Raw genomic sequence first — 114,239 nt, forward strand, 5'->3', positions numbered from 1 at the left:
AGTATATTGTCACCAATCGAATCAGGACGAACCCAAATAATCTGCTTTTCCCTGCCATCGTTTCCAGCTTTTGTTAGCGGATTAAATTTAGCCAGGCAGAAACCGAACTTCTCATGTGACACCATCAGGATTTCGAAGCGTGGATCGGCTTGCATCTGCTTATAGCTTTTGTGGTGCTTGATATGGAAGATGTCATCCAGAGCCAGGTAGCAGGGTCCCTTGAGCCGACTCGTCAGGTAGTTGAACTCAACATTGCCCATATGGCCGCCGCTGTCCAGCAGGACAAAATCGGGACGGTCCTCGCAGAGCTGGAGCGCCCGGCCGATCATGTCGTCATGAATCCCGGTAAAGTCGGTTTCCTTGTAGTACAGCAGGGCACGCTGCTGTTCATGATGGTCGACGAAGATATCATCGTACTCAATGTTGTTGACGCAGCTCTGCTCGATCTCCTCGATGGTGGGCAGCTTGGCGCGCGGCACGCTCAGCCCGTTCAGCATGCGCACCCGGTCGATCAGACCGCTGCGCTGCAGGTTGACCCACGCCTGGCGATAGTTGTCGGGGTTGCACTCGATGGTGCAGAACACCGTGTCGTCCAGGCCCAGGCTCTTTAGGGTGCTGGCGATGATGCGCGTGGTCCCTTCACCGTGGTAGGTGCCGGTCTCAATGATCCGTTTCGGACGAACCCGGGCGAAGAGATCGGCGATGGTGCGGGCAAATTCGGATTCCTCATTCACGGCAGTCAGGTCGTGTTCCGAGGCGGCTTCTCCGGCAACTTTGACATGTGCTTTTCGCACTGAAAGTTGCGCTGTAGAGGCAGAGATCATATCTGTTAGTACATTATTATCGCTGCAGGAGCGATCGGGATTACGACCTTCAGCGTTGTTGTCAAGTTGCTTCCCGGCGTATTTGACTTGCAGATCCTGTTCGATAAAGCGGTTCATGTCGGCAATTACATCTGCAAGCTCCTTGAAACCCGGTCGGCCAAACAAAGATTCCAGGGATTCGCCGAACATGGTGAGGACACCCTTGTAGCGTAAAAGGCTCATAGTGAATAAAGCCATCTTTGCAATCAACCTGTCGTGGGGAGTGGTCAGTCTGTCGGCAATACTCATGTACGCTTCGGTCAGTTTGAGGAATGGGCTGACTCCATCGGGTTCGCCAGGACAGTGTTTTTTACGATAGGTATTGGTGTCGCCATATGAATCTACCTGCCGCATAAAAAAGAGAGTTTCATCCACCAATGCAAAGGCCCCCAGGATTGCAAGTTCCGCCAGCCTGACATGGTCGAAGCCGACCACCTTGTGCCGGGAGAGCGACTGTAGTTCCCTGCAGCGAAAAATCCCGTACTGCTGGTGTGACTCCACAAGTCCATAGGAGACCACAAGGGCACGGACATATGGCTGCATGCCCCTTGTATCGAATACAGAGGGTATGTCCCCCAGGATATGGTCGTCCTTAAACCATTTTGCACGAGGGTAGGCTAGGACAACCACAGGGTCGGATTCAAGCTGGGCCAGGCATTTCTCTACAAACCCGGGAGCATAATAATCGTGGCCGGCAGCGCCCATAAAGTACGTTGTCGTCGCATTGTCAATTACTCTGTAGCAAAGTAGCGGGTCGTTGATCTCTTCATGAACTACCTTCACGCGCGGGTCCTGCCTGGCAAAATTCTCGGCAATTTCACCACTCTCATCCGTTGAACCGTTGTTTGTGATGACCAGTATGAAATTACGGTATGTCTGATTGAGGATGGAGGTGATCGAATCGCTCATATATGGCGCTTCATTGTAAACGGACATACCAATAGTAAGCACTGGCTGGGTGTTCATAACGTGCTCTCCATGACTGAAATGTGCAGCTCTTTCTGAGTAAAGGATTCTCCGTGGAGCAGTAACGACTAACCCTCTGTTCTGAAATATATTTTCTCAACTAAAGCACATTGTGCGCCAAAATTTTTTTAGTTGAAGTTGATCCGTTGCCAGGGCCCGTAAATAATAGTTATACAGGGTTGGTTGCCGGATGATGACGATCGGCCTGCGTATCTTCCTGGCCGATCGTGTCAAAAAACGGTCATGCTATTTTGATGCAGTACCTGTAATGACAGATCACTGATTGTAACTCTCCGGGGAACCTGACGCCAGGGTGCAGCGGCTTTCCATGTCGCCGATTCGCGCCTCAGATGTATCGACCAATCCAAATTGGTCAGATAGCTTCTGCCACCAGGTGTCATGAGAAATTATGCGATGATATTCGGCGAGTTCCTGGTCTGAACGGAAATGATCTCCCGTACCTCTCAATGCCTGTGAGAGGAAAAAACGCCCAAAGGCATGATCGGGATATTTCCCCGTGACATTCGAGAAGTATTTGACGGCCGTGTCGAAATTCCCAGCCTTCAGGTTATAGTTAGCGATAAAATTTACGATAAGATTGAATTCGTAGGCGGTTTTCTCGATTTCCAGCGGGTCGACCCCGGGAGCGGTTATCACGCATTTTGTATTGATATGCTCCAGGAAGCTTGTTTGGTTAAGATAACCGTTTGATACACAGATATCATACAGTCTGCTTCCAAAAATCGGTACGGCACAGAAGATGTGCGCCCAGTCGAAACCTACGTCCAGCAAGAGGTCCAGGGTTTCCTGCCGGTGCTCTGGCATCTCGCCCGGCAATCCGATTACAATGAACGCGTGGCACTGAACGCCATGTCGGCGCAGCATTCCGACCTTGTCTTTAACCATTTTTGTATTCAACGGCTTGCCGATGATCTCTTTGAGCACGTAATCTGAACCTGATTCCACGGCAAGCGCAACCGTGGAAGTGCCTGCTGCTTCCAGCAGTGACGCGATCTCTTCGTCGATAGCGTAAACCGCGATCCCGTTCGGGAATTCGACTCTGATGCCGAAGGCAGCAAGTCCTTTCAGGATCGCCTTAGCCCGCGTTGTATCAAAAAAGAAATGATCATCCTCGATCAGCAGGACTGTCATGCCGTAGAGCTCTTTCATTTCCCTGACTTGCTCCAGTACCCGCCCGACACTGCTGGACCTGACCTTGTTGCCATGCAACGACGGATTGGAGCAGAACACGCAGGAAAACGGGCAGCCGCGGGAGGTGTGAATCGGCATTTCGCGTTTCAGGTCATTACTGAAGCGTTTGTCAATCGAGCGTGAATTGTAGTCATCCAGTCTGATCAGGCTGAAATCAAGCATGGGGATCTCATCGAGATCTGTTACAAATGTGTTGAGGGGAGCCTTGCCAGCCGCCCACCCTTCGCGTGTCAGCCAGGAGGGGTGTGATGCTAGAAGCGCTTCCCTGTTGCGGGCCCCGACCAGTTCTGCCAGAGGCAGCTCACCTTCACCCTTGCAGACGGCATCTACCGATGGACAATGTTCCAGAACCTCTGCGTATGCAGCCGACGGGAGGCCGCCTCCCGCAACGACAAGGCATTCGCTTTTCACCTTTTTGACGGTTTTCGATAGATTTTCGATATAGATGAACGAAGTGTTGAATAATGCTGAGATACCGACAATGGTCGGATCGAAATCATGCACCTGTGTTGTCAGCAAGAGCTCGAACGATGCCAGCAAGACTTCTCTGTTCGAGTGGGCCAGCTCCTCCCTAAAAGAGGCGTTAAGGTCCACGACCCTGACCTCGATAGTATCCCCGAACATTTTCACCAGATAGGCATTAAGGGAAAGGACTCCGTAGGGGATGGTGAACGGCGGTATCACCCCTGATCGGGACATATAATCGTCGATGCTGAAATAGGGCGGAATGATGAACAACACACGTTCTGTAGTCATAGGTGTCCTTTGTGATGCCGGGCGCGGGGGCAGTGCTGTGCTACGCTTTTAGTCGGGCATGTATATCCACCCAGCCAAGGCCCAGTTCCTTGTTATCCAGCTGTTTGAGCTCCTTGTATTTCAGGTATCTGGACAAGGCATCATCGAATGAAAGCCACTTTTCCTCCGGGAGGTCACTTCCGAAAGGCCCACTTGAAAACCTGGTGAATGTATATTTCAGTGGGGTGCCGTCAACAGTCTCGGTATCAATAACGCGTCCCTGGTTGTTTGCCTGGTTGACAAGCTGAAAGCGTGTATAGCCGCAAAGATAGAGACAGGAGAAAATCGCCGCGTAATCCCTTCGTGACGTTTCGAAAGAGATAAATCTTGGTTTTTCAGCATATTCTAACACTTGTCTGGCTACAAAAGGATCAGTTCCTTCAACATCCACTTTTATATAGCAGGGCACACCAAACTGCTCATAAAGCATTATAACTGAGATGCTCTGCACATTAACTTGAACGGGCGTGCTCCCATCGCTCCCAACTATCTCTGGAAAACAACTGCTCCAGTCTGAGTTCGATGGATGAACATAAAACTCAACTTCTCCATCTTGGCCAGAAATTGCTTTGTTAATCAAAATCAGCCGGCCACTCTCAATAGCGTCTGCAAATCGCTGTGCTCCATCGCTGACGAGCCTAGGATTAGCTTCCAACGCCACCACGTTATAGCCTTTTTGAAGATAGAAATCCGTGTCATCACCGTTATGAAAACCCAGATCAAAAATAAGTTTTTCGTTCATGTATGCACTCCGTTTCTGTTGATGCGGTGTTGAGATTCAATGATGACTGCATCCTTTCATATGGTATGGCATAAATAACCTGCGCAGTTCCACACCAGCCATGCAAGCGTAGTAGAAAACGATAATTTACAAGATTCTTTATTAGCCAGAGAGGGAACTCCCAGAGGCCCAATCGATTATGATAAGCAGTGGTTGCAATTATAGGTCTACTCCTACAAATCGTTGCATTTGCGCCCTTAATTGCTGCAAGTTCTCCGCCTTCAAGATGCAACTTAATGAATGTTGGTGCAATTCCCATTGAATCAATAGTATGTACAGGCACAGAATTCAAGCCGATTGTGCTGATTTGAGCAGCATAATCAAGCCCATAATAAAAACATTTTTCATCCGTCTGTTCGCCAACCACATAATCGGCGACATGGACTTTTGATGCAAGGGTATCGGAAAAGTGTAAGTCAAAATTACGCCGGAGTATTGAAAGATTAATACCATCCGGTTCGATGGCCAAGATCTCATTGAACCTTCCCTCCATCATTTCAGAGAACCTGATGCTCACTTCACCATGATGAGCGCCAACATCAAGAAAGGATTCACGGTCATTGAGTATTGAACTGACTTCAGGGATGAAGTATCGGTCACCAGTTTCCGGGATGGCTCCGTCAAAAGTCCATTCCTCGCGCAAGTACCGCCAAGCAAGAAACTGAATATGGTGTGCGCGCGATTCATCATCTTCCCAACAATCCAGTACTCTTGCGATGCCTGCAATGTCCTGCGCATCCAGACTTCCAGCAAACCAGCCATTACTTAAGGGATGTCGTTCACGATAGGATTCGACGACATCGTAAAACGGCACAACATTTTCCCATCCTTGGGCAAGCAGGGACTGATAGACAGAAGCGTAAGGAATAGTTGAAATGCAAACCACCAGCATCGATGTTATTTTGTCTTCTTCAGGAACGTCTTCCGGACCAATGACGACAACACCGTTCCAGACTGGATCGTTGCGGAAAGCGGCATAATTGGCATCTACTACATAGCAAAAAGATACTCCAATATGATCAAGATAACCCCTGGCCATCCTGCCCAGATTGCCAGCTCCGTAGAGGATAAGAGGCTTACCTGTAACCTGTGGGGGAAAAGCGGCTTCCCGAGAAGTTATATCCCTGAGAAGTCTGCGGGCTGTTGCCTTATCTGGGCACTTTTCTCGTACTACACTAATGTTTCCTGCTTCTTTGCCCATTGGGATAGCCTCGTATCTTCAGGAAAGTATTTATGATAGTGGAAAACCGAACCCTTTGAGCGCTCCATCAGGCCTGGCAGCGTAAACTCGTCAATCACAGAAGTTTCTCTTTCAGCTGTAAAAAATTCCTGGTGCTTCTGACTGGAAAGAAACCACTCTGCAGGCGTTCTACCAAATATGTCGCTAAAAGAGATGACAGCCTTGTCCACCTCGCAACCCGATGCATAATGGCGGTTAAATGCTTCTGTCATCCTGCCAGCCGTAAACCGATCGCGAACTGACGATGCCGCCTGCAACGCAATCTTTTGCCGCTCCGACGGATGGTTTGCCATCCACGCGACCGCATCACCGAACTCTTGAGGATTTCTGACAATCAAACCTGTTTCGCGGTCAGTCACCAGACACCGCTCGGCCGGGTTATCCAGAACAATAGGAACAACTCCCATTGCCATCGCCTCCAATAGAGCATTTTCAGTGGTACCATAATGTTGCGGATTTAGGAGGTAGGGAAAAACATTGATGTTGGCCAACTCTGACGCAACGTCAGTCGTATAGCCGTGAAATTCGAGCATATCCGGCCGGCCGACCTCTCGGCAGTGCTGTTCTAGGACATCCCGGTTGGTTATGTCTCCAATCATTCTGACCTTAAAATCCGGGATGGTGACTGCTGACAAAAACTTTACATAGTGCGGATGCAGCTTTGCAAAGTTCATGCTGCCAAGGTAGCCAGCTTTCAGTTGTTCTTCGGGTAAGCGGCTTGGCAACGAAAATCCATCAAAGCCACCGCAACTATAAACTACACCAAGTTGGCTCCGTATCTTGGAAGAAAGTTTTTTTACCTCGGCAGCCTCGAATGAACAGGGGGATGTAAACAGACATGCATGAGCAGATTCCACCAGTCGGCTTGGGATAATCGGAGTATAGATGCCTGAAATGTGACACCAGACAAGCAGGCGCATAGCAGGGAGCGATCTCCCACACAGCGCTGCAATCGTTGCCGGATGCCCCCACCATTCAAGCTGGACAATGTCCGATTCCTCAATCAGCTCTGCAAGAGTTTCACGGTTCGGCGCTACCGCCACGGGACAGCCTGAGGCGATGAGCTGCTCTAGGAACTGCATTTTTTCTGGAGGTTCAAGGCAGATGATGGCATGGCTAACACCCGACTCAGTAGGTGTATTCAGCAAGAGTCCGGTGAGCGCCTTGCCGATCCCGCCACCTAGATGGGCGGTAATGTGCAATACCTTGATCGTGCTGCTCATGTGCGAGGGGCGAGCAGCTTTTCAAGAAGTTTGTCGGCGTACGGGTCAATATTATCTGGCAGACAGTGAGTAAGCTGGCCGCATGTAGCGCATATAGGGTTTTCTTTCCTTTTGCCAAGCAGATGCCCTTGCCTGTGCTGAAAGATCGCCTCCCCATTCCAGATATCTTTCAGGCTTTCTTTGCGAACATCGCCAATCAAAAGTTTCCTGGCCCAGTCAAGAAAGCAAAGGCTGACGGAACCGTCCGAGTTAACGGACATGGAATAAAAAATATACGGACAGGTATTCACTTCACTTAACGGCTGGTCATAAATGCCCTTTTCCATATCAACACCCAGCCTTTTCTGGACATCGAACTCGGGCCAACAGGGAGCAACATTCTCGATAAAAATTCTGTCGGCATAGTTGCCGAAGACCGCATAGAATTTCTGTTTGTCTTCATCGGAGAGAAAATCACCGGCTATTTTAATACATATTTCGCAGGTTCCTCTCATCGCATAGGTTTTTCGGATATTTTCAACGAATGTATCGAAGTTTACTTTTACTCCGGCAAACTCGAGAAACTGTTCGTCCGAAAGGCCATCCACCGAGATATTAATACGGTCGATACCGGCATCCAGTACCGGTTTGATGATTTCCGGATCCAGCAGGGAGCCGTTAGTAGTCGTGTCGATGCTTTGAACAACGCCGCTCTCCTTTGCATAGCGAACCATCTCGGCAAAATGCTTGTTCAGGAATGGTTCTCCCTCCTTATAGAGTCTGAGTACCTTAAGTGGTTCATCGAACTTCTTAAGATCATCAATAATCTTTTTGAAAATGGGAAGCTCCATGGTCCCCTGCCAACGACCCGACTCGCGGATCAATGTGATGTCGCCGTTTGGGCAAAACTTGCAGCGAAAATTGCACGCGCTGGAGGGATCGACAAACAGGACGAACGGAGTGGAGATAGGGATTACCTCTTCGAGCCGGGTCCGACCTTCTTGGTTGATTCGAGGTTTTATCTGAGCTTTCATAAATGTACCGTCACTTTAAGGGGTTTGTTCTGCAAACATTATCTTTCGGCTAACATGAGGTTCAACTTCGCTGTATTACCCCAGAATGACATAGGCTCATAATCAGGGTAAGGATAATGACCTAGATTAAGTTGGATAGATGCGCCGCGCGTAGTAATATGCTCCTCTACCAACCGACGTACGGAGATCGGTGTCCCACTGCAGATATTTATTATGCCCTCATATGAAGGATGTTCGACGAGAGACACAAGATGGGACGCTACAGTTTCCGCAGGCAGATAATCTCGCAACTGTTCACCACCGGACATGTTAAAGATAGAATTTCCCCTGTCAATAGCCGCATCCAACTGCGAAAGCAAGCTTTTGGGATTCTGTCCTTCGCCGTACATATAGAAAAGTCTGGCCCATTGGAGGAGGAACGGTTGTTCTCTCTTCAGTGACTCCAGATAACTGCGAAGGGTATTCTTGGCAACAGCGTATGGGGTAACCGGTGCCGGGATTGTCAGTTCATTGAGGCACCCATGCTGAAGACCATACTCAAAGCAGGTTCCGGCAATCAGTAGCTGTGTCACTCCGGCCTGCACAAGTCCTTTTAGAAAACGGATCTCCGCTGGAAGGGTCTGCTCGAGATGAGTCAGCGCGGAATAGTTCGGCAAGCCGGGCCAAGCAAGATGCATTACAACATCAAAGGCAGCGGGCTGTAGTCGTTCAACGGTTGAAGTGTTATGGATATCGGTGGCAATGAAGGCTGCTTTGCCAAACCAGGGAGACGCGGCGGCTCGATTCGTATCACGGGCAACGGCCGTAACTCGGTGTCCCCGTGCCAAGAGGCAAAGCACAACATGGCGTCCAACAAAACCTGAAGCACCAGTAACAAGAACGTTCATGGTTGCACCAAATCACCATCGCAACCGAATGGTGAAGTAAAAATATCAAGGGCTGGAAAGTGAGAGTCCCGCTGTGACAACATTGTGGTACCACTCGGCCAGGGAATCCCCGCCGAGTTCCAGAGAATACCAGTATCATGGTCGGGAGCATAAACTGTAGAAACCTTGTACATCATAGTTGCTGACTCGCTTGTTACGTAAAATCCATGGGCAAGACCACGCGGGATGTAGAGCATATTCCCCTTGTCAGCATCCAATTCCAGAAGAAGATGGTCACCGTAGGTCGGCGAACCTTTCCGCAGGTCAACCACAGCGTCCAGTACGCTTCCGGCGGTGCAGTATACCAGTTTATCGTGATCATGGGGAGGGCGCTGGAAGTGAAGCCCACGCAGAACGCCCTTATGCGATACGGAATAGTATTCTTCTTTCCAATTGGTTGTCAGGCCATGTTGCTTGAATATTTCCTCGTGAAATGTTTTCACGAACACTCCCCGCTCATCACGAAAAATCGGTGGATTGATTTCAAAGCTGCCGGGAATGGCGGTTTCGCGAATCGTCATCTGCATGTTTTCTCGACATAATCTCGCAGTGATGTAATGACGAAGGAAATCATATCGTCACTGAGGCCCGGATACACGCCCAACCAAAATGTATCCCGCATAATCTGGTCGGTGACAGGCAAATCTCCAACCATGCGATAGCCGGCGCCGCTTGTGCGCATAGTGTCAAAGCAGGGATGTTTTATAAGGTTGCCTGCAAACAGCATCCTGGTCTGGATACCGATCTTTTCTAGATGATCGACCATATTGTCCCGGTTGAAGCCGGCCCCTTCCCGCACGGTAAGCAAAAAGCCGAACCAGGATGGATCGGAGTTCTCGGTGGCATCCGGAAGAATAAAGCAATTTTCAAGCCCGTTTAACCCGTCTCGCAGAATCCGCCAGTTCCGTTTGCGCGCCTCGACGAAGGAGGGCAATTTTTCCAGCTGGGCGCAGCCGATGGCTGCCTGCATGTCGGTTACCTTCAGGTTGTAACCGAAGTGGGAGTAGACATACTTGTGATCGTAGCCCAGGGGCAGCTCGCCGTACTGTTGACCAAAGCGGTTGCCGCAGGTGTTGTCCCGACCGGAAGGACACCAGCAGTCGCGGCCCCAATCACGAAATGAATCCACCAGTCGGGCCAGTTGTGAATCATTGGTATAGACCGCTCCCCCTTCTCCCATGGTCATGTGGTGCGGCGGGTAGAAACTGGATGTGCCGATATGACCAATTGTGCCGGTGTAACGCCATTGCTGATCAATGATGAATCGGGAGCCGAGGGCATCGCAATTGTCCTCGATCAGCCACAATCCGTGGCGGTCGCAGAACGCCTTGACCGCTGAAATGTCGAAGGGGTTGCCAAGGGTATGGGCAACCATGACGGCTCTTGTTCTTAAAGAAACGGCTGCTTCGAGTTGTGTGATATCAATGTTGTAGGTGGGGAGAGATACGTCTACGAAGACCGGCACGGCACCGTATTGTATGATCGGAGCTACCGTGGTGGGAAAGGCGGCCGCGACGGTAATGACCTCATCGCCGGGCAGTATGCGGCGTTCTCCCAGTTCCGGCGAGGTGAGTGCCATGAAGGCCAGAAGGTTGGCGGAGGAACCGGAATTCGTCAGAGAGCAGTGCTTTATATCGAGAAAAGCGGAAAAATCGGCCTCGAACTGATCAGCATATCTGCCGGTTGTCAGCCAGAAATCCAGAGAAGCGTCGACAAGGTTGGCGATTTCACGCTCATCGAATACCCGGCCGCCATAGGGGATTCTGTCTCCGACGGCGAAAGCCTTTTTCCCTGAATGGGCGTGGTTGTAGTAGGCGATAGAGGCTTCAATCGCCTGGCGACGCAAGTTTTGCTCCTGAGTCTTGTGATCGTTCACGTTTTCCCCGGTTACATGCCCGTAAATTCGCCTATCTGCTTCATGCATACATTCTGCAGGTCAGCTTCTGAACGATAATGATGTGTCCACTCGATAATGGAGTCAAGCGCTTTATCCAGGCTCCAACGAGGTTGCCAGCCCATCCTTGACCTGGCCTTGGAACAGTCCAGCTTGAGGTAATGGGCTTCGTGGGGGTGGGTGCCATTGTCAATTTCATAACGACAATCTTTGCCCCACAGTTGGCACATCCGCCGGACAATCCATTCAACCGGTTTGGCATCGGTATCAAGCGGGCCGAAATTCCATCCTTCCGCAAAATCCGGTCCGTCTTCATACAATCGTTGCGCGAGGGTCAGATAACCGCTGAGTGGTTCCAGCACATGTTGCCAGGGACGTACGGCATGGGGGTTGCGGATGCGGATTATGTCATCTGCCAAAATGGAACGGATGATGTCAGGTATCAAGCGGTCCTCCGCCCAATCTCCGCCACCGATTACATTGCCAGCCCTCGCGGTTGCAACGGCGGCCCCATGGCGTATGTGGTCCTGCAGGTTGAAGTAAGATGAACGGTAAGCAGCGGTTACGAGTTCCGAACAGGCTTTGCTGTTGGAATAGGGGTCAAAGCCACCAAAGGGCTCATTTTCGCGATAACCCCAGGGCCATTCGCGGTTTTCATAGCATTTGTCAGTAGTGACATTTACGACGGCCCTGACGGAAGGGCACCCGCGAACAGCTTCCAGAAGGTTTACCGTTCCCATCACGTTGGTTGAATAGGTCTCTACCGGGTTTTTATATGAATTTCGTACCAGCGACTGTGCCGCTAAATGGAAAACAAATTCGGGTTGTGCTTCACCCATAGCCGCAGACAGTTTCTCGGGGTTGCGAATGTCATCGATATGAGAATGCATCAGATGTTCAAGCCGGGTGAGTTTGAAAAGACAGGGACTGGTGGGGGGATCAAGGGCATAGCCGGTCACCTGGGCGCCGAGCCTTGTAAGCCACAGGCAAAGCCAACTGCCCTTGAAACCGGTGTGGCCGGTTACAAATACTCGTTTACCTTTGAAAATATCGGTCATCACCAGATCTTCCATTCTGCTTTGCCTGACTCCCAGTGCCTGTTTAGATCCTCTTTGTCTCTTAAGGCATCCATGCATTTCCAGAAACCATGGTGCTTGTAAGCCATTAATTGATCTTCGTGCGCAAGCTTTTCCAGCGGGTACTGTTCCCACATTATAAGGTCTGCATCAGTCGGAAGATAGGAAAACACCTCCGGGCGCAGTACAAAAAAACCTCCATTAATCCAGCCGCCATCGCCGAGCGGTTTCTCCTTGAAGCTGGATACGCGGCTGTCGTCATTCATCGCAAGCAGGCCGAATCGTCCGGCGGGCTGAACAGCCGTTACTGTCGCCGTTTTTCCGTGGGAATGGTGAAAATCAATCAATTCATGAAGATTTACATTGGCCAGGCCATCGCCATAGGTGAGGATAAACTCCTCCTTGCCCACATATTGCTCTATTCGCTTCAGTCGACCTGCTGTCTGAGTATTCAGTCCGGTTTCTACAAGTGTTACCCGGAAATTCTCCGTGTTGGTTTGATGAATTTCAAAACTGTTTGTCTTGAGATTGAAGGTGACATCGGAGTTGTAAACGCAATAGTTCATAAAGTATTCTTTGATCATATGCCCTTTATATCCGAGACATATAATGAATTCATTGAACCCCTGTGCTTCAAAAACCTTCATAAGATGCCAGAGTATGGGCTTTTCACCGATCTCGATCATCGGTTTTGGTTTGAGATAGGATTCTTCTGATATCCTGGTGCCGAGTCCACCGGCAAAAATTACTACCTTCATGATGCTCTCCTTCAATGATCTATGAAGTGAACTACTATACTAGGACGCATCTTTTTTATCAGGCCGTCTTGCCCCGTTTCTCCGGCCGCTCGATTTCAAATTTTTCCAGCCGATACTGCAGGGTCTTGTAACTCATGCCCAGGAGAGGCGCCGCCTTGCCGATCACCCAGTCGGCCCGCTCCATGGCCTTGATGATCATCCCTTTTTCCAGGGCCTCAAAATCAATGCCGTCCGGCGGCAGGTCGATGTTGATGCCGCCGGTCAGGCCGGCTGTGGAGCTGAGCTCGGCCGGCAGGTCTTCGGGCTGGATGATACTGCTTTCGGCCATCAGCACTGAGCGCTCGATGACCGATTCCAGCTGGCGTACGTTGCCCGGCCAGCCATAATTCATGATCAGGCGCAGCGCCGGTTTCGAGATACCGTCGACCTCAATCCCCGACAGTTCGCTGTATTTTTTTACGAAATATTCAGCCAGGGTTTTAAGGTCATTGCCCCGCTCGCGCAGGGGCGGCAGGTTGATACGGATCACGTTCAGGCGATAGAACAGGTCTTCCCGGAATGCGCCCCGCTTGATCTCCTGCTCCAGTTCGCGGTTGGTGGCGGCCAGAATTCGCAGATCCAGCGGCAGGTTGACTTTTCCTCCGACCCGGCGGATCTCTTTTTCCTGGATGGCGCGCAACAGCTTGGCCTGCATGGCCACGTTCATTTCGCCGATCTCGTCCAGAAAGACCGTGCCGCCATTGGCCGCTTCGAAGATGCCGATTTCACGGGCATTGGCCCCGGTGAAGCTCCCTTTTTCGTGGCCGAACAGCTCGCTTTCGATCAGGGTGTCGGGGATGGCGGCGCAGTTGATTGCCATAAAGGGCTTGTCCTTGCGATGGCTGCCGTCATGGATGGCGCGCGCGACCAGTTCCTTGCCGGTGCCTGATTCACCCACGATCAGAACGCTTGAGCTGGAGGCAGCAATCTTGGAGATGATGCGGAAGACCTCCTTCATCTTGGGGTGCTCGCCATGGATATAGGGTATGGACTGGATCGCTTCCAGCCGTTTGCGCAGGACGCGGTTTTCCCGGACCAGTCCGATGTGCTCCAGTGCCTTGCCGACCGCCAAGATCAGCTGGTCGCCTTCGATCGGTTTTTCCAGGTAGTTGAAGGCCCCCTTCTGGATGGCCTCGACCGCGGTTTTGATGGAACCATGGGCGGTCATCATGATGACACACTGCTCCGCATCGACCTTTTGAACCTGTTCCAGCAGATCCATCCCGGTCTGGCCCTGCATCATGAGATCGGTCAGGATCAGATCAAACTCCCGTTTGTCCATCAATGCCAAAGCCTCGCGGACACCGGCCGCTTCAGCCAGTTCGTAGCCCTCCTTCTTGAGGGTCAGGATGATTATCTCGCGCTGGAGCTTTTCATCGTCTACGACAAGTATTCTGCCTTTTATGTCTGCCACTAGGTTGTCTCCTGTTGTTCTTGCTGAAGCGGCAGCACCACTGTAAATGTGGTGCCCTGCCCAGGGCTGCTTTCCACAATGATCTCGCCGCCGTGCTCCTTGATGATCCGTTCGGTGATGGCCAGGCCCAGCCCGATGCCGACGTCCTTGGTTGTAAAATAAGGCTGGAAGATCTTGGGGATGTCTTCCGGCTGTATACCTTTACCCTGGTCGCCAAATGTCAGCCGCACCCGATTGCCGCCGTTATCCAGCGTGGCGCCCAGCCGTATCTGCCCGCCATCGTCCATGGCCTGGGCGGCATTGTTAATGAAATTGAGAATACAGTTGCGCAGCAGCTCCTGATCGACCCACAGGGGGGGCAGGTCCTCATTGATCTCCTGAACAACCTGTATCTGCTGCTCGACCAGGCGGTCAATCATCAGCGGCAGCACCTTGTCCAGTATTTCAGTGTAGGGAACCAGTACCCGGCGTAGTTTGAGCGGCCGACCGTAGTTCATGAAGTTGAGCACCATATAGTTGGCCCGGCGCACCTCTTCCTTGATCTTATCGGTCAATTCGGTCAATTCCGCACACTTGTCACCACAGGTTGGCAGCATCTCGGTCTTGAGGTGGTCGATGGCCAGGCTGATATAATTGAGCGGGTTACGGATTTCATGGGCGATGCCTGAAGCCAGCTGGCCGACCCGCGACAGGTGTTCGGCCTCGTAGAGTCTCTTTTCCAGGGCTTCGCGCTCACGCAGCTTCTCAACCATGTTGTTAAAGCCCTCGGCCAGTTCGCCGATCTCGTCATTGCTGTCCACCGGGATGGTCACCGACAGGTCGCCGGCCGAGACCCGCTTGAAATCGCCTACCAGTCGGTGGATCGGGTCGGTATAGCGCCGGGCCAGGAAGATTGTCAGGGCGATGCCGACGGCAAACACCATGCAGGTGGCAAACAGACGGCGGATGAAGTTGGCGTGCTGGATGTCGCGGATGTTGTCCAGCAGCATGTTGATCTGGACGTAGCCCAGATGCTCATCGCCGACAATGACCGGGACAACGACTTCATAGGGCTTCTGGGAAAGGATGCTTGCGCCCCTGCTGGAAGCAGAGGCGGCGTGGACCCCTTTTTCCAGTTTTTTTATCTCGCGCTTTTTCCCTATCTTCTCCGGGTCCGAGGAGTCAACGATTTCGCCTTCGCTGTTAATGATATTGATTTCGTTGATGCCCTTTTCGCGCGCTTTGCTGAGGTATTCGTTCAAACGGGAGGTTTCGACCTCCGAGGTGAGGTCCTCGATGCTCATCTGGACCGCCTTGGAGATCTCCTGGGAGCTTTCCTGAATCTCGCGTACCAGGTCGTTCTGGGCATACTGATTGAGGGTAAAGAGGGTCATCATGGCCAGGACCAGCAGGGAGAGCATGATGATGATGAGTTTGGAATTGAGCTTCATGGCGGCCTTTGCACGGCAGGATGGCTGAATTATAGCGCAGGGTGACGATGGAGACAAGTGCTAACGATGCACGGGGACGCGCTGGGCAGTTGACATCTTCGGCAGCGCAATGCTACATACTCCTGCCATGCTATCATATCGTACCGCATATTTTCATTGTCTTGTACTGGGGCTGACCCTGCTGCTGGCCGGTTGTACAAGTTATATTTCCCGCGAGAGCCTCCCGTATCCGCTGACAAACGCCACCTTTGCCAATGAGGTCAAGGTGGTCAGCATCCCCCTGCCGGTAATCGCCTCCAGCCCCAATGAAGGCATCACCGCCGGTGCACTGGGGGCTTTTCTGCTGCATGACAAAGATGACAACATCTGTACGCTGCTGGCGCCGCAGGTTAACCACAATAAGAATTTCGGGGTTTCATCGACACTGTATGCGGCCTTTTATCCGTCGCCCGACCGCTCCTGGGAGATAAACCTTTCCAAGTCGACGATCATCAACGAAGACTATGAGCTTAAGCTCCGCGATAAAACCTATCTGAACAAAAAGCTGGAACTGAACCTGTTTGCTTTTGCCTTCAGTGACGGTTCCGCCCGTTTCTTCGGTTTTGACGCCAAGACCCCCCGGCAGCGCGAGTCCAATTACACCGATACGGAGGTCGGCTTCAATCTTTCCGCCGGCTATGATATCGGGCGGCACATCCAGCTGGTTGTAGGCGAGCGCTACCGTGATGTTTCAATTGAGCCGGGTGCTGTCACAAGCATCCCTTACATCAAAGATCAGTTCAAGGCGCATCGAGTACCGGGAATAGACGGTTTTGTGGCCCATGCCCAGCGGATCTCGCTGATCTACAGTACGCTTGATTCCTTCATTTCGCCGACCTATGGCGGATTTGCCAAGGTCACCCTGGAAAACAGTTCCGCAGCCCTAGGCGGGGCCGCCGACTACCGTCATTACGAGGGCGAGGTCAAGGGCTATATCCCGCTGGATAACGCCCGCTACATCAGTGTCTTCCGCCTGGTGTACAACCAGACCCTCGGAGAACGGGTTCCCTTTCTGGAACAGAGCATCCTGGGCGGCGAAAACACGCTGCGTGGCTATGGCCGCAACCGCTTCATCGACAACAGCTATTTCCTGCTGAATCTGGAAGAGCGCATACGTCTCTTCCGCTGGGAAATTTTCAATGTCAAGGCCGATTGGGAGCTGGCCCCCTTTATCGACTTCGGGGCGGTCATGTCGCGGCTTGATCGGTCAAGCGGCAAGCAGTTCGAGTTCAACCCCGGTTTTGGTGTGCGGGCGGTCGTCAGGCCAAATATAGTCGGCCGTGTCGATGTCGGGTTCGGACATGATGGCCCGGCGGTATTTGTCGGCCTGGGATATCCGTTCTAACCTCTCAACTCACCCCCGCAAATTCATCCAAGCTCCTGCTGCATGCGCTGCATGCGATCCATCGCCGCATAGAGCCCGCCCCGTTCCAGCAGCTCTGAGGGCTGCCCCTCTTCGGCAATGGCGCCGTTTTCCAGCACAATAACCCTGTCACAATCGCGGAATGCGGATATGCGTTGGGACACGATCAGTACGGTTTTATCCAGATAAAAGCGCTTCAATTCCTCCAGGATCTCTTCCTCGCGACCGGCGTCTACCGCCGAAAGCGGGTCGTCGAGCAGCAGGACACGCGGATTCGTGACCAGTGCCCGTGCAATGGCCAGCCGCTGTTTCTGGCCACCCGACAGCGTAACCCCTTTTTCTCCTACCAGTGTATCCAGGCCTTCGCGAAATTGGGCGATATCCTCGGAAAAACCGGCTTGGCGAGCAGCCTCGGCAATACGGTTCTCGTCGTGATCCGACAGGCCATAGGCGATGTTGTCGCGGATGCTGCGGGAAAAGAGAAAGGCCTCTTGCGGGACGTAGCCCACCAGTCGCCGCAAGCTGGCCAGGGTGATGCTGTTGATGTCCCGCCCGTCAATGAACAGCATGCCGTCCGGGACCGGCAGTAGTCGCGGCAGGAGCCGGAGCAGGGTCGATTTGCCGCTGCCGACCGTGCCGGTTATGCCGACCTTTTCGCCGGGCGCAATCCTGAAGGATACATCGGCGAGGATCGGCACGTTGCCATAATTGAAGGAAAGACTGCGAAATTCAAGCCCTTCCCGGATCCCTTCCAGTGGTGCGGCATCAGCTGCGTCGGCCACGCCCGGCTCTGCCGTCAGAATGGTTGCCAGTCGTGACATGGACGCCGCCCCGCGTTGGGCCAGTGTCAGTATCCAGCCCATGACTGCTGTGGGCCAGACCAGCATGGCCAGGTAGCCGCTAAACGCCACAAAATCACCCAGACTGATGCTGTCGGCGATTACCAGCCGTCCTCCCATAAATAAAACGACGAGTGTTCCGGTGCCGGTTGCGGTTGCCATAACCGGAATGATCAGGCCGCGCAGGCGTGCCAGGCGAAGGTTGTGATGCAGGTAGCGGCCGGCAATCTCCCCGAATTGTTCCTGGAACAGTTCTTCCCGGCAATAGGACTTGATCAGTCGTACCGCGGAAACCGACTCCTCGGCCAGGCTCGACAGGCGTGCCAGTTCCTCCTGTGCTGCCAGTGAACGCTGAAACAGTCGGTGACTGACCTTTTTGACGACAAACACCATGACCGGAAAGGGGGCAATGGCACAGACCGTCAGCCAGGGGTGTATACGCAGCATCAGCGTAACGGTTGCGGTATAGATGATCAGTGTATTAACGGCACTCATGGCGCCAAAGCCGCTCAGCATGCGGACATTGGTCAGATCGTTGGAAAAGCGGGAGAGGATGTCGCCGGTCCGGCTGGTGGAAAAATAGTGCAGGTCGAGCAGCATCAGACGTTGGAAGAGGTTTTCCCGTATGCGGAATTCGATGGTGCGGGCCGCATTAAGCATGAGTGTGCGGGAAAAGATGCGGGTAACGCAATGTGTCAGGGCCAGCAGGGTGATGATCAAGGCGCAGGCCGACGGAGAAAAACGGGCCGAGGCGGGGTATTGCATGCCTTCTACGGCCAGCTTCATATACCACGGGATCAGGAGCGCAAAACCGTTGGTTGCAAGCAGAAAACAGCCGCCAGCGGCATAGCGCCAGCGGAGCGCATAAAGATAAGGATAGAGGAGGGCAAGTTCTTTAATGACCGGATACCCCTGTTCTTTTAAGGAAACGACCTGGCGTGCCCAGCCGGCAAAACGTGCCGTTATCTGCACAAATCCGCGCCATGTTAACGTGTAGTGTAAACATTTTATTGCATTATTCGTCTGTATTGTTTATATCATTACGGTAAATCTTACAAAGGCTTTCTCACCAACACAACAGGAGCGCCTTCATGAAATTCTCATTTACACGTTTGATCCCCGCCTGTTTTCTTCTGGCCCTTCCGGGGGCCGCATTGTCAGCGGAAGTTTCCGTTGATGCAACCAGCATAATCCGTTTCGAACAGCGTGCCGATCAGGCTGCGCCCAAAAAGGATATCTTTCCGGCCACTCAGTTCCTTGGGCTGGATGTCGACAAGCTGGCCGACGGGAATCTCTCCCTGCATGTCTATGGCTGGGGTCGCGCCGATATACAGGACAAGAGCTACAACGATGACCGCTACAACGGCAGCCTGACCTATGGCTATCTGCAATACCGCTTCAACAAAGCGTCAGATGTGCGCGTGGGTCGTTTCTTTGTGCATGAGGGCATCGTCAATGAGCATGTGGATGGTGTGAGCGTCCGTTCCGAGCTGCCGTTCGGTTTCGGTCTGTCGGCCTTTGGTGGTGCCAATGTGCATACCAAAAAGCTGTTGAACGAAAAAAGTGATGGCAAAGGCGAAGCCATTTACGGCGGACGCCTCAACTATCGCTACAAAGGGATGCTGGAGCTGGGCGCCTCGGGTGTCTATGAAACCAACGCACCTTCCTTGCAAAATTATTATAACGGCGGGCTTCCTAACCGTCGACTAGTTGGTGGCGATGTATGGTTCAGTCCGTTCCAGATGGTCGAGCTCATGGGGCACACCAGCTACAACATGGAAACCGAGGGTGTGGCCGAACATACCTACCTGCTGAACATCAAGCCCACGAAGCACCTGATTCTGTCGGGTGAATTCAATGAACATCGCGAGAGAAATTTCCTCTACAACTGGACCATGTTTTCCGGTGCCGGTCTCGATCCCTCCGAAAAATCCCGCTCCATCGGCGGCAGTGCTTCCTACGAATTCTCAAAGGCATTCGAACTGGCTGCGGACTATAAACACTACACCCGCGGTATCGGAAACGCCGACCGTTACGGTGCCGATGCCAAATTCTCGTTCCTGAACAATTCCGTCCGCAGCGGCCTCGGTTATCACTACCTGCGCGCCGGCAGCGAGTTTGCCATCGGCAATACCCCCAGCGCCTCTTACCACGAGTTGCGGGCGTATGTAATGCATGACACCAAAACCTACTTTGCCGCAATTGACGTGATTGACTATATCTTCAAGGACAAGGTCTATAACGAAAAGAGCGCCTGGGAGGCTATGGCTTCTGTGGGATACCATGTGACACCTGCACTGGCGGTTTCCGGTGATTTCAGCTATGGCCGAAACCCGGAATTCACTGAAGAAGTAAAAGGTCTTGCCCGTTTGACCTACAATATGACCTTTGACAGCAAAGGAGGGATGAAATGAGATTTTTCCAGGTAATGTTACCAGTCCTGGCTCTGGCCGGGTTGATGGTTATACTTGCGGCCTGTGCCCAGATGAAGACCATACCGGGCCTGCCCGCTTCGCACCCCGAGGCCCTGGTAGCCGGTCAGCAGGTCAGCTGTGCTGAGTGCCACGAAGACCAGCAGAAAGGTACGTTGAAGGCCTATAACGCTTTCAGCCACTCATACACCTTTGTCAAGAATCATCGTTTCTACGCTTCCTCTGATGAGCGGCTCTGTTCCACCTGCCATAAAAGCTCATTCTGCAATGACTGCCATACCAACCAGGTAGAGATGAAGCCCTCCTTGAAAAACGGCAATCGTCCCGACCTGACCACGCCGCATCGCGGCAATTTCGCGACCATGCACAAGATCGAAGGCAAACTTGATCCGGCCAGCTGTTACCGCTGTCACGGCCGTGCCAATAACGAACGCTGCATTAGCTGCCACCGATAGGAGAATTAGATATGAAGATACTGAGATTCGGCATAGTTCTACTCCTTTCCGTGACACTGTGGGGCTGCGGCAAGGGCAATTCCAGTGCCCCGATAACGATCGACCCGAGTACCGGAAAGCACCCGACCGGAACCGCTGTTGCTTCAACCGGTGGTTCACATGTTGATGCCTATTTTGCTAGCCCGTCCGGTTGTGAAGGCTGTCACGGCAAACCGGAAGATCTGTCCGGCGGCATCGTGAAGGTCAGCTGTTCCACAAACACCCGCGACGGAATGACCTGTCATGCCGGTAAGTTTCCCCACGGGGTTGGATTTGACGTCCCGACCGTTCACGGGCAAAAGGTGACAAACGCCCCGACCGGTACCAACGGAATCGCTTTCTGCAAAAAATGCCACGGCAGCAACTATAAAGGTATTGCCGGATCCGGCGTGAGTTGTATCGGTTGTCACCAGTTGGCAAACGCCGCCAACAATGCGCCGCATGCCGCTAACTGGCTGGGCGGTGCTCTGCCGCATTCAGCGACCGACCAGGCCAACGCACCTGCCTGTGGCGAATGCCACCTTGGTGGGCAAAAACTCTCCACACCGGTTCCACTAAAGGCCGGCAACCCGACCCCGACCTGCTTTGGCGCAACTGCGCTCTGCCACTTCGAGGCGGGCCATGCGAATCCTTATATTTCCAAGAACGATCACGGGCTTGCGGCTCACGCCAATCTGGGGAGATGCATCCCCTGTCATGCCGATTACCCGGCTGGCAGCACTGTACCCAATTTCTCCCGAGTCAGGGGCACAACAAACCTGAGTCCGAATGGCTGCCAGAATTGTCACACCCAGGCTGGGCTGGCGCATCCTTACGGCTGGTTGCCGGGGCGTGGCACTACAACTGGTCAGGGCGGAAATAACACGACCAATCATGCCACCGCATCGCTCGGAACCGCTGGCGCATATTGCAATCCCTGCCACGCACTTACGGGGACGGCAAATCTGCCCAATTCAGTTGCCCCTTCCTGCATGACGCAGACAGCGCAAATTGGCGGTACAACCTATTGCCACTTCACCGCCAGTCCTGTTGCCAACCCCACGGGATGCGCATCATGTCACGCGAATACACCAAGCGGACCGAACGGTTCAGCAGCACCGAACCGAAATGGGAAGCATTCGACCCACTTCGCCATGATAACTACTGGTCTCGTTTGTGCTGATTGCCATGGTGTTTATGGATCGGGTCGTACTGACCATGCCACCAGAACTACTGCACAATTGTCTTTTGCAGCTAAATTCTCCGATACCGGCGTAGGCTACACATCGCCAACCTGTTCAGCGGTTAGTTGTCATGGCGGCCAGGCGGTTGCGTGGACAAGCACGACGGCTCTAGGGTGTTTGAATTGCCATCATCTGGTGGATGCAAGCCCGGCAAGCGCCGCCTTACAGTATATTGACGTCTATAATGGCGATATTCCTGCAGCCGTTGCTGGTAACTTTGCGGGATTGAATCTGCACGTTATTCATTCAAATGGTGAAGCAGCATCGCTACAATGCACTCAATGTCACGATACAGCCAAGCTCGCAACTATGCATTTCACGAATATTTTGAGTGGTAAAGCAAAAACGTTTGCTCCGGGAGTTGCTGCCGGTACTGTGGGCAATCCCAGTAATCCACAAAATCGAATTAGTTCGTATACGTATACCGGCACAGTTGGTCAGAAATCGAGTTGTGTTACCAGTTGTCACGCAACTCCAATGTCATGGTTCCAGTAATATAGCAAGTTGGTTGAATTGCATAGAATGCCCCGCCATGTACCGGTGGGGCATTCGTATTAAATAAATATGTAAACAACGAATTGTGATTGAATGGTAAATATGGCAATAAATTTGCATCAATAAAAAATAGATAGCAGAACCGACTTGATTCATGGCAATATCGTGAAACGTTCAGATCCGGATGGGTCGAGAACTTGAAAGCTTAATTAACTAGTGGATTTAGCAAACATATTGGCAACCTGCTTTTAGTCTGGAGGCACATCTTTATGAACAATCGTAGCAAGATAATACTCACCATTGGCCTGGCTGTATCCCTGCAAATGGGGTTGTATCCAACAACCGATATCGCTATGAGTGCGACGGCACCGGTAGTTACCACCCAGCCTGCAATTACTACGGAAATAAGCACTCCGGTGAGGCTTGCTACCGATGTATCCGGCAACATCTATGCGACAGATCATCATGCTGGCGGCATTCTTAAGTACAACAGTGCCGGCATATTAGTGCAAAAGATTGTCACGTCAAAAAGCGGTGGCGGGGTCGCCATAGCACAGGATGGTACGCCGAATGCTAGGCTGCTTGTTACTCAAGGTAACTATGTAGCAGTTATAAATCCATCTACCGGTGTCGAGCTTTCCCGTTTCGGCGCATTTAAATATGCGAATGGTATCACTGTAGACAGCAGCAATAATATTTATGTGACAGACAGTCTAGATAATAAACTGTATAAGTTTAATTCAACATATATTCAGCAGACACCTGTTGCAGCAATTGCTGTTCCAGGCGCTGTTAGTGCTCGTCCTACCGGAATTGCCTATGATAAATTCAATAATCGTCTGGCGATTGCGAACTCATTGGCAGGCGCTATTCAGTTTTATAACCCTGCGACAATGACTTTAATTGAGACCGTGGGATCAAGAAATATTAACGAATACGATTATGTTCCGCCCATCTATCCATCGGCTCCAGAGTTTACCTATCCCCAGGGCGTGTCGTTTGAATACGATTACAATACAGCTACTCCTCCTGCGATTATCGGAGTGAAGCGAATCTATGTAGCTGAAACCTATCAGGCTAATATTCAGGTTCTGGATGGTGTTGCTCCCTACGACAGGATAGCAGACGTCGGCGGGTATGGTTTTGTTAATGGCAAGCTGTATGTTCCTTCGGATGTCCTGATTGATCAGTTTGGTACTTCAAAGCGTATTTTGGTTGCCAATGGCGCCGGTACACTTGCTGCTTACAATATCAGCGACGGACAGGGTTTCAACCTGACCCTGATTACAGCTGGTGATGGTACTATCAACGGTGGTACGGTTGAAACAAGCTGCGGTCCGAACACGACTTGCTCGTCGGTGATTGCAGCCAATACATTAGTAAGTCTGACAGCAACTGCAGCCGTGAATTCAACGTTTGGCAGTTGGACAACTGGTCCCTGTACCGGTTCAACTGTGAATACATGTGCTTTCACAATGACTGCTGACCAGATCGTAACTGCGACATTTGCAGTATCGCAGATCAAGCCGTTCAGAGTAAACGGTTCCTACTTCGACAACCTGCAGGCCGCTTATAATGCAGCAACTACAGGGTCGACGATCTATATTATGGGAGGACCTCAGTCAGCCAATACGACTGGTGGATTTACGGCTAATGATCCAACAAAAACTGTTACTCTTAAAGGCGGCTACGATACACTATTTAGTGAGCCAGCTAGTGGTGTTAATACGACCATATCCGGCAGGATCAATGTCCAGGCCGGAAAAGTTATCATGAATAATGTGAGGGTGAAATAAGTACACTAATGGTCTTGTCGCAGGATGAACAGTCCTGTGACAAGACCCCTTACTTTTTCGATAAAAAAGTTTAAACTAACCTACAAAATAAAGATTTACTGTTCCCACTGTTTTAAGGAGCTGATATGAAGAAATCATCCGTTGTTATCTGGGCTTTGGCACTTTTTGTCGTCACTATTCCACTGATTGCAGGCGCTGCAACTCCTGCTGCGCCGCACTATGGTTCCGGTGTTCAGTGTATAACTTGCCATGCTACTACTCCCCAGGGGCCTGGGAAATTATCCAATGTACCAGGTTTTGTGGCTACATCGCCTGCGATATACAACAATGTGTGCCAAAACTGTCATCGTCCTGGTGATGCCCTTGCAGGAGCAAAGCCTCTCGCTTCGACGGACGCATCACAGGTGTTCGGTGGGCAGGGAACCTCTAAAATGCAAACCTCGCATCGTTGGGATGGTTCCGATACGAATCCGGCTGCCGGCGCGCAGCCACCAATTCAGGCCGCGATGACGTCTGGGACACTTTTGCAGGGTACTGCGACAGGTGCACCAAATCTGCGGGGTAGAACCGGTAATCAGCTTGCCTGTGTTCGTTGCCACAGTGTTCACATTAATCCTAATCCAAACGGTAACGCACTGCGTATGGCCAACGATCAGGATCAGATGTGCATGGACTGTCACCGTTCCAGAAATCAGCAGTCGCATCTTTCTGGAACACATCCTGTTAATGTAAATTATAATAGTGCAAAAGTTGCAGCACCTGCTTCTTTCAATACAACACCCCAGAATGCCAATCCGGCCAACCCGACGTCTGATTTGAATGCAAAACTAACCTCAACGGGCAACATAGTTTGTTCTACATGCCATGGCGTGCATTATACTGATTCACGCAGTTCTACCTTTGACGGCGCGTCCAGTGCCAAAGGCAGATACAACTATGCCAACCTGAGTACTGGTGACGGTTTCATTCTGCGTACTGATCGACGTAGTGCTGCAGTTGCCAGCGGTCAACCGGATAATCTTAATATCTGTACCAACTGTCACGCCGGAAAAATGAACCATAATGCCAAGGGTCAGAACATTCAGTGTACCGATTGTCATGGTGCCCATGTCGATTATGACCCTACAGACCCAACTTCTAAACCTAACGTTTACTTGATTCAAAGAAACCCGACGGTTCCTGCTGGCGCCAGCAAGATTTATTTCCGCTACACAGGCAGCCAGAGAGAGTACAAAAACGCTAATAATACTGGTGTATGTCAGGGTTGTCATGCTGTGCCAATCGGCCTCGCATATCCTGGTCATAACAGTAATAATGCCAATGATTGTAACAGCTGTCATTCGCATGGAGCTCTAAAAGGGGCATTTTCCCCATCATGTGACGGATGCCATGGCAATCCTCCGACAATAAATGCTCTGGGTGGCCCCAATGGTTTGGCTACACCGGCAACCGGTGCTTTGGGCACAACCTACACAAACACTGCAGTTGGTGCAGGTGCTCATGCAAAACATGCAACACTGCATAATATGGAATGTTCAACCTGTCATAATGGTTACTTAAATAGGGCTATGCCTACAACAACCATTGATATGGGCTTCGCTGCCAATCCAGCAAACGTCCCGGGCTTTAAGGGCACCAGCGTTTCCGGTTCCTACAACAATAACAGGGCTCTCCTCAATGGTTACACCTTTACCGGCCCAGTTGGTGCGGGAGCAAGTACATGTTCGGCGGTTTACTGCCATGGTGCTACACTCACACCCGGTAGCAACCCAAATCCATCGTGGACTGGTAATGCCTCACAGGTTGCCTGCGGTACCTGTCACGAAACGTCCGGTGACTTCCTTACCATGGGTTCGCACATTTCACATGCCGGTTCTACTCAACAGATGACTTGTAATCTGTGTCACCCTACAACCACTGATGTATCTAACAACACATCTCATATGCAGGGCAGCGTACAGTTGGATCTTTCCAGAATAAGCGCATCTGCACAGTACAAACCTGATGGTGGTGTTTATGCGAATATTGGTGAAACCAATAAAGTTGCTCCGAGTGCAGTATATGGTACTTGTAACAACATCGTATGTCATGGTCAGGCAACTAACATTCAGTGGGGCAGTACTCTGTACTCCGCAACGGAAACCTGTGCAAAATGCCATAGTAGTCAACTTTCAGTAGCAACAGATAATGCTTTCTACTCAACCGCAACACCGAAGGTAACTTCAAATGCTGATGCGAAAGTTGGTGCTCACAATTCGCACCTCACTGGTACGGATAAAATTTCTTCACCTATGACCTGTAACGACTGCCATGGCACAGTTGCTGCTGTCAATCAAGCTGGCCATATGAACGGCACACTTGATTTCAACTGGGGTGCTTTGGCAGATGGAAGTATAATAAGCGGTGTTGCAAAAACGACCCCAACTTATGCAAACGGAACTTGCTCAAACTATTGCCATGGTGCAACGCTATCAGGTGGCTCAAACAAAAACCCGGCATGGAACAGCACGACCTATTTACCTGCAACTCTTACTACGGCAGCCTGCGGTACTTGTCACGGTTTCCCTCCGGTTTCACATACCCAAGCAGGTGGGTATGGAGTTGCTGTACCGACAGGATTCCCGCTCACAGGTTGCTCGTGTCACCCGACAATCAACCCAGCGGGCACCAGTTATGCTAATATTTTCCAGACTGGTGCAGCTGGTGAAAAACATTTAGACGGTAAAGTGAATGGTGGTTCCGGTACTTGCGACGCATGCCACGGCTACCCGCCTGCAAATAAACGGTTTGTGCCTTCTGCTGGTAGCTGGGCGTCAGCCAAGATGGAGAATTACACTGGCGGTGGCGGTGCACATACGGTTGCCGGCCATGTGAAACCCGATGTAACAACTGCTGGCGGTTTCGCTAACTGCACGCCGTGCCATAAAGAAGCAGACCACAATATGGGTGCTGCGATTCAGCCTAGCAACGTAAAGGTGAGCATCGGATCAAGAGTCAGATTCTCAGAAAACAGGACACCAAAATATACTTCCAATAATCTGGATGGTAACCTGCACGTGCCTGGAAATTGCTCAAACGTTGCTTGCCATTTCCAGAAAACACCGAAGTGGTAATAAAATAAATACTCACGCTCTACACCACGTGGAGCGTGAGTATTAAAAAAATAAAGAGGGCTTACATGCTGATGATGTAAGCCCTCTTTTTGTGTCTAAAGTGCAGGATTAAAACATTGCTGCGATGTAAAACAAAAACGACGCCAAAGGCGTCGCTGTACGTTGAAAACGGTAATGATTATCTTGATCTATCGAGCGGGGACTGAAAAGTGCTGACCAATGGCCTCGGTTAATGCTTTCAGCGTGTATTCTGACGGTTCGATATCGACCTTCAAACCGATCTCGCGACATGCCTTGGAGGTTATGGGGCCGATTGATGCGACAATAACCCCTTTCAGCATATCAGCCAGCAGATCAGTGCCCAGCAATTGGGATAAGTTGTGTACTGTGGATGAAGACGTAAAGGTGATGCAATCCACGCAGCGTTTTTCCAATGCGAAAATGGATTCGGGACAGAGACGGTCCGGCAGAACATTGCGATATGCAACCGGTGCTATAACACGGGCACCCAGTTCTTGCAGCTGGACCGGGATGACGTCGCGGGCCCGGTCGGCTCGCGGGTACAGAACTATTTTGCCGGCGATGCCGAGTCTGGCAAACTCGGCCACAACACCTTCCGCCTTATAGTCTGCAGGGATCAGATCGGGACGGATACCATACGATTTGATAGCTTCCGCCGTTTTGGGGCCGACAGCGCAGACCCTGCATTTCCCCAATGAACGTGCATCGAGGCCGAGTGCTGACAGGCGCTCAAAAAAGTAGCGCACGGCATTGCCGGAAGTCAACACCAGCCAGTCAAAGCCGGTCATATCAGCGATGGCAGTATCCAGCTCCTGCCAGCTTTCAGGTTCTATGAGATGAATAGTGGGACATTCCATGACCGTTGCACCCAGGTCGGAAAGCAAGGCTGAAAACTCACCTGCCTGATCGGCGGCGCGGGTGACGATAATTTTACGTCCGGAAAGAGGGCGATTATCGAACCAGCGCAACTGCTCACGCAGCTTTACAACCTCACCGACTATCGTTACCGCCGGCGGCTTAAAATCGACGGCCTCGGCCTGGTCGGCAATATCAGCCACGGTTCCGGTCAGCACCTGCTGCCCGGCGGTTGTCGCCCATCGTACGAGCGCAACCGGTGTTTGAGGGCTGCGACCGCTGGCCGCCATGCGTTCCATATTCTGGCGCAGGGTGGTGACGCCCATGTAGAATACGACGGTACCGCTGCCTATGGACAGGCGCTCCCAGTCGATTGTTGATTCGTCTTTGTCTTTGCCTTCCTGGCCGGTCACAAATGCTACCGAAGCGGTGAAGTCGCGATGGGTCAGGGGGATGCCGGCGTAGGCGGCCGCCCCAACCGCTGCGGTCACACCGGGTACGATCTCAAAGGGAATGCCTGCCGCGTACAGGGCTTCGCACTCTTCCCCACCCCGGCCGAACACAAAGGGATCGCCACCTTTGAGGCGTACAACGACCTTGCCGGCCAGTGCCTTCTCAACCAGCAAGTGGTTGATCTCTTCCTGGTCCTGATTGTGCCGGCCGCCGATTTTACCGGCGTAAATCCTTTCAGCAGAGGCCGGGGCGTGATTGAGCAGCTGCTCGTTGGCCAGGTAATCATAGACGACAACCTGCGCCTGCTGCAGACATTCAACGCCGCGCACGGTAATCAGGCCGGGTGCGCCCGGGCCGGCGCCGACCAGATAGACGATAGCGCTAGGCATTGATTTCTCTCTGATAGACTTCTTCCAGAATGGCTTTGCCGCCTTCGGACAGCAGTTGGTCCGCAAGCTGGATGCCGAGCCTTTCATACTCTTCCATCGGACCGCTGATCTCGCCGCGCACAGAGCGGCTGCCGTCTACTGCTGCAATAAATCCGACCAAACGCAGTGTACCGGCATTGATGGTGCCGTGAGCGGCAATCGGCACCTGGCAGCCGCCTTCACAGCGCTTCAGTAAAGCCCGTTCGGCGCGGACGGCGTAGTTGGTCTCCGGGTGATTGAAAAAGGCGATCGTCGCGGTGATGACAGGGTCAGCCAGGCGGCATTCGATGCCTAACGCGCCCTGTCCGATGGCAGGTATCGAGAGGTCCACATCCAGGTACTCTGCGACCTTGTCGGTAAAACCGAGGCGCTTGAGTCCGGCCGCAGCCAGTATAACGGCGTCGAGTTTGTCATCATCGAGCTTGCGGATGCGTGTTTCTACGTTGCCGCGAATGATGCACATCTCCAGGTCCGGCCGTACTTTCAGTAACTGGGCCTGGCGTCGCAGAGCCGAGGTGCCGATGCGGGCGCCCTGGGGCAGGTTGGCGAAGGTGACATTTCGTGAAATAACGGCATCGCGCGGATCTTCCCGTTCAGTGATGCAGTACAGGCCCAAGCCTTCGGGAAAGTCGGTGGGGACATCCTTCATGCTGTGCACGGCAATATCGATCTCGTCGCGCAACATGGCCTCTTCGATCTCCTTGACGAAGAGTCCCTTGCCGCCGACCTGTGCCAGAGGGACATCCAGGATCTTGTCGCCAATGGTCTTGATCTTTGTCAGGGTGACGTCCATGCCGGGGTATTTCTTCTCCAGCTCGGATTTGACCCAATTGGCCTGCCAGAGGGCCAGCTGACTGGCGCGGGTACCGATGCGAAGTTGTTTGGGGGCCATAAAATCTCCATTCAATTCAAGAATATACAACAAAATCAAACCAGGATGATACGTGCAGGCTATACATGAACCGGTAAGGGTGTGGTTAGTGCAATTTCCCGCGGTGAAACCGAAGCACGGTAGGCAAATGCCTCCACGCCGCTTGTCAGTGCCAGCCGCAATAAACGACCATATTCCGGGTCAATGCTGTCGGCGGGGGAGACGCAGTCGCCATCACCACGCTGAACAGTATAAAAAATCACGCCGCGATCACCTTCTCGTACCACCCGCATCAGCTCGTTGAGGTGTTTCTGGCCGCGGATGGTAACGGCATCCGGGAAGAGTGCCTGATCATCCTCTACCATGGTGACGTTTTTTACTTCAACAAAGCAGCGGCCCGCGGGTCCTTCCAGCAGCAGGTCAATACGGCTATGCTCACCGTAGGGCACCTCGGGTCTGATGGAGGTATACCCCTGCAGTTCAGTAATCGTCCCGTTCAGGATGGCTTCATGGACGAGCCGGTTGGGGAGTGCCGTGTTGATGCCGACCCAGAAGCCGTTCACCTGCACCAGTTCCCAGGTGTAGGGGTACTTTCTGCCAGGATTGGCGCTGAGCGAGAGAAATACCGGGCTGCCGGGGGCTGCACTACCTTTCATGCTGCCGGAATTCGGACAATGCACGGTAACGCTGCTGCCGTCCGCCAGTTCCACATCGGCCAGGAAACGCTTGTAGCGACTGATCAGGGTGCCGGGGATGAGGGACGGAAGGTTCAATCCTCCTCCAGGACCAGCTCCTCTTTATCTTCTGGCGTAGCCTCCAGGTCAAACAACTGGCGCAGTGCATCCACATAAAGGTCTACGCGACCCCCCTGGCCAGCCTGTTTGAGGGCCGTGGTCGGCGGGTGCAGGAGCTTGTTCATGATGGCCATGGTCAGGGCTTCTAGTCGCTTTTCAGCCTCAGGAGGCAGGTCTTTCCAGGTGGCGAAGGTCTTGTCAAGCTCAGCGCGCCTGATTTCATCGAATCGGTTGCGCAGAGCGACAATGGTCGGGGTCACCTCCAGGGAGGAGAGCCATTTATAGAACTGGCCGATCTCCTGATTGATAAGCTCCTCGGCCTTTTCCGCCTCAAGACTGCGCTGGGCCAGATTGGCCTGTACGATCTCCTGCAGGTCATCCACGGTAAAAAGATAGGCGTTATCGACCTTGTCGACTTTCTGGTCAATATCGCGCGGTACGGCGATGTCGATGAAAAACATCGGTCTGAATCTGCGGCGCTTGATAACCTCCTCGACATCCTTTGGCCCGATAATGATGTGGGGTGCGCCGGTTGACGAGAGAACGATGTCGGCACGGTGCAGATGCTGGAACAGCTCTTCGAAGCGGATCGCCTCGCCGCCAAATTCTTCGGCCAGTCGCTCGGCGCGTTCGAAGGTGCGGTTTGTCACCATGACACCTTTGGCCCCGCTATTGAGAAAGTGTTTGGCCGCCAGTTCACACATCTCCCCGGCGCCAACCAGCATAACGGTTTTGTCGGTCAGCTCACCCAGAATCTTTTTTGCCAGTTCGACAGCGGCAAAGGCGACCGATACGGCTGAAGAGGCGATTTTCGTCTCGGTACGCACGCGCTTGGCAACGGAAAATGCTTTGTGCAGAAAGCGGTTGAGGATAATGCCGGAGGATTTATACTCGGCAGCGTAACCATAGGAGGTCTTGATCTGACCGAGTATCTGGGGCTCGCCGACAATCATGGAGTCGAGACTGGAGGCGACCCTGAATACATGACGAATGGCCGCTTCGGAATGAAAGCTGTAGAGATACGGCTCAAGCGTTTCCAGCGGAATGCGGTGGTGTTCGGCCATAAAACGCTTGACCCGGGAGATGCCGCCGGCGATGTCACGGGTGGTGGCGTAAATCTCAACCCGGTTGCAGGTTGAAACGATCACACCTTCGACAATTTCGTCCAGAGCGACAAGATCGCGCAACGGTTTCTCGATCAGGTTGGGAGAAAAGGCCACCTTTTCACGTATTTCAACTGTTGCGGTCTTGTGGGAGAGACCGATCACGATAATGTTCATTGGGCAGAATTTTCCATTTTATCCGGTGTGCGTTTCGTAAGATAGCTACCAGGTGATGCTGTGTTTCATGCCGAAAAAGGTGATCAGAAGGACAATAAAGCCGATGATTGAAAGAATTGCGGCGCGTTTCCCGCGCCAGCCGATTGTCAGACGCCCGTGCAGCAGTGCTGCATAGATAAACCAGGTGACCAGCGACCAGGTTTGTTTGGGATCCCAGACCCAGTAGCTCCCCATGGCCTTTTCCGACCAGATGGCACCCGATATGATGGCAATGGTCAGTAAGGGAAAACCGATTGCAAAACAGCGGTAGCTGATTTCATCGAGAGTATCCAGTGGCGGGAGCTTCTGAAATAATGCCCCGAAATGCTTCGTTTTGAGGAAATGTCGCTGAATCAGATAGATCACAGCAACACCGAAGGCGATGGTAAATGCGGCGTAGCTGATGAAGGCCAGCAGAGCGTGAATCCAGAACCAGTTGCTTTGCAGGATCGGGGGAAGTTGGCGTACCTCGCCATGCATGGCACTGGAAACACCCAGCATGACCAGAGCCACAGGTGTGACGAAAGAGCCGAGAGTGGTCACCTTGTACCGACGTTCAAATATCAGGAAGGCCACGATGATCGCAAGGCTGAAAAAAGATAGCGATTCTTGTATGTTGGTCAGAGGAAGATGCTTTTCCGTGCTGGCCAGGTGCACGGTGGACAGGATATGGGCTATGCATCCTGTCGTGAGCAAACGGCTGGCCCACAGTGTCAGTGTTGCGGACGTGCGCAACAGGCAGGCAAGATAGGCAGCGGTTGCGCAGCCGTACAGGCCAAGGGTCAGAGAGAAAAATAAGTGCGTCATGGCACACGTTCCTTGTGTTTGGTGAACTCGTTGATCAGCTCTTTGGTCCGGGAGCGCAAAACCTGTTTATTGTAAGTGCTGCAGCGCCCTTCCGTCAACAGCTTTTCGCGCTCAAAGGCGAGAGTTTGCAGTATTGTGCCATATTCTTCGCCAATCGTAGCGGCGATAATGTTTCGCAGTTCTGTTGCAAAAGCGGGACACTTGCCATTGGTGGAGATGCTGATTTCCAGGTCGCCACGTCGCAGCAGTGCGGGAAACGTACAGTTGCCCGTTTCAGGCGCATCGGAAACCGTAACCAGGATGCCCTGTTTCCGGGCATCGTCAGCGATTGTGCGGTTGATGTGCGGATCGTTGGTGGCAGCCACTGCCAGAAAGGTACCCGTGAGGTCGCTGGCTTGATAGCATCCTATTCTTATCTTGATGGCTCCGTCAGCCCCAAGCTGACTGATAGCCGGCGTTACCTCCGGCGCAACGACGTTCACGGTTGCTCCCGCACCCAGCAGCGATGTGATCTTGCGGCCGGCAACGGAACCTCCACCAGCCACCAGGACGGTCCTGTCGCGCATATCTATATTCAAGGGCAGATGCGGCACCTGACACTCACCTCCGTCACATGTGATAGTTGTGAAGCATACTCCCATCCTGGCGTCATTTCAACTAAACGGGACACTGCCGAGTTTGCTCTTGATTTTTTCATTGCCTGGTATATCATTCGAAGAAGTACATTTATCCTAAAGGAGACTTACGTATGGCCAGCGAAAATGTAATGGCATTTACTGATGCCAATTTTGACCGGGAGGTCCTGCAGTCGGAAATTCCCGTACTTGTTGATTTCTGGGCTACTTGGTGTGCACCCTGCAAGGCCATCGCGCCACTGGTCGATTCCGTGGCTGATGAATATGTCGGCAAGGTAAGGGTAGGAAAGGTCAATGTTGATGAGAATCAGGCCACTCCGGGTAAGTTCGGCGTGCGCGGCATCCCGACCCTGATCCTGTTCAAAGGGGGCGTCGTTGTTGAGCAGATTGTCGGTGCCGTGCCTAAATCACAGCTTGATGCCATGATCGCAAAGGTTCTTTGATCGGCATGAAACGCTTTACTCTGCTGCATTATCTGATGCTGGCAATGGTGATTGCGAGTGTGACCCTCGCTCCGCTCAGTCTGAATGCAGCACCCCGCGCGGGCCAGCCGGCACCGAATTTCAAGGTCATCACAACGTCGGGGCAGCCGGTTTCACTGGAAAATTATCGCGGGTATGTGCTGGTATTGGATTTCTTTGCTACGTGGTGCCACCCGTGTCGTGATTCTATCCCGCATCTTATTGAAATGAATCGCAAATTCGGCAAGCAGGGCCTGCAGGTGCTTGGCATGAGTGCCGATGAGGACGGGGAACGGCTTGTCAAGACCTTTGCTGATGAGTACCGTATCACCTACCCGATTGCTCTGGCAGGCGAGTCCACCCTGGTTGATTACGGTGTACGGTCGGTGCCTGTCATGTTCATTATTGACAAAAAGGGCCGGGTTGCAGAGGTGTTCAGAGGCTTTACCGGAGAGGTTGGCCGCTCTACCGAACAGCTTATCAAGAAGCTTCTGGCGGAGAAATAAGAGCTTTTCCCGTCTGAGGATAATACACTTCAATCAGGCATAATCCGCAGGCCGGCGCTGTCACGCCGGCCTGTTTTCTGTCGCCGTTCTGCAACAGCCTCAGAATGTGTTCCGGTTCAAATCTTCCCCGTCCAATCTCAACAAGTGTCCCGGTCATTACCCGCACCATATTCTTCAGAAACCCCCCACCAACAACATCTATGGTGATACTGTTGCCCTCGGATGTTACCCGAACGGAATCAATCCGGCGTACCGTTGTCTTGGCGGCACAGTTGGAGGCACGAAATGCGGCAAAATCGTGATGGCCAATAAACAGTGCCGCAGCCTTCTGCATGGCTTCCACATCAAGTTTTTCCCGGATGTGCCAGACATGGAAACGTCTCAGCGGTGAGCGTATCGCTGATGTCAAGATTGTGTAGCGGTAATGTTTGGCCAGGGCGTCACTAATCGGCTTGAAACCATTCGGGACTTCAATGGCATTCAGGATGGCAATATCCGGAGGCAGGAAGCGGTTGGTCCCTTCAACAAAGGCTTTAAGGGGCAGATTGGTGGAGGTTTTGAACACAGCGGGCATGCCATGGGCGTGTACGCCGGCATCCGTGCGTCCGGAGGAACGCAGGTCGGGCTGATGGCCAAGCAACTGACACAGCGCTTCTTCGATCACCTGTTGTACAGCCAGACCGTTGGGTTGTCTCTGCCATCCTGAATAGGCGGTGCCGTCATATTCGATGGTCAGCAGAATAGTTCGCATGGGTTATGATTTCCCTGATTCCACAGACTGGCCGGAAAGTCGCTCCAGATCTGATGCGACGAAGCTGTATGCTTTGCGGCAGAATTCGCAGGTTACTTCAGCCCCCCCGTCTTTTTCAATCATGTCCCGAAGCTCGCTGACATCAAATGATAACAGGGCCCGTTCAACCTTGTTCCGGCTGCAACCGCAGCGGAAAAACAGGTCGTGGGACTCCAGCAGGGTATAGGGAATATCGCCGAATAATTTCCCTAACAGTGCTTCAGGCCCCCCTGTCATCAGCATGTCAGCCAGCGGAGGAAGCGTTGCAATATTAGCCATGATGGTCTCTATCTCTGAATCACCGGCTTTGGGAAGCGCCTGCACCAGAAAACCACCGCAGTTCGATATGGAGCCGGTTGTGTCGAGTGCGGCTCCCACTCCAATGGCCGACGGAATCTGCTCAGAGTCGGTCAGGTAATAGGCCAGATCATCACCGATCTCGCTGCTGTGGAGCTGTACCATACCATGATAGGGCTCGCCGCCCATGCCGATATCCTTTGTGACGGTCAGAAATCCGGCCCGGCCGAGAACACCCGGCACATTCCAGCGCCCGTCAAGCGGCTCCGCTTCGGCGGCAGGATTGCCGACACAGCCTCGCACAGCACCATCAGCGTCAGCCTCTATTATCATCTTTTGCATGGGACCGTTGCCTTCAAATTTCAAGGCAATCCGCTGATCCGGCTTGAGCAGGGCGCCCATGAGAGCACCTCCGGCCAGCCCCCGCCCCAGCGCGATACTTACTGTTGGGGATGCCTGCTGCAGAAGACAGATCTCACCGGCCAGATTGTGAACCCAACAGGTCAGGATGCGGATGCCTCCGGCAGAACTCAGGGCGCGGACAATATGGTCATTCATGCGATCACCTCTCTAGCCGTATCAAGCTGTATAAAAAAAGGCCGCATCTCACGATGCGGCCTTTTTCGTGTTCTGGGAAAAAAGAATTACTTGGCAGCAGGAGCAGCAGGAGCTTCTTCTTTTTTAACTTCTTTTTTGGCTTTTTTGGCTTTTTTGGCTTTCTTAGCAGGCTTAGCTTCTTCTTTCTTCTCAGCTGCAGGAGCAGCAGCAGCCGGTGCAGCTGCAGGAGCAGCAGGCTTGGCGGCATCAGCAGCGAAAACAACTGCGGAGAAGGAAACTGCTACGAGGGCGGCAACGATCGTGGAGAGAACTTTTTTCATTTGTACTACCTCCTAAGGGAATTTGTATAACTTTATAATTGCAGACAGTATGCCAAGCTATGTGTAAACGCAACATGCTAAAAATGCGGAGCTAATGCCTGTGTGGCCAGCCGCTGCCTGTATTGTGATACCCGAGAACAATCAGTGGGTACCGTATATGAGGTAGAAAAGGGTAAGGGCATTATTTCATTAGTGTGTACTGCATGGTTGAAGCTGATTTTGAACAGTAGCTGATGCCGCCTCGTGTTCTATCTAACAGGTCTGGAATGTCTGCCGCTAACTCACTTGCTGCGGAGCACCATCCAGCGAGGCGACTTGAAGCGAACGATACGGGAATACAGCCACACATACATAACAGCAAAACAGAGGCAGCAGAACTGTAATACCGGGGTGTTTTGCCAGAAAATCAATGCAGGGCAAACAGTAACAATTCCCATACCCCACAAATACGGCGTTGTCAGTGAATTGCGTTTCAGGAGGTGTTTTGCTTCTTGTTTCCCCACCATCCAGCGCACAACCCGACTGAAGAGAATCTGATGCAGATGGAGGGCATCGGGTAGTGCCGACGAGTGCCCTTTGACAATTTTACGTCGATATATGGAGAAAATCGTTTCCCAGACCGGGTAAATCACCAGCATCAGGGGGAACCAGGGAGATACCTCGGGGTGCCGTGCCACCAGCAAGACCGACACCTCGGCAATGATGAAACCGAGTAAATATGCGCCGCCATCACCTGCAAAAATGAGCCCGCGGGGATAGTTCCAGAAGAGAAAACCGGCCACGGCAGCAACCGCGGCTATACAAACAATGTAGAGTTCAACATCTCCTACTTTCCAGGAAGTATATCCAAGCGCAATCAGAATGATACTGCTTACACCGCCGACCAGACCGTTATAGCCATCAATGATATTCATCGAGTGGCACACCCCCCCGACGGCGAAAATCGTCAAGGCAATCGAGAATAGCAGTGAGATCTTTAATAATTGATCAACACCAGCAATGTCCAGGCGCACAAACTGGGCATGTAACACCCACACTCCCATGGCTGCCGATATGAACGCGGCCAGCAAGCGCCAACGGGGTCCGATCCTGTTGGTAAAATCTTCCGCCAGGCCGGCAAGAAAGACGGGGGCGGCAGCGGCAAGCCACAACATTGCGCTTTGCCAAGGGATGCCGAACTTTAAGTTAAGAAGCGGCACTCCCAGGGATACTCCGAGGATGAGCGGTATCCCCCCGATGCGTGGGGTAATGCCGATATGAGACTGTTGTGGGCCGTTAGCCGGATGATTGCTGGTTACATGTTTATGCAGATAGGCATAACGGATAATCAACATGGAAACAACAAAAGAACAGGCTGTTATGGCAAGTATGATCAGGAACATCGTTTCCTAACATGTGGTAATTGTATAAGAATTTTGCTGAGTATATGCCGGAATGAGCTGAGAGGCAAGTTGTTCGTTATATACGGATTTCCTGAGAAGAATGGATTGGTGTCAGATGTCCTGTCCCTGAACGGATTTGCGCCTGAAAAACTGGCCCAATTTTGTGAGAGGTTTCATGTACATGGTCCAAGGCCGAGGAAGCAATCCGTTAATTCGCCAGGCGAGCCGATCCATTCGATTTGCCCGCAGACGATTGTGAAAAGAGGCATTACTTACTCCACCGGTCCGCATCTTGACTAAAACTTCGGGAATATAGGCCGCCTGTGCGCCATGTTTGAGTAAAAAACGGAGCATCAGTTCATAGTCTGCAGAAGTGCCCAATGCAAGGTTGAAGGTGCCATATCGTTCATAGAGCGCGCGTCGAGCAAAAAAAGTAGGGTGAGGCGGCATCCAGCCATGATAAAAACGCTCCGACCGATAGTCTCCAGAGCGCCAGTAGCGGGAAACCTTAGTGGGATTGAATGTGTCCACATACTCAAGATCTCCATAGCAGGCATCAGTCCTGCCATCCTCAAACACAGCTGCAACAAGGGCAATCACATTGTTATGTGCATAATAATCATCGGCGTTAAGAATACCGATAATATCACCGCTGGCCAAGGCAATACCCTTGTTCATGGCATCATAGATCCCATTATCAGATTCTGTAATTACATGGGCGAGGCCGGAGCGATAGCGGTCAATGATCGCGAGCGTGCCATCGGTTGAACCGCCATCGATGAGGATGTGTTCGATGGGCGAAAAGCTCTGTCTGCCGACCGATGCGAGAGTTGATTCTATGGTGGCGGCGCTGTTAAGTGAAATCGTGATGATTGATATTTTCATGTGGAATGCCCCTGCAGCTAACCGCTTTCAACGGCCTGGTAGAATTCAATGGTTTTTTCGCAGGTGTTCTTCCAGGTGAATTTCCGGGCTTGCAATGCCCCCCTGGCAATCATTGTTTTCCTGATGGTGTCATCCTCCAACTTGAGCAGCAACTCCACGAATTGTTCGCTGTCCGCACGATCGGTCAGCAAGGCCCCATCGCCGCACACTTCAGGCAGTGAAGAACAGTTGACGGCGACCACGGGACAGTGTGCCCGCATCGCCTCCAGTGGAGGCAGGCCGAACCCTTCATAATGCGATGGATAGAGCAGGCAAAAGGCATAATTGTAGAGGATGTTTAGCGTGACGTCCATGACTCCCGAAAGATGGCGATGACGATTGGGCAGGCTGCTTTCCAGCAGTTGCCTTTCACTGGCGGTCAGTTCACCTCCGCCGATAATAACGAGATGGCAGTCCGTAATGCGGCTGACGGACAGTATCGCGAGGTCAAAGTTCTTGTACTCACTCCGGTCGCCAACAAACAGAACAAACTTTGTCTGTGGCACCCATCCCAGTGAGTCCGGCACCCCGGTGATCTTATCTACGGGTTCGTAGGAACTTGATATTCCGAGGTGAATAACAGTTGTACTGGATTCAGGTGTTGACGGATAGAGCCGCAGGAGATCTTTTTTTGTGCTTTCTGAAATGCAGATGATCCCGGCTGCTTCCCTGATAGCACGTTGCTTCTGACGACAGTGGACGGCGCGCTGTAATCCTGAACGGTATAGCTCATAGGTGAAATCATAGACGGTCACAACCTGTTTCATGCCGATGGCATCCGGAGTTCGATAGTAGCTGGAGTGAAATATGCCGGATGTGGTTTTGCAGCGTGCCTGAAGGTAGCGGGACAAGGCTACGGGGAGACGTGAATCGCTGTCGATCAGCTCCCGGGGCAATTCCAGCGCCTTGCGCTGAATGTTCTGAAGCGCCTGTGGATGCTCAAGCATGCGGAGGTCAGGATGATGCTCACTGAGATAATGCAAGAGTTCTGACCAGTACACCGAAATGCCGCCGGAGCGCTGCAGTGCAAAAATTATATTGTCAAGATAGAGATTCATACGCGTCCATGTCTTGTATGATGGAACGGGCTACCTGTGACCACTCATAGCGTGCTGCTCTTTCAAACCCTAGTCTGCGATACTGCTCGCGGTTGGCAAAAACACGCCTGATGGCATCGCACCACGCGGCACAATCCCAGCCCTGAACAGTCAACCCCGCTCTCTCTACCACTTCGATCATAGCCGAGTTATGGGGGGAAACAACCGGACAACCGCAGTTCATCGCTTCCAGTTGCGGCAGGCCGAAACCTTCATTAAGCGAGGTGGAAACATAGAGCGCTGCAAGATTGTAAAGTTTTACCAGATCATCCGTTGGTACATATCCGGTGAAAACAACCTTTTCAGACGGAAAGTCAGGTTGTTGTACAATCTCTGCTACGGGGGATTTGCCCCACCCCTTGGCTCCCACCACCAGAAGCGTAAAGCCTTCACAGGCCAGCTGCGGCATGAGTCTCATCATAAAGTCGAGATTTTTGCGCGGTTCCAGTGTACCGACAAACAGGATAAATGGTTCGGTTATGCCATATCTTGAACAGAGTTCAGCCCGCTGTTCCGGTGTTTGTGTTTGCGGATGGAAGATGGATTTATCAACTCCACAACCGATTGTTATTTTTCGAGACCGCCTATGGGGATAACGGTTTGTCACTTCGGAAGCGGTGTAGCATGAAATAGCCAGAAGAATATCGGCATTCAAGATGGACCGATCAAAAAACAGGTTACTGTATAGCCGGTTACAGAGTGACATGGTGTGCTTATAGTCTTTGGGAACCATGTCGTTCACTGTGACAATGGTTTTTATACTCGATGGGATAATAGGTGGCAGCAAGGTGGCTGGAGCCCAGAAAAAATGCGGCCTAAGCTCCTTTAGAATAAAATAAAGTTGCGTACTGTACCAGAGCAGTCCGATTCGGGTAAATGCCCTGCGGAGGAGATGGACGTTTGGTCGTTTGATGATCTGTTTCTCGCACTCAGGATGCAGCGGGCGATTGGTCAGGATGTAAAACTCCCAGTTCGGTTGTTGTGATGACAACTCGTTAAGGGCACAAATCAGATAGGTGGTACTGCCGCTGGGCGGGTGCATTAAGTTTCTACCGTCGATGGCTATTGACGACTTGTTGCCGGTCATATAATAGCTGTCGTACGCATCGGCTTTGCCTTGTTTTCAAGCAGTTTTTTCTGAGATATTTTTATATGTGAATGTTTCAAAACACCCATCTGTAAATCTCGCTATAAAGCGTTAAGGATATGTGATTTTAATAAATTTATTTCTATAAGTCCAGTCAGTGGACCTTGATGATTTTTTACCAGATATCTGCAGCACCTATGCCGTGCAATATAACGATCTTGGGCTTATTAGTGAAAGAACATGTGAGGTTCGCGCTTGGATTTAATCAGGTTCGTTTGCAGACGAATCTGCTCTTTAATCGTCTTGAAGCAGACCTCTCAAGTCTCATGGCTATAACTACTATTTGCCATGTCCTTGACACAGGAAATCAAGCTATTGGTACTTTCTTGCCAGGTCAGCCAACTATGTTCAGGATTATTTTGTGTGATAGTTTGTTTGTGTATGTGAGATAACGAAGCAGACAGTACCCTCGCTAGTGAATTTGAATCATACGGATCAAAATAAACCGCATTAACACCAGCAACTTCTCGAAACACGGGGATGTCACTACAGATGACTGATGCTCCACGTTGATAAGCTTCTACGATGGGCAGGCCAAATCCCTCTGCAATAGAGGCAACTATTGCCCCCGCAGTTTTATTGTACAGCATAGTGAGATCTCGATCAGAAGCATCTCGTATTAAGTACAACTTATTATTTGATTCTGGATGGGTGCAGATCCGTTCTAATAGCTGCTCACTTTTCCAACCGAATGCACCGATGATCGCTAAACGGACGTCATACCCCTGTTTCCAAAGATGCTCAAATGCATCCAAGATTAAGGTATGGTTTTTTCGCGGTTCAAGGGAGCCTACGACTAAATAATATGGGGTACTGTCAGTTAGTAGTGTTATTACAGGGTCGTTTTTTGCAATATCTGCCCCTAGATAAAAGTACCCTACCATTTCAGGAGGCAGTTTATGAGACAGATTCTGAGTTTCCTGCCAATCTAGAAATTCCTTCCGCACTGCTTGTGAAATACAAATAACCGAATCTACGTGTAGAGGTGCTTTTGACCACCATGTAGTATGCGCAATTCGTGTAGCCTCGGCCACTGTATCGGGATGGATAAAAGGTATTAGATCATATAGAACGGCACAAACATGCCCCCCCGCTGCGCGAAACTTTTCTACGGATGTCCACATTCCAGGTACCCAAGTAGAATCAAGCAATAAAAGGATTGGTGGTGACTCCTTCGTTAGGTCTTGTTTGATACTCTGTCCATTTATATTGCCAAGTATAGTTTTTGACAGATTTTTCCTTTTTTTTGTTGAATAAAACTTTTTGATTGTGTTTTTGAGATTATATCTTACTCGGTAGTAAGAAGAGGAAAAACCGGTATTCTGAACAAACTGATCAAGCTTGGAAACTATTGAGGTCAGGTAATTCTTTTTACGTGCGATATTTTTATTCTCTTTATTTAGTGTTTCCAGAATATGGAAACACTCGTGTGTGTATTCAACCGGGATACATTCAACTTCAAAGGTCGGTAAAATTTCTTGCGATTCACGTATTATATTGCGCACAACTCTCTGAATGCCACTGTTTACAGGATTTCTGCTGGTTGTGCCGCACTCTATGTAAATAGTTCTCATCGATTTACCTTTTGTCGTTCAAAATCCATCTGAACACTCGTGTCCAGCGCCATGAACGGCTGTTGTAGAGGGACGCCAGAATTGCTTCCAGCTGTTGAGTCTTTTCTTCTGCCTGATGTGCCTTTAACTCCGCATTAAATTGAGCGGCAAGTACAAAATCATCAAAAACATTTGGCGGGTACAGTAGTGACATCAGAATATCAGGGTGTTCGATTGCCACATAAAAGCGGTTCAAGCCGTCCGCATAAGCACATTGATAGTTTACAGAGAGAAGCAGATTTTCCCACTGTTCGTGTACTTCTTCAGTCGAATTTGGTTTTGTAGCCTCAACAACTATAATCCAAGGTCGAAATTTATGAAAATCCGCCCCCCTGATGACGCGTTCCTCTAGCCCTTCAACATCAATTTTTAAAAAGTGGATCTCACCTGTAACGTGTTCTTGACAAATATCGGAAAGTGTCCGCAATGGTACACGATGGTAAACACCTGCATGGCCTTCCTGGACATGTTTATCTGCAACGGATTGCTCGGCAGTAGCCCAGCCACGCATATCACACTCAAAAACTTCAATTTCGCCAGAGGATTCTCCTGCAGCACAACAGAGGTTGATGTCACGAGGGCGCTCAACTAGGAGTCCTTCGTAATGAGACGTTAAAGGCTCAATATTTATGCCTCTCCAGCCGCGTTCATAAAAGGCTTTGGTTACGGAATCGATAGTCGGATCATTTGCTCCAACATCGATATAAAACCCACCATCGACATGCTTTAGTGCACGCCAGAGTATTACATCTTCGAAGTTTTGCGCATAAGAAATAAAGCTCATAGTTTAATAATTCCTATTTTGGGATCAAGCCATGCACAGCCGGCGAACGGCTCCTTATTTATGTTAACCACGTTAAAAACAAGGGCCAAATCACGCCATTCAAAATTACTGTCCAGATGCGTGTCAGTACTTACTAAAGCGGTTTGTACTGAATATGTGCCGGGTCCGAGGTTGGCTTGGAATGCGATATCAAACATATGCCGGGATCCTGCAACCACATTCAAAAGCGGTTGTTTTTTTAGATCTGTATTCGTGCCGTAGATAACCTGACCGAGCCTGTCTTTGATACCGTATCCCAAGACCAAGCGGTCGATGTCAGTGTGTGTCTCAACCTCAATGCGTAGACGGACTTCCTGTCCAACAAAAACCACCTCGATGGGATCAATGTTTTCATTTACCAGCAAGATAGAAGAGACGGTGGCCTCTCCTGTGCCGGATACAGTTTGGATCTTACCTCCTTCGCTCACGACCTGTTTAACGGTTTGGTTCTGGTCGTTTGCCAACAGGGCATTGTAGAAATCCATCACTTCTTCCGGCTCTCCTTGCATGGCAATCTGGCCGGCATTAAGTAGTATGGCCCGATCGCAGATGCTTTGAATAGCCTGCTTATCATGTGAGACGATGAGGAGTGTGGTGCCCTGCTCGCGATATTGGCGGATACGATTAAAACTCTTATGCTGAAAATGTGCATCACCCACAGACAGGGCCTCATCGACGATCAGAATATCAGGGCGAACGACAGTAGCCACGCTGAATGCGAGGCGCATCTGCATACCGCTTGAGTATACGCGTACCGGTTGGTCGATGTAATCACCAATCTCGGCGAAGGCTTCGATTTCCGGCATGTGTCTGCTGATCTCTTCCGACGCCAACCCCAGCAATTGTCCGGCCATGTAAGTGTTTTGCCGCCCGGTAAAATCAGGATGAAACCCCATTCCCAGCTCCAATAAAGCGGCAACGCGACCATCCATTGTTACCGAGCCGGTTGTGGGCTGGGTGGTACCGGTAATCATTTTCAGAAGTGTACTTTTCCCGGCCCCATTTATTCCGATAATCCCAACCGCTTCACCGGGTGCGACGTTAAAGTTGATATCCTGCAGTACCCAATGGAGTTGATGGCGTTTTTTTGAAAAAGGTAGTATCCATTCAGCCAGCCGCGACCAGCGACTCGGGTACTGCTTATAGGCCTTGCCCAGGCTTTTCACACGAATGCTACCCATCAGAGTTCATCCACCATTTCACCGACATGGGTACGGAACATGCGCATGCCAATCAGGCAGAACAGGATTGCCATCATGGTAAATGGGACCAGGCTTGCCCATTCAGGCCACTGTCCATGTACGAGTACCCGTTGGTACGTCATTATCGGTGCCGCTATGGGATTTAACACCAACAACCATTTTACCTGCTCCGGCAATATGGTGACAGGATATACCACAGGGGTGAGCCAGAACCAGAATTGAAGAAATATCCCGAAAAAATGGCCGATATCACGAAAAAAGACGTTCAATACCCCCAGGGTAATCCCAAGTCCGATTGAGAAGGCTATCTGGATGAACAGTATCGGGAAAATAGAAAAAAATGACCAGCCAGGAAAATTGCCGGAGAGTACCAAGAAAATTGCAAACAGACCAAAAATAACAGAAAAGTTTATCAAGGCGTTGACGACAACTACCACAGGGAGACAGATCCGGGGGAAATTTATTTTTTTGATAAGATTGGCGTTTTCGAGAAAAACGGTCTGTGCCCTGCCGGTGATTTCAGAAAACAGACCCCAGGTTAGCACGCCGGAGCAGAGGTAAATACTGTAGGCAAAGCTGGAATCAACGCCGGGAAGCTTGGCCCGCATGACCTGAGAGAATATAACGGTGTAGACCAGGATCATCGCAAGTGGATTGAGTATTGTCCAGGCTGCGCCCAGAAGGGAGTTGCGATATTTGATCTGAAATTCACGCTTGACGCTTCCAAGCACGAATCCCCGGTATTTCCAGATTGTTTGCACCATAGCGGGCATAGGAAACATGTTATACCTGTGACCCGCGCGCGACGGTTGTTTCCAAATACCATCTATAGGCACTCTGCACACCTTCAACAAGTTCGATGCGGTGCTGCCAACCCAAGGCGTGCAGTCGCGTGGAATCGGCCAGTTTTCGCGGAGTCCCGTCAGGTTTTGAAGTGTCAAAGACGAGCTCACCATTGAAGCCGACGATGCCTTTCACCATCCTGGCCAGATCGGCAATGCTGATTTCCTGGCCGGAACCGACATTGATCAAGGCGGGTGCCTGCGTGTATGTCAGCAGCGAGGAATATGTGTCTTCTGACTGGTTCATCAGGAACAGGCTGGCATTGGCCAGGTCATCAACATGCATGAACTCACGCAGGGGAGAACCGGTGCCCCAGACCGTGACTGCTGATGCTCCGGTCTGTTTGGCTTCGTGAAATTTACGGATCAAGGCCGGCAGCACGTGGGAGCCGGTCAGGTCAAAGTTGTCATTGGGACCGTAGAGGTTGTTGGGCATGGCGGAAAGAAATCTGGTTCCGTACTGCTGATTGTAAGAGCGGCACATGGCGATGCCGGCAATCTTGGCGATGGCGTAGGCGTCATTGGTCGGTTCCAGGGTGCCGGTCAGCAGATACTCTTCCTTCATGGGCTGAGGTGCCAGCTTGGGATAGATGCAGGTGCTGCCGAGAAAGAGCAGGCGTTTGACACCTGATGTGTAGGCGCTGTGAATGATATTGGTCTGGATCATCAGGTTATCGTGGATAAACTCGCCTTTACGGGTGCTGTTGGCGATGATGCCGCCGACCCGGGCTGCGGCAAGGAATACGTATTCGGGCCGTTCGTTATTGAAAAACTCGGTGACAGCGGACTGGTTGCGCAGGTCCAGTTCTGCAGAACTGCGCAGCACCAAATTGGAATACCCCTCAGCCTGCAACCTGCGAACAAGTGCTGAGCCAACCATGCCTTGGTGGCCGGCTATGAAAATGCGTGCGTCGAGCGGTACGAAAGGTATTGCAACGGAATTATTGGCCATGGCTTCAGGCATTCTCCTGTTCAGCTGAAATCATTGTGTGGATGACGTCTCTCATGCGCAGCTGTGCGTGCCAATCCAGCATCTTGTGGGCTTTTTCTGGGTTGCCTCTGCTGACCATGATTTCCGAGGGGCGCAGCAGTGATGGATCGGTGGCCACATGTTCTTTCCAGTGGAGACCCAGCTGGGAAAAAGTTTCAGCGACAAAGTATTCCAAGGTATTGGTCTCCCCGGTTGCAATCACGAAATCTTCTGGTGAGGGCTGCTGGAGCATGCGCCACATGGCCTCCACGTATTCCGAGGCATAGCCCCAGTCACGGGCAATCGAGATGTTGCCGAGTTGCAGGGTTTCGTGGCTGCCGGCTGCGATCCTGCAGGCGGTCGAGATGATCTTGCGGGTCACGAAGCGCTCTGGACGCAGCGGGGATTCGTGGTTAAAGAGGATGCCGGTGCAGGCAAACAGGTTATAGGATTCCCGATAATTGGCAACTTCCCAGTGGGCAGTCGCTTTGGCTACAGCGTAGGGGCTGCGGGGATGAAAGGGAGTGCTTTCGTCAGCCGGTGCGCCGCCGGTATCACCAAAGCATTCGCTGGAACCGGCACTGTACAGCCTGATCGGTTTCTGGAGGAAGCGAATGACTTCCAACAGGTTCAGGGTGCCGATACTGATGCTTTCCAGTGTTTCTACCGGTTGTTCAAAAGAGAGCCCGACCGAGCTTTGTCCGGCCAAGTTGTAGATTTCGTCCGGATCTACCCGGGAGATCGTCTGCAGTACGCTGCGAAAGTCGTTGAGCGCCATGGAAAGCAGGGTTACCTGCTGCTGGATGCCCAGCTTCTTGAGATTATAAAAAGTTGCCATCTGGGCATCGCGGGCCGTGCCGAATACCTGGTAGCCCTTGTCCAGCAGGAGACTGGCCAGATAGGCGCCATCCTGCCCTGAGATACCGCTGATAAGAGCTTTCTTTTGTGTCATTTTAATTCTCTATGGCAACCGGCAGTTCATAGCCGTGTTTCTTGAGTAGGGCATGGCGCTGTGCAACGTGCAGGTCTTGCGCCACCATCTCGGCGCACATATCCTGGGCCGTTATTTCAGGGGTCCAGCCCAGTTTGGCCTTGGCTTTGGCAGGGTCGCCCAGCAGTGTGTCAACTTCGGCTGGTCTGAAATAACGCGAGTCAACCCGGACGACCGTATCTCCGGGCTTGAGAGCCGGAGCTTTGTCCCCATGAATCTGCTCAACTACCGCCCGTTCATCAACGCCCTGACCTTCGAAGCGCAGAGTGATGCCGAGTTCTGCTGCCGACCAGTGGATGAACTGGCGAACGGAATATTGCAGTCCGGTGGCAATGACAAAGTCTTCGGCCTGTTCCTGCTGCAGCATCATCCACTGCATCCTGACGTAGTCCTTGGCGTGTCCCCAGTCGCGCAGCGAGTCCATATTGCCCATGAAGAGGCATTGCTCAAGGCCCTGAGCAATGTTGGCCAGTCCGCGGGTGATTTTGCGGGTAACAAACGTTTCGCCTCGTCGGGGGGATTCATGGTTGAAAAGGATGCCGTTGCAGGCGTAGATGCCATATGCTTCACGGTAGTTGACGGTGATCCAGTAGGCGTAAAGCTTGGCCACAGCATACGGGGAGCGGGGGTGAAAGGGTGTGGTCTCCTTCTGGGGTGTCTCTTGCACCAGTCCGTACAGTTCAGAGCTGGAAGCCTGATAAAAGCGGGTCTTTTTCTCCAGTCCCAGCAAACGGATCGCCTCCAGGAGTCGCAGGGCTCCCAAGCCATCGGCATCAGCGGTGTATTCGGGGGCTTCAAAGCTGACGGCAACATGGGATTGGGCTCCCAGGTTGTAGATTTCATCCGGTTGGACCTGCTGTACGATGCGGGTCAGGTTGGAGGCATCGGTCAGGTCGCCGTAGTGCAGGATAAAATGCTGGTTTTCAACGTGCGGGTCCTGATAGATATGATCAACTCGCTGGGTGTTGAGTGACGAAGCGCGACGTTTGATGCCGTGGACTTCATATCCTTTTGACAGCAGAAGTTCAGCCAGATATGAGCCGTCTTGACCGGTAATGCCGGTAATAAGGGCTTTTTTCATTATGTTGCTCCTGTATTGTTGAGAAGTTGTCATAAACAAAACAAAACTTATAGCATGAAAGGGAGATAATGTCCTTAAAAATCAGACCTGATAGAATCCACGGTACCATTCCACAAAGCGTTGCAGCCCCTCCTGTATCGGGGTAGACGGTCTGAATCCAACCGCTTGCATCAGATCATCCACATCGGCACAAGTGACCATTACCTCTCCGGCCTGGATCGGAAGCATGTTTTTGTGAGCCTTCATTTTCAGGCTCTCTTCAAGCACTTCAATAAAATCGCCAAGTTTTACCGGTTGATTATTGCCGATATTGTACAGGCGATAGGGTGCGCTGCTGGTGGCCGGGTCGGGATTGGCTGCATCCCAGGCGGGATCGGCCTGGGGGATGTGCCCCAGAACCCGGGTGATGCCTTCGACAATATCATCGATATAGGTGAAGTCGCGCTGCATCCGGCCATGGTTGAAAACATTTATCGGCCGCCCCTCAATAATGGACTTGGTAAAGGAAAAGTAGGCCATGTCCGGTCGGCCCCAGGGCCCATAGACGGTGAAGAAGCGCAGTCCGGTGGTGGGAAGGCCGAAGAGATGTGAGTAGGTATGGGCCATCAGTTCGTTGGATTTTTTTGTAGCAGCATACAGCGAGACCGGATGGTCAACGCTGTGATGCTCGGAGAAAGGAACCGTGGTGTTGGCCCCGTAGACCGAGCTGGAGGAGGCATACACCAGGTGTTTTACAGCGGTGTTCCGGCATCCTTCCAGCACATTCATAAAGCCGACAATATTGCTGTCAATATAGGCGTGGGGGTTCTCTAATGAATAGCGCACACCGGCCTGGGCTGCCAGATTGACCACCATGTCGAAGCGCTCGCCGGCAAACAGCCCATCCACCAACGGCCTGTCTGCCAGGCTTGCCCGCACAAAGCGGAAGTTCGGCAGAGGTTCCAGCGCCCGCAAGCGGGCCTCTTTCAGACGTATGTCATAATAATCGTTCAGGTTGTCCAGGCCGATGACCACATCACCCCGTTTCAGTAAACGCTGAGCCAAGTGGAAACCGATAAAACCTGCTGCTCCGGTGACAAGTATCTTCATGCACTGTTCCTGTCTACATTTATGTGATGGGGATTGTCCAGCCGAAACAGCAATATAATTGAAGAATTAGAATTATTCCAGAATATATTCTGACGGCTTGCCGGTCAACACTGCCGATAGTACAAGGTCTGCAGATGAATCGTCCTTCACATCGGCATTACATCTCCACATTTGCTGCTACAGCGCTTTCCGCCACAACCGCTTTTCTCGGCCGTACCTTATGCAGCAGCACATCCATGTAGTAGTAAACCACCGGCGTGATGTAGAGGGTCAGCAGTTGGGAGGTCAACAAACCGCCTACAACCGCCAGGCCGAGCGGCTGGCGTGACTCACCGCCGGCGCCCAGTCCTATGGCTATCGGCAGTGTTCCCATCAGAGCCGCCATGGTGGTCATCATGATCGGTCGGAACCGGACGATGGCGCCTTCATAAATGGCATCCAGCGGTTGTTTTCCTGCTGTCCTCTCCGCTTCCAGGGCAAAGTCGATCATCATTATGGCATTCTTCTTGACGATGCCGAGCAGCATGATGATGCCGACAAAACCATAGATATTCAGATCACAGCCAAAGAGCATCAGGGTGATCAGGGCCCCGAAGCCGGCGGCCGGTAGACCGGACAGGATCGTGATCGGGTGGATGTAGCTTTCATAGAGCACGCCCAGCACCACGTAGATGACAAAGATCGCCATGATCAGCAGCATCCATAACCCGCTGAACGAAGATTTGAAGGCCTGGGCGGTGCCCTGGAAACTGGTGCTGATGGACTGGGGCAGTGCTGTGCCGGCAAGAGTGTCGACCAGTTTCATGCCGTCTCCCAGGGCTACCCCGGGACGGAGATTGAATGAGATCGTGACTGCCGGCAGCTGGCCCAGATGGTTGACCGATAGCGGGCCGATGGTCTTGGAAATGTTGGCGATGGTTTCCAGCGGTATCAGTTGATCGGTTTTTGCATGGATGTAGAGCATGCCCAGTGCGGCCGGGTCCCCCTGGTAGAGTGGATCTAGTTCGAGGATGACCTGGTACTGGTTGGTCGGGGCAAATATGGAGGAAACCTGACGCGAGCCATAGGCATAGGCCAGAGCATCCTCCACCTGCAGAACCGTGAGCCCCAGTGCTGCCACCTTGTCCCGGTTGATCTCCACATGCACCTGTGGATTGCTGATCTGCAGGTCGCTGGTCACGTCCATCAGTTCCGGCAGCTTGCGCAACTGTGACTCGAATTCGGCCGATGAGCGGTACAGCAGGTCCGTATCCTGGCCCTGCAGGGTATACTGGTATTGGCTTTTGGAGCTGGTGCCGCCGATTTGGATCGAGGGTACGTTTTTCAGGTAGGTGTTGATGCCGGCCACCTTGGCCAGTTTCGGGCGCAGTTCCTGGATGATCTCATCGGCCGAGAGTGTGCGTTCGCTGCGCGGTTTGAGGCGCATGAAGAAGCTGCCGGTGTTGCTGCCCCGACCACCGCCGATGGAGGACATGAAACCATCGATATTGGGGTCCTTGGCCAGGATGGCTGCTACCGCCTCCTGATGCAGCTTCATCTCCGCAAAGGAGGTCCCTTCGGCTGTCTCGGTGCTGGCGTTCAGCCGGCCGGTGTCTTCCGTCGGCAGGAATCCCATGGGGATCACGGTGAACAGCCAGCCGGTCAGCAGCGTCAGCAGAATGGTCACGACCATGGTTGCGCGCCGGAAGCGCAGGACCAGTTTCAGTGAACTCTCGTAGAGATGCAGCAGGCCATCGAAGAAACGCTCCATAACAAGGTACAGCCGCCCGTGACCAGCAGTTGCCGGTGGTTTCAGAAACCGGCTGCAGAGCATGGGGGTCAGGGTCAGGGACACGAAACAGGAGACCAGGATCGCCACGCTGATGGTAATGGCGAATTCGTTCAGCAGCCGGCCGAGGATGCCACCCATGAACAGCACCGGGATAAAGACCGCCACCAGCGAGATGGTCATGGAGATGATGGTGAAGCCGATCTCCCGGGAGCCCTTGAAGGCGGCTTCCATGGCACCCGCCCCCTTTTCCATGTGGCGGACGATATTCTCCAGCATGACGATGGCGTCATCCACCACAAAGCCGACCGCCAGGGTCAGGGCCATCATGGAAAGGTTGTTGATGGAGAATCCCAGCAGATGCATGACCGAGAAGGTGCCGACGATGGACATGGGCACCGCCAGAGCGGGGATGATGGTGGCGGAAAGATTGCGCAGAAAGAGAAAGATCACCATGACCACCAGACCGATGGTCAACACCAGGGTGAACTTGACGTCATGCATGGATTCGCGGATCTGTTCGGAGCGGTCAAACAGCACGTTCAGTTCGACAGAGGCCGGCATCTGGCTGCGGAAGGTCGGCAGCAGTTTCTTGACGTTGTCAACGACCTGGATGGTGTTGGTGCCGGGCTGGCGCTGGACGGTCAGGACAATGGCCCGGGAGTTGTTGTACCAGCCGGCTGTCTTGGTGTTCTCGACGCTGTCGATGATCCTGCCGAGCTCCTCCAGGCGGACCGGCGAGCCGTCCCGATAGGCCACCACCATCTGCCGGTAGGCGGCTGCCTGGAACATCTGCCCGTTGGCTTCGATGGTGAATGTCTGCTTGGCGCCATCCAGCACGCCGGTCGGCAGGTTGACGTTGGCATCGCCAATCGCCGTGGCCACCTCGTCGATGCCGATCTGGCGCGAAGCCAGCGCCTTCGGATCGAGCTGGGCCCGTACCGCGAACTTCTGCGAACCGTGCACATTGACCTGGGCCACACCGCTGATGGTGGAGAGGCGTTGTGCGATCATGGTCTGGGCAAATTCATCGACCGCGGAAAGCGGCAGTGTCGGAGAGCTGAGCGTCAGGTACAGCACCGGCTGATCAGCCGGATTGACCTTTCGAAACGATGGCGGCGTCGGCATGTTCTTGGGCAGCGAACGGGTGGCTGCAGATATGGCCGCCTGAACATCCTGGGCCGCGGCATCGATATCGCGGTCCAGGTTGAACTGGAGAGTAATCCTGGTCGTACCGACACCATTGGTCGAAGTCATGGAATCGACGCCGGGAATGGTCGAGAGCTGGTTTTCCAGCGGGGTCGCCACCGCCGCTGCCATGGTGTCCGGGTTGGCCCCGGGCAGGTTGGCGCTGATCTGGATAGTCGGGAAATCCACGTTGGGCAGGTCGTTTACCGGCAGCAGGCGATAGGATGCCACGCCGAAGATGAAGATGGCGATCATGATCAGGGAGGTCATGATCGGGCGGCGGATGAAGATATCCGCTATGTTCATTGCTTCTTACCTGCGTCCGGCTGTTTGTCTCCGGTTTCGACCCTGGCCCCGGGTGTCAGGCGCAGCTGGCCGTCGGTCACTACGAACTCACCCGCTGCCAGCCCTTTTTCAATCACCGTTTCTTCGCCGGCCGCTGCCGCAGAAGTGACCGGACGCATCTCCACTGTAGCCTCCGGCTTAACGACATACACGAACTGACCCTGTTGACTGGTCTGGATGGCGTTAGTCGGCACTACGATTGCATTTTTGCGGTTCCCCAGTGTCATGACCACGTCGGTAAACTGACCCGGCCAGAGTTTTCTGGATGTATTGGCAAAGACCCCCTTGAGTTTGATCGTGCCGGTAGCCGGATTCACCGCATTATCCAGAAAACTGATCGTTCCGGTCTCCCTGCTCCCGGGTTCATTGGGGATATGCGCTTCGATCTTCAGTTCATTGCCAGCCATGGCCCGTTTAACCGCTGCCAGCTGTTTTTCAGGTATGGAAAAGGTGGCATAGATCGGACTGATCTGATTGACCGCCACAATCGGCAGGTCGTTGGCTTTGACCAGATTGCCCGGCTGCATGGCAATGGTGCCGGTCCGGCCGGAAATCGGCGACCTGATGGAACAATACCCAAGCTGGATCCTGGCGCTTCTGATGGCGGCACGATCCGCAACCAGCGTGGAGGCCAGTGATTCGGCATTCGACCGTAGCAGGTCATACTGGTCGTGGGTGACGATCCCTTCTTTGACTAGTCCCTCGTAACGATTGGCCTGTTCCCGTGCGAACTTCGCCTGGGCCTGGTCCTTGGCCAGAGTGGCCTCGCATTGATTCAGAGCAGCCTGAAATGGCTCCGGGTCGATGCTGATCAGCAGTGCGCCCTTCTCTACATCGCTCCCTTCCGAGAAATGGATGCGGCTGATCTGGCCGTTTACCTGCGACTTGATGGCAACGCTGGTGAAGGCCTCGATGTTGCCGATGGCCTTGACCTGGACCGGCACATCTTTCTGCTGCGCCTGGGCTGCTTTTACCGGGACTGCCGGTTTTGTTTTTGGTTTTTCTTTTTTGGCTGAACAGGCCGTGAAGAGGAGGAGAATGACCAGACAAATCAAGATGATTGACGATTGCTTCATGCGGTTCTTCTTTCTTGGTTCACAAAGTACGATAGACACAACATATCACTCATCACACTCAAAGGATAGACCCATGATATTGCTGCTTCGGGCATGTGAAAGTACTCCTTGCATGCACCCAAAAAAACACGTGTGGATTTGATGTCGCAACTCCTGGATTCAGGTTCTGTAATCATTGAGGCACTCCGGCAGCAGTCATGATTGTTTTAAGTTTGCCCGCTGCACCAGTGTATAAATCCTGTGCCTGTGAATATTTTTTGCGGTACTCAAGCAGGGCCATCGGATTTTTATCTGTGAAAAAGCTCCTGATGGCATCAAATGATTCTGCATACGCCTTGTAGGACGCAATCAAGCCGTTTTTCCCATCGGTAATAAGGACTTTGACCTCTGGTGGCAATGCTTCAGGCACGGCTTTTTTTGCAAGTAATTCCCCCGCCAGCAGGCATTCAGCCTTGGCTTTGTCAATGATTGAAGGCAGGGAAATGGAAACTTCTCCACCCTTGATGACATTCTTCAGTTCCTCCCCCGCCAGTTTGACAGCCTTATCGGCAAGGTTCTCGACGCTCAGCAGTTCTTTCTGGAATGCCAGCAGCTTTTCTTTGTCAGCAGGGGAGAGTGTGATGGCGGGGATCTGTTGCTGCGGTGCCGGTGCATTTTCGGCCGAGCAGCCGCTCAGTGCCATCATCACGATGATAAGTGCCGGTAATAGTAACTGTTTCATGTTGCATGCACCTCCGATACTTGTGGGTATCCATATGGTTGAGCACGAGTGGGTTGCCTCTTGCTGTTGGTGAACGTCATGATCTATGCAGGAAATGAATCAGGAGTGGTTCTGAGGAGGGACAAATATCCTGTCAACAAGTCGTGGCAATACCAGGCGGGATTCATATGACAATAGTTTGGTTGTCACGGTGGGGCAGGGGATTTCCAGGAAGGCTGATGAAGGGACATGTCCGGCGCAGCAGCAGGTTGTTTCGCAGTAGTCGATGCCATGGGTGAGCGGACATTCATCAGATGTATCAGAGGCAGCTGATACAATCGCATCTTGAGGCAATTGAGGTGTAAACAGTACGCACGGGTGCCCGAAGCAGACAGCTGGAAGCATGAGATAGGCGATAATCATAATGATGGATACAATTTTCATTGGTAGAGCTCGATGGATAAGTTCTTTTAGCGGGGTGCCTGCAACCGGATGCGTCAATTTTTATGGTGATGCGCTATAGAACCAGCGACAGCAAATGCAAGCTTACACAGCCTTCCTGTCGAGACTGCGGTACTGGATCGCCTCGGCAATGTGCTGTTCGCGGATGTTTTCCGCGCCTTCCAGGTCGGCGATGGTGCGGGCCACCTTGAGGATGCGGTTGTAGGTGCGGGCGGAAAAGCCGAGACGGTCGGTAACCAGCTCCAGCATGCGGTTGCCGGCCGCATCCAGTTCGCAGAATTTCTTGATGTAGCGCGGCGTCATCTGGGCATTGCAGTGGATTTTTGTCCCCCGGTAGCGATCTGCCTGACGGTTGCGGGAACGTTCCACCCGTGCTGCAATGGCTGCGGAACTTTCGGCTTCGCCACGATCGGCCAGGTCGCGGTATTTAACCGCCGGCACCTCGATGTGGATGTCAATGCGATCCAGCAGGGGGCCGGAGATGCGGGAACGGTAGCGATGAATGGCAATCGGGGCGCAGGTGCAGGGGTGGATCGGGTCGGCCAGGTAGCCGCAGGGGCAGGGGTGTGTTAACCTTTCTCTACTATACTCACTTGAAACGGCACTCGTTCTCAATTCAAATTCCCCTCGAAAAACAGCAGCTTCCCGGTTATCCAGAATTTCCCATCACAGTCGGTGAACATATCCGCAAGAAACGAATGGACCTTGGTCTCCTCCAGAGAGAAGTAGCAGAGATCATCGGCGTCACCGAATCATCAATCTGGAACTGGGAACACGGCACCGAACCAGAACTGCAATATAATCCAAAGATTATCAAATTTCTAGGTTATATTCCCTTCGACTGCCCGGATGACACAGTTGGGCGGCTTGGTTGGTACAAGAGAGCGATGGGGATGAATCTGGATCAACTGGGAGAAATTATGGGCCGCGACCCCGAACAGCTATCTGATTGGTTGAGTGGCCGGCATAATCCGCTCAGGAACAACCGGGAGAAGATCGAGCAGTATCTGAAAAATCAAGAAACCTTCCTTCTGCCAGAGAAGAAATAGTTGATTGTTTCTTCCGCAAAGGGAAGCTTTTCATAATTGGAACTTCCGGCACAACCCTTCATCAAAAATCATCATTGACCTTTACCAGTCCACGAATCCGTTTGGGTAGCAGGGCCAGCTTATCATCGATGTGCCTGCCGAAGGTGTAACGAACTGAATTCTCCTCGTCGTTGAAAAGTTTCACTCCGACTATGTTGGCAACCTCAAACACCAGGCCGATTTCACATTTCGGATCGCCGCGCTCGATCTTCTGCAAGGTTCTTCTGGAAATCCCCGCCCGTCCGGACAGCTCTTCCTCGGTCATCTTGCGCTCTTTCCTTCCAAGCCGGATGAGCTTGCCCAGCAGTTCTGCTGCATCTCGGGTCTGACGGAGATATGTACGGTTCACAGGAGAGGCCATAAACCACCGTTAGGCTATTATCTTACTCATAATAATACTTATTGAGTACGATAGTAACCAAATGGTGGTAATTAAGTCAAATGCTATACATTCCACAGTTCGCTTTCGCTCTATCAACACAATTGAGGTTGCAGGACATTTTTCAGTTTTACTAACGCTCGCTCTTCAATCTGACGTACCCGCTCACGTGAAATGGAAAAGTGGTCCGCAATATCTTGAAGTGTTAGAGGATCATCATTGGTGATCCTGTGTTCAACAATATATTTCTCTTTTTCGTTCAACCCCTGCAGGGCATGGGCAATTGCTTTCTTCAGTGAATGCTCCTGCTGATACTCACCGAGCATTTCTTCCTGATTCATCCGGTCGTCAGCAATAGTCTCAAGTATCGTCAGGCCATCGCCCTCAATGATTTCCTCATTGAGAGAAACTTCTCCTTTAAGCCGCTGCTCCATTTCTACGACTTCATGATCTGGTACGTGGAGCATACTGGAAACTTCAAATGCGTCGCTATCCCTGCCGGTTAACTTAAGTAGTGCTTCCTTGGTTTTGCGCAACCCATAAAACAATTTTCTTTGTGCTTGCGTAGTACCAATTTTTACCAGGCTCCAAGCGGAAACAATGTAGTTTTGAATGTAAGCACGAATCCACCATACGGCATAAGAAATCAATCGAACCCCTCTATATGGATTGAATTTACGAACCGCCATCATGAGCCCAATATTGCCCTCCTGAATCAGATCGAGCATTTTCAGGCCGTAATGACGGTATTCGGAAGCGACTTTAACCACATAGCGAAGATTGGAAGTAATGAGGGTATGAGCAGCCTCCAGATCCTTTTCCTCAAAGAACTTGACGGCGTAGTCCCTCTCTTCATCTTCTGTAAGTAAATTGAATTTGCGGATTTCGGAAAGATAGAGGGTAAGACTGTCGGAAATGATTGGCAGATTGGTAACCATGACGCACCTCCTGAAAACTTGTATCATGATTAGCACTCTATGGTGCTGACTGCTAAAAATGTAGCAAATATTTTTAGCAGTTTCAAGTAGAAAATCAATATAAGCTACATAATATCAGCGTGTTAACCTTACTAAAAAAACATCTCTTCCCCCCTTGATTTTTTGAAAACAGGAATTATTTATTGATCAGAAAGTCACACATCGAAAGGAGGTAATCCACATGGCAACCTGGGATGTATTCAAAGAACTGGACACACTGAGAAGGGAGATCGATGAAGCTTTTCGTGGCGCTGGTTACAGCCGTCCATTTGGCCCGACATTCCTTTCGCCGGTAACAACCCGCCGCTTCCCGCTGGTTAACTTCAGCGAGGACGAAGGGCATGTCTATATTGAGGCACTGGTTCCCGGCGTAGATCCAAAGGATGTCGATCTGTCCGTACTACGGAACACTGTCACCATTAGTGGCGAGCGCAAACCGTTTGTCGAAACGGAAGGCCAGATCGTGCATCGCTCGGAACTCGGCTCCGGCAAGTTCTCCCGCACGTTGGAACTGCCGGTCGACATCGACCCTGAGAAGATTTCGGCCCAGTGCAAAGACGGTATCATGCAGATAACACTGGCCAAGGCAGAACATGCCAAGCCGAAAAAAATCGAAATCAGACTTTCGTAATCACACAGACCACTTGGAAAGGAGGTAATTATCATGGCAGCAAACAGCTTGACCGAAAGAAATGATGAACGGAATGTTCAGGCTCGTGAAGAAACACGGTCGAATGAGAAATATATCCGCCCGGCGGTGAATATCATCGAGACCGAAGAAGGACTTGTCCTTACCGCAGATATTCCCGGTGCATCCAAGGAAGCTCTCGATGTCAACGTCGAAAAAGGCATCCTGACCATCACTGCGCCGGCCCAGCATACCACGCAGGGAACCTCTGCATATCGTGAATTCGAACTGGCCAGTTACTACCGGCAGTTCACGATTCCTGAAAGCCTCGACCATGAAAAAGCAAAGGCAGAGTATGTCAACGGTATTCTGACCATGAAGGTGCCTAAGGCGGAGGTCGCCAAACCAAAACGGATTTCCGTACAGGTCGGGTAAGGAAGGAGCATTAACGGGAGGTGATCACAATGTCTAACCTGTTGCCTGAAAGATGGAGTGAGGCGCTGGAGCGGGTTAACGACAAGATCGGCCATTTCCTGACCAAGGTGGCGCCATGGAAGAAACAGGAACAGTCACCTGAAAGGATAACAACCGATACCCTTCCAGCATTCCTGAAACTTGGTGGTCCGCTGTTGGACATGCATGAGACCCCTGAAGAACTGATTATCAGGGCAGAAGTACCGGGACTGAATAAAGATGACTTTTCAGTCGAGCTTGTCGGCAGGCGGTTAACAATACATGGAGAGAAGAAAATCGTACGAGAACAGAAAGGGGGTGATGGGTGCCTTATTTCAGAACGCAGGTACGGCAGTTTTTCCCGCAGCATCTCGCTGCCGTACGAGATAGATGATAAGACCATTAAAGCGGACCTCAAACACGGGGTCCTCACGGTCCGGCTCCCCAAGCCGGAAAAGGCACAGCATACCCGCTATCGGGTGCCTGTCTCCTGAACCAGCAGATTGTACCGAGGGCCGCTTCAGCGGCCCTTACTATTTCGGCAGGGTAATAATGGCAGGTGAACGTTATGAACAACTACCAGGACTACTACAAAACACTCGGCGTCGAGAAAAAAGCCACTCAGGATGAAATCCAGCGGGCGTATCGCAAGCTGGCTCGCAAATACCATCCTGACATAAATAAGGAAAGCACTGCCGAGGAAAAGTTCAAACAGCTCAATGAAGCCTACGAGGTCCTGGGTGACCCGGACAAAAGAGCCAAGTATGATCAACTTGGCAGCGGTTGGAATGGGCAATTTTCCAATCAGAGCTATCAGGATGGCGAAAATGTCCGATACCATTTTTCCAATGCCGACCCGGGTCAGTTCAGTGACTTCTTCCAGAACCTGTTCGGTGGTGGCGGATGGAACTTCACGGAGGAGAGCACTTTTCCGGGTGGCGGAGTCAGGCGACGTCGAGGGCGCGACCATGAAACCGCCATCAACATATCATTGGCTGATGCCTATCATGGCGCAAAGAAGAGCATCGAACTGGAGCGGGCTGAACCGGGCGGTGACGGCAGGCCGACCAGAACCAGGCGCAGCTATGATATCACCATCCCCCAAGGAGTGACTGATGGCTCCTTGATCCGCCTGGCTAACCAAGGCGGGAGCGGGAGCGGTGGTGGAGATGCAGGAGACCTGTTTCTGCGGGTGAACATACTTCCCGATAGTCGCTTCACGCTCAACGGACACGACCTTGCCACTACCGTTGATATAGCTCCCTGGGAGGCTGCCCTGGGAGGGAAAGTCTTGGTGCCTACTGTCGATGGGCGCATTAACCTTTCCGTGCCCGCCGGCACCCAAAGCGGTCAGAGCCTGCGGGTGCGTGGAAAGGGAATGCCGGTCGCCCCGGGCAGGTTCGGCGACCTGCTGGTAAATGTCCGCATTGTTGTGCCACAGCATCTCACAGCCAGGGAGCGGCACCTCTTTGAAGAACTGGCAAAAGAATCACGATTTGAGCCGCGAAAGTAACTGAGGTACAGCCATGACAGTCCAACACTATGAAATTATTATCAGCAGAAAGCATGAACTGGTCTCCGTGCCGGGGATAACCATCCATGAGTTGAGCAGGCTGTGCGATTGTCACCTGACGGTGGCGAGACGGCTCTTCTCAATCGGCCTCATTGAACCGTTGACTGCCGGAGATACTCCGCTGTTTGATCAAAGCGCCGTGGTTCGGGCACGCAAAGCACTGCGACTGAAACGGGACCTGCGGCTCAATTTCGATGCCATTGCCCTGGTAATGGATTTACTTGACCGCATCGACGAACTGGAACGACGAATATAAGCAATACCCTGACAGGAGCTCAACCATGATACAGAAAACTGCCGATCCGTTCCTGCGCCGCCTGCGTTGGTTGACCATCGCCGTTATCACCGTACTGTTTGCCTGGCATGCCCTGTCATGGGCAGACCGGGCTTTCCAGAAAGAATCGGCAACCCCACGTGCGGTTACCGCCCGCGGCGATCTGGCTGCCGATGAGAAATCGACCATTGAACTGTTCGAGCGTTCACGAGATTCGGTCGTGTATATATCGACTTCGGAACGGGTCATGGACTTCTGGAGCCGCAACATCTTCACCATCCCCCGCGGGACCGGATCCGGGTTCATCTGGGACGACAAGGGGCATGTGGTCACCAACTACCACGTGATCGAAGGTGCCTCGGAAGCACGGGTCAGATTGTCGGACGGCAAAGAGTACAGAGCAAGCCTGGTGGGCGCAAGCCCCATGCACGATCTGGCTGTGCTGAAGATCGGCAGCAGCTTCAAAGGACATTCGCTGCCTGTAGGGACCTCGCACAATTTGAAAGTCGGCCAGAAGGTTTTCGCCATTGGCAACCCCTTCGGCCTAGACTGGACCCTGACAACCGGTGTTGTCTCGGCCCTGGACCGCTCGTTGAAGGGAGAAACGGGAAGCGTCATTGAGCATCTTATTCAAACTGATGCTGCCATCAATCCGGGCAACTCCGGAGGGCCGTTGCTTGATTCCGCCGGGCGGTTGATCGGCATTAATACCGCTATTTACAGCCCTTCAGGGGCGTCAGCAGGGGTTGGCTTTGCCGTGCCGGTGGATACGGTCAACCGGGTTGTGCCGCAATTGATCGGTCGCGGCAAGTACCTGCGTCCTTCCCTTGGCATCGAAATAGACCAGGACCTGAACGAGGTCATTACGTCACAGCTGGGTGTAAAAGGAGTGGTCGTACTCAGAGTTACCCCCGGTTCACCGGCTGCACGGGCCGGGCTCAAGGGGAGCAGGGTTGGCCGAGATGGTTCACTGACACCCGGAGACATTATATCCGCCGTGCAGGGCAAACAGGTAGAGACGATCCCCAAACTGCTGGCCCGGCTTGATGACTTCAAGGTAGGGGAAACCGTGACCATCACTATTCTCAGGGATGGTAAAAAACAGCAGCTAAGCATACAATTACAGACCGAATAACGGAACACAAGAAAGGCAACCATGCCCCAATCAATTGACGATCTCATACTGCGGATTAAAGAACTACAGGAAGAACTCGAAGTTGAGTTTAAGAAGAAACGGGACGAGTTTGAGTTCATCATCGAAAAGAAGCGGGTCCGTTTTGCCGAGGAGGTGGCGAGACAGCAGCGACGCCTGAAAATCGGCTGGTTCCGCTATCTGGTCAAGGCCAGACCGCTCAACATACTGACTGCACCGGTCATTTATGCCGGCTTCGTACCGTTCATCCTGCTGGATCTGTTTCTCTGGTTGTATCAGTCGATCTGCTTTCCGGTGTACCGAATCCCCAAGGTAAAGCGATCCGAGTATTTGGTCTTTGACCGTGAGGATCTTCCCTACCTGAATATTATTGAGAAGTTCAACTGTTTTTACTGTTCTTACGGTAACGGTCTGATGGCATACGGACGGGAAATCGCCGCCCGAACCGAGCAGTACTGGTGCCCGATCAAGCATGCCCGCCGAATCAAGGCTTCCCATGAGCACTATCCCCGGTTCTTTGAATATGGCGATGCGGAGAGTTGGCAGAAAGGGCTGGAACGGCTGCGTCGGCAATATCCGAAAGAAGATCCTGGCGTGAAAAAAGAGGTACGCTGACATGAATACTGCAAGCTACATCGTGAAATGTCCATCGTGCGGCACCGGCAACCGCATCCCGGCAGATAAAGAGGGGCTCAGGGGACATTGCGGCAGTTGCAAGACAACCCTGCCACCAATGTACTGTCATCCCCAGCAATTGACCGACCGGACGTTTGACTCATTCGTCAGTACTTATCCCGGTGCGGTACTGGCAGAGTTCTGGGCACCTACTTGACCGCATTGCCATACCTTCGCACCGGTGGTGCGAACCGTTGCTGAAAAGCTGGCTGGTCAGGCGGCTGTATTGCAGATCAATACCCAGGACAGCCCGGCGTTAGCAGCTCGCTTCGGTATCCGCGGCATACCGGCTATAGTACTGTTGAAACATGCCCGCGTTATCGATCAACTGCCTGGAGCGCAAACGCTCGATACCGTTCTGGCGTGGTTCCGACGAAAGACATAATGAATTAGATCAAGACACTTGATATGGTCCTTGACCCGGGACAACTTTCAGATTGGTTGAGTGGCCGCCACTACGCGTTCAGAAAGAACCTGGAAAAGATCGAGCTGCTTTTGGCAAGTCATAAAATGTTCTCCTCTTGAGAAAACATTACGAAATTCAGTTCTTTTGATGGATACTACACGTCCCACTCTCGCATTCATGCCGTTTCGGCAGATAAAGGCGAACGCGGGCAAACAGCCAGTAGCCAATGCGAGCTAATCGATTTACCACCGGTAACTGGATGATGCGCCCCATGATGCCATAGACTGTCGAGGCCGGGAACGCCTGCCAGATTGCCCAGAATGAGTCAACCCCTTTGAAAATCTGTCCGTCCTGATCAATCGCATGCAGTTGATGTATGAAATCGGCAATCGAGATTTGGTACGGAACCGCATCGAAATCAGGGCTGCTGATGTCTACTGCCACCAGCTTTTCACCATGATCTTTCCGCAGGTAGTGCTCAATCTCGGTAGCACAGACAATGCATGCCCCATCGTAGAATACTTTAAGAGGAAACCGTGGTGGTCTCATCAAATAAGGGGGCGCACTTCGGTAACCGTGAACCAGGCCGCGTGGGTGACAGCGGCACCGGTGCCGGGGCCGACGGTGGAGTCTGCGTTTTCCTTGATTTTTGCCAGCATGGGCCCGGACTCTTCTGTCTTTACCAGTTCCAAAGCCAGACGGACGCCACTGAAACCGGGACCTGAAGCCTTGAACAGGAATGAGGCCTGCGGATTCTCGGTAATATTCCGATAGGTCCGCCCCTCGGTCATTCCCCATACCATGGTTTGTTCATCTATGACATGCGGTCGGGCATAGATGGCCGTGTTGACACCGCCATTCTTTGATGCTGTGGCCATAATCCCCATGCCTTGCTGTTGGAACAGTTCGTTCAAGTTCATATCATCTCCTTGAAGACAATCTGGGTGTGTCATTCCGAAGCTATTGGAATCAATATCTCGTTCCGACGCAGGAACCAGAGTGTGAACGGTGGGTTGTAGCGTGCCCAGACCGGCTCGCCAATGACTTTCAGGTTGTTGGCTGTTATCCAGTTATCCAGTTCCTGCTTATATTGCAGAAATTTCTTCTCACTCCAGAATCCGGAATATCGAACAGCAGCCACCCGGCGGGCAGGAACCTGCCGCAGCTTAATATTTGGATCATCGGGAGTCGGCAGGTTTTCCATAGTATATGTAGCCGGCATCATAAAGCTCACAGCCCACTTTCCCTGTACACTCTGCTGACTGACAGGAGCGGTCATGGATATTTTCTCCCCCCTCTGTTCCTGCGAAACAGGAGCTGTCATAGCAATCTTGCCGCGTGATTTGTTATCACCGGAGATGTATCGAAAAAGCGGTCTGAAAGCCTTGCTACCGGCACTTTCCAGGTTTCCGTCAACAATGATTTCGGCGAGTACCTGAGGCGCGTACTCGCGCAGTTCGAAAATATCGTCGGTTTTAATAACCGTGTAGGGTGCTTCTTCGGTTGCCATAGCAGTAGTCGCTCCTGTGAGCAGCAGCAATAATATTGCAGTGATCAGTCCGAAAAGTCTCATTTACTGCTCCTTGCGCGGCAGTGTAAATAAGTGCAGGCGGTCTATATTTGCTGCTGGTTCAGAATGAATTTTCAATAAATACTTCTGCCAGCGGCAGCTTGCCCGTCCGGGGGAACGATTCCTGCGAGCGACTGCCCACCGCAATCATCATGCTGACGACATGGTCGTCTGGAAGATTGATCAGTTTCCCCACGGCATCGAAATCAAATCCGTCCATTGGACAGGAGTGCCACCCCTGTTCCTGCGCCAACAGCATGATGCTCATGGCGAGCAGTCCACATGAACGCATCGCTTCGTCCCGTTGTACCAGCGGTTTTTCTCGATAATATACATCAATTGCAGGTATGAGCATGTCTTGGTACATCTGCGGCGCTCCCGCCCAGTAACGTGCTGGTTCTTTTGCCCAGGCATTAAGATCAGCACAAAGGACAAACAGGAGGGATGCATCAGTGACCTTGTCCTGGTTCCAGGCAACTTCACGAATCTTCTGACGCAAAGCAGGGTCTTTGACATTAACAATACGCCAGTTCTGGATATTGAAAGCCGTTGGCGACAGCATGGCCTTTTCCAGCAGCTCAGTTACCTGCTGTTCGCTGATTGTAAATGCCGGGTCAAACATTTTCTCCGCGCGTCTTTCCTGTATTGCTGTTGATACATTCATGGTTATTCTCCTTTAAATTGTGGGTTTGATATGTTGAAGCTCTTGGAATCGTCTATGCGCCTTTATGTTGAAGAACTACATCATGCATTTCCGTAGTCAGTGTTTCTATCCGCTGACTCAACTCTTTCACGATTTCGGTCAATTGCGTATTTTGCTGGAGCAGTTCCATTATCTGCTCGGATTGCTGTGCAGCCAATGCTTGTCGCTGCTCAGCAGCCAATGCAAGGGCCTCCCGATGTTGTGCGTCGGCATCTGCATGTGCCTTATCTCGATCAGCCTGCCGTGTCTGAGCAAGCAGGATGAGAGGTGCAGCATAAGCTGCTTGGAGACTGAAGGCAAGGTTGAGCAAGATAAACGGGTAAACATCGAATTTGGTATATCCGGCAACGTTTAACCCGATCCAGATGGCTACAATAACCGTCTGCGCAACAAGGAAAACCGGTGTTCCAAAAAAACGCGCAAATCCTTCCGCCTTAAGGGCAAACCAGTCATTCCCGAAGACAGTACCAAGATGAACATGAGGGAGATGGAAGCGGAAGTAATCATTAGGTACATTTGAGACCGGGACGGGAGCCGGTATTTTTGATTCTGCTATCATATCATCTCCTCAATGGTTCAGATTCTTTTGCAAAAACTACAATGTTTCATGATGTTTTCTTCTCGCGGTCCTTGATAAGTACAAACAGCAGGTAGGATACAACACCAAGATTTATAACAAGAACAGTGATTCTCGGCCATGTAACTTTAATAGCCACCTCATAGATCTCGACTGGAATGTACATACCTCCGGTGAGGACGGCAAACCACTCGGCCCAGGTCTTTCTCAGCCAAAGTCCAGCCGCTTCAATCATGCGCACAATAAAGTACATTGCAGCAGCAAGAGCCATGCTCCAGAGTTTGGTATCGTCTATATGTTCCATCAGGTCGAGAAAGATTCGCGGATAATGGCTGGCAGGATTAAGGTGAAAGTGTTTTACCAGATGCATGGCGGCTTCATTGATGTCCTTGTGGATGTAGGTCAATAACTCGAAACCCACAAGGAGAACCAGTAGCCCCTTTGCTCCTTCAAAGAGCGCAACAACGTGCAGCCCGCGTGCGTGTGACTGTTTGCTAAGCTGTTTTGGGACTTTGGAGTGGCTCTTTTTCATTCGTATGTCTGCATAAAATCACTCCGCAGACCCAACTATTTTACAGGGTATAAGTTCATCCTCATTGAACGAGTAAACAGCACACATCCGGTGATAACCATCAGCAATAACGACTTTGCCAATGCGCTCGTCTCTCACCAGAAGTATTGGTGAGATTGATTTTCCGTTCTCGATCTTGTTTCGGTCTTTCTCCACATGGGAATTACTGACTCCAAGCAAAGACAGTCCCGATGCTCGAAAGATGTCTTTTGCTTTGAACTGAGCTAGCTGGGCACTCTTCAGGTTATTTACGATCATCTTAACTGTTGTGCCATTGTAGAGCAGCCCAAGGTAAGATTCTGCTGCCGGATAATTCTTGTCCTCAGGCTCTTGCAACCATTTGATCTTGATTTGTTTGACCATACTGATACCCCATACCTTACCCAATCCATACCCGTTTAGATGTCTGGATTATGATCGCGTTATCGCCGGTCACCGGTAAACCGTAGCAACATGAGAAAAAGGTTTATAAAATCAAGATACAGTGTCAATGCCCCGAGAATAGCAGGTTTTCTTCCTTCAGTTCCCTGAGCTGCCATTGCTTTGATTTTCCAGGTGTCATATGCAGTAAGACCTGTGAAAACAATCACGCCGATACCTGATATGACCCACGAGACCGCACTGCTGCCAACGAAGATGTTGACGACCGAGGCGATTACCACACCTATCAACCCCATGAACAGAAAACTTCCCCACGACGTGAGGTCACGTTTGGTCATAAATCCAAAGAGGCTCATTGCGCCAAACATCCCGGCAGTGGTAACAAAGGTGGATGTAATTGAGCTGGCAGTATAAGCCAGAGCCACGCTAGAAAGAGTGATTCCGTTTAGTGCGGAGTAGACAATGAATACTAAAGTCGCTGTTGATGCACTCATCTTGTTTATTGCACCTACAAGAGTGAATACCAGAGCCAGTTCTCCGATCATTATTCCGTAAAAGACAAGCCTGTTTCCCAATACGGCATTGAGTATTGCCGGTGAGGAGAGTGTGATGAGCGAAACAAAAGCTGTAATAGCCAATCCTGCTCCCATCCAGGCGTATACCTGTCGGATAAGAGAGTTTTGCCTTACAACTACCTGCGTTGCAGTACGTGGTTGCATGGTACTAAAGTCATTCATAATAAAGCTCCTCTTTTCAAGATTCTAGGGGCACGATCACGTCAAATCTCTAAAGTAAGATTGACTGTTGATCGACGCCTTGGGAAATATACTTTTCTTGGCTTGACATATAGAGTTAGTATACCATTTCCAGCAATCCATTAGGTGATTGTTTCGGCTACTCAAATAACTGCGCCAAAGAACTTGCCAACTCCGGCGGTTAGTCCCATTGCAAGCACACCCCAAAATGCAACACGAATAGCACCCTTAGCAATGGGAGCACCACCGGCGTATGCTGCGGTAGCCCCCAAAATGGCTAGAGTAATCAGCGCGGTTGCAAATGAAACCTCGGTAACCAAGGCTTTAGGAGCGAGTATTACGGCCAGGATTGGAACAACTGCACCTACAACAAATGCAATTGCAGACGCAAGTGCTGCTTGAAGCGGTCGAGCCCGTAAAGTTTCTGTAATGCCAAGTTCGTCTCTGGCGTGAGCTCCAAGAGCATCTCCGGACATCAGTTTTTCTGCCACTTGGCGTGCCAAAGGTTGGTCGAGACCTCGGCTCACGTAAATTGAAGTGAGTTCAAGTAGTTCGTGTTCCGGCTGAAGTTCAAGTTCACGCTTTTCTCTGGCAATGTCAGCATGTTCAGTATCTGCCTGCGATTGAACCGAGACATACTCGCCTGCAGCCATTGACATTGCTCCAGCGACAAGACCGGCTATACCAGCAAGCAGAATGCTATTTTGTGATGCTCCGGAAGCTGCAACTCCAACGACAAGACTTGATACCGAAATTGTTCCGTCGTTAGCGCCAAGCACTGCTGCTCGAAGCCAACCTATTCTTTCTGACCTGTGAGATTCGCTGTGAATTTGTAGCATTAACAGAATCTCCTTGAGATCCAACTTACTACTGGACGGTCACTACAGACTGCTGATACATCCTCATCAATCACCCCATAAATCTAGACGATATCTTCATTCCTGAATCGCTTGAAAAGCAATGCTCCAAGAATAAGACAGTAAACAAGGACATTGATGAGTGGATAGATAGGTCTGAATCCATGGCTTGATTCGCTCTCGATCAACGAAGAGGCCAGCTGCTGAACTCCTAAGAGCTTCGGCCATAAAACATAAACTACTTTCCACCAGGTTAGTTCTGACTGTGGCTGGCCGACCGATTGCTGCACTATCGCCTGCCCTATCTGACTCTGGCTGGCAGCAGCTATGCCGTCAGCCACAAAGCCGACGATACCGACACCCAGAATACACAGAAATGCGATAATATCGGACATCATAAGCGACAAAAGAAGCACAGCAATAACCACAAAGAGCAGGTTGATCGAGCATAGCAGTGAGGCAACGAGGTATTCCGGCATGAAAACCTGCAAATTGATGGAGGTGATCAGGAAGACAATACTATGCAAGATGAGCATAAAAAGTGTCGATAAGACCCATAATCCGAGTATTTTTCCCATTACATACTGCCACCGCGCTATCGGTTTGGACAAAATACACGCTTGCATCCCCTCATTTCGGTCACGCCTGAAGATTCGCATCGAAAGCAAAGCTGCTATGACCATCACACCAGCACCAATTACGTGGAAGGTCGCTTTCGATAATGTCCTGACTATGGTTCCGGCATCAAGAATCTGTCCGTTCACCATGTAATTACCTTGATAACAGCCACGAACAAGAAATACACAGAGTGCGCAGAATACGAACATGACGACGAAACTTCTCTGCTGCACTTCGTCGATAAGCGTATATTTTGTAATCCTTGTAATGGTGGGTAGTGATTTTGAAGTTTCCATGTCAACCTTTCACCAATCGAACAAACACATCTTCCAACGTCTCCCCGTCTTTGACAATGGAGGAAATTGTGTCTTTTACCAAGAGCTTGCCTCGGTTGATGATAGCTGCGGTATCACAGATTTTTTCAACTTCCGACAACAGGTGTGAATTTAAGAAAATAGTCATGCCTTGATCTTTAAGCGACTCCAGGAGTTGGCGTATTTCCCTGATACCAATGGGATCTAAACCAGAGGTGGGCTCATCAAGAATTAACAGTTTGGGATTTCCCATGAGTGCGGCGCCTAATCCGAACCGTTGGACCATGCCCTTGGAATATGTGCTAACCTTTGTATTCTCCCTGCCTTGCATTCCAATCAGCTCAACAATACGCCTACAGTGATCTGCAGCCTCGGACCGGTTCATATCCAATAGCTCAGCACAGCGTAGAAGGTAGTGCCACCCTGAAAGAAATGGTGGAACATGGTGGTTTTCAGCAAGATAACCGACCGATTGTCGGCATTCTGCCAGAGTACTTGGAATACCGCTTAAAGATAAGCTGCCCGATGTCGGCCGTGTAAAATCGAGCAGCATCTTAACGATGGTCGTTTTTCCGGCACCATTGGGTCCAAGCAGAGCAAAGCACTCACCTGGCTTTACCGTGAAGGAGACATCATCAACAGCCGTAAGCGATTCGTATCGTTTGGTAACATTTTTCAATTCAATCATATTATGGACTCATGAAATCTCAGAAAACTTTCCATCTGCAAGGTATTCGTGATTAATCTGGACGTTGTTCTCTATCAGTTGTTCGTACGGATCAGAAATCGCGGGAATGGTAACAGGCAATAAGTACGCTGACTATTAACCCAGTTCCTGGCATGATTCAGAGTAGACCTCCCCAACCTTTGGACACTCCACAGCACATGTTTCACACTCTCCCGGACAGGGTTCGATATGAACAAGGATATGGCTGTGAGCGAGGCAACTCTCGATATCAGCTGTAATCTGATGGGTAAGAGCGTGCCCCGCCTCCACGGTCATCTGTTTCGGAACTACCAGGTGCATGTCGATATGCCTGATATGGCCTGACTTGCGGGTGCGAAGCTTGTGGTATTCGATAATCCTGTTGGAGTATTTCTCCATCACTTCATGAATCAGGGACTCTTCATCGTCAGGCAGTTTTACGTCAAGGATATGGAAGAAGGCTGCCTTGGTTAAATCCCAGGCTGCCTTGATAATCATGAGTGCCACAACAATGGCAATAATCGGGTCGAGCATGGCGATGCCGGTAACTTTGATGGCAACTAAACCGCCAAGCACGCCAACCGACGTATAAACATCGGTCCTGAGATGCATGGCGTCAGCTTCCAGCGCAACGGAATCAGTCTTTATCGCTACATTGAGCAGATAGCGTGAGACAAAGTAGTTGGCTACTGCTGAAACAAGCATGACCAATGCGCCCAGTCCAAGGCTTTCGACCGCAATTGTTCCAGAGCGTAGTTTGTGTATCGCCTCCCAGATGATATAAAAAGCTGCACCGAAGATAAGCACCGCCTCGATCGTTCCTGCTACGTTCTCAATTTTCCCATGTCCAAAGCGGTGCTCGTCATCAGCAGGCTTTCCTGATTCCCGGACAGAAAACCAGGCGATAATTGCCGCTACGAGGTCAATTCCGGAATGAACTGCTTCGGAGATAACGCTGACCGACTGCATCATGATGCCGACAATCAGTTTGAGGATGATCAGTATGGAATTCGAGGTAATGGAGAATACGGCGGCCTTGCTTTTTGCTCGTTGTACTTCAGGTGATTGGATCATTGCTATACTCCGGCAGCGGTCATAATTTGTTTCAGTTTTTCCGTGGCTCCCTTGAGCAGTTCCTGAGCCTCGGCATTCTTCTTCCGGTACTCCAGAAGCGTCATCGGATTTTTGTCCGTGACAAAGCTTCTGATGGCATCGAACGATGCAGCGTATGTTTTGTAAGCAGCGATCAAGCCCGTTTTCGCATCATCCAGGATCTTCCTGGCTTCGGGCGGCAGGGCTTCCGGAATAGCCTTCTTTGCCAGAGATTCTCCGGCACGTAGACACTCAGACTTTGCTTTGTCGATGATGGAGGGGAGGTTGATGGATATCTCGCCCCCCTTGAGGACACTTTTCAGTTCATCTAGCGCCAGTTGAATAGCCTTGTCCGTGAGGTTTTCAATGCTCAAGACCTCTTTCTGAAATGCCATCAGCTTTTCTTTGTCGGCAGCAGATAGCGTGATAGCGGGGATCTGTTGCTGCGGCGCTGGCGCTTTTTCGGTTGAGCAGCCACATAGTGCCATAACTCCAATTACGAGAGCAACCAATACGATATTTTTCAAAATGTATCCTCCAGTAATAGTTCGTCTCAAGGGGAATTTTTCTCTTTCTTCCTACTGAACATCTTAAACAACTCGAACCAGACAATGCTCGATATGCCGGCAGACACACATATGACAACATCGAGCGGATGGATCACTGAGAACCTGAATACTTCTCGAAAAATAGGAATATTAAGCGCCATACCGAGGAAGATTACTGCACCGCCTGTTACCCACCAGAGAGCGGAATTCGGAGCCCCTAATATCCTGCCAATTGTGTTGCTCCAGGAACGGTTGGTCATCATCAGGCCAAGGTTGGCGATTATCAGGGTAGTGAATGCCAGGGTACGGGCCTCAAGTTCTCCATGCCCACGAACAAGACTGACGCCAAACACAATTAGAAGTACAACCAGGACACTCACACCTTGAAGTGTGCTTAACAACAAGACGCGCTTACTGAACAACGGTTCCTTTGGATCGCGGGGTGGCCTGTTCATCGCATCCATCTCCGCCGGTTCGACCTCGTACACTATAGAACAGGCAGGATCTATGATCAGATGGAGGAAAGCGATATGGATCGGCATGAACAACAGCGGCCACTTGAAAAGCACCGGAATGAGGGACATCCCGGCAATCGGAATATGTATGGCCAGAAGATAGGCCATAGCCTTCTTCAGGTTGTCAAAGATACGCCGCCCCATTTTTACGGCCCGGACGATGGAGGCAAAGTCATCGTCCAAGAGCACGAGATCGGACGCCTCGCGTGCTACGTCTGTCCCTCTGCCACCCATAGCGATACCGATATGAGCTGACTTAAGAGCCGGCGCATCGTTCACCCCGTCTCCAGTCATGGCAACAACCTCGCCATTGCTCTTCAATGCTTTCACCAGACGGAGCTTCTGTTCCGGTACAACTCTGGCGAAGATGTTGACTGTTCTGATCCTCTCCTGTAGATCCACTTCACTCATGTTTTCCAGTTCAGGACCGGTTATGACTTCATCCGGTTGAACAAGCCCGATCTGCCGTGCGATACTGCGCGCCGTGCCGGGATAGTCACCGGTGATCATCACCATTCTTATACCAGCACGGTAGCAATCCTGGAGTGCTGCAGCCACGGTTGGTCTGACCGGATCGGCCAATCCCACAAGCCCTAAAAACTCGAAGGTGAAGTCGTGTTGTTCACCCGGTAAACCTACTTCACGAAAGTACGATCGCGCTACTCCCAGTACCCTCAGGCCGTCATCAGCCATGCGGGTCACCGCCGTCATCATCTCCCTATGTTGGCTATCACTGAAATGGCAGAGGTCGGCAACCGCTTCCGGTGCGCCTTTGGCGGCGATAACGTACTCATTCCCCTCCGGAGCCCTCCAGACATGGGACATGGCAAGAAGTTCAGGAGATAACGGGTATTCCTTTTCAAGGCGCCAATCACCGTGGAGATGCTCGGTATGGGCGAGATACTCTTCGCCAAAATCCTTGATGGCCCGCTCCATCGGATCATAGGGATCGCGCTGGCTTGCGAGAATGCTGAATTCCACCAGATCGTGAAATGTATCAGGGGGTGGGTCATTGCGAAAGTCACCAATTTTGTACAAAGTCCCATCGGTGTTGAGCGCAGAGACTGACATCCGGTTCAACGTAAGGGTACCTGTCTTGTCCACGCACAGGACAGTCGCCGAACCGAGTGTTTCCACTACCGGTGCGCTGCGGGCAAGAACCTGAGTCCGGGAAAGTCGCCATGCCCCCAATGCCAGGAAGATTGTCAGGACCACCGGAAGCTCATTCGGCATGACCGCCATGGCCAGGGTGAGCCCCGCCAGTACCCCATCGAGCCAGGCACCGCGGGTGATCCCGTACACCAGAATAAGCAGTGCACAGAGCACGAAGACTGCCGTGGCAAGAATTTTTACCAGACGACCGGTTTCACGTTGCAGCAGGGTTTCTTCGCTGGTCACTGCTTGCAGGGCCTTGCCAATTTTGCCGATGGCGCTCTGTTGTCCGGTAGCAATCACGCGGGCAATTCCCTGTCCACGAACAACCAAAGTTCCCGAAAAAACAAATGGGAGATCATCTCCCCCTGGTTGCACTACAGGTGAAGTAGCATCGCCAGGCACCTTGCGTACCGCAATGGATTCGCCTGTCAGGAGCGATTCGTCTGTAGATAGACTCGTGCAGTCCAGCACCAGAGCATCAGCAGGAACCCTATCGCCTTCTGCTAGAACAATGATGTCACCTCGAACCACGTCTCGACCAGCAATCCGCTGCTGGGCACCATCGCGAATAACAAGGGCTCTTGGGCTGGAGAGATCACGGAGGGCCTCCAGAGCTCGTTCTGTCTTTCTTTCCTGATACAGGGTTATGCCCATGACGAAAAAGACAAATGCCAGAAGCATCATCGCTTCCTGCATATCCCCCACCAGCAGATAGATTGCGCCACAAGCCACCAACAACAGGAACATCGGCTCACGCATTACGTCGAGGGCTATTTGAAAGTTCCCACGTTGCTTTGAAGACGGAAGTTCGTTGTGGCCTTCTTCCCCAAGAATTTTGGCGGCATCCTGTAAGGTTAGACCAACATGTTCATGTATTTCAGGTTTTCGAGCCATAACTGCCACCTTTTTACGGAGAGAGGAGATATCCCCTCTCTCCGAGACTGATATCAGTCGAACAAATCTGACAGCCAGGACTTTTTCTTGTATTGGCCGTTATGACCATAGCCATGATCATCATGATGTTTTCCATACTGCTGCTGAATGTCGCCGGAGTAGTATTTTTGAGGTTCCAATTGTGTATGAGTTGGTGTTTGTGTAGTTGACCGTTCGATGATTTTATCCAGTTCTCCCCTGTCGAGCCAGACACCACGACATTCTGGGCAAAAATCAATTTCTACTCCCTGGCGTTCGGCAATTTTAAGGTCTATTCCTGTGCAAATCGGGCATTTCATAACGATTTCTCCCTATGATTTTGTTCGTTATTGGTTTTAGCGTTGCTAGTAGAGCGTTGTATGCGATCCCTTACAATGTGAAGCATTCTCCTGGCCCAGGCAAACTCGGTGGCAAGAATTCCCAATGCAAGAGGAATTACGACAACTGCCGGACCGGGCAGAACTATCATGGCAATACCAATTATAAGAATGGTAATGCCGACAACTGCCACGAGAAGACGCTTCAGCTTTTTAAGCGACCATTGCTTCATGATAAAGAATGCTCTTGTTTTTGGTAATTACAATGAATTCGATGCAGCCTGAGCCACAAGCGGTAAAGTCAGGCGTGGTTCTGCGGGGGGACAAATATCCTGTCTAATAGACGTGGCAGAGCAAGTTGAGGTTCATATAGGGATGTTCGCTCGATAATTACTTGGGAGATTATTTTCGGCACGATGTCGGCCAATATTTGACCGGCGCAACAACAGGTTGTTTCACAATCATCAGCATCATGATTTACGGGACATTCATGATCTTGGTCAGTAGTCAGATACTCACATGTATCTTTATGGGCCAGTTCGCCAATAGATGAACAAGGATGTGCCAGACATTCCACAGGAAGTATGAGATACAGAACGATCAATATGATGGATACAATCTTCATGAAGTTCACCTAGATCTCAAATTCCAATACACCAAACTATCTACGAACGTCCTATCTAAAATGTTTTATTTATATCATCAATGTACATTTTTAGATAGATATGACTATACACTATGGCGAAATCATTACGAATAATTATGTTCCAACTGCATGATGTCCCGGTATGGAACAATGCCATGAATAGTATCCTCTTCATCAAGCACCGGCAACGCTGAAAAGCCATAACGCTTGAACTTCTCCTCGGCATCGGCAATGGAGTCGTTGCAATCCAGGCTGATGACCTGGGTCGTCATTATCTCGGACAAAGGCGTACTTTGCTTGGCCATAAGAAGCTCAGGCAGGCTGACAACGCCTTTGAGCTTGTTGTCATGATCAACGACGAAGACATAGTCGAGAACATCAGACTCTTGGCTGACCGTGCGATAAGCAGCAATGACCAGGTCGGTATGAACATCAGGGAGGAACCTGATATAGGCATTGGTCGTCAGGTTAGTAATGGTATTAACCTGATTTTCCAGAAGCGCTTCGATCTTCTCTGTTTCGTCATGCTCCATCAGGTCGAGAATCTCTTCCGCTTGGTCAGTCGGCAATACCGAGAGAACATCAGCCGCCTGAGCGGGGGTCATTTCATCTATGAGGTCGGCGACCCGCTCTTTGTTCATGGAAGAAATCAGAATGCGCTGTACCCGTGGTTCCATTTCCTCCAGGGTGTCCGATGCCTGATCCGTTTCAAGTTCATTAAAAATGGCAAGGCGCTGTTCTTCAGAAAGTTCTTCCAGGATATCTGCCAAATCCACCGGATGGATGTCCGGCAGAGCCTCCTTAAGAATTTTGAGTTGCACATTCCCCTTGAAACTGCCTATTTTCTCCGGAAGACGCTGGACATAGGTCCAAGGGATGGTCTCCTTCTTGAACATCTCAGCAAGGTGATATACGAATTGGGCCACATACCGCAGGCCAAGCCGTTTCAGCAGTCCATATCGGCTGAAGTCAACATCGGTAGCGTAAAGGCGGGCATTCCGCAGTAACAGCTTTACATCGTAGACCACGTCGATTTCGTTGCCATCAAGGTCAATCACCTTCTTGTCCAGAATATGGTCCTTGAGCAGAACCTGATTATCTTCTGGTTCAGCTTCGAATGCCTCCAGGTTCTGTAGGGAGAGCTCAATTCCGTCCCGTTTCAATTCATCGATTCTAGCAAGTGGCACCATCAATGACTTGTACCCGAAGGGACGGCTCACGATAACGTGAGTCACTTCGGCAACTTTCTCGTGCTCTACGATTAGCAGGTCATCGAGCTTGCCGATTTTTTTGCCCTGATTGCATACCGGGATGCCGGTCAGATCACTCAGGAAGAATATATGATCGTTCTGAATATTTTTCATATGGTTCATGGCGCACCTCGCTTTCACAGGAGAGTAATGAACTTGTACAAAAGCAGCCCGACCAGCAGAACGAGGTACAAGCGTAAAAACAGCAAGGAGCCTTTCACCCAGCCTGACATCTCGACATTCGGTTTTGAATATTTTTGATTGATCTCACGCACCTTGGCGAAATTATGGGAAAAGAAATCTCTGATCATGGCTAATTGCCTCCTATTTTAACAAGTTCGGGAACAGCGTGCTGACCGCGTAGAGGGTCGAGAGAATAACAATCGCCACCACGATGCTACAGGTAACGATATTCTGCCACAGCGTATTGGTATATTCTCCCATTGTCTTCTTGTTGTTCAGCAGCAGGATCAGGAAGACCAGTGCAGCCGGCAGCAGGGTCACCGCGATGACCTGCACGAACAGGGTAATCAGCACCAGCGGTGCTTTGGGAATCAGTACCACCAGTCCGGCTGTGATGAGGGTCAGGAAATAGTTAGCGTAAAACCATGGCGCTTCGCGGATCTTGTTGTTAAGCGAGTGCGCCCAGCCGAAAACTTCGCCAAAAGCCCATGAACTGGCCAGTGAGATGCAGATCGCTCCCAGCAGGCCGGCGTCAAAAAGGCCGATGGCCATGAAAGTACCGGCATATTTCTGGCTCTTCATCAGCATGATCGAAGCTTGGGCGGCATCGTCGATATTGACGCCGGGCAGAATGGTACCGGTTACTATCACAATAAAGATCGCTACCACCACGGTAAGAAACGACCCGACTAGGGTATCCAGTTTGCCCCAAGGGATGTCCTTTTCCCTTGTTCCTTTATCAACCACAGCACTCTGCTGGAAGAAGAGCATCCAAGGAGCAATGGTGGTGCCGATGTTGGCCATCAGGAAGAAGAAGAGTTCATTGGTGAAGCCTCCTGGCGGTATATGGGGCACGAAGCCGGTCTGAATGATGTCATGCACAGACGGTTGGACCATGAAGGCACCGGGGATATAGATCAGGTTGACCGCGCAGAAGGCCAGGGCAATCTTCTCCCATGTCCAGTAGCGTCCATTTAGAACCATAATACCCATCAGGACGCAGACTCCAAGTACTGTTAGCCAGGGAGGGACGCCAAAGATTCTGAGCGCAGAAGTCATGCCGATAAACTCGGTGACCAGGGTCAGCCAATTGACAATCATTAGATCGATCAATGAGAACCAGCCCCAGAAGGCGCCGAAACCGGCGAAGATTGCTTCGCCGTGACCCCGCTTGGTGACTGCCCCCAGTCGGACTGTCATCTCCTGAACGTAGTAGGCGACTGGTATCAGGATAAGCAGAAACCAGATCAGGTGGTAGCCGTACTTGGCGCCGGTAGCGGCATACGTTGTTATGCCGCCGGCGTCATTATCGGCTACCATGACGACAATGCCAGGTCCGGAGATGATAAAAAAGAGCTTAATAGCCTTCCAAATACGACGGAATTCGTAGTAGAGCTTTGAAATACTGAGCACGTGAAACCTCCTTCAGCCAGAAGTTGCGCAGAATTTGTTAAACCGCGAACCAATATTGTTGATCAATTTTGAATCAATCTGCAGACGCGATTAGGCTTGGGGAGAGAGAACGATAATGAGGAAGTCTCTCCGCTGGCCGATAGATGCATGGCCCAGCGGAAAAACCTGAAGAAAGAGTCTTGAGGAAGTTACCGACTGGGTATCGATGCGATTGAATTCTTACTATGACTGTCCAATTTGGATAACCACCACCCTTCGCTTTTGACATGGGACAACAAAAAAGGCCACGGAAAACCGTGGCCTGATACATAACGTGCCATGATTCCCCTCTCGTAGGTTTTCGGCAGTGCACAACGTAGGTCGGTTGACCAGCTACCTTAAGTCAAGCCTTAATCCGGCAAGACCTGGTCTACCCATTGGCGTCTTTCGACGTTTCCGGGCAGTAGCCTGTGTTTGTGCAAACGCCTCATGCTAACGAGGAATTCAACCCTTTCCACATACGCCTTCATAAATAGTATGTCAAGAATTTTGTATCCACACCACTGACACGTTGACTCTTGCTCTCATCTCACATATATCCGTTGGTGAAATAATGAGGTGACCATGAAACGTGTCAAATTGGAACACAAAAACTCACAACTGATGTCAAAGCGTGATTTTATAATCCGTATGGGGTGGTATGGTTTTTTCGGGTGTCTGTTTTTGGTGTTTTCGTTAGGTGTCGGGACGGTTGGATATCATATAACGGCGAATCTGGGCTGGATAGATTCCTTTTTGAACGCATCGATGATCCTGACCGGTATGGGACCAGTTGATAAACTTGAAACCGATACAGCTAAGCTTTTTGCAGCTTTTTACTCAATCTTCAGCGGAGTGGCTTTCCTGACTTTTTGCGGAGTTCTATTTACCCCGGTCTATCATCGGTTTATACACAAGTTTCATCTTGATCTGGGGGATAAGAACCTTTGAATGGGAACTGACTGGATCATTGAGGAAAGTTGGAAAGCTTCACACTCAGTCGGAGTGTAACAGCCTGTTATTTAAGGACTACCCGGCAAATTCAGGGGTGTGTTAACCTTTCTCTACTATACTCACTTAAAACGGCACTCGTTCTCAATTCAAATTCCCCTCGAAAAACAACAGCTTCCCGGTTATCCCGAATTTCCCATCACGGTCGGCGACCACATCCGCAAGAAACGAATGGACCTCGGCCTCCTCCAGAGAGAAGTCGCCGAGATCATCGGCGTCACCGAATCCTCTGTCTGGAACTGGGAACATGGCACCGAACCGGAACTGCAATATAATCCAAGTATTATCAAATTTCTAGGTTATATTCCGTTCGACTGCCCGGATGACACAGTGGGGCGGCTTGCGTGGTACAAGAGAGCGATGGGGATGAACTTTGATCATCTGGGTGAAGCCATGGGCCGCGATCCCGAACAATTGTCAGACTGGTTGAGTGGAAGACATAATCCGTTTCGGAAGAACCGGGAGAAGATAGAATTGTTCCTGCAAAACCAGAAAACTTTCCTTCTGACAGAGAAAGAACTGTGATTACCTTCTTCCCTGAAAGGAAACATTCAGTGCCTTGATCTCTCGCACTACCTGTCGTCAAAAATCATCATTGACCCTTACCACTCTACGAACCCGCTTGGGCAGCAGGGCCAGCTTATCGTCAATGTGTCTCCCGAAGGTATGCCAGTTCGAATTCTCTTCGTCGCTTAAAAGCTTCACCCCAACCAGGTTGGCGACTTCTATGCGTCAGACAAGCGAGTTCTCTCCAAGCTTTTTTCTTCCTCATGATAATTCAAGCGAATCTCTTCCAGCCTATGCGTTACGAGTTTTATCTAATCCCATTCAACAAATTATATACAAACACTATTTGACCTAGGTCAATGTTTTAACTGCGGGTAAGTGTAATGATATACTACATTTATTTGTGCAGGTATTAAAGTTAGTGTCCCAGTAACTCCTTTAAAAGTCAGCTTCAAGCATATTGTACGGAAAATTTAAGTAATAAAATATCAATTTTTAAACAGTGTCTCATTTATGACGGCGAGAGGGGAAAGTGTATGGCAAAATCAGGCAGGCTTATGAGCTGTTTCATTGTATTGCTGGCTCTATTGGCAAACAGCTGTCCCGCACAGGCAGATCCCGGTAAAGATCTGTTCGACAAGCAGTGCGCCAGTTGCCATTCCATAGGCGGCGGAGACGGCGGCGGTCCCGACCTCAAGGGGGTGGTCGGCAAGCGGACACATGAGTGGCTCGAATCACTCATCATCGAACCGGACAAGCTGACGGCAAAGAAAGACCCGATTCAGGCCGAACTAGTCAAGAAGTACGGCTACGAAATGCCGAACCTGGGTATCGGCCATGATGATGCCCTGAAAATCATTGCCTACCTTTCGGGAGCAGACGGCGCTGCAGCAGCTGCCCTACCGAACGGCGAACAGATGGCAGTGGTGGTGACGCCGGAACTGATCGCTCAAGGCAAGGCACTCTTCATTGGGAACAAGCGCCTAACCAAGGGTGGCGCACCCTGCCTTTCCTGCCATCCATTTACCTATCCCGGTATTGAGGGTGGCAACCTCTCTATTGCTGATTTGAACAAGTCCTACCAGAAAATGGGTGATACGGGCATGCAGGGGGCGCTCAAGGCGCTCAAGTTTCCGACCATGAAGAAGATCTATGCCGAACGTCCGCTGACCGATGATGAGATCACGGCCCTGATGGCCCTGTTTAAGGACTCTGCGACACAGAAAGTGGGCGGCGCTCGCGTATCTTTGCCCCTGATTGGCGGTGGCCTGTTTGTAGTGCTATTACTGGGATTGGCTCTCTACAAAAGGAGGATCAGATAATGCCGAACGAGCGAATCAAGGACGACCATAGCCCCTCCAACAGGGGATGGGAAGAGTTCTACCGGAATCGGTGGCAGCACGACAAGGTGGTGCGCAGCACCCACGGCGTCAACTGCACTGGCGGCTGCAGCTGGATGGTACATGTCAAGGACGGTATCGTAGGCTGGGAACTTCAGGCCAACGACTATCCCCAGTTCAACGGCGACCTACCCAATCACGAGCCACGCGGCTGTCCGCGGGGAATCAGCTTTTCCTGGTATCTCTACAGTCCCCTGCGTGTCAAGCATCCCTATATGCGTGGTGTGCTGATCGACCTTTGGCGTCAAGCCCGCATAGAACATGAAGACCCGGTCGAAGCCTGGAAGAGCATAGTTGAGAACCCTGTCTCACGTGAGAGTTATGTCGGCAAGCGCGGCATGGGCGGCTTCCGTCGCGCTTCATGGGATGAGGCAACCGAACTGATTGCCGCCTCCTCCCTCTACACGGCCAAAAAGCATGGACCTGACCGGGTGATCGGTTTTTCGCCCATCCCGGCCATGTCGATGATCAGTTATGCGGCCGGCACCCGTTTCCTTCAGCTGCTTGGCGGCGTTGCCATGAGCTTTTATGACTGGTACTGCGACCTCCCCCCGGCATCTCCCCAGGTATGGGGTGAACAGACAGATGTGAACGAGTCGGCCGACTGGTATAATGCTTCCTACATAGTTCTGTGCGGTTCCAATGTGCCGATGACCCGTACCCCTGATGCTCACTTCATGACCGAAGCCCGCTACCGCGGCACCAAGGTGGTGGTCATGTCTCCCGATTACAGCATGGCCAGCAAGTTTGCCGATGCCTGGCTGCCGGTGGAACAGGGGCACGACGGCGCTTTCTGGATGGCGGTCAACCATGTGCTCCTGACCGAGTTCTATGCCAACCGCCAGGTTCCCTTCTTTGACGAATACGTGCGCAAGTACACCGACCTGCCGTTCCTGGTTAAGCTGACCGAGAAGGACGGCGCATTGCGACAGGGAGAATTTCTGCGGGCGTCCGACCTGGAGCGGGGCGAAGGTATCGAACATGCCGACTGGACCCTCTGCGTCGGCGACAGCGCCGGAAATGTCCGATTTCCCCATGGCAGCGTCGGTTCACGCTGGAGCAAGCAGGAGGGGAACTGGAACCTGGATATGGTTGACATGGTGGACGGCTCAGATATCGACTGTAGCCTGACCAACCTGGGCCAAACTACAGGTACGGTCCGTTTCTCCTTTGAGGCCGATGGTGATGTTCTCCGGGATGTCCCGGTCAGGCGTGTCATGACGAAAGATGGGGAGATTACGGTTGCGACCGTCTTCGACCTTCTCATGGGTCAGTTCGGAGTTTCTCGCGGCCTGGGAGGCGATTATCCGGCAAACTACCAGGATGACAAACCGTTTACACCCGCCTGGCAGGAAAAATATACGGGCATCGCCGCCGAGACCCTGATAACAATTGCCCGCGAATGGGCCGTGAACGGCGAACAGAGCACCGGCCGCAACATGATCATCATTGGCGCCGGCGTCAATCACTGGTATCACAACGACTTGATCTACCGGGCCGCTATCACCGCCCTGATCCTGACCGGGAGCGTCGGACGGAACGGCGCCGGTCTGGCCCACTATGTCGGTCAGGAAAAAGTGGTGCCACTGGCACCCTGGACCTCCATTGCCATGGCTCAGGACTGGACCAAGGCCTCGCGTCTGCAGAACACCCCGAGCTTCTGGTATATGCACTCGGACCAGTGGCGTTATGATCGCAATTTTGTCGACTACTTCAAGCCGGAGACCGGCGAGAATATGCCGATGCACACCGCCGATTTCAACGCCAAAGCAGTTAGACTCGGCTGGCTTCCATTCTCCCCGCATTTCAATGAGAGCCCGATCCGCCTGATGGAGCAAGCAGAGGCGGCAGGAGCTACCAGCGACGATGAGGTCCGCGCCTGGCTGATCGCCCGCCTGAAGAGCGGCGAGACCCGTTTCGCCATCGAAGACCCGGACGGTGAAGGGAATTCCCCCAAAGTCTGGTTTATCTGGCGCGGCAACGCCATCTCTTCCAGCGCCAAGGGACACGAGTTCTTCCTCAAACATGTCATCGGCGCTCCCAACAGCAGTTTTACCGCCCGGGAGGCAGCCAAGGGGCAGGTTAAGGATATCGTCTGGCATGAGAAGGCTCCCACCGGCAAGATGGACCTGGTGGTGGATCTCAACTTCCGCATGGACACCTCGACCCTCTATTCGGACATCGTCCTGCCGGCAGCAACCTGGTACGAAAAATCGGACCTGAACACCACCGACATGCACTCCTTTGTCAACTGCATGGATGCCGCCGTTGATCCGGCCTGGGAATCAAAATCCGATTGGAATATTTTCGCCGGGATCGCCAAAAAGGTCAGCGAACTTGCACCGAAACACTTCCCCAAACCATTCAAGGACATCATCGCAGCGCCTTTGCAGCACGACACACCGGGTGAAATTGCACAGCGGAGTGTGAAGGATTGGAAGCTGGGCGAGTGTGAAGCCATTCCGGGCAAGACCATGCCGAACCTCCCGATCGTCGAGCGCGACTACGTTAATATCTACAACCGCTTCATGTCTCTTGGCCCGCACATCGGACATTTGCATGCACACGGAGTCAGCTGGGAAGCGGACGACGTTCACGAAAAACTCCTTACAACCATGCCGACCCGTTCGTGGGGGGATAAGACCTTCATCGATATGGAGGACGTGCGCAACGTCGCCGACGTAATCATGGCCCTCGCTCCGGAGACCAACGGTGAACTGGCACACCGCGCCTATCAGAACCTGGAGAAACGGGTAGGCAAGCCTTTGGCTCAGATATCCGCAGGTGACCGCAACTTCCGTATCACCTGGGAGGACGTAACCCAGAAACCGCGCCGCCACCTCAGTTCCCCGGTCTGGAGCGGACTGGTCAACGAGAACCGTCCCTATGCACCATTCACGCTGAATGTGGAGCACGGCGTGCCCTGGCGAACCCTCTCTGGTCGGCAGTCGCTTTACCTCGACCACCCTTATTACGGTGAGTTCAACGAGGGACTGCCTACCTTCAAGGGTAAACTCAACCCGGCGATCCTGGACGAAACCGAGGGAGAAACCGGGCTGATACTCAACTTCCTGACACCCCATGGCAAGTGGAGTATTCACTCCACCTACAGCGACAATCTGCGCATGCTGACGCTCTCACGTGGCGGTCCTGTCGTCTGGCTCAACCACGAAGATGCGGCGAGTGCCGGGATCGAGGACAATGAGGAGATCGAGATCTTTAACGCCAACGGCGTGGTGACCAGCCGGGCCGTGGTGTCATCCCGCATTCCACGCGGAGCGGCGGTCATGTACCACGCGCCGGAGCGCACCCTCAATGTCAAAAAGTCCCGGAAAAGCGGCAAACACGGAGGCGTACACAACAGTCTCTCCCGCATACGCCTGAAGCCGACCCTGATGCTCGGCGGTTACGCACAATTCAGTTTTTACTTCAACTACTGGGGGCCGACCGGCGTAAACCGTGACAGCTACGTGGTAGTCAGAAAGTTGAGGGGGTGAGGCAATGGACGTCAGAGCACAACTGGTAATGGTTTTCAATCTGGACAAGTGCATCGGTTGCCACACCTGCAGCATCTCCTGCAAGAACATCTGGACCGACCGCAAGGGCGCCGAGTACATGTGGTGGAACAACGTCGAGACCAAGCCGGGCGTTGGCTATCCCAAAAAGTGGGAGAATCAGGAAAAATTCAAGGGGGGATGGCTTCGCGAGGGAGGCAAGCTGAAGCTGCGGGCCATGGGCAAGGGGCCGACGCTGTTCAATATGTTCTTCCAGCCGAATATGCCGAAGCTCGACGACTACTATGAACCGTTCGATTTCGACTACAGCAACCTGTACAAAGCCCCCCCCGGCAGCGACCAACCGGTGGCCGAAGCATTCTCACAGGTTTCCGGTGAGCGGATTGAGAAAATCACCGGCGGTCCCAACTGGGATGACGATCTCTCCGGATCGCAGGTCTATGCCGTCGAGGATTCCAATCTGGAAGACAGTACCCTTGTGGCGGACTACGGACGCATGTTCATGCACTATCTCCCCCGTATCTGCAATCACTGCCTGAACCCGGCCTGTGTTGCCTCCTGCCCATCCCGGGCGATCTACAAACGGGGTGAGGACGGCGTTGTCCTGGTGGATCAGGAGGTCTGCAAGGGGTGGCGTTTCTGCACCAGCGCCTGTCCGTACAAGAAGGTCTATTTCAACTGGCAGAGCGGCAAGGCGGAGAAGTGTATCTTCTGCTTCCCGCGCACCGAGACCGGCCAGTGCAACGCCTGCGCCCATAGTTGCGTCGGCCGGATCCGCCACGTCGGCGTATTGCTCTACGATGCCGACCGGGTGGAAGAAGCGCTGCTCAAGCCTGACGACCAACTGGTGGCTGCTCACCGTGACGTCATCATGGATCCACACGATCCGGAAGTCAGGGAGGCTGCCCGCAAGAACGGGGTCTCGGATCAGTGGCTGGAGGCGGCCGAGAAGTCGCCGGTATACGCCCTGGTAAAGGAGTTTGCCGTGGCACTACCGTTACATCCTGAATTTCGCACCATGCCGATGGCCTACTACATCCCCTCGCTCTCCCCGGTAATTTCAAGCGGTGGCGATCTCCATGAACTGGCCGACCATGGCACATTCCCGCTTCTCGAAAAGATGCGGGCACCGATCAGTTTCCTGGCAAGCCTCCTCTCCGGCGGTAACCAGGAAATCATTGCCGATATTTTGCGGAAACAGATCGCCCTACGCCTCTTTAAACGTGCTGGCAACCTTGGGCAGCCGATCGAAGAGTCAATCCTTAAAAATGCGGGATTGGATGAAGCGGGAGCAAATCGCCTCTATCGCCTCTTCACCATCGCCTCCTACCGTGAGCGGAACGTGATTCCGACCCAACAGCGTGAAGAGCAGGACTCATACCAGCGCAAAGGCGCCAGCGGTTTCGGTATCCTGAAGAAGACCAGGGGGGCGAAATGACCATTGCCACCAGCTACGAAGCCCTTGCCCGGATGCTCGACTATCCGGAGGAAAAGCAGCAACTGCAGGACGATTATAATCTAGTCAGCACCTTTTTGAACAAGCGGCGACCAGGTGCCCCAATATCAGAATTTGCCGAATTTGTCGATGCCTCCTCCCTGGCAGCGCTACAGGAAGAGTACGTCGCCACCTTCGACTTCAATCCGGCCACAGCGCCCTATCTGGGACACCACCTCTTCGGCGATAACCAGAAGAAGGGCGGCTACATGATCATGCTGAAACAGGAGTTCGAACGCTGCGGATACACACCCATCGGGACCGAACTTCCCGATCACCTTTCGGTGGTGCTCGGTTTTCTGGCCCATCTGGCACGACAGGAGGGGCAAGGGACACGACAGCCCTTCATCGCCGAATGTGTGTTACCCGGAGTTGAAAGGCTAAGTACCGCCTTCGACGCCCGGCAGGATTCGCACTGGAAAGTACTGGTTGAAGCTGCCCGACTGCTCTGCGCTGAAGATTGTAAGGAGGTGCCATCATGTTAAACAGCTTTATCTTTATCGTTCTGCCCTACGCCGCTTTGGCGCTGGTTATTTTTGTAACGCCCTATCGTTTCTTCAGCAACCGCCTGACCTGGTCGGCCTACTCCACGCAATTTTTGGAGAGCAAGACACTCTTCTGGGGAATCAATCCGTGGCACTACGGCATTATCCCGGTGTTGGCTGCCCATTTTCTGGGTGTTATTGCCCCCGGTCCAATTAAGGTTTTTCTCGGGAACCAGACCAACCTGGTCGTTATCGAAAGCATCGGGCTCGCGCTGGGTCTCTTCGCGGTTTTCGGCTGTCTGCTGCTCCTGCTACGCCGCGTCAACACGCCGCTCTTGAAACGGGTGACATTTGCCTCGGACTGGGTATTACTCTACCTTCTGCTTGCTCAGGCACTGACCGGGGTCTATATCGCAACCTTCATGCGCTGGGGTTCCCAGTGGTACCTGCATACAGCGGTTCCTTATCTCTGGTCGCTGGCTTCCTTCAATCCGCAAATTGAGTACATGACCGATTTTCCTTTGGTCTTCAAGCTGCATGCAGCCTGTGCCTTCCTGATTGTAGCGCTGCTGCCTTTTACCAAGCTGGTGCACCTGCTCTATGTCCCATTTGACTTCCTGAAAGACCCGCCGATCCTTTATCGCTGGCGGACGAAATAGCACGGCACAGGGAATGCTTAACAGGCTGACCAACAACAGCGCTGACATCGAGGGGTGGTGGCAGCATCCGGGGAATCTGCAAGGCAGCGGTATACAAGCTCATTCCTGCTCTAATACCATTGAACATCAAGGAGACAAGCATGGCATCTCGCGTATTGACAGAGTGGAACCCGGAGGATAAGGCATTCTGGGAAAAGGAAGGAAAGGCTATCGCCAACCGCAATCTCTGGATATCGATCCCGGCGCTGTTTCTCTCCTTTGCGGTCTGGATGGTCTGGAGCGTTGTCGTGGTCAACCTTCCCAACATCGGCTTCAAATTCGATCCCAACAAGCTGTTCTGGCTGGCTGCGCTTCCTGGTCTGACAGGTGCCACTTTGCGGATATTCTACTCATTCATGGTACCGATCTTTGGTGGCCGGAAATGGACCACCATCAGCACGGCAACGCTATTGATCCCGGCCCTCGGCATCGGGTTTGCCGTCCGCGACCCGCACACCAGCTATACCATCATGCTGATCCTGGCGCTATTGTGCGGTTTCGGGGGGGGGAACTTCGCGTCGAGCATGGCCAACATAAGTTTTTTCTTCCCCAAGGCGCAGAAAGGAACCGCTCTGGGGCTGAATGCCGGACTGGGGAACCTGGGGGTCAGCGCCATGCAGTTCCTCGTGCCGCTGGTGATAACCACCGGTATGTTCAGCGCACTGTGCGGTGACTCGCAAATATGCGCTATCAAGGGTCAAACGACATCAATCTGGATGCAAAACGCCGGCTTTGTCTGGGTTCCACTGATCCTTGCATCCACCATTGCGGCATGGTTCGGCATGAACGACATTGCCAGTGCCAAGGCCTCTTTCAAGGAGCAATCGATCATCTTCAGGCGCAGGCATAATTGGATCATGTGCTGGCTCTACCTGGGTACTTTCGGTTCATTCATCGGCTACTCCGCCGGCCTGCCACTCCTGATCAAGTCTCAATTTCCGGCTGAAAACCCCACGCAGTACGCTTTTCTCGGTCCCCTTGTCGGTGCACTGGCCAGGCCGCTGGGAGGCTGGGTGGCAGACAAACTGGGCGGTGCGAGGGTAACATTCTGGAACTTTATGGTCATGGCTGCAGCGGTCTTTGGCGTACTCTTCTTTCTACCTTACGGGGGTGTGGGCGGCAATTTTTGGGGTTTCCTCGCTATGTTTATACTTTTGTTCTTCACAACCGGTATTGGTAACGGTTCCACCTTCCGTATGATCCCTGTTATCTTTCTCACCGAGCGGCAACGTGATGCGCAGGGCAAGGGTGCGGTTGCTCAGAATCAGGCTGTCAAGGATGCCGGCAAGGAAGCTGCGGCAGTGCTTGGGTTTACCTCCGCTTTTGCAGCATACGGAGCCTTCTTCATCCCCAAGGGTTTCGGTTCGTCAATTGCCGCGACCGGAGGACCACAAGCCGCTCTGTACGGATTTGTCTTCTTTTACGTAACCTGCATCATCATGACCTGGTGGTATTATTCACGCAAAAATGCCGAGATGCCCTGTTAATACTGTTAGTTGCATCAACGTAACAAGTTTTTTTGACTACGATCAAGCACAGACAGTAAACGTGGTATAATGGAACGTTATTCAGTTTTAAAATCTATCCGTTTAATAGCCTAAGGGAGTGACGAGCCGAATGCGAATGATTATTTCACAACACTTCATTGGATTATTTCTGTTGTCGTCATTCGTGTTTTTTACTCCGCAACTGTCAGGCGCTACCGAGGAGTATGCCAAGCAGACCGGACAGGCTTGCGCTGTCTGTCACCTTGATCCTGGAGGTGGAGGTGAACTGACAACGGCCGGCAAGTCATTTGCCGGATCTCTCCAAACAAAGACAAAATCCCCTGAAAAAGGAACTTTGGTTAAATGGATCCGGCTGGCAATCGGATATATTCACTTCCTGACCGCCATATTCTGGTTCGGCACGATCCTTTATGTCCACCTTATTCTCAAGCCAGCCTATGCGGCCAGCGGGCTTCCACGCGGTGAGGTAAGAGTCGGTATCCTCTCAATGATCGTCATGGGCATAACCGGTTCCATTCTGACCTTCTATCGGGTGACATCCTTCGATACGCTCTATCACACCAACTTTGGCGTCCTCCTGCTCATCAAAGTATTTCTCTATTTGGTAATGGTAATCTCTGCCCTGTTTGTCATCACGGTCATCGGGCCGCGTCTCAAGGCAAAGAGGAAGGGAGCTTCATTGTCTGGCCCCACAGGTAAATTTACCCTAGATGACCTAGCGGTATACGATGGGAAAGACGGGCACCCAGCCTATTTTGCTTTTGAGGGAAAGGTCTATGATGCAACTCAGAGTAAACTCTGGAAACAAGGGACACACATGGGGAGGCACAATGCCGGTAATGATTTGACGGATGCATTGAATCTTGCACCGCATGGCCGTGAGAAATTGGGTGACGTGACAGAAGTGGGGACTTTTGACGCTTCTAACGCTCGAAAAGCTCCACTGCACGAGCGGGTGTTTTTCTTCATGGCACACATGAACCTTACGATTGTCTTCATAATCATTCTGATACTTTCTCTCTGGAGGTGGGGATAAGTGGTGGGGATAAGTGTTGACATTCTCCCAGAATACTGGTTCAGTTTATGAAAGAAGATCAGACCAGATCAAAAGGTATTTCATAACAATTTTGACAACAGTCAAGTAATTTCAATAGAAATCATTATACTGTACACACAGTCAATCTGAAATCATCTAATCAAGTCTACTGAAACAGCAAGTTAAGGGAGAGTCAAACAATGAGTATGTTCTGTAATCAATGTGAGCAGGCAGCAAATGGAACAGGCTGTAACATCTCTGGAGTATGCGGCAAGAAACCTGATGTGGCGGCCCTGCAGGATCATCTGCTCTACGGACTGAAGAGTCTGGCGCTGTACGCCGACAAGATCGGCCGCAATGCCGAGATCGATCGTTTCACCATCGAAGGACTTTTCAGCACCGTCACTAACGTTGATTTTGAACCCGCTCGTATCGGCGGCCTGATCAGGCGCTGCTATGAATTAAAAGAAAAAGCCAAGGCTGCTGCCGGTACGGCAATCAGCGGTCCTGTGGCCGACTGGAAACCGGCCGATGATCTGGCTGGCATGACCACGCAGGGTGAAACCCACGGCATCAATACCCAGCATGTTAATGAAGACATCCGTTCCGTTATCGAAATCCTGATGTACGGCCTGAAGGGTATGGCGGCCTATATGGATCACGCCATGATCCTGGGCAAGACAGATGATGAAGTCATGGCATTTTTCCAGAAAGCATTGGCAGCAACCACCGACGCCAACCTGGGTCTAATGGATTTTGTTGGTCTTTCAATGGAGTGCGGCAAGCAGAACCTGACCGTCATGGGACTCCTGAATACCGCCCATACCGACGCCTATGGCCACCCGGTCCCGACTCAGGTACAATTGGGCACCAAGGCCGGCAAGGCAATTCTGGTATCCGGCCACGACCTGAAGATGATGGAGGAGATCCTTAAACAGACTGAAGGCAAGGGGGTCAATGTCTATACCCATGGCGAGATGCTGCCGGCTCACGGCTATCCCGGCCTGAAAAAATACAGCCATCTGGTTGGTAACTACGGCGGCGCATGGCAGGATCAGGCCAAGGAATTCGCCAATTTCCCCGGTGCCATTATTTTTAACACCAACTGCATCCAGAAACCGGCCGAATCCTACACCGACCGTCTCTACACCTGGGGCCTGGTGGCATGGCCCGGTGTCAAGCACATCGACGGCTGGGACTTTACTCCTGTCATCAACAAAGCACTGGAGTGCCCGGCCCTGCCCGAAAATCCGGGCCAAGAGATCCTGACCGGTTTCGGCCATAACGCCGTCCTGGGTGTGGCTGACAAAGTAATTGCCGCGGTCAAGTCCGGTGCCATCAAGCACTTCTTCCTGGTTGGCGGCTGCGACGGCGCCAAGTCCGGCCGCAACTACTACACCGAGTTTGCCGAGAAGGCTCCCAAGGACACCGTTATACTGACACTGGCCTGCGGTAAGTACCGCTTCAACAAACTGGAGTTCGGCGATATCGGCGGAATCCCGCGTCTGCTGGATGTTGGCCAGTGCAATGACGCCTACTCCGCTATCCAGATTGCCGTAGCCCTGGCAGGTGCCTTCGAGTGCGGCGTCAACGACCTGCCGCTCTCCATGGTGTTGTCCTGGTACGAGCAGAAGGCGGTTGTCATTCTGCTGACCCTGTTCCACCTCGGCATCAAGAACATCAAGCTCGGGCCGACACTGCCGGCCTTCATCACCCCCAACGTCCTCAACTTCCTGGTTGAAAACTTCAACGTCGGACCGATCACCACGGTTGATGCCGACATGAAGGCCATGCTGGGATAACACTTTCCAAATAACACCGTTGAATAATGAGCGCCTCGCGGGTCCCCGTGGGGCGCTCATCTTTTTTTGTGTACTACACTAGTTTATGTTCTTTTATTGATGTGGGTCAAAATACAAACATAGCCATCGGTGTATCATTTAATCATTGGGACATACGACAAGTCACAAATTGGAGGAAATATGGACAGGATATTGATTCAAGCAGTTAATAATGCTCCGGATGCAATCCTCATTTCAGACCGGGAAGGAATTATCAGCTATTGGAACAGCGGAGCAGAGCAAATGTTTGGACACACGGCAGCTGAAGCTGTTGGTCAATCACTTGATCTGATTATTCCTGAAAATCTGCGGGGCCGCCACTGGGATGGCTATCACCGGGTAATGGCATCTGGAGAGACGAAATATAAGACAGGTCTCCTGTCATCACCTGGAATTCGTAAAGACGGATCCCGTGTTTCGCTAGAATTCAGCATGGTACTGCTGCACGACGAAGCAGGCCAATTGCAGGGCTGTGCATCGATCATGCGGGATGTCACCGAACGATGGAAAAAGGAGAAGGAATTGAAAGAGCGATTGACTGTTTGTGAATCAAAACTGGCAGGATCACCTGATTATGATTCAACAAAATGAGTCAGATGGCAGACTAATACCGGCCAACACTGATTCAGAGGAGAACACACATGAAAGAATCAACTCTTCAAACGAATTACACACTAAATACAACAATCGGTGAGATAGTTGCCGCCGATTATAGAACTGCCAAGGTCTTTGAGTCTCACGGGATTGACTTTTGCTGTGGTGGTAAGGTTGCTCTATCATCAATATGTCAGGAAAAGGCTATCAACCCCGACACGTTATTGCGGGAGATCGAAGCAATCAAAAGTGAACAGATTGATCGTAGCCAAAATTACACCTCATGGGAGCTCCCCTTCCTGGTGGATTACATAGTCAATACCCATCATGCATATCTCAAAGAAAACGACGAACAAATTGCCATATACGCTCGAAAAATTGCAGAAGTCCATGGTGCTCATCATCCCGAGGTGATCGAGATCGCCACTATCTTCCAAAAGATAACCGCAGATATGGCAGCCCATCTACTTGAGGAGGAAGAAGTTTTCTTCCCAGCGGTAAAACGGGCCGATGCGGCAAGAAAAGCAGGCAAAGCATCATTGAAAGAAGATTGCGATGTAATTACGGAATCCCTAGCGAAACTCGGCCGCGAGCACGAGGAGATCGGCGATGCTATCCACACGATTCGTCACCTTTCAAAGGATTATGCAATACCAAAAGACACGTGCAATACATTCATGATCACATATCAAAAGCTCAAAGAGTTTGAGGATGATCTCCACAAGCACGTCCACCTGGAGAACAACATCCTCTTCCCCAAAGCGTCACAACTTTAGAACCTTTACGATGCCTCGGTAATTCTTAAGGGTTAGAGCGGATATGGATTACTTCAAAGCTAGAGTTACAAAATTATTGGTGGATTACTTTGGAAATGATTTTCGAAGAATCTCGCATGCGTTAGAGGTCTTGAAACACTCTGAGTTAATTATGGAGAATTTTCAGTGCTGTGATTATGAGATTCTGGTTGCCTCCGCACTTTTACACGATATCGGCATAAAGCAATCTGAAGAGAACCTTGGATATAATAATGGCAAGACTCAAGAGGAGTTCGGTCCGCCGATTGCCGAAATGCTGCTTAACAGCATCTGCTTCTCACAGAGTAAAACAATAAAAGTATGCGAAATCATAGCCAATCATCACTCACCTTCACGGCACGATTATATTGAGCTTAAAATCCTTAAAGAAGCTGACAGAATCGTGAACAAACTGGAAAGTGGCTAAGAAATACCTTGGTAATTCAGAGTGGTAGCGCAGCTAATCCAACCATGGGAGGCAAAACATGCAAATGAAGTATGTGAGAAGATTCACCGTGCTGGCAATACTGGCAGCCACGGGTATTTGGTCAGGGTGCTCACCAAAGAAGGTAGAGCCCTTGAAGACTGTAGCTATCGAAGACGGTACGGTCGACCCTGCCGAGTGGGGTAAAGTGTACCCCAGTCAGTATGAGCTCTGGAAACAGACAGGCGAGCCTACCCCAGCCGGGAAGAGTAAATACAAGAAGGGTTACGATGTCGGTGAGGACCGGCGTGACAAGCTCGATGAGTATCCATTTTTGGCGTTGTTATACAATGGCTGGGGTTTTGGTTCCGAATACCGCGAACCACGTGGACACTATTTTATGGTTCAGGATCAGCTTGAGGTTGACCCAGGCAGGGTAAAAGCAGGTGGTTCATGCCTGACATGTAAAACACCTTACGCACCAATACTAGAGAAACAGATGGGAAAAGCCTACTTCTCAACCCCATACAAGGAAGTGTTGGCAAAACTTCCTAAAGATCAGCAGACCCTCGGCGTCGCTTGTATTGACTGCCATGACAACAGGGGAATGGCTCTAAAGATTTCTCGTGGCTTCACATTAGGCAAAGCACTCAAGAAAATAGGCGTGGACGAGGCAAAACTCACGACTCAAGAAAAGCGGACTCTGGTCTGTGCACAGTGCCATGTCAGTTACATAATCAGTAAGGACAAAGAGATGCATTCGACGGATGTCGTCTTTCCTTGGCAGGGCAGCAAAGTTGGTAATATTAGCATTGAAAACATAATTGCCGAGATCAAGAGTTCTCCTGCACATGCAGAGTGGACACAGAGCGTTACCGGCTTTAAGTTGGGCTTTATTCGTCACCCCGAGTATGAACTATTTTCCAACAACAGCCCACATTGGGCCAACGGCGTTAGCTGTGCGGATTGCCACATGCCGACCGTTGCAAGGGATGGTCAGAAGATTTCCGATCACAGGATTATGAGCCCGCTTAAAAACGATCTGGTCGCTTGCGCCACCTGCCACGAAGAGAAGCCGCAGGTACTCCGCGATAAGATCTTTGCTATCCAGGATAACACAATGATTGTGTACCTTAAGGCAGGCTATGCAACGGCAACAGACGCGAAACTGTTTGAGATTGCGAACAAGGTTGAGGCATCAGGTAAAAAGATCGATAAGGTTCTCTACGCTCAAGCAAAAGAACAGTACGAGCAGGCTTTCTATCGTCTCATATTCATTGGCGCAGAGAACTCGAATGGTTTCCATAACCCCAAAGAAACCATGCGCGTCTTGAATGATGCTGCAAAATACGCTGCGTCTGCCGAGGCACAGCTTCGCAAGCTGCTCGCGCAGGCTGGAGAAAAGGTGCCGGAAAAGATCGACCTTGAACTCTCAAAGTACACCAACAACCGGGGTGCAAAAAAAATCATGTTCAAACCCGAGCATGAGATAAAGTCCCCCGAAGCTAAATAACTCCATTTCCGGAGAGCGGCACATATCCGCTCTCCGGTTTTAGACAGCTATTTCGGCTTTTCGTCATTTGAATCTTCGGTGAGCGATGAAACTGGCCGTAAGCGGGGTTGTGCCTTGATCATGTGGGACGTATCTGCGAGGTGGAAGAAAGAGAGGGAATTGTAGGTGCATAAGGCTGTTTGCGAAACTAAATTGGCAGGGACATGTGGCTAGATTTCAACATATATCAAGTTATTTTGTTTTTTACTCTTAAATTGACCTGAATCAAACTTATTGCGAACATACCATGAGATCGTTGAGCAAGAGTTTTCAAATTCAGGACGTAGTACATCGGAAGATGCTTATGATGTTCTCAAACAGACATAGTAGGATAGTAATAATATTATTACTGCTGGTTCAGATCTGTCTGCCGCTTACCGGTTCGCTCTACATCTCAACTAATATGAGTACGAGTGAAACCGGTCATACGGAAACCGCGTGTGTCCATTCTGACGCCGATGCCGACCATGAATCCGGGGACCGGCACGATCAGATTCCCCACTGCCACGAACTTGATGCACCATGCGACGCTGTCTCCGGTACGGTAGTTAAACACTCTCCGCTCATTTCGCTTCACAAGGTCTCATACAACGGTGCCTTTCTGCCAGGCTACGGCGCTCCGCTGGAAATCCCCCCGAAATATAACGTTTGACTCATATCTGCCGGCATTATCTTCCTTCGTTGTAAGGCAGTCCCGGCAATAACGTGCAAATTCGCTTAGTACTGGTGAATCAACCGTCAAACCATACACATAAAGGAGAATAACTCATGAGATATACACACATATTTAAAACAGGCATGTTGGCAGTTTCAGTATTTACGGTGCTATTTCTTGCAACCCCTCGCGAAGCTGCTGCCCATTGTGACACCCTGGACGGCCCGGTTATCCAGGATGCCAGAATGGCGATCGAAGGCAAGGATATCACTCCAATTCTGAAATGGGTGAAGCCAAAGGATGAAAAAGCTGTCCGAGCTGCCTTTAACAAAGTGTTGTCCAGTAAATCAAAGAACCAGGAAGAAACAGAGCACAAATTCTTCGCAACCCTTGTCAAAATCCATCGGGCCGGAGAAGGTGCATCATTTACCGGTCTGAAACCGGCTGGCGCAGTAGAACCGGCCGTTGCCGCAGCGGACAAGGCCTTGACGAGCGGTTCAGCCGACGCTCTGGTGAAACTGGTCACCGATGATGTATCCGCTGGTATCAAGACCCGTTACGAGCATGCAGCGACTACATACAAGCATAAGGATGAAAGTGTTGCCCAGGGACGGGAATTTGTGGAAGCTTATGTTGCGTACACCCATTATGTAGAGCGGCTTCATCAGGATGCAACCGCTAAAGGCGCACATGGCGAGCATGGCAAAGTCGAAAAACATAACGCGCATAAAAAAGAGTCAGCGCACTCTACACACTGACGTTATTAGAGGTGTATCAGATTTGACCTTATAACACAGGATTGCTGCCTGGCAGGGACAACGCCCCGTCAGGCAGCTTTTTACTGCGAGTACCATATCGTGGACTATTGATACGTGACCAATAAGGAGATTTTACAATGAAAATACAAGTATTAGGCACCGGTTGTGCCGATTGCATCACACTTTACGCGAATACAAAGAAAGCACTCGATGAAAGTGGGAAACAGGGCGAGGTGCTGAAGGTCGTGGAAATAACCGCAATGTTAAAATATGGCGTCACCACTCTACCCGCGCTGGTTATCGACGGTCAGCTCAAGTGTTCGGGCAAAATGTTGTCAGTAGCCGAAATCAAGGGAATGCTATGAGACTGCCCTTTACGGTGTTAGCCATAATCGTGATGCTTACAAGTACTGCCAGGGCCGAACTCCCTGCAGCTACCGCGACAGCCGTCAATCAGGCCCTGTCGTCCGGCAAGCCGACGTTGATCGATTTCGGCCTCCGCACCTGTCCCGTATGTAAGAAGATGGCACCCTACCTGGAATCTCTGTCCAATGAGTACCAGGGCCGTGCCAATATTCTCTTCATTGACGTACGTGCGGACCAAACAACCGTCCAGAAATTCCGCGTTCAGATGCTGCCCACCCAAATCTTTATCAACCCGCAAGGGAAAGAGATACAACGTCACACCGGTTTTATGGACAAAGAAAATATCGTCAAAGGATTGAAATCGGCAGGGCTCAAGTGACCTTCATCGATAACATTGAGCAGGTCATTGCTGCCTATCCTTTGCTGGCCTTCGGTGCAGTATTTCTGGCAGGCGTCATCTCTTCAGCTTCACCCTGTGTACTCAGCACAATCCCGCTGGTGGTCGGATTCGTCGGCGGATATAGCGATGGTGACCGCTGGAAGGCATTCCGTTATTCCCTGATGTTCATTGTTGGACTGTCTCTCACCTTCACAGCCTTCGGCGCTGCAGCCGGATTGCTCGGCACGGTTTTCGGGGTGGTCGGAGTTTGGTGGTATGCTATTGCCGGTACCGTGGCACTGGTAATGGGTGGCCAGCTGATGGGGTTGTATGAAATCCGTCTGCCGATCAAGCGCGATTTCAAGCCGAGACAAGGCGGTATCATTGGAGCGTTTATGCTTGGTCTGTTCTTTGGCCTTGTATCTTCGCCCTGCGCCACACCGGTAATGGTTGTGTTACTGACCGTCGTCACCGGCAAGGGTCAGGTTCTCTACGGCATCATGCTGATGTTCAGCTATGCTGTCGGCCATTGTCTACTCATGCTCGTTGCCGGGACGTTTACCGGTTTTGTGGAGTCTTTTGCCAAAGCGCGAGGGGTGCTCAATTTTTCGAACTGGAGCAGAAAGATAAGTGGTTTCATAATCTCTCTTGCCGGGGCCTGGTTCATCTGGCAGGCATTCTAGGCGCTTATAAAAAGGATTGAGAAGAGTATCTCGGCAAATGCCCATGATACGAAGAGGATAATCATGTACCTAAATGGGATTTCTACAAAATCTGCCAGTACCATACGGACTGTTGTGCAGTGGTGCTTTATGTTGTGGGTGATCGGGATCGGCATCCGCTTCGGCATGTTTGTCAATTCTGTTGAACGTGGCGCAGTCGTTCCGCTGGTTTCCCGCCCTCCGGGTGTGGAAGGCTTTCTGCCAATCGGAGCTCTAACAAGTCTGAAGTACTGGCTGGTTTCAGGAGAAATACATCCGGTACATCCAGCTGCACTGGTAATATTCGTGACAATTCTGCTCATGAGTCTGCTTGCCAAGAAATCATTTTGCTCATGGCTTTGCCCGGTCGGCACTCTTTCGGAAGTGGCATTCAAGATTGGCCGGAAGTTAGTTGGCCGGAATTATCGTATATGGAGATGGCTTGACTATGGATTACGGAGTATCAAATATCTGCTATTGCTGATGTTTGTAAAATTTATCCTGGTGGACATGTCAGTCGAAGCGCTTGGTGGATTTTTGGATGCTCCATACTGGGCAGTTAGCGACGTCAAAATGCTCAATTTCTTCACGAGCATGTCCTTCACCACCATGGTGGTGCTGGCAATCCTGACCTTATTTTCACTTTTTTACAAAATGTTCTGGTGTAGGTATCTCTGCCCTTATGGTGCATTACTTGGACTTGCAAGTATCGTCAGTCCCTTCAAAATCCGAAGGGACTCGACTCGTTGTACTGGATGTCAACGCTGTTCCGCCATATGTCCTTCTAGCCTTGTAGTGCATTCCTCCACAGCAGTTTCTTCGCCTGAGTGCACCGGGTGCCTCACCTGTGTGGCACATTGCCCGGAGAGAAATGTCCTCGCCATGCAGCCGGTCTTCTGGAAGCGACCGCTGCCGGTGTGGGTTTTCCCTGCTGTGGTTGTGTTCATGTTCATGGCGGGAACAGGTGCTGGGATGGTCAGCGGGCACTGGCAGAGCTCGTTGAGTTATTCCGACTATCAACGGCTCATCCCTCTTGTTCAGAGCCTGAGTCATTGAGATTGAAAGACGCAATAAAATGCGGCAAAGCATTAGCAAACCCGAAACATTGCGTGCGTCGGCCACATTATTGTGAAGGGAGTGTTCATCAAGAATAAAGTAAAAACTCTGGAGAGGCTCGTGCCGATAAGAAGAATCACCGGAATTGCAATGCGCTGCAAGGCTCCCATGTGGGGCCCACGCCCAAAAATGTCCCTACACTATGCACTCTGGAGTTTCCTGAGTTCCACTCTTGGCATCCTGGCAATTTGCGAGATCACAAAGTTGGTCGGTCATCCCTTGCTGATCGGGTCGTTTGGAGCTTCGGCAGTTCTACTTTTTGGAGCTACTGACTCGTCGCTGTCCCAACCACGCAATCTGGTTGGTGGGCATCTCGTCTCCGCCATTGTAGCAGTAATTGTAGTTGCCCTCTTCGGGTCTACTACATTTGCCATGGCTCTTGGAGTTGGGCTATCAATTTTTGTGATGAACCTGACTCATACAACCCATCCACCGGGAGGGGCTACCGCCCTGATCGGAGTTCAAGCGGCGGTTGGCCCGGGATTCATCCTGTTGCCGGTGTTGGCAGGCGCCTTGATTCTCCTGGTTACGGCAATCTTTACGAATAATGTGGTGTACCACCGTTCATATCCTAAACACTGGCTATAGGTCTCTTATGCATCTCGTTACCGGTACCAAAACAGTTCTCTGTCTTGTTGCGATGTTCACATTTCCGCTGTCGGCATACGCCATACCCGCAATTACGTGTCATTGCTTTACCGACCGTTCTTATGATGCCGCGCATCCAGCAGCTGCCGATGCGTATTTTTTAGCCACTACGCAAAACTCCTTCTTTGCCATCGTCTTTAAAACAGACAAGAAGAGCATTGTGATGAAAAAACAGCAAGGCACTTCTCCTGACGATCTTTGGGTAGCCTATTGGGTCGCCTCAAAAGCCGGCAAGACCCCGGACAGCCTGCTCCAAGCCAAATCTAAAAGTGATTCATGGAAGAATACAGTCGTGCCATTGAATCTTCCGCCGAAATCCCTGGGAGCACGATTTTCAAATACTCTCAACGCAAATGCACTGACTGACCAATTATCAGAAGCGGTGGTTGACGAGCTTTTTCTCAAGGAACAATTGCTGAGTGAGAGGGATTTGTCCGACATGCGTAAAGCGGGTGCCAACAATCAGGAATTGATTATCGCCACCGTTATTGCCACCAAGACGAAACAGTCGGCCAAGCAGCTCTATCTTGAAGTAAAGGCTGGAACCAAGACTTGGGGCTCACTCTTGTCGTGGACGAAGATCGACACGAAAAACATGCAGCAAGAGGTTACCAATATACTCAAATTACATTCGCAGTAGTTCATAAGCGCTATCTCAGAGTCTTGTGGATAATCACAGTATATGGACTCCGTACCTCACTCTGTTGCCTTACGAGGTGAGATTCACATAACCACGTTCTTCTCCCGTCACGATTGTAGCTCTCCCTCCGAAAATGAAATTACTTTGTTGACCCACATCAAACTAATCTGTCAATTATTTCGCTAAGCTGGATTCATAACAGAGCGAGGAGGTGTTCAATGAATTTCAATAACGAACTTGGTGATAAAGCGATACAGGATGTGATGCAGACCTACCCGGAAATCGGCGAGATACTCGCTCGTTACGAGATTGGCTGCACCACCTGTAAGGTGGGGATCTGTCTGCTGAAGGATGTTGTTTCCATTCACGGCTTATCCAAGGAAGACGAAGCGAAAATTGAGCAGGAAATCAACGCGCATTTAGCGAAAAAAGGAGAATAACTCATGGGAAATCTGGGATGTGGCTGCTCCGGCAGCATGGCGAAGGTAATCGAAAGACCGGTAACAGACGAAACAAATAACACTAGGGCCGTCTCTGAACTCAGGCAGTGGCCGGTACAACTCCATCTGGTTCCGCCGACCGCTCCGTACTTCAAGAACGCGGAAATCCTGGTCTGTGCCGACTGCGTGGCTTTTGCCATGGGGAGCATGCATCAGGATCTGCTGAAGGGCAAAGCACTGGCAATCGCCTGCCCGAAGCTGGATGATACGGGCGCGTATGTAGATAAACTGGCCACAATTTTTTCAACCAATGATACGCCCCATGTCACCGTGGCAATCATGGAAGTGCCTTGCTGCCGAGGGCTGGACATTATGGTAAAAGAAGCGATTCAGAAAAGTGGCCGGGATATCCCGCTGGAGACAGTGATTGTCGGTATCGACGGTGCCAGGAGGAACTGATGAAAGTAGACATCACCAAGGCCTTGTTGGACGAGCACCGTTTGATTTTGCGGATGATCGCCCTGCTTGAAAAAAATGCACCCCGGACAGCTGAAGGTAATTACCTCAACTGGCAATTCTATCTTGATGGCATCGACTTCATCCGTCAGTATGCTGACCGTTTTCACCATGCCAAGGAAGAAGATGTCCTTTTCAAAGCATTGGTTGACAACGGTATGCCGAAGGAAAACAGTCCTGTAGCTGCCATGCTGATGGAACATGATCAGGGCAGGAACTTTGTCCGCGCAATGGAATTTGCTGTTCATGAGGCACAAGCGGGGCTTACAGAAACTTACCAGGCAATTGCAGATAATGCCCTGGGGTATGCTGCCCTGCTGCGAGACCATATCAGTAAGGAAGACGAAATTCTTTACCCGTTAGCAGAACGTGTCATTCCAGAGACTATGCGTACCGGTATCCTGCAGGGATATCAAACCGCAGAAGCCCATGTAGCGCCCGGGTTTGAAAGTCATTATCAGGCCGTTGTTGTGCAGTACGAGCAGGAATAGTCTTGAATTCGGAGAATATAATATGATCACCACGAGCGAAATAGCGGTTACAGCAACGATCTGGGTATTGACAGCTGCCGGTGGGTTCTTCGGTACGCGTGCGGCCTTGCGCAAAAAGAGACTGAAGTGTGAGATTACTAAAAGCAAGCTGCAGCAAACCAGCGGAGTAAATGATCGGTCAACGGACTGCTGAATCGTTGTACTCCACACGTCTGATTTGGAAAAGGAGCGGTTTCATATTTCTATCACCGTAGTCTGGTTAATAGGCCGGCATTTAATCAGATTATATTCGTTCGCTCAATCTGCTTGCACATATGTAAAAACTAGCATACTATGTGAATAGATAATCACATGAGGTGCCTATGCTCGAAAAGAAAAGCACACGCGTTCGTAAAGAAGAAATCATCCAGGCAGCCCTAGAGGTAGTAGGTAAAAATGGCGTTCGCGCTCTTACCATCGCTGCAATAGCAGCATCAGCAGGAATGAGCGAGGCTAATATTTACCGACATTTCAGCGGGAAAGACGACATCTATTCCGCTGTTGCAGAATTCATCGGAAGTTCGGTCATGAGTAATGCTTCTGCCATCGCCGGAGGGAGTCGGAAACCACTGGAAAAACTGGAGACGATCTATTTTTCTCATGTCGCTCTTATAATAGAGCATCCAGGAATTCCACGCTTCGTATTCTCCGATGATATCCATCTGGGGCAGAGGAATCTTGCTGATACCCTCGCACTTCGTATTGGTAATTATATCGAAACTATAACAGGTGTCATTGCCGCAGGCATAGCGGAAGGTGATTTGAAACCCGGCTTGTCTCCCCGGGAAACGGCCTTAACACTCCTTGGCATGATCCAGTTTACCGCGTTGCGCTGGACAATAAGTAACGCATCCTTTGAAATACGGCCGGAAGCGGAAAAACTATGGCAAAATTTCCTGACCCTTGTTCGTTGATTTTTTTTGCACCGTATGTGAATATAAATTCACTTTATATTCAATTTTAAGCATGACATAGGGAATCTTATGAAACGATTTGTGTTTGTGCTGTTGGCTCTCCTGACTTCGACTCAGCCGATTTATGCTGCAGGCGACCTGACGCTGGACGAGGCGCTGGGTACAGCCCTGAAAAACCACCCCCAGGTAATCGAAGCCAAGGAAAACCTGAACGGTGCCGAAGCTAAAACCGGCCAGGCTTTGGCAAATTACTATCCTCAGATAAACCTGACTGCTGACTGGATCAGAGGCCAGACGTACTTTCCGGCCCAGGAAACCATAAAAATTTCTGAAACTAACACTGCGTCACTGTATCTGAAGCAGACCATCTATGATTTTGGCCGCACCGCTGGTGCGGTCGAATCAGCCAGAGGCAACCGCGAAGCAGCCGACAATGCGCTTACCGTGATCCGACAGGATTTGACGTTACGTGTCAGGGTTGCTTTCTATCTTGTTCTTGCGCTTGAAAAACAGGTCCAGGCCGTCAGAGAAAACGTCAAGGCTCGGGAAGACGTTTTCCGTCAGGCGCAGGAATTCTTCAATCAGGGGATCAGGGCCAGGGTGGACGTAGCCAGGGCCGAGGCTAACTTTTTTGCTGCTAAAACGAATTTGATACGTGCGGAAAGCAATCGGGAGATTGCCCGGGTAGAACTTGCCAATGCCATGGGGATTGCCACCTTAGGGGAACGTACCCCGGTTGCGACGTCCTCCGATTTACTGTCATTGCCGGAGCGGAACTCGTCGCAACAGGACGCCCTGCGCAACCGCGCCGAACTGCACCAGTTTGCGGCCATGAAGTCAGCTGCATCCGGTAATCTCACGTCAGCCAAAAGCAGCTATTTGCCGATTCTCTCCGGTGTCGCCAACATCGGCTATGCCGACCGTGACTTTCCACCCACCGGAAATGTCTGGGGGGTCGGACTGAACCTGACCGTACCGCTATTTTCCGGGTTCTCTTCCGTTGAGCAGGTGCGCGAGGCTACTGCTGCTATGAACTCCATCGAGGCCAGGCAGAACAACCTCAAACTTCAGATCATCAAAGAAGTCGAATCTGCCTGGTTTGGTGGAAACGATGCCGCTGCCCGTATGGTTTCAACACAGAAAGAAGTTGATGCAGCAAATGAAAGTAAATTGCTGGCTGAAGGGCGCTATCAGGAAGGGGTCGGCAGCATCATCGAAGTCACCGATGCACAGTCCCAAACCCTTGATGCCCAAACAGCAAACATTCAGGCAATGTTCGATTATTACACCGCGCTGGCAAGACTCGACAGGGCTGTGGGCAAACAATAAGAATCACCGTAAAGGAGTGCTGTATGGATCTCTTGAATAGATTGGCAGAAAAGAAAAAATATCTGCTCTGGCTGGTTGTTCTCGTGGCTGGAGGGATTGCTCTCAAAATGACGCTCTTAGCCCCGACCAAGGTAAATGCCGTGAGTGTTGAGAAGCGTGACCTCACCGCCCAGGTCTACGGCAACGGTACGGTTGAGGCCAAGGTTGTGGTCGGTGTTTCCAGCAAGATCACCGGCAGAATAGTGGAACTGTACGCTGATCAGGGTGATCTGGTAAAACGGGGCCAACTCCTCGCCAAGCTGGAAAATGACGACTTCCGCCACCAGGAACAGCAGTCCGAGGCTGGACTAAACAAGTCAGCGGCCAACCTGAACGTGGAACAGGCCAACCTCCAAAAGGCCCGGTCAAATCTGACCCTGGCGGAAAAAAATGCCCAACGCTACAAAAACCTGGCCGAAAAGAACTTCGTCTCCAGGCTGGAGGCCGAACAGTATGATACCGCCAGCCAGGTTGCCAGGGAAGAGGTCGCCCGCAACCAGGCGGCCGTAGAGGCTGTGCGCATGGAGCAGCAGGCTGGCCGGGCCAGCGTCGGTTTTGCTAGGAGCAGGGTCGCAGATACCCTTATCTACGCCCCTCAGGATGGAGTCATCATCACCCGCGACCTGGAGAAGGGCGCCACTGTTTCGCCGGGAATGTCGATCTTCACCCTGGCAGACCCACAAACCGTCTGGGTCAAGGCCAACGTGGACGAATCACAGTTGAAAGGGGTGGCTGTCGGCAAAAAAGCTATGATCACACTACGTTCCTCGTCCGGCGAACAACTACCCGGCCAGGTTGCCCGTCTGGGGCGCCAGAGCGATCGGGTGACCGAAGAACTGGAGGTGGATGTGGCCTTCAGCGAACCCCTGAAACAGTTCCGTCTGGGGGAGCAGTCCGATGTGTACATCGTCACGGATACAAAAAAAGATACCCCGTCACTCCCTTCCGCCGCCATTGTCGCCAAGGATAAAAAACGGGGCGTGTGGGTGATAAAAGACGGCAGGATCATGTTCAAAGAGGTGACTATCGGGATTGAGGACCGGAGCAACCAGAGCGAAATCCTGGCAGGGCTCGATGCCGGCGATCGCGTAGCGGTGGCTCCCGCCGCTAGCATGGCAAAATTCAAGGAAGGCATGAAGGTACGGGCTGCGAAATGAATCTCGCCATTCGGGACATACGCTACCACCGGGGCAGGTTTATCCTGACCTCCATCGGCCTCGGGCTGCTGCTCGGAGTGGTCATCAGCATGGGAGGCATCTACCGGGGGCTTATCGCCGACGCCCTGGCGATACTGCACGCGAATAAGGCCGACATCTGGGTTGTGCAGCAGAATACCAACGGCCCGTTTGCCGAGAGTTCGCGCATCCCGGAAGACATCAAGTACCGCATACGGGCGGTGCCAGGTGTGGCCGAGGCATCCCCGCTTTCCTTCCAGACCATCCAGATCGAGCGTCATGGCAAACCCTTTCGTTTTTTCCTGATCGGTTATGAATTGAGCGGCTTCGGCGGCCCTCCGGAGATAGTTGCCGGTCGCGGCATCCGCCAGAAGCACTACGAAATGGTAACTGCTAGGGCGATGGGAATGCAGATCGGTGAAAAGATCCATCTGGGTCTCCATGATTACACGATCGTAGGATTAACCGGCAAAATTGTCTCTTCCAGCGGAGATCCGGTTGCCTATGTGAGTCTGGTCGACGCCCAGGATATCCAGTTCAAGAAAGACAACGACGCCATCAGGAATGACCGTGAGCGGATCGGCGCCAATCTGGCCGGCATTCAGTCCCTATCCCCAGTTCAGTCGAATTACCTGCAGCAGAACATCTCCGGCATCACGGAATCAACGCACACGGTCAATACTGTCGTTGCGCGACTATCGCCGGGTGCGAACCTCCAGGAGGTTCAGAAGCGGATCAGCCGCTGGAACCATTTCAAGCCCATTTCCGATGCAGAACAGACCGCTATCCTGGCTAAAGGGATGATTGAAAAAGCCAGGATGCAGTTGGGGCTTTTTCGGGTAATACTGCTTGTCATCTCGGCCGTAATTATCTCACTGATCATCTACACATCGACTCTCGACAAGATCAAGGTTATCGCCACCCTGAAGCTGATCGGCTCACAAAACCGGGTAATCATTGGCATGATACTGCAGCAGTCGTTGCTGATGGGGTTTATTGCGTATTTTATAGGCTACGGTTTGATTCTGCTGACCTATGAAAAATTTCCACGGCGGATCGTTCTAGAGGCTTTTGACATGCAGATACTGTTTGTCATTGTCATGGCGATTTGCATCATTTCGAGCTTTGTGGGTATCCGGAAGGCGCTCAAGGTTGAGCCAGGGGAGGCCCTGGGTGGATAAGAACATGTATGCAATCGAGGTGGAAAGACTGACGAAGATTTACGGTAAAGGCGAGACGGCGGTGACCGCCATTGAAGATGCTACTCTGCAGGTTAAACCAGGGGAACTGGTCGCCATTCTTGGCCCCTCTGGATCCGGTAAAACAACCCTACTGACCTGCATCGGGCTGATCAATGAGCCGACCCACGGCACGGTCGTTATCGACGGTACTACTGTCGCTGATGACGGTTGGAAAAGCGGTATTGATCTGAAGCGGATGCGCCGGGAAAAGCTCGGTTTCATCTTTCAGGCACACAACCTGATACCGTTTCTGACCGCTCAGGAAAATGTCATGATTGCGTTGGAGATCAACAACATGACAAAAAATGAAGCCAAAAGACGTGCAACAGAGTTGCTAACTTCCCTCAATCTCGGCCACCGACTGGGCAATTACCCTTCAGCGCTTTCCGGTGGCGAAGCCCAGCGGGTTGCTATAGCGAGGGCCTTGGCCAACAAACCCCGGGTGATCCTGGCCGATGAGCCGACCGCTGCGCTTGATACCGAGAATGGCAAAAATGTCATGGCGCTCCTGAAGAAACTGGCGGTAGAAAACCATTCCGCTATCCTGGTTGTCACCCACGACCATCGCATGGTGGAAGGTTTCGACCGGATATTCCAGGTCAGTGATGGTCGTATCATTGATGAGAAGAATTACATTGATGTGGGATGAGTTAATTCTAGCGGATGCAGAAATGCCTTGCCCAAATGAACGTGCAACTAATCAATGAAGTGATTGACATAGGCCAGATTAAGGTACTAGGAGATCGGAACTTCGATATAAATATAGATATGGTCCGTGAGAGAACCTGAGAGGTGCGTCCGATATTGGAAAGGTTGACACACCGTCGAAGCATAACAGCCTGTTATTTAAGGGTTTACGTGCAAGCTCAGGGGTGTGAGCACCTTTCTCTACTATTCCTATACAAGACGGCACTCGTTCTCAATCCACATTCCCCTCGAAAAACAACCTCTTCCCGGTTATCCAGAATTCCCCATCACAGTCGGTGAACACATCCGCAAGAAACGAATGGATCTTGGCTTCCTCCAGAGAGAAGTCGCCGAAATCATCGGCGTCACAGAGTCCTCTATCTGGAACTGGGAACATGGCACCGAACCGGAACTGCAATATAATCCAAGAATTATCAAATTTCTAGGTTATATTCCGTTCGACTGCCCAGATGACCCAGTGGGGCGGCTTGCATGGTATAAGAGAGCGATGGGAATGAACTTTGATCATCTGGGTGAAGCTATGGGCCGAGACCCAGAGCAATTATCAGACTGGTTGAGTGGCCGGCATAATCCGTTCCGGAAGAACCGGGAGAAGATCGAGCGGTTCCTAGAAAACCAGAGAACCTTCCTTCTGCCAGAGAAAAAATAGAAGTTATTTTCTTCCGAGAAGAGCAGCTTTCCACCACATTTGACCGCTCGTTGTACTTTGCATGCTAACGGGATCTCCAATTACCGGGGTCAAGACCGGGATTCTTTGTACGCTGCCCAGAGTGACAATCCTGTCAAACGGATCAGACCAAGAGTGCATCGACAGATCAAAGGTTCCATTATGGATAGGAAGCAGATTCTTGCCTTTCAGATCTATATGGGCCTGAATACTTTCCTCTGGATGCATATGGACTTCCGGCCAGTTTTCATTGTAGGCACCGGTTTCCAGTAAGGTCAGGTCAAAAGGACCATATTTTGCCCCAATCTTTTTGAACTCGTCAAAATAGCCGGAATCCCCACTGAAGAACACTCGCTGATCATCAGCCAGGAATACCCACGATGCCCACTGGGTCTGATTCTTATTGAACAGACCACGACCCGAAAAGTGACGAGCGGGTGTAGCAACAAGGCGTACACCACCCACCTCCGTTTCCTGCCACCAGTCGAGTTGCTTTACCTTTGATGACGACACCCCCCAACCAATAATAATGTCTCCCACCCCAAGCGGCGTCAGAAAATACTCCGTCTTGGCAGCCAACTTCATGATGGAGCCCTGGTCAAGATGGTCGTAGTGGTCGTGCGAAATAATGACCGCCTTAATCGGTGGCAGATCGTCAATGGATATCGGCGGCTGATGAAATCTCTGCGGCCCGGCAAACTGTACCGGTGACGCCCGCTCTGAGAACATCGGGTCGGTAATCCAAAACGCGTCATTCAGTTTCAGTAGGATAGTGGAGTGACCAAGGCGGTACACCGTATTGTTCGGGGCGGCCAGCAACTGCTGTCGTGTTAACGTCTGTACTGGAATCTTCCCGGTGGGACGAGTGTCGGTCGGCTTGTTGAAGAAAAAATCCCACATGATGCGAGCCTGTTCAAGCGCCCCACCTTTTGTCACATTGACTGGATTTTTTTGATCACTTTCGAGCGATAGTGGTGACCGTGCAAGGGCGGTATTGCCGCTATTGTTGAAAAACATGGTTGCCATAACTGTAAGGACTCCCAATACTACAATGTAAAATAGAATTCGTTTCATTGTTGCCGCCGTCCAAGGAGTGACAGTGAGCCAATCTCCAAATCACTAGACATTCTTACCCATTTCATATGCCTGGCTCATTGTCGGGCTTTTCTTGATGTCCCCTTTATTCCAGGCACCGGTTCCGTAGATGACACCCTTCTCTCTGGCTCCAGTCAGGCAGGCAGTGAATCCCCTTAATGACTCCAAAGTTCTTTCCAGCAACTTTTTATCACCAACCGCAGCAGTCATGATGAAGTACATCTCTTTATTGCTGACTGCGGTATAGCGTGCGTAGGTCCGGTCGATCACGGTCTTCATCTGGGCATTCATAGTGTAGAAATAGACCGGGGTGGCCATGACGATCACGTCAGCGCTGATCATCTTGTCGAGAATGTCAGCCATGTCGTCTTTCTGGACGCAACTGCCGCCATTACCCTGGCAGGCGTCACAGGCGGTACAGTAGTTGATGGTCTTGTCACATACGAATATCTTTTCTACCTGATTTCCTGCTTCTGTTGCCCCACGAATGAACTGGTCACACAACAGTTCAGAATTGCCGCCTTTCCTGGGGCTGCCGGTGAGTACCACTACCTTCTTTGCCATAATCATATTCCTTTCAATGGATCTCACTGAGATTTTCTGCCGCTTAAAACCTTGCCGAATATTTCACTGGCATTATCGTGTTCTTTCTTGCCAACCTTGGCACTGAGAACGGATATCAGATTCTTCATCTGTGACTCCGTCAGACCGGTATTAAGCCCGACGTTAAAATGAGCCTGCAGTTGGGGATTAACGCCATCCATGCTGGCCAGTGCCGATATGGTGGCAATCTCCCTGCTCTGGAAGTCTAGGTTGTCACGCCCGAAGATATCGCCGAACAGGTGACCTTTCAGAAACTGATCGATGGCGGGAGCAAAGGTATATATCGGACCGGTGACCGGCTTCCCAACCAGCCGCGTCTGAATGTCCGTGCCAAGTTCGACACTGCTCTTATTGGCAGGCAAAGGGTTTGCCTCCCTACCAACCTCATCCTTGATCCCTTTCTTCTGCCGCTCTTCCATGACAGTCATGAAGGTGCCGATACCGTTCAGGCTGCGCGGAAAGCCGGTATACGCATACAGTTGCACCAGGATTTCCTTGATCTCGTTAACGGTCAAGCCGGTATCCAACCCTTCATTCAGGGAGACTTTCAGCTTTTCCAGATCACCCGAGGCGGTAAACGCTGCAATGGGGATAATGCCTTGCTGTTTTGAACTCAGTACCAATTTTTTCTCCATGGGTCGCGCCTCCGCTATGGATGCGATGATAAACATCATGGCAAAAGTGATTGTCAGGAACTCGGTTACCAGTCTATTCATGCTTGCCACCCGGTTTACCGTTGTACTGCTCGTCGCTGACCTTTTCCAGCCACTCCACATTCTTACCGTTGATTGTCCCGGTGAGGGCGATATGTGTCATGGCGGTGGTGGGTGAGGCACCATGCCAATGCTTTATCTTCGGCGGGCACCAGATCACGTCACCAGCCTTGATCTCTTCGACCAGGCCACCCCATTCCCCGGTTCGACCGACACCGGCGGTAACGAGCAGGCGTTGTCCGGTCGGGTGAATGTGCCAGGCAGATCTGGCGCCCGGTTCAAAGGTGACATACGCACCGGAGAATGGTGCCGCGTCGTTGGCAGCAAACAGCGGATCGACACGGACAGTGCCGGTAAAGTATTCGGCAGATCCTTTGATGGAAGCCTGAGTGCCAGACCTGGTTATGGTTTGGGATGGTTTGTTTTCTTCAGCGGCCAGCGCCTGACTGGCAAAAGCAGCCATTGAAACGAGCAGGGATAGCGATAACAGGATCGATGTAATTTTCATGGTTTCTCCTCAACGCAGATCAGTGGTTCCAGATTCTCTTGGGCATCGCTTTATTTCAGATATTTAGTGAAAAAGGATGTGAGCTTGCCAAAAGGAATAAGATTCACCCGGTCGTACAGATCCACATGCCCGGCGCCCGGAACAATGTAGAGTTCCTTCGGTTCGGCGGCTAGCTTGTAGGCGTCCTCGCTGAACTCGCGGGAGTGAGCGGTCTCACCGGTGATGAAGAGCATGGGGCGAGGAGAAATCGTCTCGATATCATTAAACGGGTAGAAATTTACGAACTTGACGACACTGGTGAGCGTCGGGTGCGTTGTGAGTGCAGGTGACGAACTCTTGGGAGTGAATTCTCCTCGAGGAGTGCGGTAGAAATCATAAAACTCACGCTGAATTGGGTCGGTGTCCGCAGTTAGTTGATGTACCGTACCGCCGACGTATTTGGTTTCACCGCCCGTGAATTCGACATAGCGCTGCTCGGCTGCTGCCGAAATGATTTGCTTCCGCTGCTCGACAGTCTGCGAGTGCCCCAGTCCGCTACGGACGGCAGTGCCCATATCGTACATGCTGACGGTCGCAATGGCTTTGATGCGCGGGTCTATCTTGGCCGCGCTGATGACAAAGCTCCCGCTGCCACAAATCCCGATAGCGCCAATCCGATTCCTGTCAACAAACGGCCGGGTGCCCAGGAAATCCACCGCAGCACTGAAATCCTCGGCATAGATATCCGGCGAGACGGCGTTGCGAGGCTGCCCCTCACTCTCTCCCCAGAAAGACAAATCCAGAGACAACGTTACGAACCCCTGTTCAGCCATTTTCGTGGCATACAGATTCGCACTTTGTTCTTTCACCGCGCCCATTGGATGCCCGACAATGATCGCGGGATTCTTGGTGTTCTGCTTCAAAGCTTTGGGAATAAACATATTCCCTGCAACCTTCATGTTGTATTGATTTTTAAACTCAACCTTTTGCATGGTTACCTTGTCGCTCTTGTAAAAATTGTCTGCTCCATTGGACTTGTCTGCCGCAAATGCAGCGCCAACCCCAGTCATACCCAGTGTCATCATAGTGAGGACGCGGAAACAATTAGTGATAAAGCCTGTTTTGTTCATTTTGAGCTCCTTTACGTTGTCTCGACATTTGCGCTGGCCAAGGGAAGTTACGTTACAAGGCAGACTTGAGCACAGCGACAATATCCGCCTCGCTCATCGGCGGCTGACCTGGCAAAAGCCCCTTGTCATCATGGATGATACGGACCGTTTCCCTGGCATACTCTGTCAGCAACGCGTCACCGATCCCGAGTTCAGACAGGCGGGTGGGGCAACCGATGGATTTGAGGAATGCTTCAAAGCGGTCAATGCCTTCAAGGGCACAGTCCAGATCGCTGCTGTTCTTTGCATCGAGACCGAAAATGCGTTCGGCAAACTGCACGAACTTTTCCTGTCTGTGGCTGGCGGCAAAGCGCATCCAGGCTGGATTGACCACAGCCAGACCTGCCCCGTGGGTGATGTCGTGATAGGCGGACAAGGTATGCTCGATCATGTGCACGGGGAACCCCCCGTTGGTGCCTGCATTAACCCAGCCGTTGAGGGCAACGATCGAAGCCCACTGCACCTGGGCGCGAGCTTCCAGGTTGTTTCCATCTTCAAGCGCTTTCAGACCGTATTCCATGGCTGTGATAATGACGCCTTCGGCAAAGCGGTCCTGAATGGGGGTGCCAGCAACGCCGTTAAAATATCCTTCGGTCACATGAGTGATTATGTCACAGATGCCGTACGCGGTCTGATCCTGCGGCACACTCATCGTGAGTTCGGGGTCCACCAACGCGACAACGGGATACAAACATTGGGCCTGGACAAAAGACTTTTCCTTCGTCTCTTCGTTGGATATAACCGCACCCATGTTCATCTCGGACCCGGTAGCCGCCAGGGTCGGCACGGTTATGATAGGCAGCGCTCGGGTCGGGACATACGGCACGGTCTGGCCGTGGAAGATCATATCCCAGGGATCGCCGTCATAGTAAAACGCGGCTGCCATAACCTTCGCTGCATCCATGGCGCTGCCGCCGCCCAGGGCGATGATCACATCGCAGCCTTCGTCCCGAGCGATCTTGGCACCTCGTCTGACGGTGGTGATTCTCGGGTTGGGCTCGACGCCGGAGCATTCCACCGTTGAGACGCCGGCACGCTTCAGGCTGGCGACTGCGCGATCAAAAACACCACTGCGCTTGACACTGCCGCCGCCGGTAACCAGCAGGGCGCGTTTGCCATGCTGGCTGGCAACCTCTCCCAGACGTGCGAGTGCTCCGGCAGCAAAGATGAGGCGGGTTGGGTTGTAGTACTCAAATTCCATCTGATTCTCCCTGAAATAAGTCTTTTGGTTTGAAATATTTGATCCTGATGGTTTTTATCGTACCGCTTAACGGTATAAGGCGGTAGAACGATCCTACACATTTATTGCCTGATCCTACAAAGTGTTCCAAAAACATTGTAATAGAAAAAATGTCTTGCTATGATTCAATCAGGATTGCTTCGGAAAAGCACCGTATAAACAGCGAATTAGGAGATTTTATGAACGACAAAATAAAATCGTCGCGAGAAGCCTTACGGGAGAGTATTGCCCGATGGACGAATAACAGTGATCTGTATGCAAGCGCAATTCAGGGGTTATTTTTTTTCAGACAGGACGAAATGACCGAACCGATGAGCGTCGTCTATGAACCAAGTATCTGTATGGTCGTGCAGGGTTCCAAGCGCGTGCTGCTGGGGACTGAACCGTATGTGTATGACGAGAATCATTATCTGATCACGTCCGTGAACCTGCCCACATTCGTCCAGGCCCTCAAAGCAAGCAAAGAAAGGCCGTTACTGGGGCTCAAATTGACGTTTGACATACAAGAGGTTTCTCAGTTGCTGGTTGACAGTAATTTCCCCCATCATCGTTCGCAACAATCCGGTCATGGTATGGCGACGAGTGAGGTAACACTGCCACTGCTCACTGCCTTTCAGCGCCTGATCGACCTGCTTGATGAAGAGCAGGAGATACCGATCCTGGCACCGATCATCCGGAAGGAGATCATTTACCGTTTACTCGTGGGTGAACAGGGGGCGCGTCTGCGCCAGATTGCGTCGGCGGGAAGTCAGAGTCAACAGATAGCACGGGCGATCGAATGGCTGAAAAACAACTTCTCACAGCCGCTGCGTATTGATGATCTGGCTGCCCAGGCCCGCATGAGCACTTCATCATTTCATAACCATTTTCGGTCTATGACCGCGCTCAGTCCACTGCAATACCAAAAGCACCTGCGCATGTACGAAGCCAGGCGTTTAATGCTGGCGGAGTCACTTGATGCTGCAAATGCTGCGTTTCAGGTCGGTTACGAAAGCCCTTCGCAGTTCAGCCGGGAATACAACCGGATGTTCGGTGCTCCGCCGTTACGGGACATTACGAAGCTTCGTATGATGACTGCTAAAGGATAACAGAGAGGATCAGCAACAGACCGGTATGAAAAGCGTTAAGGAAATATAGATTGAGAGCTTGGATTTGCTACCGTGTAGCCGGAAAGGACGACATCCAGACATGATTACCGGAAAGACCAGGCTTTATGCCATCATCGCCGACCCCATTTCTCACGTCCGCACCCCAGAGGTGTTCAACGAGCTTTTTTCACTGAA

118 protein-coding genes and 1 riboswitch (2 of these 119 cut by a window edge) are annotated in these 114,239 nt (G+C 51.5%); of the genes, 51 read left to right on the forward strand and 67 right to left on the reverse strand.

Going from position 1 to position 114,239, the window contains the following annotated elements; translation table 11 throughout:
* The 13 genes from ACOCF6_RS11910 to ACOCF6_RS11970 form a co-directional block, all read right to left on the reverse strand.
* Positions 1-1,829 carry the 5' portion of a glycosyltransferase gene (locus ACOCF6_RS11910; protein WP_482460594.1) on the reverse strand. It extends 1,117 nt beyond the left edge of the window, so the window shows 1,829 of its 2,946 coding nt (coding positions 1-1,829); the start codon lies at positions 1,827-1,829; the stop codon falls past the left edge of the window.
* 276 nt (positions 1,830-2,105) lie between these two features.
* Entirely contained in the window at positions 2,106-3,797 is a 1,692-nt protein-coding gene (locus tag ACOCF6_RS11915) for a B12-binding domain-containing radical SAM protein (RefSeq protein WP_482460595.1), read from the reverse strand.
* 40 nt (positions 3,798-3,837) lie between these two features.
* Complete coding sequence (locus tag ACOCF6_RS11920; RefSeq protein WP_482460596.1) at positions 3,838-4,578, reverse strand: FkbM family methyltransferase; 741 nt, start codon at positions 4,576-4,578, stop codon at positions 3,838-3,840.
* A complete protein-coding gene (locus ACOCF6_RS11925) occupies positions 4,556-5,818 on the reverse strand; it encodes an FkbM family methyltransferase (RefSeq protein WP_482460597.1) in 1,263 nt (420 codons plus the stop codon). The genes ACOCF6_RS11920 and ACOCF6_RS11925 overlap by 23 nt, the downstream gene beginning before the upstream one ends.
* Entirely contained in the window at positions 5,788-7,080 is a 1,293-nt protein-coding gene (locus ACOCF6_RS11930; protein ID WP_482460598.1) for a glycosyltransferase family 4 protein, read from the reverse strand. Before ACOCF6_RS11930 ends, ACOCF6_RS11925 begins: the two co-directional genes overlap by 31 nt.
* On the reverse strand, positions 7,077-8,093 hold the full coding sequence (locus tag ACOCF6_RS11935) for a radical SAM/SPASM domain-containing protein (RefSeq protein WP_482460599.1): 1,017 nt from the start codon (positions 8,091-8,093) through the stop codon (positions 7,077-7,079). Before ACOCF6_RS11935 ends, ACOCF6_RS11930 begins: the two co-directional genes overlap by 4 nt.
* A gap of 38 nt (positions 8,094-8,131) precedes the next feature.
* Positions 8,132-8,980: an NAD-dependent epimerase/dehydratase family protein gene (locus ACOCF6_RS11940; RefSeq protein WP_482460600.1), complete on the reverse strand. Its 849-nt coding sequence runs from the start codon at positions 8,978-8,980 to the stop codon at positions 8,132-8,134.
* The gene (gene rfbC, locus ACOCF6_RS11945) at positions 8,977-9,546 is read right to left on the reverse strand and encodes a dTDP-4-dehydrorhamnose 3,5-epimerase (protein ID WP_482460601.1); all 570 of its coding nucleotides are present in this window, start codon (positions 9,544-9,546) and stop codon (positions 8,977-8,979) included. Before rfbC ends, ACOCF6_RS11940 begins: the two co-directional genes overlap by 4 nt.
* Complete coding sequence (gene rfbH, locus ACOCF6_RS11950) at positions 9,537-10,895, reverse strand: lipopolysaccharide biosynthesis protein RfbH (protein ID WP_482460602.1); 1,359 nt, start codon at positions 10,893-10,895, stop codon at positions 9,537-9,539. The genes rfbC and rfbH overlap by 10 nt, the downstream gene beginning before the upstream one ends.
* A gap of 11 nt (positions 10,896-10,906) precedes the next feature.
* Positions 10,907-11,986 (reverse strand): CDP-glucose 4,6-dehydratase, encoded by a 1,080-nt coding sequence (rfbG, locus tag ACOCF6_RS11955; protein ID WP_482460603.1) that lies wholly within the window; start codon positions 11,984-11,986, stop codon positions 10,907-10,909.
* On the reverse strand, positions 11,971-12,747 hold the full coding sequence (rfbF, locus tag ACOCF6_RS11960; protein WP_482460604.1) for a glucose-1-phosphate cytidylyltransferase: 777 nt from the start codon (positions 12,745-12,747) through the stop codon (positions 11,971-11,973). The genes rfbG and rfbF overlap by 16 nt, the downstream gene beginning before the upstream one ends.
* Positions 12,748-12,805: 58 nt before the next feature.
* Entirely contained in the window at positions 12,806-14,191 is a 1,386-nt protein-coding gene (locus tag ACOCF6_RS11965) for a sigma-54-dependent transcriptional regulator (RefSeq protein ID WP_482463340.1), read from the reverse strand.
* Positions 14,192-14,199: 8 nt separating this feature from the next.
* The gene (locus tag ACOCF6_RS11970; RefSeq protein WP_482460605.1) at positions 14,200-15,630 is read right to left on the reverse strand and encodes a sensor histidine kinase; all 1,431 of its coding nucleotides are present in this window, start codon (positions 15,628-15,630) and stop codon (positions 14,200-14,202) included.
* 109 nt (positions 15,631-15,739) lie between these two features.
* Here ACOCF6_RS11970 and ACOCF6_RS11975 point away from each other — a divergent pair, with 109 nt between their 5' ends.
* Entirely contained in the window at positions 15,740-17,014 is a 1,275-nt protein-coding gene (locus ACOCF6_RS11975; protein WP_482460606.1) for a BamA/TamA family outer membrane protein, read from the forward strand.
* A 23-nt stretch (positions 17,015-17,037) separates the two neighbouring features.
* Here ACOCF6_RS11975 and ACOCF6_RS11980 read toward each other — a convergent pair whose 3' ends face one another.
* A complete protein-coding gene (locus ACOCF6_RS11980) occupies positions 17,038-18,843 on the reverse strand; it encodes an ABC transporter ATP-binding protein (protein ID WP_482460607.1) in 1,806 nt (601 codons plus the stop codon).
* A 119-nt stretch (positions 18,844-18,962) separates the two neighbouring features.
* Here ACOCF6_RS11980 and ACOCF6_RS11985 point away from each other — a divergent pair, with 119 nt between their 5' ends.
* The 5 genes from ACOCF6_RS11985 to ACOCF6_RS12005 all read left to right on the forward strand — a co-directional run bounded on the left by ACOCF6_RS11985 (position 18,963) and on the right by ACOCF6_RS12005 (position 27,424).
* Positions 18,963-20,285 (forward strand): hypothetical protein, encoded by a 1,323-nt coding sequence (locus ACOCF6_RS11985; protein WP_482460608.1) that lies wholly within the window; start codon positions 18,963-18,965, stop codon positions 20,283-20,285.
* The gene (locus tag ACOCF6_RS11990; RefSeq protein ID WP_482460609.1) at positions 20,282-20,758 is read left to right on the forward strand and encodes a cytochrome C; all 477 of its coding nucleotides are present in this window, start codon (positions 20,282-20,284) and stop codon (positions 20,756-20,758) included. The genes ACOCF6_RS11985 and ACOCF6_RS11990 overlap by 4 nt, the downstream gene beginning before the upstream one ends.
* A gap of 11 nt (positions 20,759-20,769) precedes the next feature.
* Positions 20,770-22,515: a hypothetical protein gene (locus ACOCF6_RS11995; RefSeq protein ID WP_482460610.1), complete on the forward strand. Its 1,746-nt coding sequence runs from the start codon at positions 20,770-20,772 to the stop codon at positions 22,513-22,515.
* A 269-nt stretch (positions 22,516-22,784) separates the two neighbouring features.
* Positions 22,785-24,311, forward strand: a complete 1,527-nt coding sequence (locus ACOCF6_RS12000) for an InlB B-repeat-containing protein (protein WP_482460611.1) — start codon at positions 22,785-22,787, stop codon at positions 24,309-24,311.
* A 125-nt stretch (positions 24,312-24,436) separates the two neighbouring features.
* A complete protein-coding gene (locus ACOCF6_RS12005; RefSeq protein ID WP_482460612.1) occupies positions 24,437-27,424 on the forward strand; it encodes a CxxxxCH/CxxCH domain c-type cytochrome in 2,988 nt (995 codons plus the stop codon).
* A gap of 188 nt (positions 27,425-27,612) precedes the next feature.
* Here ACOCF6_RS12005 and cobA read toward each other — a convergent pair whose 3' ends face one another.
* From cobA to ACOCF6_RS12035, 6 genes are read right to left on the reverse strand one after another with little or no spacing between them, the layout of a single operon-like run.
* Positions 27,613-29,142: a uroporphyrinogen-III C-methyltransferase gene (cobA, locus tag ACOCF6_RS12010; protein ID WP_482460613.1), complete on the reverse strand. Its 1,530-nt coding sequence runs from the start codon at positions 29,140-29,142 to the stop codon at positions 27,613-27,615.
* The gene (gene hemC / locus ACOCF6_RS12015) at positions 29,135-30,073 is read right to left on the reverse strand and encodes a hydroxymethylbilane synthase (RefSeq protein WP_482460614.1); all 939 of its coding nucleotides are present in this window, start codon (positions 30,071-30,073) and stop codon (positions 29,135-29,137) included. The genes cobA and hemC overlap by 8 nt, the downstream gene beginning before the upstream one ends.
* A 59-nt stretch (positions 30,074-30,132) precedes the next feature.
* Positions 30,133-30,825, reverse strand: coding sequence for a DNA/RNA nuclease SfsA (gene sfsA / locus ACOCF6_RS12020; RefSeq protein ID WP_482460615.1), 693 nt, complete (start codon positions 30,823-30,825; stop codon positions 30,133-30,135).
* Positions 30,822-32,126, reverse strand: a complete 1,305-nt coding sequence (gene hemA, locus ACOCF6_RS12025) for a glutamyl-tRNA reductase (RefSeq protein WP_482460616.1) — start codon at positions 32,124-32,126, stop codon at positions 30,822-30,824. Before hemA ends, sfsA begins: the two co-directional genes overlap by 4 nt.
* A gap of 45 nt (positions 32,127-32,171) precedes the next feature.
* Positions 32,172-32,972: a c-type cytochrome biogenesis protein CcsB gene (ccsB, locus tag ACOCF6_RS12030; RefSeq protein WP_482460617.1), complete on the reverse strand. Its 801-nt coding sequence runs from the start codon at positions 32,970-32,972 to the stop codon at positions 32,172-32,174.
* Positions 32,969-33,565, reverse strand: a complete 597-nt coding sequence (locus ACOCF6_RS12035; RefSeq protein WP_482460618.1) for a precorrin-2 dehydrogenase/sirohydrochlorin ferrochelatase family protein — start codon at positions 33,563-33,565, stop codon at positions 32,969-32,971. Before ACOCF6_RS12035 ends, ccsB begins: the two co-directional genes overlap by 4 nt.
* Before the next feature lie 155 nt (positions 33,566-33,720).
* On the opposite strand from ACOCF6_RS12035, the gene trxA reads away from it, so the two are divergent.
* Together trxA and ACOCF6_RS12045 are read left to right on the forward strand one after the other, a co-directional pair.
* Positions 33,721-34,050 (forward strand): thioredoxin, encoded by a 330-nt coding sequence (gene trxA, locus ACOCF6_RS12040; protein ID WP_482460619.1) that lies wholly within the window; start codon positions 33,721-33,723, stop codon positions 34,048-34,050.
* Between the two features lie 5 nt (positions 34,051-34,055).
* Positions 34,056-34,574 (forward strand): TlpA family protein disulfide reductase, encoded by a 519-nt coding sequence (locus tag ACOCF6_RS12045; protein ID WP_482460620.1) that lies wholly within the window; start codon positions 34,056-34,058, stop codon positions 34,572-34,574.
* Here ACOCF6_RS12045 and truA read toward each other — a convergent pair.
* From truA to ACOCF6_RS12145, 20 genes are all read right to left on the reverse strand, one after another.
* The gene (gene truA, locus ACOCF6_RS12050) at positions 34,549-35,325 is read right to left on the reverse strand and encodes a tRNA pseudouridine(38-40) synthase TruA (RefSeq protein ID WP_482460621.1); all 777 of its coding nucleotides are present in this window, start codon (positions 35,323-35,325) and stop codon (positions 34,549-34,551) included. The two genes, ACOCF6_RS12045 and truA, sit on opposite strands and share 26 nt — an antisense overlap.
* Positions 35,326-35,328: 3 nt before the next feature.
* Positions 35,329-36,219: an Hsp33 family molecular chaperone HslO gene (hslO, locus tag ACOCF6_RS12055; RefSeq protein WP_482460622.1), complete on the reverse strand. Its 891-nt coding sequence runs from the start codon at positions 36,217-36,219 to the stop codon at positions 35,329-35,331.
* An 86-nt stretch (positions 36,220-36,305) separates the two neighbouring features.
* Positions 36,306-36,539: a hypothetical protein gene (locus ACOCF6_RS12060; RefSeq protein ID WP_482460623.1), complete on the reverse strand. Its 234-nt coding sequence runs from the start codon at positions 36,537-36,539 to the stop codon at positions 36,306-36,308.
* 281 nt (positions 36,540-36,820) lie between these two features.
* The gene (locus ACOCF6_RS12065; protein ID WP_482460624.1) at positions 36,821-37,873 is read right to left on the reverse strand and encodes an MraY family glycosyltransferase; all 1,053 of its coding nucleotides are present in this window, start codon (positions 37,871-37,873) and stop codon (positions 36,821-36,823) included.
* Between the two features lie 159 nt (positions 37,874-38,032).
* Entirely contained in the window at positions 38,033-38,806 is a 774-nt protein-coding gene (locus ACOCF6_RS12070) for a glycosyltransferase family 2 protein (protein ID WP_482460625.1), read from the reverse strand.
* Between the two features lie 17 nt (positions 38,807-38,823).
* The gene (locus tag ACOCF6_RS12075) at positions 38,824-39,903 is read right to left on the reverse strand and encodes a glycosyltransferase family 4 protein (protein ID WP_482460626.1); all 1,080 of its coding nucleotides are present in this window, start codon (positions 39,901-39,903) and stop codon (positions 38,824-38,826) included.
* Positions 39,887-41,029: a glycosyltransferase family 4 protein gene (locus tag ACOCF6_RS12080; protein ID WP_482460627.1), complete on the reverse strand. Its 1,143-nt coding sequence runs from the start codon at positions 41,027-41,029 to the stop codon at positions 39,887-39,889. Before ACOCF6_RS12080 ends, ACOCF6_RS12075 begins: the two co-directional genes overlap by 17 nt.
* A 317-nt stretch (positions 41,030-41,346) precedes the next feature.
* Positions 41,347-42,663, reverse strand: coding sequence for a glycosyltransferase family 4 protein (locus tag ACOCF6_RS12085; RefSeq protein ID WP_482460628.1), 1,317 nt, complete (start codon positions 42,661-42,663; stop codon positions 41,347-41,349).
* A gap of 4 nt (positions 42,664-42,667) precedes the next feature.
* Positions 42,668-43,486 carry an FkbM family methyltransferase gene (locus ACOCF6_RS12090; protein ID WP_482460629.1) on the reverse strand — a complete coding sequence of 273 codons (819 nt, stop codon included), beginning with the start codon at positions 43,484-43,486 and terminating at the stop codon, positions 42,668-42,670.
* Positions 43,483-44,706, reverse strand: coding sequence for an ABC transporter ATP-binding protein (locus ACOCF6_RS12095; RefSeq protein WP_482460630.1), 1,224 nt, complete (start codon positions 44,704-44,706; stop codon positions 43,483-43,485). The genes ACOCF6_RS12090 and ACOCF6_RS12095 overlap by 4 nt, the downstream gene beginning before the upstream one ends.
* Positions 44,706-45,572: an ABC transporter permease gene (locus tag ACOCF6_RS12100; protein WP_482463342.1), complete on the reverse strand. Its 867-nt coding sequence runs from the start codon at positions 45,570-45,572 to the stop codon at positions 44,706-44,708. The genes ACOCF6_RS12095 and ACOCF6_RS12100 overlap by 1 nt, the downstream gene beginning before the upstream one ends.
* On the reverse strand, positions 45,511-46,521 hold the full coding sequence (locus tag ACOCF6_RS12105; RefSeq protein ID WP_482460631.1) for a GDP-L-fucose synthase family protein: 1,011 nt from the start codon (positions 46,519-46,521) through the stop codon (positions 45,511-45,513). The genes ACOCF6_RS12100 and ACOCF6_RS12105 overlap by 62 nt, the downstream gene beginning before the upstream one ends.
* 4 nt (positions 46,522-46,525) lie before the next feature.
* The gene (locus ACOCF6_RS12110) at positions 46,526-47,491 is read right to left on the reverse strand and encodes a GDP-mannose 4,6-dehydratase (RefSeq protein WP_482460632.1); all 966 of its coding nucleotides are present in this window, start codon (positions 47,489-47,491) and stop codon (positions 46,526-46,528) included.
* Between the two features lies 1 nt (position 47,492).
* Entirely contained in the window at positions 47,493-48,611 is a 1,119-nt protein-coding gene (gmd, locus tag ACOCF6_RS12115) for a GDP-mannose 4,6-dehydratase (protein WP_482460633.1), read from the reverse strand.
* A gap of 81 nt (positions 48,612-48,692) precedes the next feature.
* Positions 48,693-49,700 (reverse strand): NAD-dependent epimerase, encoded by a 1,008-nt coding sequence (locus tag ACOCF6_RS12120; protein WP_482460634.1) that lies wholly within the window; start codon positions 49,698-49,700, stop codon positions 48,693-48,695.
* Positions 49,701-49,857: 157 nt separating this feature from the next.
* Positions 49,858-52,962: an efflux RND transporter permease subunit gene (locus ACOCF6_RS12125; protein WP_482460635.1), complete on the reverse strand. Its 3,105-nt coding sequence runs from the start codon at positions 52,960-52,962 to the stop codon at positions 49,858-49,860.
* Complete coding sequence (locus ACOCF6_RS12130) at positions 52,959-54,077, reverse strand: efflux RND transporter periplasmic adaptor subunit (RefSeq protein ID WP_482460636.1); 1,119 nt, start codon at positions 54,075-54,077, stop codon at positions 52,959-52,961. Before ACOCF6_RS12130 ends, ACOCF6_RS12125 begins: the two co-directional genes overlap by 4 nt.
* A 172-nt stretch (positions 54,078-54,249) precedes the next feature.
* A complete protein-coding gene (locus ACOCF6_RS12135) occupies positions 54,250-54,798 on the reverse strand; it encodes a hypothetical protein (protein WP_482460637.1) in 549 nt (182 codons plus the stop codon).
* Between the two features lie 99 nt (positions 54,799-54,897).
* Positions 54,898-55,221 (reverse strand): hypothetical protein, encoded by a 324-nt coding sequence (locus tag ACOCF6_RS12140; RefSeq protein WP_482460638.1) that lies wholly within the window; start codon positions 55,219-55,221, stop codon positions 54,898-54,900.
* 102 nt (positions 55,222-55,323) lie between these two features.
* Positions 55,324-55,854 carry a magnesium chelatase subunit ChlI family protein gene (locus tag ACOCF6_RS12145; protein ID WP_482460639.1) on the reverse strand — a complete coding sequence of 177 codons (531 nt, stop codon included), beginning with the start codon at positions 55,852-55,854 and terminating at the stop codon, positions 55,324-55,326.
* Here ACOCF6_RS12145 and ACOCF6_RS12150 point away from each other — a divergent pair.
* The gene (locus ACOCF6_RS12150) at positions 55,806-56,288 is read left to right on the forward strand and encodes a helix-turn-helix transcriptional regulator (RefSeq protein ID WP_482460640.1); all 483 of its coding nucleotides are present in this window, start codon (positions 55,806-55,808) and stop codon (positions 56,286-56,288) included. The genes ACOCF6_RS12145 and ACOCF6_RS12150 overlap by 49 nt on opposite strands.
* Before the next feature lie 61 nt (positions 56,289-56,349).
* Here ACOCF6_RS12150 and ACOCF6_RS12155 read toward each other — a convergent pair whose 3' ends face one another.
* Together ACOCF6_RS12155 and rpoH are read right to left on the reverse strand one after the other, a co-directional pair.
* Entirely contained in the window at positions 56,350-56,688 is a 339-nt protein-coding gene (locus ACOCF6_RS12155) for a helix-turn-helix transcriptional regulator (protein ID WP_012468272.1), read from the reverse strand.
* 113 nt (positions 56,689-56,801) lie between these two features.
* Positions 56,802-57,644, reverse strand: coding sequence for an RNA polymerase sigma factor RpoH (gene rpoH, locus ACOCF6_RS12160; protein WP_012468273.1), 843 nt, complete (start codon positions 57,642-57,644; stop codon positions 56,802-56,804).
* 220 nt (positions 57,645-57,864) lie between these two features.
* Between rpoH and ACOCF6_RS12165 the strand changes: the two genes are divergently transcribed.
* From ACOCF6_RS12165 to ACOCF6_RS12200, 8 genes are all read left to right on the forward strand, one after another.
* Positions 57,865-58,314 carry an Hsp20/alpha crystallin family protein gene (locus tag ACOCF6_RS12165; protein ID WP_012468274.1) on the forward strand — a complete coding sequence of 150 codons (450 nt, stop codon included), beginning with the start codon at positions 57,865-57,867 and terminating at the stop codon, positions 58,312-58,314.
* 33 nt (positions 58,315-58,347) lie between these two features.
* On the forward strand, positions 58,348-58,746 hold the full coding sequence (locus ACOCF6_RS12170; protein WP_482460641.1) for an Hsp20/alpha crystallin family protein: 399 nt from the start codon (positions 58,348-58,350) through the stop codon (positions 58,744-58,746).
* 29 nt (positions 58,747-58,775) lie between these two features.
* Entirely contained in the window at positions 58,776-59,258 is a 483-nt protein-coding gene (locus ACOCF6_RS12175) for an Hsp20/alpha crystallin family protein (RefSeq protein ID WP_482460642.1), read from the forward strand.
* A 74-nt stretch (positions 59,259-59,332) separates the two neighbouring features.
* Positions 59,333-60,277, forward strand: coding sequence for a DnaJ C-terminal domain-containing protein (locus ACOCF6_RS12180; RefSeq protein WP_214170313.1), 945 nt, complete (start codon positions 59,333-59,335; stop codon positions 60,275-60,277).
* A 13-nt stretch (positions 60,278-60,290) separates the two neighbouring features.
* Positions 60,291-60,593, forward strand: coding sequence for a chaperone modulator CbpM (locus ACOCF6_RS12185; protein ID WP_012468278.1), 303 nt, complete (start codon positions 60,291-60,293; stop codon positions 60,591-60,593).
* 25 nt (positions 60,594-60,618) lie between these two features.
* On the forward strand, positions 60,619-61,746 hold the full coding sequence (locus ACOCF6_RS12190; protein ID WP_214170312.1) for a S1C family serine protease: 1,128 nt from the start codon (positions 60,619-60,621) through the stop codon (positions 61,744-61,746).
* Between the two features lie 21 nt (positions 61,747-61,767).
* On the forward strand, positions 61,768-62,379 hold the full coding sequence (locus ACOCF6_RS12195) for a hypothetical protein (protein ID WP_214170311.1): 612 nt from the start codon (positions 61,768-61,770) through the stop codon (positions 62,377-62,379).
* 1 nt (position 62,380) lies between these two features.
* On the forward strand, positions 62,381-62,824 hold the full coding sequence (locus tag ACOCF6_RS12200) for a thioredoxin family protein (RefSeq protein ID WP_214170310.1): 444 nt from the start codon (positions 62,381-62,383) through the stop codon (positions 62,822-62,824).
* Between the two features lie 156 nt (positions 62,825-62,980).
* Here ACOCF6_RS12200 and ACOCF6_RS12205 read toward each other — a convergent pair whose 3' ends face one another.
* The 19 genes from ACOCF6_RS12205 to ACOCF6_RS12295 form a co-directional block, all read right to left on the reverse strand.
* Positions 62,981-63,394 (reverse strand): thiol-disulfide oxidoreductase DCC family protein, encoded by a 414-nt coding sequence (locus ACOCF6_RS12205; RefSeq protein ID WP_214170309.1) that lies wholly within the window; start codon positions 63,392-63,394, stop codon positions 62,981-62,983.
* Complete coding sequence (locus tag ACOCF6_RS12210; protein WP_214170308.1) at positions 63,394-63,765, reverse strand: pyridoxamine 5'-phosphate oxidase family protein; 372 nt, start codon at positions 63,763-63,765, stop codon at positions 63,394-63,396. The genes ACOCF6_RS12205 and ACOCF6_RS12210 overlap by 1 nt, the downstream gene beginning before the upstream one ends.
* Positions 63,766-63,794: 29 nt before the next feature.
* Complete coding sequence (locus ACOCF6_RS12215; RefSeq protein ID WP_246559172.1) at positions 63,795-64,418, reverse strand: SOUL family heme-binding protein; 624 nt, start codon at positions 64,416-64,418, stop codon at positions 63,795-63,797.
* A 58-nt stretch (positions 64,419-64,476) separates the two neighbouring features.
* Positions 64,477-65,079 (reverse strand): nitroreductase family protein, encoded by a 603-nt coding sequence (locus tag ACOCF6_RS12220; protein ID WP_214170307.1) that lies wholly within the window; start codon positions 65,077-65,079, stop codon positions 64,477-64,479.
* 52 nt (positions 65,080-65,131) lie between these two features.
* Positions 65,132-65,677: a DUF1003 domain-containing protein gene (locus ACOCF6_RS12225; RefSeq protein WP_214170306.1), complete on the reverse strand. Its 546-nt coding sequence runs from the start codon at positions 65,675-65,677 to the stop codon at positions 65,132-65,134.
* Positions 65,678-65,723: 46 nt separating this feature from the next.
* The gene (locus tag ACOCF6_RS12230) at positions 65,724-66,227 is read right to left on the reverse strand and encodes a DUF2127 domain-containing protein (protein WP_214170305.1); all 504 of its coding nucleotides are present in this window, start codon (positions 66,225-66,227) and stop codon (positions 65,724-65,726) included.
* 18 nt (positions 66,228-66,245) lie between these two features.
* Positions 66,246-66,629, reverse strand: a complete 384-nt coding sequence (locus ACOCF6_RS12235; protein ID WP_214170304.1) for a hypothetical protein — start codon at positions 66,627-66,629, stop codon at positions 66,246-66,248.
* 59 nt (positions 66,630-66,688) lie between these two features.
* The gene (locus tag ACOCF6_RS12240) at positions 66,689-67,384 is read right to left on the reverse strand and encodes a Bax inhibitor-1/YccA family protein (protein ID WP_214170303.1); all 696 of its coding nucleotides are present in this window, start codon (positions 67,382-67,384) and stop codon (positions 66,689-66,691) included.
* 161 nt (positions 67,385-67,545) lie between these two features.
* Positions 67,546-68,241 carry a VIT1/CCC1 transporter family protein gene (locus ACOCF6_RS12245; protein WP_482460643.1) on the reverse strand — a complete coding sequence of 232 codons (696 nt, stop codon included), beginning with the start codon at positions 68,239-68,241 and terminating at the stop codon, positions 67,546-67,548.
* An 83-nt stretch (positions 68,242-68,324) separates the two neighbouring features.
* Positions 68,325-69,173, reverse strand: coding sequence for an ABC transporter permease (locus ACOCF6_RS12250; protein WP_482460644.1), 849 nt, complete (start codon positions 69,171-69,173; stop codon positions 68,325-68,327).
* Between the two features lies 1 nt (position 69,174).
* On the reverse strand, positions 69,175-69,879 hold the full coding sequence (locus ACOCF6_RS12255; protein WP_214170300.1) for an ABC transporter ATP-binding protein: 705 nt from the start codon (positions 69,877-69,879) through the stop codon (positions 69,175-69,177).
* A gap of 135 nt (positions 69,880-70,014) precedes the next feature.
* The gene (locus ACOCF6_RS12260) at positions 70,015-70,971 is read right to left on the reverse strand and encodes a cation diffusion facilitator family transporter (RefSeq protein WP_214170299.1); all 957 of its coding nucleotides are present in this window, start codon (positions 70,969-70,971) and stop codon (positions 70,015-70,017) included.
* Positions 70,972-70,973: 2 nt separating this feature from the next.
* Entirely contained in the window at positions 70,974-71,516 is a 543-nt protein-coding gene (locus ACOCF6_RS12265) for a hypothetical protein (protein ID WP_214170298.1), read from the reverse strand.
* Between the two features lie 26 nt (positions 71,517-71,542).
* Positions 71,543-74,101 (reverse strand): cation-translocating P-type ATPase, encoded by a 2,559-nt coding sequence (locus tag ACOCF6_RS12270; RefSeq protein WP_214170297.1) that lies wholly within the window; start codon positions 74,099-74,101, stop codon positions 71,543-71,545.
* Between the two features lie 53 nt (positions 74,102-74,154).
* On the reverse strand, positions 74,155-74,439 hold the full coding sequence (locus tag ACOCF6_RS12275; protein WP_214170296.1) for a TFIIB-type zinc ribbon-containing protein: 285 nt from the start codon (positions 74,437-74,439) through the stop codon (positions 74,155-74,157).
* Positions 74,436-74,690, reverse strand: a complete 255-nt coding sequence (locus tag ACOCF6_RS12280) for a PGPGW domain-containing protein (RefSeq protein WP_214170295.1) — start codon at positions 74,688-74,690, stop codon at positions 74,436-74,438. The genes ACOCF6_RS12275 and ACOCF6_RS12280 overlap by 4 nt, the downstream gene beginning before the upstream one ends.
* A 517-nt stretch (positions 74,691-75,207) precedes the next feature.
* Positions 75,208-76,476, reverse strand: coding sequence for a magnesium transporter MgtE N-terminal domain-containing protein (locus tag ACOCF6_RS12285; RefSeq protein ID WP_214170294.1), 1,269 nt, complete (start codon positions 76,474-76,476; stop codon positions 75,208-75,210).
* A gap of 14 nt (positions 76,477-76,490) precedes the next feature.
* Entirely contained in the window at positions 76,491-76,664 is a 174-nt protein-coding gene (locus ACOCF6_RS12290; RefSeq protein ID WP_214170293.1) for a hypothetical protein, read from the reverse strand.
* Between the two features lie 13 nt (positions 76,665-76,677).
* Positions 76,678-77,949 (reverse strand): NRAMP family divalent metal transporter, encoded by a 1,272-nt coding sequence (locus ACOCF6_RS12295; RefSeq protein WP_214170292.1) that lies wholly within the window; start codon positions 77,947-77,949, stop codon positions 76,678-76,680.
* A 318-nt stretch (positions 77,950-78,267) separates the two neighbouring features.
* Positions 78,268-78,435, reverse strand: a riboswitch (M-box (ykoK) riboswitch).
* A 117-nt stretch (positions 78,436-78,552) separates the two neighbouring features.
* Between ACOCF6_RS12295 and ACOCF6_RS12300 the strand changes: the two genes are divergently transcribed.
* From ACOCF6_RS12300 to ACOCF6_RS12455, 32 genes are all read left to right on the forward strand, one after another.
* Positions 78,553-78,918 (forward strand): hypothetical protein, encoded by a 366-nt coding sequence (locus ACOCF6_RS12300; protein WP_214170291.1) that lies wholly within the window; start codon positions 78,553-78,555, stop codon positions 78,916-78,918.
* Between the two features lie 99 nt (positions 78,919-79,017).
* Positions 79,018-79,503 carry a helix-turn-helix domain-containing protein gene (locus ACOCF6_RS12305; RefSeq protein WP_482460645.1) on the forward strand — a complete coding sequence of 162 codons (486 nt, stop codon included), beginning with the start codon at positions 79,018-79,020 and terminating at the stop codon, positions 79,501-79,503.
* Between the two features lie 518 nt (positions 79,504-80,021).
* Positions 80,022-80,807, forward strand: a complete 786-nt coding sequence (locus tag ACOCF6_RS12310) for a c-type cytochrome (protein ID WP_482460646.1) — start codon at positions 80,022-80,024, stop codon at positions 80,805-80,807.
* Positions 80,807-84,382, forward strand: a complete 3,576-nt coding sequence (locus ACOCF6_RS12315; protein ID WP_482460647.1) for a nitrate reductase subunit alpha — start codon at positions 80,807-80,809, stop codon at positions 84,380-84,382. Before ACOCF6_RS12310 ends, ACOCF6_RS12315 begins: the two co-directional genes overlap by 1 nt.
* 4 nt (positions 84,383-84,386) lie before the next feature.
* On the forward strand, positions 84,387-85,838 hold the full coding sequence (gene narH, locus ACOCF6_RS12320; protein WP_482460648.1) for a nitrate reductase subunit beta: 1,452 nt from the start codon (positions 84,387-84,389) through the stop codon (positions 85,836-85,838).
* The gene (narJ, locus tag ACOCF6_RS12325) at positions 85,835-86,380 is read left to right on the forward strand and encodes a nitrate reductase molybdenum cofactor assembly chaperone (protein WP_482460649.1); all 546 of its coding nucleotides are present in this window, start codon (positions 85,835-85,837) and stop codon (positions 86,378-86,380) included. The genes narH and narJ overlap by 4 nt, the downstream gene beginning before the upstream one ends.
* Positions 86,374-87,039, forward strand: coding sequence for a respiratory nitrate reductase subunit gamma (locus ACOCF6_RS12330; protein WP_482460650.1), 666 nt, complete (start codon positions 86,374-86,376; stop codon positions 87,037-87,039). Before narJ ends, ACOCF6_RS12330 begins: the two co-directional genes overlap by 7 nt.
* 140 nt (positions 87,040-87,179) lie before the next feature.
* On the forward strand, positions 87,180-88,565 hold the full coding sequence (locus tag ACOCF6_RS12335) for a NarK family nitrate/nitrite MFS transporter (protein ID WP_482460651.1): 1,386 nt from the start codon (positions 87,180-87,182) through the stop codon (positions 88,563-88,565).
* A gap of 130 nt (positions 88,566-88,695) precedes the next feature.
* Positions 88,696-89,622 (forward strand): CopD family protein, encoded by a 927-nt coding sequence (locus ACOCF6_RS12340; RefSeq protein ID WP_482460652.1) that lies wholly within the window; start codon positions 88,696-88,698, stop codon positions 89,620-89,622.
* Between the two features lie 200 nt (positions 89,623-89,822).
* Complete coding sequence (hcp, locus tag ACOCF6_RS12345; RefSeq protein ID WP_482460653.1) at positions 89,823-91,424, forward strand: hydroxylamine reductase; 1,602 nt, start codon at positions 89,823-89,825, stop codon at positions 91,422-91,424.
* 180 nt (positions 91,425-91,604) lie between these two features.
* Positions 91,605-92,054 carry a PAS domain-containing protein gene (locus ACOCF6_RS12350; RefSeq protein ID WP_482460654.1) on the forward strand — a complete coding sequence of 150 codons (450 nt, stop codon included), beginning with the start codon at positions 91,605-91,607 and terminating at the stop codon, positions 92,052-92,054.
* A 50-nt stretch (positions 92,055-92,104) separates the two neighbouring features.
* Positions 92,105-92,833 (forward strand): iron-sulfur cluster repair di-iron protein, encoded by a 729-nt coding sequence (gene ric, locus ACOCF6_RS12355; protein WP_482460655.1) that lies wholly within the window; start codon positions 92,105-92,107, stop codon positions 92,831-92,833.
* Between the two features lie 43 nt (positions 92,834-92,876).
* Entirely contained in the window at positions 92,877-93,278 is a 402-nt protein-coding gene (locus ACOCF6_RS12360) for an HD domain-containing protein (protein WP_482460656.1), read from the forward strand.
* A 58-nt stretch (positions 93,279-93,336) separates the two neighbouring features.
* Positions 93,337-94,788, forward strand: a complete 1,452-nt coding sequence (locus ACOCF6_RS12365; protein WP_482460657.1) for an ammonia-forming cytochrome c nitrite reductase subunit c552 — start codon at positions 93,337-93,339, stop codon at positions 94,786-94,788.
* A 343-nt stretch (positions 94,789-95,131) separates the two neighbouring features.
* The gene (locus ACOCF6_RS12370) at positions 95,132-95,479 is read left to right on the forward strand and encodes a hypothetical protein (RefSeq protein ID WP_482460658.1); all 348 of its coding nucleotides are present in this window, start codon (positions 95,132-95,134) and stop codon (positions 95,477-95,479) included.
* Between the two features lie 116 nt (positions 95,480-95,595).
* Positions 95,596-96,240 carry a DUF6448 family protein gene (locus ACOCF6_RS12375; protein WP_214170284.1) on the forward strand — a complete coding sequence of 215 codons (645 nt, stop codon included), beginning with the start codon at positions 95,596-95,598 and terminating at the stop codon, positions 96,238-96,240.
* 137 nt (positions 96,241-96,377) lie between these two features.
* Entirely contained in the window at positions 96,378-96,605 is a 228-nt protein-coding gene (locus ACOCF6_RS12380) for a thioredoxin family protein (protein ID WP_482460659.1), read from the forward strand.
* A complete protein-coding gene (locus tag ACOCF6_RS12385; RefSeq protein WP_482460660.1) occupies positions 96,602-96,985 on the forward strand; it encodes a thioredoxin family protein in 384 nt (127 codons plus the stop codon). Before ACOCF6_RS12380 ends, ACOCF6_RS12385 begins: the two co-directional genes overlap by 4 nt.
* Positions 96,982-97,668: a cytochrome c biogenesis CcdA family protein gene (locus tag ACOCF6_RS12390; RefSeq protein ID WP_214170281.1), complete on the forward strand. Its 687-nt coding sequence runs from the start codon at positions 96,982-96,984 to the stop codon at positions 97,666-97,668. Before ACOCF6_RS12385 ends, ACOCF6_RS12390 begins: the two co-directional genes overlap by 4 nt.
* 63 nt (positions 97,669-97,731) lie before the next feature.
* Positions 97,732-98,742, forward strand: coding sequence for a 4Fe-4S binding protein (locus ACOCF6_RS12395; protein ID WP_482460661.1), 1,011 nt, complete (start codon positions 97,732-97,734; stop codon positions 98,740-98,742).
* Positions 98,743-98,931: 189 nt separating this feature from the next.
* Positions 98,932-99,390, forward strand: coding sequence for an HPP family protein (locus ACOCF6_RS12400; RefSeq protein ID WP_214170279.1), 459 nt, complete (start codon positions 98,932-98,934; stop codon positions 99,388-99,390).
* 7 nt (positions 99,391-99,397) lie between these two features.
* Positions 99,398-100,090 carry a hypothetical protein gene (locus ACOCF6_RS12405; protein WP_214170278.1) on the forward strand — a complete coding sequence of 231 codons (693 nt, stop codon included), beginning with the start codon at positions 99,398-99,400 and terminating at the stop codon, positions 100,088-100,090.
* A 218-nt stretch (positions 100,091-100,308) separates the two neighbouring features.
* Positions 100,309-100,530, forward strand: a complete 222-nt coding sequence (locus ACOCF6_RS12410; RefSeq protein ID WP_214170277.1) for a hypothetical protein — start codon at positions 100,309-100,311, stop codon at positions 100,528-100,530.
* Between the two features lie 3 nt (positions 100,531-100,533).
* Positions 100,534-100,989: an iron-sulfur cluster-binding oxidoreductase gene (locus ACOCF6_RS12415; RefSeq protein WP_214170276.1), complete on the forward strand. Its 456-nt coding sequence runs from the start codon at positions 100,534-100,536 to the stop codon at positions 100,987-100,989.
* A complete protein-coding gene (locus tag ACOCF6_RS12420) occupies positions 100,989-101,537 on the forward strand; it encodes a hemerythrin domain-containing protein (protein ID WP_482460662.1) in 549 nt (182 codons plus the stop codon). The genes ACOCF6_RS12415 and ACOCF6_RS12420 overlap by 1 nt, the downstream gene beginning before the upstream one ends.
* Positions 101,538-101,559: 22 nt before the next feature.
* A complete protein-coding gene (locus tag ACOCF6_RS12425) occupies positions 101,560-101,730 on the forward strand; it encodes a hypothetical protein (RefSeq protein WP_214170523.1) in 171 nt (56 codons plus the stop codon).
* Positions 101,731-101,899: 169 nt separating this feature from the next.
* Positions 101,900-102,490, forward strand: a complete 591-nt coding sequence (locus tag ACOCF6_RS12430) for a TetR/AcrR family transcriptional regulator (RefSeq protein WP_482460663.1) — start codon at positions 101,900-101,902, stop codon at positions 102,488-102,490.
* A gap of 69 nt (positions 102,491-102,559) precedes the next feature.
* A complete protein-coding gene (locus ACOCF6_RS12435) occupies positions 102,560-103,819 on the forward strand; it encodes a TolC family protein (protein WP_482460664.1) in 1,260 nt (419 codons plus the stop codon).
* Positions 103,820-103,842: 23 nt separating this feature from the next.
* Complete coding sequence (locus tag ACOCF6_RS12440; protein ID WP_482460665.1) at positions 103,843-105,015, forward strand: efflux RND transporter periplasmic adaptor subunit; 1,173 nt, start codon at positions 103,843-103,845, stop codon at positions 105,013-105,015.
* A complete protein-coding gene (locus tag ACOCF6_RS12445) occupies positions 105,012-106,214 on the forward strand; it encodes an ABC transporter permease (protein WP_482460666.1) in 1,203 nt (400 codons plus the stop codon). Before ACOCF6_RS12440 ends, ACOCF6_RS12445 begins: the two co-directional genes overlap by 4 nt.
* 4 nt (positions 106,215-106,218) lie before the next feature.
* Positions 106,219-106,923 (forward strand): ABC transporter ATP-binding protein, encoded by a 705-nt coding sequence (locus ACOCF6_RS12450; protein WP_482463344.1) that lies wholly within the window; start codon positions 106,219-106,221, stop codon positions 106,921-106,923.
* Positions 106,924-107,148: 225 nt separating this feature from the next.
* A complete protein-coding gene (locus ACOCF6_RS12455; protein WP_482460667.1) occupies positions 107,149-107,631 on the forward strand; it encodes a helix-turn-helix domain-containing protein in 483 nt (160 codons plus the stop codon).
* Positions 107,632-107,634: 3 nt separating this feature from the next.
* Here ACOCF6_RS12455 and ACOCF6_RS12460 read toward each other — a convergent pair whose 3' ends face one another.
* The 6 genes from ACOCF6_RS12460 to ACOCF6_RS12485 form a co-directional block, all read right to left on the reverse strand.
* The gene (locus ACOCF6_RS12460) at positions 107,635-108,675 is read right to left on the reverse strand and encodes an MBL fold metallo-hydrolase (RefSeq protein WP_482460668.1); all 1,041 of its coding nucleotides are present in this window, start codon (positions 108,673-108,675) and stop codon (positions 107,635-107,637) included.
* A 93-nt stretch (positions 108,676-108,768) separates the two neighbouring features.
* The gene (locus ACOCF6_RS12465; RefSeq protein ID WP_482460669.1) at positions 108,769-109,308 is read right to left on the reverse strand and encodes a flavodoxin family protein; all 540 of its coding nucleotides are present in this window, start codon (positions 109,306-109,308) and stop codon (positions 108,769-108,771) included.
* Positions 109,309-109,331: 23 nt separating this feature from the next.
* Entirely contained in the window at positions 109,332-110,063 is a 732-nt protein-coding gene (locus ACOCF6_RS12470) for a carboxymuconolactone decarboxylase family protein (RefSeq protein ID WP_482460670.1), read from the reverse strand.
* Positions 110,056-110,568: a (R)-mandelonitrile lyase gene (locus tag ACOCF6_RS12475; protein ID WP_482460671.1), complete on the reverse strand. Its 513-nt coding sequence runs from the start codon at positions 110,566-110,568 to the stop codon at positions 110,056-110,058. Before ACOCF6_RS12475 ends, ACOCF6_RS12470 begins: the two co-directional genes overlap by 8 nt.
* A gap of 50 nt (positions 110,569-110,618) precedes the next feature.
* Positions 110,619-111,677, reverse strand: a complete 1,059-nt coding sequence (locus tag ACOCF6_RS12480; RefSeq protein ID WP_482460672.1) for an alpha/beta hydrolase — start codon at positions 111,675-111,677, stop codon at positions 110,619-110,621.
* A gap of 52 nt (positions 111,678-111,729) precedes the next feature.
* Positions 111,730-112,917 (reverse strand): iron-containing alcohol dehydrogenase, encoded by a 1,188-nt coding sequence (locus ACOCF6_RS12485; protein WP_482460673.1) that lies wholly within the window; start codon positions 112,915-112,917, stop codon positions 111,730-111,732.
* 218 nt (positions 112,918-113,135) lie between these two features.
* Here ACOCF6_RS12485 and ACOCF6_RS12490 point away from each other — a divergent pair, with 218 nt between their 5' ends.
* Both ACOCF6_RS12490 and ACOCF6_RS12495 read left to right on the forward strand, forming a co-directional pair.
* A complete protein-coding gene (locus tag ACOCF6_RS12490; RefSeq protein ID WP_482460674.1) occupies positions 113,136-114,044 on the forward strand; it encodes an AraC family transcriptional regulator in 909 nt (302 codons plus the stop codon).
* Between the two features lie 100 nt (positions 114,045-114,144).
* A protein-coding gene (locus ACOCF6_RS12495) for a shikimate dehydrogenase family protein (RefSeq protein ID WP_482460675.1) crosses the window boundary here: on the forward strand, positions 114,145-114,239 show its 5' end (the start). It continues 700 nt past the right edge of the window; 95 of the gene's 795 nt are visible here — the first part of the coding sequence; the start codon lies at positions 114,145-114,147; the stop codon falls past the right edge of the window.

It is taken from the genome of Geobacter psychrophilus, from assembly GCF_056821595.1.

Excerpts from the sequence above, each read along its gene's own strand:
- ACOCF6_RS12135 (WP_482460637.1), bottom strand. The coding sequence starts at position 54,798 with ATGAAACAGTTACTATTACCGGCACTTATCATCGTGATGATGGCACTG.
- ACOCF6_RS12340 (WP_482460652.1), top strand. The coding sequence starts at position 88,696 with ATGCGAATGATTATTTCACAACACTTCATTGGATTATTTCTGTTGTCG.
- ACOCF6_RS12225 (WP_214170306.1), bottom strand. The coding sequence starts at position 65,677 with ATGATAGCAGAATCAAAAATACCGGCTCCCGTCCCGGTCTCAAATGTA.
- ACOCF6_RS12130 (WP_482460636.1), bottom strand. The coding sequence starts at position 54,077 with ATGAAGCAATCGTCAATCATCTTGATTTGTCTGGTCATTCTCCTCCTC.
- trxA (WP_482460619.1), top strand. The coding sequence starts at position 33,721 with ATGGCCAGCGAAAATGTAATGGCATTTACTGATGCCAATTTTGACCGG.
- narH (WP_482460648.1), top strand. The coding sequence starts at position 84,387 with ATGGACGTCAGAGCACAACTGGTAATGGTTTTCAATCTGGACAAGTGC.
- ACOCF6_RS12110 (WP_482460632.1), bottom strand. The coding sequence starts at position 47,491 with ATGACACAAAAGAAAGCTCTTATCAGCGGTATCTCAGGGCAGGATGGC.
- ACOCF6_RS11925 (WP_482460597.1), bottom strand. The coding sequence starts at position 5,818 with ATGGGCAAAGAAGCAGGAAACATTAGTGTAGTACGAGAAAAGTGCCCA.
- ACOCF6_RS12375 (WP_214170284.1), top strand. The coding sequence starts at position 95,596 with ATGAGATATACACACATATTTAAAACAGGCATGTTGGCAGTTTCAGTA.
- ACOCF6_RS12380 (WP_482460659.1), top strand. The coding sequence starts at position 96,378 with ATGAAAATACAAGTATTAGGCACCGGTTGTGCCGATTGCATCACACTT.
- ACOCF6_RS12060 (WP_482460623.1), bottom strand. The coding sequence starts at position 36,539 with ATGAAAAAAGTTCTCTCCACGATCGTTGCCGCCCTCGTAGCAGTTTCC.
- ACOCF6_RS12155 (WP_012468272.1), bottom strand. The coding sequence starts at position 56,688 with ATGGCCTCTCCTGTGAACCGTACATATCTCCGTCAGACCCGAGATGCA.
- ACOCF6_RS12465 (WP_482460669.1), bottom strand. The coding sequence starts at position 109,308 with ATGGCAAAGAAGGTAGTGGTACTCACCGGCAGCCCCAGGAAAGGCGGC.
- ACOCF6_RS12335 (WP_482460651.1), top strand. The coding sequence starts at position 87,180 with ATGGCATCTCGCGTATTGACAGAGTGGAACCCGGAGGATAAGGCATTC.
- truA (WP_482460621.1), bottom strand. The coding sequence starts at position 35,325 with ATGCGAACTATTCTGCTGACCATCGAATATGACGGCACCGCCTATTCA.
- rfbC (WP_482460601.1), bottom strand. The coding sequence starts at position 9,546 with ATGCAGATGACGATTCGCGAAACCGCCATTCCCGGCAGCTTTGAAATC.
- ACOCF6_RS12220 (WP_214170307.1), bottom strand. The coding sequence starts at position 65,079 with ATGAATGTATCAACAGCAATACAGGAAAGACGCGCGGAGAAAATGTTT.
- ACOCF6_RS12360 (WP_482460656.1), top strand. The coding sequence starts at position 92,877 with ATGGATTACTTCAAAGCTAGAGTTACAAAATTATTGGTGGATTACTTT.
- ACOCF6_RS12065 (WP_482460624.1), bottom strand. The coding sequence starts at position 37,873 with ATGTTGATTATCCGTTATGCCTATCTGCATAAACATGTAACCAGCAAT.
- ACOCF6_RS12475 (WP_482460671.1), bottom strand. The coding sequence starts at position 110,568 with ATGAAAATTACATCGATCCTGTTATCGCTATCCCTGCTCGTTTCAATG.
- ACOCF6_RS12365 (WP_482460657.1), top strand. The coding sequence starts at position 93,337 with ATGCAAATGAAGTATGTGAGAAGATTCACCGTGCTGGCAATACTGGCA.
- ACOCF6_RS12425 (WP_214170523.1), top strand. The coding sequence starts at position 101,560 with ATGATCACCACGAGCGAAATAGCGGTTACAGCAACGATCTGGGTATTG.
- ACOCF6_RS12085 (WP_482460628.1), bottom strand. The coding sequence starts at position 42,663 with ATGAGAACTATTTACATAGAGTGCGGCACAACCAGCAGAAATCCTGTA.
- ACOCF6_RS11915 (WP_482460595.1), bottom strand. The coding sequence starts at position 3,797 with ATGACTACAGAACGTGTGTTGTTCATCATTCCGCCCTATTTCAGCATC.
- hslO (WP_482460622.1), bottom strand. The coding sequence starts at position 36,219 with ATGAATGACCATATTGTCCGCGCCCTGAGTTCTGCCGGAGGCATCCGC.
- ACOCF6_RS12485 (WP_482460673.1), bottom strand. The coding sequence starts at position 112,917 with ATGGAATTTGAGTACTACAACCCAACCCGCCTCATCTTTGCTGCCGGA.
- rfbF (WP_482460604.1), bottom strand. The coding sequence starts at position 12,747 with ATGAAGGTAGTAATTTTTGCCGGTGGACTCGGCACCAGGATATCAGAA.
- ACOCF6_RS12000 (WP_482460611.1), top strand. The coding sequence starts at position 22,785 with ATGAACAATCGTAGCAAGATAATACTCACCATTGGCCTGGCTGTATCC.
- ccsB (WP_482460617.1), bottom strand. The coding sequence starts at position 32,972 with ATGACGCACTTATTTTTCTCTCTGACCCTTGGCCTGTACGGCTGCGCA.
- ACOCF6_RS11940 (WP_482460600.1), bottom strand. The coding sequence starts at position 8,980 with ATGAACGTTCTTGTTACTGGTGCTTCAGGTTTTGTTGGACGCCATGTT.
- ACOCF6_RS12300 (WP_214170291.1), top strand. The coding sequence starts at position 78,553 with ATGAAACGTGTCAAATTGGAACACAAAAACTCACAACTGATGTCAAAG.
- ACOCF6_RS11920 (WP_482460596.1), bottom strand. The coding sequence starts at position 4,578 with ATGAACGAAAAACTTATTTTTGATCTGGGTTTTCATAACGGTGATGAC.
- ACOCF6_RS12280 (WP_214170295.1), bottom strand. The coding sequence starts at position 74,690 with ATGAAGCAATGGTCGCTTAAAAAGCTGAAGCGTCTTCTCGTGGCAGTT.
- ACOCF6_RS12210 (WP_214170308.1), bottom strand. The coding sequence starts at position 63,765 with ATGAACTTGAACGAACTGTTCCAACAGCAAGGCATGGGGATTATGGCC.
- ACOCF6_RS12090 (WP_482460629.1), bottom strand. The coding sequence starts at position 43,486 with ATGAGCTTTATTTCTTATGCGCAAAACTTCGAAGATGTAATACTCTGG.
- ACOCF6_RS12270 (WP_214170297.1), bottom strand. The coding sequence starts at position 74,101 with ATGGCTCGAAAACCTGAAATACATGAACATGTTGGTCTAACCTTACAG.
- hcp (WP_482460653.1), top strand. The coding sequence starts at position 89,823 with ATGAGTATGTTCTGTAATCAATGTGAGCAGGCAGCAAATGGAACAGGC.
- ACOCF6_RS12140 (WP_482460638.1), bottom strand. The coding sequence starts at position 55,221 with ATGAAAATTGTATCCATCATTATGATTATCGCCTATCTCATGCTTCCA.
- ACOCF6_RS12120 (WP_482460634.1), bottom strand. The coding sequence starts at position 49,700 with ATGAAGATACTTGTCACCGGAGCAGCAGGTTTTATCGGTTTCCACTTG.
- ACOCF6_RS12440 (WP_482460665.1), top strand. The coding sequence starts at position 103,843 with ATGGATCTCTTGAATAGATTGGCAGAAAAGAAAAAATATCTGCTCTGG.
- rfbG (WP_482460603.1), bottom strand. The coding sequence starts at position 11,986 with ATGGAAGATCTGGTGATGACCGATATTTTCAAAGGTAAACGAGTATTT.
- ACOCF6_RS12385 (WP_482460660.1), top strand. The coding sequence starts at position 96,602 with ATGAGACTGCCCTTTACGGTGTTAGCCATAATCGTGATGCTTACAAGT.
- hemA (WP_482460616.1), bottom strand. The coding sequence starts at position 32,126 with ATGAACATTATCGTGATCGGTCTCTCCCACAAGACCGCAACAGTTGAA.
- ACOCF6_RS12125 (WP_482460635.1), bottom strand. The coding sequence starts at position 52,962 with ATGAACATAGCGGATATCTTCATCCGCCGCCCGATCATGACCTCCCTG.
- ACOCF6_RS11985 (WP_482460608.1), top strand. The coding sequence starts at position 18,963 with ATGAAATTCTCATTTACACGTTTGATCCCCGCCTGTTTTCTTCTGGCC.
- ACOCF6_RS11995 (WP_482460610.1), top strand. The coding sequence starts at position 20,770 with ATGAAGATACTGAGATTCGGCATAGTTCTACTCCTTTCCGTGACACTG.
- cobA (WP_482460613.1), bottom strand. The coding sequence starts at position 29,142 with ATGCCTAGCGCTATCGTCTATCTGGTCGGCGCCGGCCCGGGCGCACCC.
- ACOCF6_RS12450 (WP_482463344.1), top strand. The coding sequence starts at position 106,219 with ATGTATGCAATCGAGGTGGAAAGACTGACGAAGATTTACGGTAAAGGC.
- ACOCF6_RS11970 (WP_482460605.1), bottom strand. The coding sequence starts at position 15,630 with ATGAAGCTCAATTCCAAACTCATCATCATCATGCTCTCCCTGCTGGTC.
- ACOCF6_RS12190 (WP_214170312.1), top strand. The coding sequence starts at position 60,619 with ATGATACAGAAAACTGCCGATCCGTTCCTGCGCCGCCTGCGTTGGTTG.
- ACOCF6_RS11935 (WP_482460599.1), bottom strand. The coding sequence starts at position 8,093 with ATGAAAGCTCAGATAAAACCTCGAATCAACCAAGAAGGTCGGACCCGG.
- ACOCF6_RS12235 (WP_214170304.1), bottom strand. The coding sequence starts at position 66,629 with ATGGTCAAACAAATCAAGATCAAATGGTTGCAAGAGCCTGAGGACAAG.
- ACOCF6_RS12240 (WP_214170303.1), bottom strand. The coding sequence starts at position 67,384 with ATGAATGACTTTAGTACCATGCAACCACGTACTGCAACGCAGGTAGTT.
- ACOCF6_RS12175 (WP_482460642.1), top strand. The coding sequence starts at position 58,776 with ATGTCTAACCTGTTGCCTGAAAGATGGAGTGAGGCGCTGGAGCGGGTT.
- ACOCF6_RS12250 (WP_482460644.1), bottom strand. The coding sequence starts at position 69,173 with ATGGAAACTTCAAAATCACTACCCACCATTACAAGGATTACAAAATAT.
- ACOCF6_RS12170 (WP_482460641.1), top strand. The coding sequence starts at position 58,348 with ATGGCAGCAAACAGCTTGACCGAAAGAAATGATGAACGGAATGTTCAG.
- narJ (WP_482460649.1), top strand. The coding sequence starts at position 85,835 with ATGACCATTGCCACCAGCTACGAAGCCCTTGCCCGGATGCTCGACTAT.
- ACOCF6_RS12105 (WP_482460631.1), bottom strand. The coding sequence starts at position 46,521 with ATGGCCAATAATTCCGTTGCAATACCTTTCGTACCGCTCGACGCACGC.
- ACOCF6_RS12370 (WP_482460658.1), top strand. The coding sequence starts at position 95,132 with ATGATGTTCTCAAACAGACATAGTAGGATAGTAATAATATTATTACTG.
- ACOCF6_RS12275 (WP_214170296.1), bottom strand. The coding sequence starts at position 74,439 with ATGAAATGCCCGATTTGCACAGGAATAGACCTTAAAATTGCCGAACGC.
- ACOCF6_RS12180 (WP_214170313.1), top strand. The coding sequence starts at position 59,333 with ATGAACAACTACCAGGACTACTACAAAACACTCGGCGTCGAGAAAAAA.
- gmd (WP_482460633.1), bottom strand. The coding sequence starts at position 48,611 with ATGAAAAAAGCCCTTATTACCGGCATTACCGGTCAAGACGGCTCATAT.
- ACOCF6_RS12350 (WP_482460654.1), top strand. The coding sequence starts at position 91,605 with ATGGACAGGATATTGATTCAAGCAGTTAATAATGCTCCGGATGCAATC.
- ACOCF6_RS12095 (WP_482460630.1), bottom strand. The coding sequence starts at position 44,706 with ATGGGTAGCATTCGTGTGAAAAGCCTGGGCAAGGCCTATAAGCAGTAC.
- ACOCF6_RS12415 (WP_214170276.1), top strand. The coding sequence starts at position 100,534 with ATGGGAAATCTGGGATGTGGCTGCTCCGGCAGCATGGCGAAGGTAATC.
- ACOCF6_RS12490 (WP_482460674.1), top strand. The coding sequence starts at position 113,136 with ATGAACGACAAAATAAAATCGTCGCGAGAAGCCTTACGGGAGAGTATT.
- ACOCF6_RS12230 (WP_214170305.1), bottom strand. The coding sequence starts at position 66,227 with ATGAAAAAGAGCCACTCCAAAGTCCCAAAACAGCTTAGCAAACAGTCA.
- ACOCF6_RS12430 (WP_482460663.1), top strand. The coding sequence starts at position 101,900 with ATGCTCGAAAAGAAAAGCACACGCGTTCGTAAAGAAGAAATCATCCAG.
- ACOCF6_RS12205 (WP_214170309.1), bottom strand. The coding sequence starts at position 63,394 with ATGAGACCACCACGGTTTCCTCTTAAAGTATTCTACGATGGGGCATGC.
- ACOCF6_RS12310 (WP_482460646.1), top strand. The coding sequence starts at position 80,022 with ATGGCAAAATCAGGCAGGCTTATGAGCTGTTTCATTGTATTGCTGGCT.
- ACOCF6_RS12290 (WP_214170293.1), bottom strand. The coding sequence starts at position 76,664 with ATGATCAGAGATTTCTTTTCCCATAATTTCGCCAAGGTGCGTGAGATC.
- ACOCF6_RS12480 (WP_482460672.1), bottom strand. The coding sequence starts at position 111,677 with ATGAACAAAACAGGCTTTATCACTAATTGTTTCCGCGTCCTCACTATG.
- ACOCF6_RS12330 (WP_482460650.1), top strand. The coding sequence starts at position 86,374 with ATGTTAAACAGCTTTATCTTTATCGTTCTGCCCTACGCCGCTTTGGCG.
- ACOCF6_RS12395 (WP_482460661.1), top strand. The coding sequence starts at position 97,732 with ATGTACCTAAATGGGATTTCTACAAAATCTGCCAGTACCATACGGACT.
- ACOCF6_RS12070 (WP_482460625.1), bottom strand. The coding sequence starts at position 38,806 with ATGAAAATATCAATCATCACGATTTCACTTAACAGCGCCGCCACCATA.
- ACOCF6_RS12215 (WP_246559172.1), bottom strand. The coding sequence starts at position 64,418 with ATGAGACTTTTCGGACTGATCACTGCAATATTATTGCTGCTGCTCACA.
- ACOCF6_RS11990 (WP_482460609.1), top strand. The coding sequence starts at position 20,282 with ATGAGATTTTTCCAGGTAATGTTACCAGTCCTGGCTCTGGCCGGGTTG.
- ACOCF6_RS12285 (WP_214170294.1), bottom strand. The coding sequence starts at position 76,476 with ATGAACCATATGAAAAATATTCAGAACGATCATATATTCTTCCTGAGT.
- ACOCF6_RS12445 (WP_482460666.1), top strand. The coding sequence starts at position 105,012 with ATGAATCTCGCCATTCGGGACATACGCTACCACCGGGGCAGGTTTATC.
- ric (WP_482460655.1), top strand. The coding sequence starts at position 92,105 with ATGAAAGAATCAACTCTTCAAACGAATTACACACTAAATACAACAATC.
- ACOCF6_RS12470 (WP_482460670.1), bottom strand. The coding sequence starts at position 110,063 with ATGAATAGACTGGTAACCGAGTTCCTGACAATCACTTTTGCCATGATG.
- ACOCF6_RS12420 (WP_482460662.1), top strand. The coding sequence starts at position 100,989 with ATGAAAGTAGACATCACCAAGGCCTTGTTGGACGAGCACCGTTTGATT.
- hemC (WP_482460614.1), bottom strand. The coding sequence starts at position 30,073 with ATGGCCCCCAAACAACTTCGCATCGGTACCCGCGCCAGTCAGCTGGCC.
- ACOCF6_RS12080 (WP_482460627.1), bottom strand. The coding sequence starts at position 41,029 with ATGACCGGCAACAAGTCGTCAATAGCCATCGACGGTAGAAACTTAATG.
- ACOCF6_RS11975 (WP_482460606.1), top strand. The coding sequence starts at position 15,740 with ATGCTACATACTCCTGCCATGCTATCATATCGTACCGCATATTTTCAT.
- ACOCF6_RS12400 (WP_214170279.1), top strand. The coding sequence starts at position 98,932 with ATGTCCCTACACTATGCACTCTGGAGTTTCCTGAGTTCCACTCTTGGC.
- ACOCF6_RS12435 (WP_482460664.1), top strand. The coding sequence starts at position 102,560 with ATGAAACGATTTGTGTTTGTGCTGTTGGCTCTCCTGACTTCGACTCAG.
- ACOCF6_RS12185 (WP_012468278.1), top strand. The coding sequence starts at position 60,291 with ATGACAGTCCAACACTATGAAATTATTATCAGCAGAAAGCATGAACTG.
- rpoH (WP_012468273.1), bottom strand. The coding sequence starts at position 57,644 with ATGGTTACCAATCTGCCAATCATTTCCGACAGTCTTACCCTCTATCTT.
- ACOCF6_RS12315 (WP_482460647.1), top strand. The coding sequence starts at position 80,807 with ATGCCGAACGAGCGAATCAAGGACGACCATAGCCCCTCCAACAGGGGA.
- ACOCF6_RS12245 (WP_482460643.1), bottom strand. The coding sequence starts at position 68,241 with ATGCTACAAATTCACAGCGAATCTCACAGGTCAGAAAGAATAGGTTGG.
- ACOCF6_RS12260 (WP_214170299.1), bottom strand. The coding sequence starts at position 70,971 with ATGATCCAATCACCTGAAGTACAACGAGCAAAAAGCAAGGCCGCCGTA.
- ACOCF6_RS12410 (WP_214170277.1), top strand. The coding sequence starts at position 100,309 with ATGAATTTCAATAACGAACTTGGTGATAAAGCGATACAGGATGTGATG.
- ACOCF6_RS12405 (WP_214170278.1), top strand. The coding sequence starts at position 99,398 with ATGCATCTCGTTACCGGTACCAAAACAGTTCTCTGTCTTGTTGCGATG.
- ACOCF6_RS12045 (WP_482460620.1), top strand. The coding sequence starts at position 34,056 with ATGAAACGCTTTACTCTGCTGCATTATCTGATGCTGGCAATGGTGATT.
- ACOCF6_RS12195 (WP_214170311.1), top strand. The coding sequence starts at position 61,768 with ATGCCCCAATCAATTGACGATCTCATACTGCGGATTAAAGAACTACAG.
- ACOCF6_RS12005 (WP_482460612.1), top strand. The coding sequence starts at position 24,437 with ATGAAGAAATCATCCGTTGTTATCTGGGCTTTGGCACTTTTTGTCGTC.
- ACOCF6_RS12075 (WP_482460626.1), bottom strand. The coding sequence starts at position 39,903 with ATGAATCTCTATCTTGACAATATAATTTTTGCACTGCAGCGCTCCGGC.
- ACOCF6_RS11930 (WP_482460598.1), bottom strand. The coding sequence starts at position 7,080 with ATGAGCAGCACGATCAAGGTATTGCACATTACCGCCCATCTAGGTGGC.
- ACOCF6_RS12165 (WP_012468274.1), top strand. The coding sequence starts at position 57,865 with ATGGCAACCTGGGATGTATTCAAAGAACTGGACACACTGAGAAGGGAG.
- ACOCF6_RS12460 (WP_482460668.1), bottom strand. The coding sequence starts at position 108,675 with ATGGCAACCATGTTTTTCAACAATAGCGGCAATACCGCCCTTGCACGG.
- ACOCF6_RS12255 (WP_214170300.1), bottom strand. The coding sequence starts at position 69,879 with ATGATTGAATTGAAAAATGTTACCAAACGATACGAATCGCTTACGGCT.